This is a genomic window from Pseudomonas sp. IPO3749 (genome assembly GCF_013386605.1).
Taxonomy (GTDB): Bacteria; Pseudomonadota; Gammaproteobacteria; order Pseudomonadales; family Pseudomonadaceae; genus Aquipseudomonas; species Aquipseudomonas azotoformans_A.
Genome location: NZ_JACARN010000018.1, coordinates 1 through 114,761, shown reverse-complemented (window position 1 = coordinate 114,761; position 114,761 = coordinate 1). Strand labels below are relative to the sequence as shown.

General features: G+C 59.9%; 109 protein-coding genes and 2 pseudogenes (1 of these 111 running past the window's edge). 49 read left to right on the top strand and 62 right to left on the bottom strand.

From position 1 onward, the window contains the following. From HX812_RS08995 to ppc, 5 genes are all read right to left on the bottom strand, one after another. Positions 1-502, bottom strand: the 5' portion of a protein-coding gene (locus HX812_RS08995) for a DUF72 domain-containing protein (protein WP_038849258.1). Its footprint begins 359 nt before the window's first position; 502 of the gene's 861 nt are visible here — the first part of the coding sequence; the start codon lies at positions 500-502; its stop codon lies beyond the left edge, outside the window. After that, complete coding sequence (locus tag HX812_RS08990) at positions 502-792, bottom strand: hypothetical protein (RefSeq protein WP_038849260.1); 291 nt, start codon at positions 790-792, stop codon at positions 502-504. The genes HX812_RS08995 and HX812_RS08990 overlap by 1 nt, the downstream gene beginning before the upstream one ends. 160 nt (positions 793-952) lie before the next feature. After that, complete coding sequence (gene tsaB / locus HX812_RS08985) at positions 953-1,639, bottom strand: tRNA (adenosine(37)-N6)-threonylcarbamoyltransferase complex dimerization subunit type 1 TsaB (protein ID WP_038849263.1); 687 nt, start codon at positions 1,637-1,639, stop codon at positions 953-955. A 90-nt stretch (positions 1,640-1,729) separates the two neighbouring features. Next, the gene (gene adk / locus HX812_RS08980) at positions 1,730-2,377 is read right to left on the bottom strand and encodes an adenylate kinase (protein ID WP_010212617.1); all 648 of its coding nucleotides are present in this window, start codon (positions 2,375-2,377) and stop codon (positions 1,730-1,732) included. A 279-nt stretch (positions 2,378-2,656) separates the two neighbouring features. After that, positions 2,657-5,284: a phosphoenolpyruvate carboxylase gene (gene ppc / locus HX812_RS08975; protein WP_016979853.1), complete on the bottom strand. Its 2,628-nt coding sequence runs from the start codon at positions 5,282-5,284 to the stop codon at positions 2,657-2,659. 185 nt (positions 5,285-5,469) lie between these two features. Between ppc and HX812_RS08970 the strand changes: the two genes are divergently transcribed. The 3 genes from HX812_RS08970 to HX812_RS08960 all read left to right on the top strand — a co-directional run bounded on the left by HX812_RS08970 (position 5,470) and on the right by HX812_RS08960 (position 7,354). Continuing rightward, positions 5,470-5,814, top strand: a complete 345-nt coding sequence (locus tag HX812_RS08970; RefSeq protein WP_038849265.1) for a hypothetical protein — start codon at positions 5,470-5,472, stop codon at positions 5,812-5,814. A gap of 273 nt (positions 5,815-6,087) precedes the next feature. Continuing rightward, the gene (locus HX812_RS08965) at positions 6,088-6,513 is read left to right on the top strand and encodes a DUF4398 domain-containing protein (RefSeq protein WP_033902822.1); all 426 of its coding nucleotides are present in this window, start codon (positions 6,088-6,090) and stop codon (positions 6,511-6,513) included. A gap of 55 nt (positions 6,514-6,568) precedes the next feature. After that, complete coding sequence (locus tag HX812_RS08960; RefSeq protein ID WP_033902823.1) at positions 6,569-7,354, top strand: OmpA family protein; 786 nt, start codon at positions 6,569-6,571, stop codon at positions 7,352-7,354. A gap of 29 nt (positions 7,355-7,383) precedes the next feature. Here HX812_RS08960 and HX812_RS08955 read toward each other — a convergent pair whose 3' ends face one another. The 18 genes and pseudogenes from HX812_RS08955 to HX812_RS08870 form a co-directional block, all read right to left on the bottom strand. Then, positions 7,384-7,578, bottom strand: coding sequence for a hypothetical protein (locus HX812_RS08955; RefSeq protein WP_033902824.1), 195 nt, complete (start codon positions 7,576-7,578; stop codon positions 7,384-7,386). A 186-nt stretch (positions 7,579-7,764) separates the two neighbouring features. Beyond that, positions 7,765-8,115: a hypothetical protein gene (locus HX812_RS08950; protein WP_080642425.1), complete on the bottom strand. Its 351-nt coding sequence runs from the start codon at positions 8,113-8,115 to the stop codon at positions 7,765-7,767. A gap of 168 nt (positions 8,116-8,283) precedes the next feature. Further along, positions 8,284-8,610, bottom strand: a complete 327-nt coding sequence (locus HX812_RS08945) for a hypothetical protein (RefSeq protein ID WP_017738324.1) — start codon at positions 8,608-8,610, stop codon at positions 8,284-8,286. Further along, a complete protein-coding gene (locus HX812_RS08940) occupies positions 8,607-9,506 on the bottom strand; it encodes an alpha/beta hydrolase (RefSeq protein WP_038849270.1) in 900 nt (299 codons plus the stop codon). Before HX812_RS08940 ends, HX812_RS08945 begins: the two co-directional genes overlap by 4 nt. A gap of 27 nt (positions 9,507-9,533) precedes the next feature. Continuing rightward, the gene (locus HX812_RS08935; RefSeq protein WP_028619119.1) at positions 9,534-10,811 is read right to left on the bottom strand and encodes a flavohemoglobin expression-modulating QEGLA motif protein; all 1,278 of its coding nucleotides are present in this window, start codon (positions 10,809-10,811) and stop codon (positions 9,534-9,536) included. A 21-nt stretch (positions 10,812-10,832) separates the two neighbouring features. Then, on the bottom strand, positions 10,833-11,381 hold the full coding sequence (locus HX812_RS08930) for a hypothetical protein (protein ID WP_038849272.1): 549 nt from the start codon (positions 11,379-11,381) through the stop codon (positions 10,833-10,835). A gap of 16 nt (positions 11,382-11,397) precedes the next feature. Continuing rightward, positions 11,398-12,114 carry a TetR/AcrR family transcriptional regulator gene (locus HX812_RS08925; RefSeq protein ID WP_033902828.1) on the bottom strand — a complete coding sequence of 239 codons (717 nt, stop codon included), beginning with the start codon at positions 12,112-12,114 and terminating at the stop codon, positions 11,398-11,400. Positions 12,115-12,220: 106 nt separating this feature from the next. Further along, positions 12,221-13,720 carry a lysine--tRNA ligase gene (lysS, locus tag HX812_RS08920; protein ID WP_038849273.1) on the bottom strand — a complete coding sequence of 500 codons (1,500 nt, stop codon included), beginning with the start codon at positions 13,718-13,720 and terminating at the stop codon, positions 12,221-12,223. A 32-nt stretch (positions 13,721-13,752) separates the two neighbouring features. Continuing rightward, a protein-coding gene (gene prfB, locus HX812_RS08915) for a peptide chain release factor 2 (protein ID WP_100215725.1) occupies positions 13,753-14,848 on the bottom strand; the annotation gives its coding sequence in 2 pieces (ribosomal slippage) (positions 13,753-14,775 and positions 14,777-14,848; 1,095 coding nt in all). Between the two features lie 169 nt (positions 14,849-15,017). Continuing rightward, positions 15,018-16,886 carry a hypothetical protein gene (locus HX812_RS08910; RefSeq protein WP_152514746.1) on the bottom strand — a complete coding sequence of 623 codons (1,869 nt, stop codon included), beginning with the start codon at positions 16,884-16,886 and terminating at the stop codon, positions 15,018-15,020. Between the two features lie 372 nt (positions 16,887-17,258). Continuing rightward, positions 17,259-18,260: a diguanylate cyclase domain-containing protein gene (locus HX812_RS08905; protein WP_033899969.1), complete on the bottom strand. Its 1,002-nt coding sequence runs from the start codon at positions 18,258-18,260 to the stop codon at positions 17,259-17,261. 51 nt (positions 18,261-18,311) lie between these two features. Then, a complete protein-coding gene (locus HX812_RS08900) occupies positions 18,312-19,322 on the bottom strand; it encodes a chemotaxis response regulator protein-glutamate methylesterase (protein WP_038849278.1) in 1,011 nt (336 codons plus the stop codon). Continuing rightward, complete coding sequence (locus tag HX812_RS08895) at positions 19,319-21,589, bottom strand: hybrid sensor histidine kinase/response regulator (RefSeq protein ID WP_038849282.1); 2,271 nt, start codon at positions 21,587-21,589, stop codon at positions 19,319-19,321. The genes HX812_RS08900 and HX812_RS08895 overlap by 4 nt, the downstream gene beginning before the upstream one ends. After that, positions 21,586-22,287, bottom strand: coding sequence for a chemotaxis protein CheW (locus tag HX812_RS08890; RefSeq protein ID WP_038849285.1), 702 nt, complete (start codon positions 22,285-22,287; stop codon positions 21,586-21,588). Before HX812_RS08890 ends, HX812_RS08895 begins: the two co-directional genes overlap by 4 nt. Continuing rightward, positions 22,284-23,536, bottom strand: a pseudogene (locus HX812_RS08885) (CheR family methyltransferase). Before HX812_RS08885 ends, HX812_RS08890 begins: the two are co-directional and overlap by 4 nt. Further along, positions 23,533-24,045: a chemotaxis protein CheW gene (locus HX812_RS08880; protein WP_038849287.1), complete on the bottom strand. Its 513-nt coding sequence runs from the start codon at positions 24,043-24,045 to the stop codon at positions 23,533-23,535. The pseudogene HX812_RS08885 and the gene HX812_RS08880 overlap by 4 nt, the downstream one beginning before the upstream one ends. Further along, entirely contained in the window at positions 24,045-25,667 is a 1,623-nt protein-coding gene (locus HX812_RS08875) for a methyl-accepting chemotaxis protein (protein ID WP_038849289.1), read from the bottom strand. The genes HX812_RS08880 and HX812_RS08875 overlap by 1 nt, the downstream gene beginning before the upstream one ends. 149 nt (positions 25,668-25,816) lie before the next feature. Beyond that, complete coding sequence (locus HX812_RS08870; protein WP_038849291.1) at positions 25,817-26,527, bottom strand: tellurite resistance TerB family protein; 711 nt, start codon at positions 26,525-26,527, stop codon at positions 25,817-25,819. 168 nt (positions 26,528-26,695) lie between these two features. Here HX812_RS08870 and HX812_RS08865 point away from each other — a divergent pair, with 168 nt between their 5' ends. The 9 genes from HX812_RS08865 (at position 26,696) to HX812_RS08825 (ending at position 38,697) form a co-directional block, all read left to right on the top strand. Beyond that, positions 26,696-27,607, top strand: coding sequence for a LysR family transcriptional regulator (locus HX812_RS08865; protein ID WP_003209548.1), 912 nt, complete (start codon positions 26,696-26,698; stop codon positions 27,605-27,607). Positions 27,608-27,740: 133 nt separating this feature from the next. Beyond that, complete coding sequence (locus tag HX812_RS08860) at positions 27,741-29,198, top strand: gamma-aminobutyraldehyde dehydrogenase (protein ID WP_038849293.1); 1,458 nt, start codon at positions 27,741-27,743, stop codon at positions 29,196-29,198. A 72-nt stretch (positions 29,199-29,270) separates the two neighbouring features. Beyond that, the gene (gene ydcS / locus HX812_RS08855; protein ID WP_038849295.1) at positions 29,271-30,422 is read left to right on the top strand and encodes a putative ABC transporter substrate-binding protein YdcS; all 1,152 of its coding nucleotides are present in this window, start codon (positions 29,271-29,273) and stop codon (positions 30,420-30,422) included. 175 nt (positions 30,423-30,597) lie between these two features. Further along, positions 30,598-31,632 carry an ABC transporter ATP-binding protein gene (locus HX812_RS08850; RefSeq protein WP_038849298.1) on the top strand — a complete coding sequence of 345 codons (1,035 nt, stop codon included), beginning with the start codon at positions 30,598-30,600 and terminating at the stop codon, positions 31,630-31,632. A gap of 1 nt (position 31,633) precedes the next feature. Further along, entirely contained in the window at positions 31,634-32,563 is a 930-nt protein-coding gene (locus tag HX812_RS08845; protein WP_016977918.1) for an ABC transporter permease, read from the top strand. Further along, the gene (locus tag HX812_RS08840; RefSeq protein ID WP_012722540.1) at positions 32,553-33,362 is read left to right on the top strand and encodes an ABC transporter permease; all 810 of its coding nucleotides are present in this window, start codon (positions 32,553-32,555) and stop codon (positions 33,360-33,362) included. The genes HX812_RS08845 and HX812_RS08840 overlap by 11 nt, the downstream gene beginning before the upstream one ends. 21 nt (positions 33,363-33,383) lie before the next feature. Next, positions 33,384-34,808 (top strand): gamma-aminobutyraldehyde dehydrogenase, encoded by a 1,425-nt coding sequence (locus HX812_RS08835; RefSeq protein WP_038849307.1) that lies wholly within the window; start codon positions 33,384-33,386, stop codon positions 34,806-34,808. 63 nt (positions 34,809-34,871) lie between these two features. Further along, positions 34,872-36,734: an FAD/NAD(P)-binding protein gene (locus tag HX812_RS08830; RefSeq protein ID WP_038849300.1), complete on the top strand. Its 1,863-nt coding sequence runs from the start codon at positions 34,872-34,874 to the stop codon at positions 36,732-36,734. Positions 36,735-37,071: 337 nt separating this feature from the next. After that, entirely contained in the window at positions 37,072-38,697 is a 1,626-nt protein-coding gene (locus HX812_RS08825) for a glucan biosynthesis protein D (protein WP_038847770.1), read from the top strand. A 41-nt stretch (positions 38,698-38,738) separates the two neighbouring features. Here the strand turns inward: HX812_RS08825 and HX812_RS08820 are convergent, their stop codons facing one another. The 3 genes from HX812_RS08820 to HX812_RS08810 form a co-directional block, all read right to left on the bottom strand. After that, positions 38,739-38,924, bottom strand: a complete 186-nt coding sequence (locus tag HX812_RS08820; RefSeq protein WP_038847769.1) for a hypothetical protein — start codon at positions 38,922-38,924, stop codon at positions 38,739-38,741. 270 nt (positions 38,925-39,194) lie between these two features. Further along, complete coding sequence (locus tag HX812_RS08815) at positions 39,195-40,301, bottom strand: NADH:flavin oxidoreductase/NADH oxidase (RefSeq protein ID WP_038847765.1); 1,107 nt, start codon at positions 40,299-40,301, stop codon at positions 39,195-39,197. Between the two features lie 127 nt (positions 40,302-40,428). After that, the gene (locus HX812_RS08810; protein ID WP_038847763.1) at positions 40,429-42,330 is read right to left on the bottom strand and encodes a potassium transporter Kup; all 1,902 of its coding nucleotides are present in this window, start codon (positions 42,328-42,330) and stop codon (positions 40,429-40,431) included. A 289-nt stretch (positions 42,331-42,619) separates the two neighbouring features. Here HX812_RS08810 and rimO point away from each other — a divergent pair, with 289 nt between their 5' ends. The 5 genes from rimO (at position 42,620) to tsaA (ending at position 46,550) form a co-directional block, all read left to right on the top strand. Beyond that, entirely contained in the window at positions 42,620-43,960 is a 1,341-nt protein-coding gene (rimO, locus tag HX812_RS08805) for a 30S ribosomal protein S12 methylthiotransferase RimO (protein ID WP_003231334.1), read from the top strand. Between the two features lie 104 nt (positions 43,961-44,064). Next, the gene (locus HX812_RS08800; protein WP_038847761.1) at positions 44,065-44,538 is read left to right on the top strand and encodes a GNAT family N-acetyltransferase; all 474 of its coding nucleotides are present in this window, start codon (positions 44,065-44,067) and stop codon (positions 44,536-44,538) included. 71 nt (positions 44,539-44,609) lie between these two features. After that, positions 44,610-45,320, top strand: coding sequence for an rRNA pseudouridine synthase (locus HX812_RS08795; protein WP_038847759.1), 711 nt, complete (start codon positions 44,610-44,612; stop codon positions 45,318-45,320). Positions 45,321-45,389: 69 nt separating this feature from the next. After that, on the top strand, positions 45,390-45,851 hold the full coding sequence (locus HX812_RS08790; protein WP_032893248.1) for a DUF1456 family protein: 462 nt from the start codon (positions 45,390-45,392) through the stop codon (positions 45,849-45,851). A gap of 3 nt (positions 45,852-45,854) precedes the next feature. Beyond that, positions 45,855-46,550, top strand: a complete 696-nt coding sequence (gene tsaA / locus HX812_RS08785) for a tRNA (N6-threonylcarbamoyladenosine(37)-N6)-methyltransferase TrmO (protein WP_038847756.1) — start codon at positions 45,855-45,857, stop codon at positions 46,548-46,550. A 139-nt stretch (positions 46,551-46,689) separates the two neighbouring features. Here tsaA and fpr read toward each other — a convergent pair whose 3' ends face one another. Continuing rightward, positions 46,690-47,469, bottom strand: coding sequence for a ferredoxin-NADP reductase (gene fpr, locus HX812_RS08780; protein WP_003189055.1), 780 nt, complete (start codon positions 47,467-47,469; stop codon positions 46,690-46,692). Positions 47,470-47,592: 123 nt separating this feature from the next. Here fpr and HX812_RS08775 point away from each other — a divergent pair, with 123 nt between their 5' ends. After that, positions 47,593-48,519 carry a LysR family transcriptional regulator gene (locus tag HX812_RS08775; RefSeq protein WP_003189054.1) on the top strand — a complete coding sequence of 309 codons (927 nt, stop codon included), beginning with the start codon at positions 47,593-47,595 and terminating at the stop codon, positions 48,517-48,519. Positions 48,520-48,522: 3 nt separating this feature from the next. Here HX812_RS08775 and HX812_RS08770 read toward each other — a convergent pair whose 3' ends face one another. From HX812_RS08770 to HX812_RS08760, 3 genes are all read right to left on the bottom strand, one after another. Beyond that, positions 48,523-48,885: a diacylglycerol kinase gene (locus HX812_RS08770; protein ID WP_003172176.1), complete on the bottom strand. Its 363-nt coding sequence runs from the start codon at positions 48,883-48,885 to the stop codon at positions 48,523-48,525. 75 nt (positions 48,886-48,960) lie between these two features. Next, positions 48,961-49,611, bottom strand: a complete 651-nt coding sequence (gene erdR, locus HX812_RS08765) for a response regulator transcription factor ErdR (RefSeq protein WP_003189050.1) — start codon at positions 49,609-49,611, stop codon at positions 48,961-48,963. A gap of 139 nt (positions 49,612-49,750) precedes the next feature. Continuing rightward, a complete protein-coding gene (locus HX812_RS08760; RefSeq protein ID WP_038847867.1) occupies positions 49,751-50,470 on the bottom strand; it encodes a tRNA-uridine aminocarboxypropyltransferase in 720 nt (239 codons plus the stop codon). A 179-nt stretch (positions 50,471-50,649) separates the two neighbouring features. On the opposite strand from HX812_RS08760, the gene HX812_RS08755 reads away from it, so the two are divergent. Together HX812_RS08755 and HX812_RS08750 are read left to right on the top strand one after the other, a co-directional pair. Continuing rightward, positions 50,650-51,090: a PA3611 family quorum-sensing-regulated virulence factor gene (locus HX812_RS08755; RefSeq protein ID WP_010212685.1), complete on the top strand. Its 441-nt coding sequence runs from the start codon at positions 50,650-50,652 to the stop codon at positions 51,088-51,090. Positions 51,091-51,365: 275 nt separating this feature from the next. Beyond that, complete coding sequence (locus tag HX812_RS08750) at positions 51,366-52,478, top strand: TIGR00730 family Rossman fold protein (protein ID WP_038847865.1); 1,113 nt, start codon at positions 51,366-51,368, stop codon at positions 52,476-52,478. Between the two features lie 145 nt (positions 52,479-52,623). Here HX812_RS08750 and recX read toward each other — a convergent pair whose 3' ends face one another. The 11 genes and pseudogenes from recX to HX812_RS08695 all read right to left on the bottom strand — a co-directional run bounded on the left by recX (position 52,624) and on the right by HX812_RS08695 (position 59,864). Continuing rightward, positions 52,624-53,091: a recombination regulator RecX gene (gene recX / locus HX812_RS08745; RefSeq protein WP_033899922.1), complete on the bottom strand. Its 468-nt coding sequence runs from the start codon at positions 53,089-53,091 to the stop codon at positions 52,624-52,626. Positions 53,092-53,093: 2 nt separating this feature from the next. Then, a complete protein-coding gene (gene recA, locus HX812_RS08740; RefSeq protein WP_003189042.1) occupies positions 53,094-54,152 on the bottom strand; it encodes a recombinase RecA in 1,059 nt (352 codons plus the stop codon). A gap of 84 nt (positions 54,153-54,236) precedes the next feature. Then, positions 54,237-54,737, bottom strand: a complete 501-nt coding sequence (locus HX812_RS08735; protein ID WP_033899920.1) for a CinA family protein — start codon at positions 54,735-54,737, stop codon at positions 54,237-54,239. 81 nt (positions 54,738-54,818) lie between these two features. Further along, positions 54,819-55,280, bottom strand: a complete 462-nt coding sequence (locus HX812_RS08730) for a lysis system i-spanin subunit Rz (protein ID WP_016977938.1) — start codon at positions 55,278-55,280, stop codon at positions 54,819-54,821. Next, positions 55,268-55,825 (bottom strand): glycoside hydrolase family 19 protein, encoded by a 558-nt coding sequence (locus tag HX812_RS08725; RefSeq protein WP_038847875.1) that lies wholly within the window; start codon positions 55,823-55,825, stop codon positions 55,268-55,270. The genes HX812_RS08730 and HX812_RS08725 overlap by 13 nt, the downstream gene beginning before the upstream one ends. 57 nt (positions 55,826-55,882) lie before the next feature. Further along, positions 55,883-56,068, bottom strand: a pseudogene (locus HX812_RS08720) (MFS transporter); the annotation flags it as partial. A 388-nt stretch (positions 56,069-56,456) separates the two neighbouring features. After that, positions 56,457-57,419 carry a hypothetical protein gene (locus tag HX812_RS08715; protein ID WP_038847861.1) on the bottom strand — a complete coding sequence of 321 codons (963 nt, stop codon included), beginning with the start codon at positions 57,417-57,419 and terminating at the stop codon, positions 56,457-56,459. A gap of 11 nt (positions 57,420-57,430) precedes the next feature. Further along, positions 57,431-57,616 (bottom strand): Com family DNA-binding transcriptional regulator, encoded by a 186-nt coding sequence (locus tag HX812_RS08710; protein WP_080642401.1) that lies wholly within the window; start codon positions 57,614-57,616, stop codon positions 57,431-57,433. Beyond that, the gene (locus HX812_RS08705; protein ID WP_038847860.1) at positions 57,610-58,167 is read right to left on the bottom strand and encodes a hypothetical protein; all 558 of its coding nucleotides are present in this window, start codon (positions 58,165-58,167) and stop codon (positions 57,610-57,612) included. Before HX812_RS08705 ends, HX812_RS08710 begins: the two co-directional genes overlap by 7 nt. A 21-nt stretch (positions 58,168-58,188) precedes the next feature. After that, the gene (locus HX812_RS08700; RefSeq protein WP_016977943.1) at positions 58,189-58,533 is read right to left on the bottom strand and encodes a phage holin family protein; all 345 of its coding nucleotides are present in this window, start codon (positions 58,531-58,533) and stop codon (positions 58,189-58,191) included. 596 nt (positions 58,534-59,129) lie between these two features. Further along, positions 59,130-59,864, bottom strand: coding sequence for an XRE family transcriptional regulator (locus HX812_RS08695; protein WP_016977944.1), 735 nt, complete (start codon positions 59,862-59,864; stop codon positions 59,130-59,132). 156 nt (positions 59,865-60,020) lie between these two features. On the opposite strand from HX812_RS08695, the gene HX812_RS08690 reads away from it, so the two are divergent. The 4 genes from HX812_RS08690 (at position 60,021) to fdxA (ending at position 64,239) form a co-directional block, all read left to right on the top strand. Further along, the gene (locus HX812_RS08690; protein ID WP_235165469.1) at positions 60,021-60,776 is read left to right on the top strand and encodes a zeta toxin family protein; all 756 of its coding nucleotides are present in this window, start codon (positions 60,021-60,023) and stop codon (positions 60,774-60,776) included. After that, positions 60,776-60,943: a hypothetical protein gene (locus HX812_RS08685; protein ID WP_177128130.1), complete on the top strand. Its 168-nt coding sequence runs from the start codon at positions 60,776-60,778 to the stop codon at positions 60,941-60,943. The genes HX812_RS08690 and HX812_RS08685 overlap by 1 nt, the downstream gene beginning before the upstream one ends. Before the next feature lie 238 nt (positions 60,944-61,181). Beyond that, the gene (mutS, locus tag HX812_RS08680) at positions 61,182-63,773 is read left to right on the top strand and encodes a DNA mismatch repair protein MutS (protein WP_038847859.1); all 2,592 of its coding nucleotides are present in this window, start codon (positions 61,182-61,184) and stop codon (positions 63,771-63,773) included. Between the two features lie 142 nt (positions 63,774-63,915). After that, entirely contained in the window at positions 63,916-64,239 is a 324-nt protein-coding gene (gene fdxA / locus HX812_RS08675) for a ferredoxin FdxA (protein ID WP_033899812.1), read from the top strand. 492 nt (positions 64,240-64,731) lie between these two features. On the opposite strand, the gene apbC is transcribed toward fdxA, so the two are convergent. Then, the gene (gene apbC / locus HX812_RS08670; protein WP_038847857.1) at positions 64,732-65,826 is read right to left on the bottom strand and encodes an iron-sulfur cluster carrier protein ApbC; all 1,095 of its coding nucleotides are present in this window, start codon (positions 65,824-65,826) and stop codon (positions 64,732-64,734) included. Between the two features lie 171 nt (positions 65,827-65,997). Here apbC and metG point away from each other — a divergent pair, with 171 nt between their 5' ends. The 4 genes from metG to HX812_RS08650 all read left to right on the top strand — a co-directional run bounded on the left by metG (position 65,998) and on the right by HX812_RS08650 (position 70,105). After that, entirely contained in the window at positions 65,998-68,049 is a 2,052-nt protein-coding gene (metG, locus tag HX812_RS08665) for a methionine--tRNA ligase (RefSeq protein WP_038847855.1), read from the top strand. Between the two features lie 79 nt (positions 68,050-68,128). Continuing rightward, on the top strand, positions 68,129-69,118 hold the full coding sequence (gene rsxB, locus HX812_RS08660; RefSeq protein WP_256353689.1) for an electron transport complex subunit RsxB: 990 nt from the start codon (positions 68,129-68,131) through the stop codon (positions 69,116-69,118). 58 nt (positions 69,119-69,176) lie between these two features. Continuing rightward, positions 69,177-69,815 (top strand): endonuclease III, encoded by a 639-nt coding sequence (gene nth, locus HX812_RS08655; RefSeq protein WP_038847851.1) that lies wholly within the window; start codon positions 69,177-69,179, stop codon positions 69,813-69,815. A 107-nt stretch (positions 69,816-69,922) separates the two neighbouring features. Beyond that, positions 69,923-70,105: a PA3496 family putative envelope integrity protein gene (locus tag HX812_RS08650; RefSeq protein WP_038847849.1), complete on the top strand. Its 183-nt coding sequence runs from the start codon at positions 69,923-69,925 to the stop codon at positions 70,103-70,105. 84 nt (positions 70,106-70,189) lie between these two features. Here the strand turns inward: HX812_RS08650 and HX812_RS08645 are convergent, their stop codons facing one another. The 3 genes from HX812_RS08645 to HX812_RS08635 form a co-directional block, all read right to left on the bottom strand. Further along, positions 70,190-70,822 (bottom strand): response regulator transcription factor, encoded by a 633-nt coding sequence (locus HX812_RS08645; protein ID WP_010212736.1) that lies wholly within the window; start codon positions 70,820-70,822, stop codon positions 70,190-70,192. 625 nt (positions 70,823-71,447) lie between these two features. Next, on the bottom strand, positions 71,448-72,665 hold the full coding sequence (locus tag HX812_RS08640; RefSeq protein WP_038847848.1) for an argininosuccinate synthase: 1,218 nt from the start codon (positions 72,663-72,665) through the stop codon (positions 71,448-71,450). Positions 72,666-72,794: 129 nt separating this feature from the next. Beyond that, positions 72,795-73,703: an OmpA family protein gene (locus HX812_RS08635; RefSeq protein ID WP_010212739.1), complete on the bottom strand. Its 909-nt coding sequence runs from the start codon at positions 73,701-73,703 to the stop codon at positions 72,795-72,797. A gap of 156 nt (positions 73,704-73,859) precedes the next feature. On the opposite strand from HX812_RS08635, the gene pyrC reads away from it, so the two are divergent. Together pyrC and rnt are read left to right on the top strand one after the other, a co-directional pair. Beyond that, positions 73,860-74,906: a dihydroorotase gene (gene pyrC / locus HX812_RS08630; protein WP_028619063.1), complete on the top strand. Its 1,047-nt coding sequence runs from the start codon at positions 73,860-73,862 to the stop codon at positions 74,904-74,906. Next, the gene (rnt, locus tag HX812_RS08625; RefSeq protein WP_010212742.1) at positions 74,903-75,574 is read left to right on the top strand and encodes a ribonuclease T; all 672 of its coding nucleotides are present in this window, start codon (positions 74,903-74,905) and stop codon (positions 75,572-75,574) included. Before pyrC ends, rnt begins: the two co-directional genes overlap by 4 nt. Positions 75,575-75,639: 65 nt before the next feature. Here the strand turns inward: rnt and HX812_RS08620 are convergent, their stop codons facing one another. Further along, complete coding sequence (locus tag HX812_RS08620) at positions 75,640-76,242, bottom strand: peroxiredoxin (RefSeq protein WP_003172097.1); 603 nt, start codon at positions 76,240-76,242, stop codon at positions 75,640-75,642. Between the two features lie 243 nt (positions 76,243-76,485). Here HX812_RS08620 and HX812_RS08615 point away from each other — a divergent pair, with 243 nt between their 5' ends. Next, positions 76,486-76,704 carry a bacterioferritin-associated ferredoxin gene (locus tag HX812_RS08615; protein WP_010564137.1) on the top strand — a complete coding sequence of 73 codons (219 nt, stop codon included), beginning with the start codon at positions 76,486-76,488 and terminating at the stop codon, positions 76,702-76,704. Between the two features lie 200 nt (positions 76,705-76,904). After that, complete coding sequence (bfr, locus tag HX812_RS08610) at positions 76,905-77,378, top strand: bacterioferritin (RefSeq protein ID WP_033896414.1); 474 nt, start codon at positions 76,905-76,907, stop codon at positions 77,376-77,378. Between the two features lie 69 nt (positions 77,379-77,447). Here the strand turns inward: bfr and grxD are convergent, their stop codons facing one another. Together grxD and HX812_RS08600 are read right to left on the bottom strand one after the other, a co-directional pair. After that, positions 77,448-77,786: a Grx4 family monothiol glutaredoxin gene (gene grxD / locus HX812_RS08605; RefSeq protein WP_033896413.1), complete on the bottom strand. Its 339-nt coding sequence runs from the start codon at positions 77,784-77,786 to the stop codon at positions 77,448-77,450. A gap of 77 nt (positions 77,787-77,863) precedes the next feature. Continuing rightward, positions 77,864-79,972: a molybdopterin oxidoreductase family protein gene (locus HX812_RS08600; RefSeq protein WP_038847845.1), complete on the bottom strand. Its 2,109-nt coding sequence runs from the start codon at positions 79,970-79,972 to the stop codon at positions 77,864-77,866. Positions 79,973-80,407: 435 nt separating this feature from the next. On the opposite strand from HX812_RS08600, the gene argF reads away from it, so the two are divergent. Both argF and HX812_RS08590 read left to right on the top strand, forming a co-directional pair. Next, positions 80,408-81,328, top strand: coding sequence for an ornithine carbamoyltransferase (gene argF, locus HX812_RS08595; RefSeq protein ID WP_038847844.1), 921 nt, complete (start codon positions 80,408-80,410; stop codon positions 81,326-81,328). Beyond that, complete coding sequence (locus HX812_RS08590) at positions 81,325-82,431, top strand: ABC transporter ATP-binding protein (protein ID WP_038847842.1); 1,107 nt, start codon at positions 81,325-81,327, stop codon at positions 82,429-82,431. The genes argF and HX812_RS08590 overlap by 4 nt, the downstream gene beginning before the upstream one ends. A gap of 7 nt (positions 82,432-82,438) precedes the next feature. Here the strand turns inward: HX812_RS08590 and ybaK are convergent, their stop codons facing one another. Continuing rightward, positions 82,439-82,909, bottom strand: coding sequence for a Cys-tRNA(Pro) deacylase (gene ybaK / locus HX812_RS08585; RefSeq protein ID WP_038847840.1), 471 nt, complete (start codon positions 82,907-82,909; stop codon positions 82,439-82,441). 326 nt (positions 82,910-83,235) lie between these two features. On the opposite strand from ybaK, the gene HX812_RS08580 reads away from it, so the two are divergent. The 11 genes from HX812_RS08580 (at position 83,236) to HX812_RS08530 (ending at position 95,483) form a co-directional block, all read left to right on the top strand. After that, positions 83,236-84,093: an MIP/aquaporin family protein gene (locus HX812_RS08580; protein WP_038847838.1), complete on the top strand. Its 858-nt coding sequence runs from the start codon at positions 83,236-83,238 to the stop codon at positions 84,091-84,093. A 74-nt stretch (positions 84,094-84,167) separates the two neighbouring features. Then, on the top strand, positions 84,168-85,673 hold the full coding sequence (gene glpK / locus HX812_RS08575) for a glycerol kinase GlpK (protein ID WP_010212752.1): 1,506 nt from the start codon (positions 84,168-84,170) through the stop codon (positions 85,671-85,673). An 83-nt stretch (positions 85,674-85,756) separates the two neighbouring features. Next, positions 85,757-86,512 carry a DeoR/GlpR family transcriptional regulator gene (locus HX812_RS08570; RefSeq protein ID WP_038847836.1) on the top strand — a complete coding sequence of 252 codons (756 nt, stop codon included), beginning with the start codon at positions 85,757-85,759 and terminating at the stop codon, positions 86,510-86,512. A 205-nt stretch (positions 86,513-86,717) separates the two neighbouring features. Continuing rightward, positions 86,718-88,256: a glycerol-3-phosphate dehydrogenase gene (gene glpD / locus HX812_RS08565; protein ID WP_038847869.1), complete on the top strand. Its 1,539-nt coding sequence runs from the start codon at positions 86,718-86,720 to the stop codon at positions 88,254-88,256. Between the two features lie 304 nt (positions 88,257-88,560). Continuing rightward, positions 88,561-89,487 (top strand): glutamate/aspartate ABC transporter substrate-binding protein, encoded by a 927-nt coding sequence (locus tag HX812_RS08560; RefSeq protein WP_038847834.1) that lies wholly within the window; start codon positions 88,561-88,563, stop codon positions 89,485-89,487. A 194-nt stretch (positions 89,488-89,681) separates the two neighbouring features. Continuing rightward, entirely contained in the window at positions 89,682-90,428 is a 747-nt protein-coding gene (locus HX812_RS08555) for an amino acid ABC transporter permease (protein ID WP_010212762.1), read from the top strand. Beyond that, complete coding sequence (locus tag HX812_RS08550; protein ID WP_010212763.1) at positions 90,428-91,099, top strand: amino acid ABC transporter permease; 672 nt, start codon at positions 90,428-90,430, stop codon at positions 91,097-91,099. The genes HX812_RS08555 and HX812_RS08550 overlap by 1 nt, the downstream gene beginning before the upstream one ends. After that, the gene (locus HX812_RS08545) at positions 91,096-91,830 is read left to right on the top strand and encodes an amino acid ABC transporter ATP-binding protein (RefSeq protein ID WP_038847832.1); all 735 of its coding nucleotides are present in this window, start codon (positions 91,096-91,098) and stop codon (positions 91,828-91,830) included. The genes HX812_RS08550 and HX812_RS08545 overlap by 4 nt, the downstream gene beginning before the upstream one ends. A gap of 67 nt (positions 91,831-91,897) precedes the next feature. Next, positions 91,898-93,799 carry a sensor histidine kinase gene (locus HX812_RS08540; protein ID WP_038847830.1) on the top strand — a complete coding sequence of 634 codons (1,902 nt, stop codon included), beginning with the start codon at positions 91,898-91,900 and terminating at the stop codon, positions 93,797-93,799. Then, positions 93,796-95,145, top strand: coding sequence for a sigma-54 dependent transcriptional regulator (locus HX812_RS08535; RefSeq protein WP_038847829.1), 1,350 nt, complete (start codon positions 93,796-93,798; stop codon positions 95,143-95,145). The genes HX812_RS08540 and HX812_RS08535 overlap by 4 nt, the downstream gene beginning before the upstream one ends. Beyond that, positions 95,145-95,483, top strand: coding sequence for a GlpM family protein (locus tag HX812_RS08530; RefSeq protein WP_033896402.1), 339 nt, complete (start codon positions 95,145-95,147; stop codon positions 95,481-95,483). The genes HX812_RS08535 and HX812_RS08530 overlap by 1 nt, the downstream gene beginning before the upstream one ends. On the opposite strand, the gene HX812_RS08525 is transcribed toward HX812_RS08530, so the two are convergent. The 6 genes from HX812_RS08525 to HX812_RS08500 are packed head-to-tail and all read right to left on the bottom strand — an operon-like array spanning position 95,484 to position 102,733. Further along, on the bottom strand, positions 95,484-96,881 hold the full coding sequence (locus tag HX812_RS08525) for a sigma-54 dependent transcriptional regulator (protein WP_038847827.1): 1,398 nt from the start codon (positions 96,879-96,881) through the stop codon (positions 95,484-95,486). It lies immediately after the preceding gene. Next, positions 96,871-98,640, bottom strand: a complete 1,770-nt coding sequence (locus tag HX812_RS08520; RefSeq protein ID WP_038847825.1) for a HAMP domain-containing sensor histidine kinase — start codon at positions 98,638-98,640, stop codon at positions 96,871-96,873. Before HX812_RS08520 ends, HX812_RS08525 begins: the two co-directional genes overlap by 11 nt. After that, entirely contained in the window at positions 98,640-99,764 is a 1,125-nt protein-coding gene (locus HX812_RS08515) for a GNAT family N-acetyltransferase (RefSeq protein ID WP_038847823.1), read from the bottom strand. Before HX812_RS08515 ends, HX812_RS08520 begins: the two co-directional genes overlap by 1 nt. Positions 99,765-99,781: 17 nt before the next feature. Next, positions 99,782-100,648: a carboxylesterase gene (locus HX812_RS08510; protein ID WP_033896398.1), complete on the bottom strand. Its 867-nt coding sequence runs from the start codon at positions 100,646-100,648 to the stop codon at positions 99,782-99,784. Next, positions 100,645-102,039 (bottom strand): aspartate aminotransferase family protein, encoded by a 1,395-nt coding sequence (locus tag HX812_RS08505; RefSeq protein ID WP_016977483.1) that lies wholly within the window; start codon positions 102,037-102,039, stop codon positions 100,645-100,647. Before HX812_RS08505 ends, HX812_RS08510 begins: the two co-directional genes overlap by 4 nt. Next, the gene (locus HX812_RS08500; RefSeq protein WP_038847822.1) at positions 102,032-102,733 is read right to left on the bottom strand and encodes an MtnX-like HAD-IB family phosphatase; all 702 of its coding nucleotides are present in this window, start codon (positions 102,731-102,733) and stop codon (positions 102,032-102,034) included. Before HX812_RS08500 ends, HX812_RS08505 begins: the two co-directional genes overlap by 8 nt. Positions 102,734-102,961: 228 nt before the next feature. On the opposite strand from HX812_RS08500, the gene HX812_RS08495 reads away from it, so the two are divergent. Both HX812_RS08495 and HX812_RS08490 read left to right on the top strand, forming a co-directional pair. Next, entirely contained in the window at positions 102,962-103,732 is a 771-nt protein-coding gene (locus tag HX812_RS08495) for a MipA/OmpV family protein (RefSeq protein WP_038847821.1), read from the top strand. Between the two features lie 55 nt (positions 103,733-103,787). Continuing rightward, positions 103,788-104,654 carry a fatty acid desaturase gene (locus tag HX812_RS08490; protein ID WP_038847820.1) on the top strand — a complete coding sequence of 289 codons (867 nt, stop codon included), beginning with the start codon at positions 103,788-103,790 and terminating at the stop codon, positions 104,652-104,654. Positions 104,655-104,746: 92 nt separating this feature from the next. On the opposite strand, the gene HX812_RS08485 is transcribed toward HX812_RS08490, so the two are convergent. From HX812_RS08485 to HX812_RS08465, 5 genes are all read right to left on the bottom strand, one after another. Further along, positions 104,747-105,151, bottom strand: a complete 405-nt coding sequence (locus HX812_RS08485; RefSeq protein ID WP_033896394.1) for an EamA family transporter — start codon at positions 105,149-105,151, stop codon at positions 104,747-104,749. Beyond that, entirely contained in the window at positions 105,148-105,528 is a 381-nt protein-coding gene (locus HX812_RS08480; protein WP_010212789.1) for a transporter, read from the bottom strand. Before HX812_RS08480 ends, HX812_RS08485 begins: the two co-directional genes overlap by 4 nt. Then, on the bottom strand, positions 105,525-106,445 hold the full coding sequence (locus HX812_RS08475; RefSeq protein ID WP_016977489.1) for an arginase: 921 nt from the start codon (positions 106,443-106,445) through the stop codon (positions 105,525-105,527). Before HX812_RS08475 ends, HX812_RS08480 begins: the two co-directional genes overlap by 4 nt. 185 nt (positions 106,446-106,630) lie before the next feature. Beyond that, the gene (locus tag HX812_RS08470) at positions 106,631-107,284 is read right to left on the bottom strand and encodes a DsbA family oxidoreductase (RefSeq protein WP_038842289.1); all 654 of its coding nucleotides are present in this window, start codon (positions 107,282-107,284) and stop codon (positions 106,631-106,633) included. A 55-nt stretch (positions 107,285-107,339) separates the two neighbouring features. Beyond that, complete coding sequence (locus tag HX812_RS08465) at positions 107,340-108,359, bottom strand: alpha/beta fold hydrolase (RefSeq protein WP_038842288.1); 1,020 nt, start codon at positions 108,357-108,359, stop codon at positions 107,340-107,342. Positions 108,360-108,553: 194 nt separating this feature from the next. Between HX812_RS08465 and metR the strand changes: the two genes are divergently transcribed. After that, complete coding sequence (metR, locus tag HX812_RS08460) at positions 108,554-109,471, top strand: transcriptional regulator MetR (protein ID WP_038842286.1); 918 nt, start codon at positions 108,554-108,556, stop codon at positions 109,469-109,471. Here metR and HX812_RS08455 read toward each other — a convergent pair. After that, positions 109,468-109,971, bottom strand: a complete 504-nt coding sequence (locus HX812_RS08455; RefSeq protein WP_038842282.1) for a GNAT family N-acetyltransferase — start codon at positions 109,969-109,971, stop codon at positions 109,468-109,470. The two genes, metR and HX812_RS08455, sit on opposite strands and share 4 nt — an antisense overlap. Next, positions 109,968-110,375, bottom strand: coding sequence for an NUDIX domain-containing protein (locus tag HX812_RS08450; RefSeq protein WP_038842280.1), 408 nt, complete (start codon positions 110,373-110,375; stop codon positions 109,968-109,970). Before HX812_RS08450 ends, HX812_RS08455 begins: the two co-directional genes overlap by 4 nt. A 209-nt stretch (positions 110,376-110,584) precedes the next feature. On the opposite strand from HX812_RS08450, the gene HX812_RS08445 reads away from it, so the two are divergent. Beyond that, the gene (locus HX812_RS08445) at positions 110,585-114,760 is read left to right on the top strand and encodes a dermonecrotic toxin domain-containing protein (RefSeq protein ID WP_038842277.1); all 4,176 of its coding nucleotides are present in this window, start codon (positions 110,585-110,587) and stop codon (positions 114,758-114,760) included. Position 114,761: the final 1 nt, after the last annotated feature.

Genomic DNA, 114,761 nt, shown 5'->3' with positions numbered 1-114,761 from the left:
GGCAGATGCGCTCAACGCCCCGGTCCCGTAACAAGCGGTTAAGCATGCGCTCGGCGTCGCCTTTAGCGAAGAATTCCGAATGACGCACCTCCACCGCCATGGGCCGCTCAAGGCCATCAATGAAGCCTGCCAACTCCCCCAGACGCTGCGGTGTGAACGTCGCGGGCAGCTGCAACCACAGCGGCGAGACCCGTTCACCCAGAGGGCTCATCAAACCCACAAAGCTTTCGGCAGCCGGTAGCTGCTCAATCAGGTTGCCGCTGTGGCTGATATCACCGGGAAACTTGGCCGTGAAACGGAAATCGTCGGGCATGATTTCAGCCCAGCGTTGCACCGTGGCGGCCGAGGGTCGTGCATAGAACGTGGTGTTGCCTTCAACGGCGTTGAAGACCTGGGAATAGAGCGCGAGGTAATCGCTGGAACGTGCGTCGGCGGGGTACAGGTACTCGCGCCAGGCGTTTTCGCTCCAGGACGGACAACCGAGGTAGTAAGGCAGGCGCATCAGATGTGGATGTCGAGGCCCAGCACTTCCATATCCCATTCGACAAAACCGGCCGTGGTCAGGTAGCTGGCCAGGGCGGTGGCGACGCTTTTGCTCATGGAGCGCGGGAAGACCATGTCTTGCTGACGGGCGGGAAGACCGCTGATACGGGCTTGAGTGTTGGCCTGCGCGTCGGACTGGACCTCGATGAAGTCCGGCGAATCCTCAACCGACTCGTCTACCGTAACGTTCGCCTTACGTGGCTTGCGCTTGATTGGGTAGGACTGTGAGGAAAAGCCATCAATACGCATGGGCGCGAACTCGCTATCAGTAATGGCATTTTGGCAGCATCATCCGTGGTGCGCAAATGCTCTGGTGATAACTAGAACACATAATTTGAAAAAGGTTTAAAACGGGGGGCAAATTCTGACGATTGGTGAATTTAGCCCCAAATTGCCATCATTTTTGACGTCAAATAATCCCGCGTTCAGCCTTGGTCTGCGCCACTTTATCGCGCAGGTAAACAGGAGCTGCCTGATCCGCTGGAATCGCTTCCCCACGTTCAAAAGCAAACCGCGCCAAGGCCAATAGATCTTCAGCGTGGGGCAACATCGCCGCGTCTCTGCCAACCAATGGCACAGCGATGCGCTCACCATAACCCCACCCGGTGCCAGCACCGAACCAGCCACCACTTGCATCACTCGGCAATACGGACGACTCAGGCGGCTGCACGGCTTCGACACCCACCAGGCGCATTTCGCCTGCCGTTTCGCGGTAGCAACCCCAATACACCTCATCCATACGTGCATCGATAGCCGCCGCAACCTGATGAACGCCATGTTCACGCAAGGCGCGCTGGGCCAGTACGGCCAGGTTGGATACCGGCAATACCGGGCGCTCCAACGCAAACGCCAGCCCCTGCACCACACCAATGGCAATACGCACACCGGTAAACGCACCCGGGCCACGGCCGAAGGCGATGGCATCCACCGCAGCCAGCGTAGTGCCGGCGTCTTCCAGCAGCTGCTTGATCATTGGCAACAGCTTCTGCGCGTGCAGACGCGGGATCACCTCGTAGTGGCTCGTCACCTTGCCATCGTGCAGCAGGGCAACGGAGCAAGCTTCAGTCGCGGTGTCCAGGGCCAGCAGGGTACTCATCAGTGTGGGTGTCCAAGTCGAAAAAAAGTGCGCCAGTATAAACAACAACGGCCCGCAAGCGGGCCGTTATCCGTGAAGCCGGTGGAGCGATCAGCTCAGTGCTTGCAGCACTTTGGCCGTGATCGCTTCAACCGAGCCGACGCCAGGAATGTGGCTGTACTTCGGCTTGCCCTGGGCAGCGGACAGCTTCTGGTAGAAGTCCACCAGCGGCTTGGTCTGGGAATGGTAGACCGACAGGCGATGACGCACGGTTTCTTCAGTGTCGTCTTTACGCTGTACCAGGTCTTCGCCGGTTACATCGTCCTTGCCTTCCACTTTTGGCGGGTTGTAGACGGTGTGGTACACGCGACCAGAGGCTTCGTGAACGCGACGACCGGCAATGCGCTGGACGATCTCTTCATCTTCCACCGCGATTTCAACCACGGCATCCAGCTCAACGCCGGCCTTCACCAGGGCTTCAGCCTGGGGAATGGTGCGTGGGAAGCCGTCGAACAGGAAACCGTTCTTGCAGTCTTCCTGGCTGATGCGTTCCTTGACCAGGTTGATGATCAAGTCATCGGACACCAGGCCACCGCTGTCCATCACGCTCTTGGCGATCAGGCCCAGCTCGGTGCCAGCCTTGACGGCCGCACGCAGCATGTCGCCGGTGGAGATTTGTGGAATGCCGAACTTTTCAGTGATGAACTTTGCCTGAGTACCTTTACCGGCCCCGGGAGCTCCCAGCAGAATGACGCGCATTGATGTGCTCCTCAATTTTTTATAGAGATGACGCTCGGATTCGCCGCGGCGGGCCAATCGCGTAAAAATAGAATTCGGGCCGCCCAAACGGCCAAAGGCTGATCAAGATACACAGCAGGCCTTAACCACACAAGCCGCCAAAAGTCGCAGGAACCCGCGCAGGGCATGCGTCATAGGTAGGGTATGCCTGAGTGCAACCCGGCCCCATAAACGCCGACTGCCCTTTTCAGGGCAGCCGCCGTGGTTTATCTGCAAGCCATTGAGAACACGCAAAAAACCTTAACCGGTATTACGTAAACCCGCGGCAATGCCGGCCACGGAGACCAGCAGCGCCTGTTCCAGAGGGCTGTCCTGCGCCGCTTCCTGCTGGCGTGAACGCGCCAGCAACTCGGCCTGCAGCAGGTGCAGGGGGTCGAGGTAGGTGTTGCGCAGACGGATGAACTCCAGGGTGTCCGGGCTATGGGCCAGCAGTTGCGACTGGCCGGTCAGGCCAAGCACCACACTGCACGCCTGCGACAATAGGTCGCGCAGATGCGCACCCAATGGCAGCAGGTCCGGCTGCACCAAGCGCTCGTCATACAGGCGGGCGATATCGGCATCCGCCTTGGCCAACACCATTTCCAGCATGTCGATGCGGGTACGGAAGAATGGCCACTGTTCACGCATCTGCCCCAGCAACTCGCCTTCGCCGCGCTCCAGGGCCTTGCTCAGCGCTGCCTCCCAGCCAAGCCAGGCCGGCAGCATCAGGCGGGTCTGGGTCCAGCCAAAGATCCACGGAATCGCGCGCAGGCTTTCAATGCCGCCTGCGCGACGCTTGGCCGGGCGACTGCCCAAGGGCAAGCGACCCAGCTCCTGTTCCGGCGTGGATTGGCGGAAATACTCGACGAACTGCGGATTTTCCCGCACCACGGCGCGGTAAGCGCTGACACCGTCTGCCGCCAATTCATCCATCAAATGGCGCCAGGCTGGCTCCGGCGGCGGCGGTGGCAGCAGCGTCGCCTCCAACACGGCAGCCAGATAAAGGTTGAGGTTCTGCTCGGCGATATCCGGCAGGCCGAATTTGAAGCGGATCATCTCGCCCTGTTCGGTGGTGCGGAACCGCCCGGCCACGGAACCCGGTGGCTGCGACAGGATCGCCGCGTGAGCCGGGCCGCCGCCACGGCCGACGGTGCCGCCGCGACCGTGGAACAACAGCAGCTCCACCTGTTGCTCGCGGCAGATATCCACCAGACGCTCCTGCGCCCGGTACTGCGCCCACGCGGCGGCGGTGGTGCCGGCGTCCTTGGCCGAGTCCGAGTAGCCGATCATCACTTCCTGCGGGCCCTGCAAACGCGCGCGATAGCCTGGCAACAGCAACAGTTGCTCGATCACCGGGCCGGCGTTATCCAGGTCAGCGAGGGTTTCGAACAGCGGCACTACGCGCATCGGCCGCTGCACGCCCGATTCTTTAAGCAGCAGTTGCACCGCCAAAACGTCGGACGCAGCACCGGCCATGGAAATGACATAAGAGCCCAAGGATGCAGCCGGTGCGGCGGCGACTTCCTTACAGGTATTGAGCACCTCAGCCGTGTCCGCCGACGGCTTGAAATAGCCCGGCAGCAGCGGTCGACGGTTGGCCAGCTCCTTCATCAGGAAGCTGATGCGCATCTCTTCGTTCCAGTCCTCGTAACGGCCCAGGCCAAGGTAGTCGGTGATTTCGGTCATGGCGGCCGAATGACGGCTGGAATCCTGACGCACATCCAAGCGCACCAGGAACAGACCGAAGGTCACCGCACGGCGCAGGCAGTCGAGCAACGGGCCATCGGCGATCACGCCCATGCCGCATTCATGCAACGACTGGTAGCACAGCTCCAGCGGCTCCAGCAGGTCGCGGTTGTTCTGCAATACCTCGGCCGGCGCCGGGGTGCTACTGCTCAACGCGGTATGTGCCCATTGCCGTGTAGCGCGCAGGCGTTCGCGCAGTTGCTTGAGCAAGGCGCGATAAGGCTCGACGCTATCACCGACCTTGGCCTGCAACGCCGGGCTGGCTTGCTGCATCGACAGCTCGGAGGCCAGGTGGTCGATATCGCGCAAGTACAGGTCGGCGGCCATCCAACGCGCCAGCAGCAGCACTTCGCGGGTGACCGGCGCCGTGACATTCGGGTTGCCGTCACGGTCGCCGCCCATCCACGACGCAAAGCGGATCGGCGCCGCTTCCAGGGGCAAACGCAAACCGGTGGCGGCGTGCAGCGCCTGGTCAGCCTTGCGCAGATAGTTGGGGATCGCGTGCCACAGCGAATGCTCGATCACCGCAAAGCCCCATTTGGCTTCGTCCACGGGCGTGGGTCGGGTGCGGCGGATTTCTTCGGTGTGCCAGGCCTCGGCGATCAAACGTTGCAGGCGCTGGCGGATCTGCTCGCGCTCAGCCGTGGTGAGGTCGCGGTGATCTTGCGCCGCCAATTGCGCGGCGATGGCATCGTATTTCTGGATCAGGGTGCGGCGCGCCACTTCGGTGGGGTGGGCGGTGAGGACCAGTTCGATCTCCAGGCGCCCCAACTGACGGGCCAGGGATTCGTTGCTGTGGCCTTCGCTTTGCAAGCGCGCCAGCAATTCGGGTAATACGCGGGACTCGAACGGTGCCGGCTGCGACTCATCACGCCGGTGGATCAGTTGGTACTGCTCGGCAATGTTGGCCAGGTTGAGGAACTGGTTGAAGGCACGGGCCACCGGCAACAGTTCGTTTTCCTGCAACTGGTTGAGGCTGGTGCTCAGTTCATCGCCGGCACCGCGCCGGTCAGCCTTGGCGCCTTTGCGGATCTGCTCGATCTTGTCGAGGAAATCATCGCCGTACTGCTCTCGAATGGTGTTGCCCAACAGCTCACCCAGCAGGTGAACATCCTCACGCAAGCGTGCATCGATATCACTCATCAGCCAATCTCCAGCCAGAAATCCGGGACGCGCAGGTTTGCCAGAGTGCCGCCAGCATCAATTTATGACAAGACTTTAAACCTTGTGAGTTGCAGCTAGTCTCAAGGTTAAGTCGTCGTGTTTATCCGAGCGTGCGACTGGACACTCATCACCGCCGGCTAAAAGCGGGCTCCATTGAGGTTGCCATGAAAATTCGAGAACTGGCCCAGCATTGGGAAGAGAACGCCAAGGGTCGCTTGACCAAGACCGAGTACGCCATCCACCTGGATATGGAGTCCGCCGCGCGGCTGGCGGCCATTACCGAGATGTACCCCAAGCGCCACCCCGAAGAATTGCTCGGTGAGTTGATCGGCGCAGCGCTTGAAGAGCTGGAAGCCAGCTTCCCCTACATCAAGGGCCAGCACGTCATTGCCACCGATGAAGAAGGCGATCCCCTGTACGAAGACGTCGGCCCTACCCCACGCTTTCTGACACTGTCGCGCCGTTATCTGCATGATTTGTCAGCGAGCAGCGACGAACCGAAACACTGACCCAACCCCACAAACCCCTTGTATTCCGGGCTCCTAAAGGGCCCGGCGTACCGTTGCGCAACGCAGAAGTTCCAACTTTTTTACGCTGACCAATCAGTCAGATATTTTTTTAGGCAAATCGCCATCTTCTCTGAACTTTTGAAAAAAGCCTCCGGTCACAGCCAGTAAGCCATCACTTGGAACGGTCGTTTCAAAGGGCAATTTGCGCATCAGTGCCAAGCCCGCCGCCGCAGACCAGTGACATGGATTTTGATGTTTTTCAGGAGTTATCCAATGGAGTTGAAGACGATGAAGACCAGCACTGCCAAATCCTCGTTTAACCACCTGCGCGGGCTCAAATTGGCCGCGCTGGCAATCGGCACCAGCTTCGTTCTGGCGGGCTGCGCCGGCAATCCTCCGACCGAGCAGTACGCCGTCACCCAATCTGCGGTGAACAGCGCTGTCAGCGCTGGCGGTACTGAGTACGCTGCGGTGGAAATGAAGTCGGCCCAGGACAAGCTCAAGCAAGCCGAGATTGCCATGCACGACAAGAACTACGACGAAGCCCGTCGCCTGGCTGAACAAGCCGAGTGGGACGCCCGCGTCGCAGAGCGTAAGGCCCAGGCCGCCAAGGCTGAACAGGCTGTGAAGGATTCCCAGAAGGCTGTTGATGAGTTGCGTAAGGAAGGCATGCGTCCGGCTGCTATCCAGCAGAAGTAAGGCGCTTCCTGTGACCCAATCGCACCCGATAAAGAATTGAAAGGACGACACGACTATGCGTAAACAATTGATGATCCCTGCCCTGCTGGCGATGAGCGTTGCACTGGCGGCATGCTCCACCCCGCCGAACGCGAACCTGGAAAATGCGCGGACCAACTTCTCCTCCCTGCAGACCAACCCGCAAGCCACCAAGCTCGCGGCCCTGGAAACCAAGGACGCCAGCGAATGGCTGGACAAGGCTGACAAGGCCTACCGCGACAAGGAAGACCAGAAGAAAGTAGACCAACTGGCCTACCTGACCAACCAGCGCGTTGAAGTGGCCAAAGACACCATCGTGCTGCGTGAGTCCGAAGCCAAGCTGAAAAACGCCGGCGACGAACGTGCCCGCGCCTTGCTGGATGCCCGCGATGCGCAAATCAAGCAACTTCAGGACAGCCTGAACGCCAAGCAGACCGATCGCGGCACGCTGGTAACTTTTGGCGACGTGCTGTTTGCTACCAACAAGTCCGACCTGAAATCCAGCGGCCTGGTGAACATCACCAAGCTGGCTCAGTTCCTGCGCGATAACCCGGACCGTAAAGTGATCGTCGAAGGCTACACCGACAGCACCGGTTCCGATTCGTACAACCAAAGCCTGTCCGAGCGTCGTGCCGCTTCGGTACAACGCGCACTGGCTCAACAAGGCGTGGATATCTCGCGCATCGTGACCCAGGGCTACGGCAAGGAATACCCGGTTGCCGACAACGGCAGCGTCTCGGGCCGTGCCATGAACCGCCGCGTTGAAGTGACCATCTCCAACGACAACCAGCCCGTCAAGCCACGGTCTTCCGTTGCCAACTGATTGATTGGCGTTGGATAAGAAAACCCACCTCACGGTGGGTTTTTTTTCGGCTCGTCAAACTGGATAGTGCGATTCGTGTCCTCGGCTGGCATTTCAATCTTCGCGCTCGCTTGCTCGTCCCTGCCTTGATCGCGCTTGTACCTGCGAGCGGCTTCCTGTTCCAGCGCCACATGCTGCCTTGCCATGGCCAACATGTTTTCCAATACAGGAATATGTATTTTCATCGTCGACCCAATCTATGTAGGTAGCCGCATTTTATGTGGCATTTAAGTCGAACCGGTTCCAGACATTTCCATTTCATCTGCATGACGTGCGACACCCTGCAGTACGCCACTCACGTCGTTACAGGCTGAATAGCGGATTGAGCACGCAAAAACCGCCCTGAAAGGGCGGTTTTCGAGAGGTGGCGTTTAACCGCCGACCTTGCCTGTACCCTGGGTCTCCGGCATTTGGATTTGGCCCTGACCCTGGCCGCCACCTTGGCCATCCTGCGCGCCTTGATCGCCTTGCGCACCCTGCCCACCTTGAGCTTTTTGGGCGAGCAGTTTCTCCAACAGTTTCATCAGTTCGTCGAGGCCACCTCCGCCCTCGCTGCCCTCGCTGCCCTGGCCGCCTTTAGCACCTTGTGACTGCATCTCTTTGATTTTGCTTTGAACGTCCTTGATCTGCTGATCCAGCCCCTGGTTCTGTTGAGGGCCACCGGCAACCTGTCCACCACCGCCCATGCTGCCTACACCCGGCATTGCGTTTATACCCGCCATATTTGCTCACTCCAGCGTCATGAAAAAATGGACCGATTGGTAAATCCAATCAGTCCATGATCTGTGGTGAGCACGGCAGGCGGGTTCCGGCGTGCCGAGCGGCTTATCAGTGTTAAATCATTAGTCGGCACGCAAAACGGAGCTTTCCCACACCGGCAAAAACCGCCTTCACTGCTGCAATTGCGGGGTTTCCTGCCCCATGCATCGCACAGCCTGCTTCTTGTTGTTCACCAACACGCCGCTGAGGCCTTTCTGCTCGGTGTCGAACATCACCAGCACGCCATCCACGCACTGCGCCACTTGCGCGGCCGGGGTCAGGGAGATCTTGTAGTCCTCGCCCGGCACCGTCTTGAGCATGGTGAAATCGCTGAGCAGCAGGGCATCTTCCGGCTTGGCAAAGTGCAGGTAACCGTAGAACCACAGGCAGCCAACAGTGCCGATGATGGTGCCGATACCGGTAAGGATCAGCGGGATCATGTTGCGTTCTTCGCTCATTGCGGGCTCTCTGATGAATCAACTTTAGGAAAGTTCGGAATCTCGCCCAGGCGGCGCAAGCCGTTGAAGTGCTGTGGGTCGTCCAGGTAGCGCAGCATCACCGTTTGCCAGGTCTTGTCGGCAAAGGTCTGCACATGACCGCCCCGGGTCAACTGCAGCACTCGGGGTGGTGGCGCGGCCTGGTAGAGGCGGATGACATTGGCCACCGGCACGATCGGGTCGTCCAGGCTGTGGAACAACAGCTTCGGCACGCGCGTCAGTTTCGGTATGGCATATATTGCGCTGTCTGCGTCCGGCACCAGCCAGGACAGGGGCACCTGAAACGGCCATGTTAACCAGGAAGTGCTCAGGGCGAATTGCCCTACGTCACGATAACTGGCGGGGACGCCGTCCAACACCAAAGCCTTGAGCTGAGATTGGCGCTCCGGATGGGCGGCCAGGTAGTGCACCGCCAACGCCCCGCCCAGGCTTTGGCCGAGAACAATCAGCGGCTGGCCCTGGGTTTCCGGCGCCTGGTCGATCCAACTGAACGCCGCGTCCACGTCCTGATAGATCGCGGGCAGCGAGGGTTTGCCTTGCGACAAGCCATAGCCGCGATAGTCCAGCAACAGCACTTGGTAGCCTTGCTCGGGCAGCCACCAACTGCCGCCCAGGTGCCAGGCCAGGTTGCCGCCGTTGCCATGCAAATGCAGCACCGTGCCCTTGAGCGGTACACCGGGCTTGGCCGGCAACCACCAGGCATGGAGCTTCACGCCGTCGGCAGTGGTCAAGGTCACGTCACGGTAGTACAGGTGGGCTTTTTCCGGCGTGAACGGCAGGCCGGGCTCGGGGTAGAACAGCAGCGAGCTGCAGCCGTTCAATGTGAGTAGCAGGCACAGAATGCCGAGGATTCTCATCCGTTGAAGCCTCGCGAATACCACGGTTTAAAGGATATTGGAGTAATCCGCCTCGATCCGATCCAGGCTCAAGTGGTTGAGGAAGTTGGAGAAGCACATCCACGCCGCCAGTGCGTTCATGTCACGGAACTGCTCCGGCAGGTACTTGGGCGGTACCACCAGGCCTTCGTCCACCAGTTGGCGCAAGGTGCGCATGTCTTCCAGGGTGGTCTTGCCGCAGAACAGCAGCGGCACTTGTTCCAGCTTGCCTTTGCGCACGGCGAGTTGGATGTAGTTGTAGACCATGATGAAGCCCTTAAGGTAGGACAAGTCCTTGGTAAACGGCAGACCGGTCGGCACCGACCCACGGAAAACGCGACTGGCGTTGCCGTAGCTTTCGGCCATCTCAAAGCCTTGTTCGCGGAAGAACTCGAATACCTGCAGGAAGTCGGCGCCCTCTTCCACCATATGGATGGCCCGGGTGCGGTTGGTCAGCTTGCGCAGGCGACTCGGGTAGGAAGCGAAGGTGATGATTTCCATCAGGATCGCCAGGCCTTCCTGGGTCACGGTGGACGACGGCGGGCCCTTGGACAGGAAGGTGCAGATCGGTTGGTTCTGGCCGTTGAGGGTGGTGCCGACATGCACCAGGCCTTCGTGCACTTCCAGGGCGCGCACGTCGCGGTCGTTGAACATCGCGTCGGCGCGGATCTTGATGTAGTCCGCACCCGCCGCCGCGTCGGCAACGATGCCGTCGGACTCGAACACGCGGATGGTCTCTTCGGCCTCGCCAAACACTTTGTTCAGGCGGGTTTGCAGCAGGGCCACGGCGTCCTTGGCGGTGAGGGTCTTGGCCTCGTCCTTCAAGTCGCCACGGCCGTCGATGTTGTTCAGGTAGTCCGACAGCATCAGGCCCAGGTCAGCCAGGGTCGGGTCGCCGGCGTGGAACGCATCGGAGGCTGCGCCATAAAGTTCCTGGGAAATCAGGCCGAAATCCTCGGTGCCACGTGCTTCAAGCATGCGCACCACCATGCGGTATTCCTTGCACATGCGGCGCATGATCTGCCCGACCGGGCTGAATTGGCCGAGGCGACGGGTGATGTCGCGCTCGATGTTCTGGAACTCCAGCTTGACCGCGCTGGAGTCGAACGCCAGCGGCCGGTTGAGGTAGTAGTCGCGGCTCACCGCCGGCATTTCCTTGCCCTTGGCCTTGAGGAATCCCTGGCGAATATTCTCGTCCCACTTCACGGCGTCGAGGACGCGAATCGGTGTTTGCGCCAGCACAATGCGATCAGACAAGGTGCGTATCGTCTGCTGGTAATCGTCCACCCGGTGCTTCCTCTTTAAACGTTATTTGCCCGCGCGCTGGTAGCGCACGGCTTCCACGAATACATCGGCATTGGCCGGGTCATCCAGGTAAACAAATACCTGGTCCAAGGGGCTGTCCACCAATACGCCTGCACCTTCGACGGTTTCCACGGTACTGCCGTGCAACGCCTTTTGGCCGATGGCTTGATGGATCTGCTCAAGGTCAAGGTTGTAGACCACCAATTCATGCTTTTCGTTGATTTCGAAGCCCACCAGGATGAAGTTCCCGCCGAGCTTGGCCGGCAGCGGCGCGGACAAATACCAGCGGCTACCATGGCGCGAAACGCTGAACAGGTACTCATCACGCTGCCCGGGCTTGGCTGTAGGGTAGCTCACGGCTTTGTAACGGTGCTCACCCACGGCGGTGATGTGCAGGTTGAGCGGTTCACCCCAGGCGTTTTTGCTCGACCATTGGCCCAGCAGGGCCTGCGGCGCGGCGTCATGGGCCGGCAGCGGGTCCTTGAAGGTCACCAGGCAACCGCTCAGCAGCAGGAACGACAAGGCGATTACCGCCACACGCCAGGTTTTCATTGGACATCCCCCGGTGTCAGACCGAGGCCAACACCAAATGCATGTAACGCTTGAGGATCTCAAGCATCTCTTCACCGGTCAGAGGCTCTGCGCCGCCCAGCAGGCCCTGATATTCCATCCGACTGATTATCGCCGTCAACACTTTGGCATCCTGTTGTGGCTCGCGGGAGCCCAGCACCTGGAAAAACTGCCCGGTGCCCTGCAACAGAATCTGCTGGTGGGAGCGCACCAACTCGGCCAGGCGCGGGTTGAGCAAGGCTTCCTGGCGGAACGCCTGCTCGGCCATCAGGTGCTCACGACGGTTGGTCAGTTGGCGCAAGACGTAATCGGCAGTCAGGCGCGCAATATCATCCGCCAGTTGCGAGCGTGATTGTGGGCTGCCATCGCCATAGGCCACCATTTCGCGCAGCAGCCCTTCGTTGCGTACCCACAACTTGCCCATGAACGCGGCGCTGCGTTCGACGTATTGGGCGAAGGTATCGGTGAGCAGGTCATCGATATCCTTGAAATAGTAGGTGGTGGCCGACAACGGCACCCCGGCCTCCGCCGCCACAGCCCGATGACGCACACCCCGTACACCATCGCGCACCACAATGCGCATGGCTGCATCGAGGATGTCTTGCCTGCGCTGCTCGCTACCCCGACGACTGGCCTTGCGGCCCTGGTACTGGACGCTTTCAGCCACGGCAGCGGCAATGCCGGCGGCGCCTTCTTGAGCGGTTACGCGGTTCACGACTCAAATCCTTGAATAGATCAAAACCTGGCGCTGTTTGCTTGACGCTTAAAGACGCCACATAAAAAAGCCGCCTTATAAAAGGCGGCTTCGGATTTCGCTTCGGTTACGCTTGTGGCCGCATGTGCGGGAACAAGATCACATCGCGGATCGACGGCGAGTTGGTCAACAGCATCACCAGACGGTCGATGCCGATGCCTTCACCGGCCGTTGGCGGCATGCCGTATTCCAGGGCGCGGACGAAGTCAGCGTCGTAGTGCATGGCTTCGTCATCACCGGCGTCCTTGTCGGCCACCTGGGCCATGAAGCGCTCGGCCTGGTCTTCCGCGTCGTTAAGCTCGGAGTAGGCGTTGGCGATTTCGCGGCCACCGATGAACAGCTCGAAACGGTCGGTGACGTTCGGGTTGTCGTCGTTACGACGGGCCAGCGGCGACACTTCGAACGGGTACTGGGTGATGAAGTGCGGCTGTTCCAGCTTGTGCTCGACCAGCTCTTCGAAAATCATTACCTGCAGTTTGCCCAGGCCTTCGAAGCCCAACACCTTGGCACCGGCTTTCTTGGCGATGGCACGGGCCTTGTCGATGTCGTTCAGGTCGTCGGCAGTCAACTCAGGGTTGTACTTGAGGATCGAATCGAACACCGACAGACGCACGAACGGCTCGCCGAAGTGGAACACTTTGTCGCCGTACGGCACGTCGGTGCTGCCCAACACCAGCTGCGCCAGCTCGCGAAACAGTTCTTCGGTCAGGTCCATGTTGTCTTCGTAGTCGGCGTAGGCCTGGTAGAACTCCAACATGGTGAATTCTGGGTTGTGACGGGTAGAAACGCCTTCGTTACGGAAGTTGCGGTTGATCTCGAACACTTTTTCGAAGCCGCCCACAACAAGACGCTTGAGGTACAGCTCCGGCGCGATACGCAGGAACATTTCCATGTCCAGCGCGTTGTGGTGGGTTTCGAACGGCTTGGCTGCGGCACCACCCGGGATGGTTTGCAGCATCGGGGTTTCCACTTCCAGGAAGTCGCGCTGCATCAAGAAGGTACGGATGTGCGCGATCACTTGCGAGCGCACACGGAACGTATGGCGCACTTCTTCGTTGACGATCAGGTCAACGTAGCGCTGGCGGTAGCGCTGTTCGGTGTCGGTCAGGCCGTGGTGCTTGTCCGGCAGCGGGCGCAGCGACTTGGTCAGCAGGCGCACGTTGGTCATTTCCACATACAGGTCGCCCTTGCCGGAACGGGCCAGGGTGCCTTCGGCGGCGATGATGTCGCCCATGTCCCAGGTTTTCACCGAGGCCAGGGTTTCTTCAGGCAAGGTCTTGCGGTTGACGTAGACCTGGATGCGACCGGTCATGTCCTGGATCACCATGAACGAGCCACGGTTGAGCATGATGCGACCTGCCACCTTGACCGGGATCGCAGCCTCTGCCAGCTCTTCCTTGGTCTTGTCCGCGTACTGCTTCTGCAGGGCATCGCAGTAGTTTTCGCGGCGGAAGTCGTTGGGGAAGGCATTGCCCTTGGCGCGCTCGGCAGCAAGCTTTTCCTTGCGCAGGGCGATCAGGGAGTTTTCTTCCTGTTGCAGGGCCTGGTCGAGTTGTTGGTCGCTCATGTCTTTAAATTTTCCATCACAGAATTAGGGTGTTACAGGCCTGATTTCAGGCTGGCTTCCAGATACTCGTCGATGTCGCCATCGAGCACCTTGTCACAGTCACTGCGTTCGATGTTAGTGCGCAGATCCTTGATCCGCGACGCATCGAGCACATAAGAGCGGATCTGGTGACCCCAGCCGATATCCGACTTGGTGTCTTCCAGCGCTTGTGACGCGGCGTTGCGTTTCTGCATTTCCTGCTCGTACAACTTGGCCCGCAGCATTTTCATGGCGGTGTCCTTGTTGGCGTGCTGGGAACGTTCGTTCTGGCAGCTGACCACGGTGTTGGTCGGTACGTGGGTGATACGTACGGCCGAGTCGGTGGTGTTTACGTGCTGACCACCGGCACCGGAGGAGCGGTAGGTGTCGATGCGCAGGTCGGCCGGGTTGATCTCGATTTCGACCTTGTCGTCGATCTCTGGCGAGACGAACACCGCAGAGAACGAAGTGTGGCGACGGTTGCCGGAGTCGAACGGACTCTTGCGTACCAGGCGGTGTACGCCAATCTCGGTGCGCAACCAGCCAAAGGCGTATTCACCCTTGATGTGCACGGTCGCGCCCTTGATACCGGCGACTTCACCGGCGGACAGTTCCATGATGGTCGCTTCGAAACCGCGCTTGTCGGCCCAGCGCAGGTACATGCGCAGCAGGATGTTGGCCCAGTCCTGGGCCTCGGTGCCACCGGAACCGGCCTGGATGTCCAGGTAAGCGTTGTTCGGGTCCATCTCGTGGCTGAACATGCGGCGGAATTCGAGTTTGGCGAGGTTTTCCTCGAGACGGGCCAGTTCGGCGACAACATCGCCCACTGCGCCTTCGTCGTTTTCTTCGACGGCCATGTCCAGCAGGTCACGGCAATCGGCCAGACCGGTGTTCAGTTCGTCGAGGGTATCGACGATCTGCGCCAGCGCAGCGCGCTCGCGGCCCAGTTCCTGGGCGTATTCAGGTTTGTTCCAGACAGCAGGATCTTCAAGCTCGCGATTGACTTCGGTCAGACGCTCATGCTTTTGATCGTAGTCAAAGATACCCCCGAATAGTTTCGGAGCGCTCGGACAGGTCCTTGATGGTGTTAAGGATCGGGTTGATTTCCATGGCGGGCAGCACTCGTTGGCGAACTTTTGAAAGCCGGCGAGTATAACGGAAAACGGCAGGAAACGGCAGCCCGCTTGGTCGATTGTAGTGACGGAACCCTACCTGACAGACTCGCTTGAAAAGAACCTGATCAGGCGGCTCCTGCCAAAGAAACCGCCTTTAGCCACGATCAGGTTGTAACTGTTTTCATCACCTTGAAGGGGGTTTTCACGGCGGAGCTCGTCACCACTTCCGCTAACAAGCTCCCCCCTTTGATAGCCCCAGCAACAATACCTAGCACATCAACCCCCAGGTAGAAAAAACCGTCATTGATATTGCCTGCCGCAAAGTTTTTCACCGAGTTGTAAAAAGGAATAAACCCAAGTAAAAAATTGTGAAATGCTTTGTTTTTCGCCTGTTTACGCTCAGCCTCGGTAACACCATAGGCTTCTGCTTTAACTTGTTGGTTATCAGGCCGGAAATACCGACTCAATGTGCCGGCCAAGGCATCCAACCGGTGCTTGGCCACCTTCGACGTGTCACTGTCCAGTTCGCTTGCGTGGGAGGCATCCCAACGCGCCCATTCATGAGAGTTAAAATAATTGAAGGCGAGCGATAAATGCATCTTTTTTTCGATACCATCAGCCCGACGGATACCTGCCACGTCATGACTTCTTACATAATAGTAAATCTTGGGGTCTGGAGCCGGCGTAACTGCCTTTATCAATACCTTTAGAGGCGCATCGAGAAACTTGTAATGCGGACTGTCGGGATCGCGCTCAAGTGTACGACCACTAACAGTAATATCAGCACTGGCCAAAATTGCTTTATCCTGTGCGGGCAAGCCCTCCAACTCCAATTTGAAAATCTCAGTAAAGGCTGCCCTTTGCGAGTTCAAATGTTTAGTGTATGACGCTTCGAAAAGAGCAGCGGGACTTTCTAACTTTTTCAGCTCAGGCACAAAAGGTAGATATTTGAGCTTGTGGGTGTCCATTGAGTGGTATTCATCAAAACTATCAAACTTCTCGCTCAAATAAAGATCAAGAAGTGAAGTGATCAACGTCAACTCATAGCGCCCTCTAGGCCACCGCCGGAGTATATCCGATGTTAAATCAGGCTCATCGTCTTCGTCAGAATATATCCCTTCCAACGCTTCAGTCGCCAGTTCCGTGCGGGTTTTGAGCGGTTCATTCAACGTGGTCGCTGCGTCTGACATGATCTTTATTCGACGGGCAACTTCAGCCCCCGCAGTGGCGAATTCCTGTTCGCTATATTCGTAATTCGGATTGTTGTGCACAACACCGTTGAGCCTGGCCCAATCCATGGCCGCCAACATAAAGCTTTGCTTTTTGGATAGCGCATGCCCCTCCTCCTTAGCGGTGTTGAAATAGTTGACAGCGTCCTCTACCAACACCTCATCGTTATTAAGGACACGGGGTAACATATTTGCAAAATAGTGAACAGCTGCAGCCAGGTTGACTGACTCGATGCTGCCGAATTGCAGTGTGGGCGGGACGCCCGCGAGCGTCAGTTCCGGAGCGACTCCAGCCAATAACAAGTGTGCCATCGCCATTGAATTCTGTTCATTCGCCTTGCCAGCGGTCACTAGGTGCGCCGCGAAATCACGGGTAATTTCACCATAGGATTTACCTTGGTTACTGCTTTGCTGGACGTCATAGCCGGCGATCTTTCGATGCTCGGTTCCCGCTGATCGATCCAGTTGATTGATCAGTGCAATCTTGACCCAATCTTCGGCGCTGGCATTGATGGTACCCTTGAAGTGCGACGCCAATTGCTCGCCAAGTGCTTGGGCAGCAGAACTTTCAAACAAATTACGCAGTTGTTTTCCCGGGCCGTCTTGAGGGTTAAGTGTTGAACCCGCAGAAGCCACCAGTAAATCCAACAATGTCTGGCCATCGACACCTGTGTGGCCATTGACATAGGTGTTCAGTTCCTCACGCTGAGTTTTATTCAGGGCTTGCGCACCGGACAATAGGTTCCATGCGCGACCCTCAGGTACTTCCAGCCGACTGCTGGAGGACGAATCAGGGGCGTTCATGAGCCCGGCGCGAAGCTGACCAGAGAAGGCTCGGCGTTCACGGGACGCAACAGTATGACTCGATGAATCTCGTGCAGCTTGAGGGGATGAGGAATTGTTGGTTGCCTCGGCGTTGCCGGAGGAATACTCGAGAGCAACAGTGGGGGCCGCGTTATATGGGAGATGGGTTTGAACGGGTGCCGTTATCATAATAATTGCCACTCTTGCTGAAGTATTGATAGCAATTAATCTGTGGCACTTGGAGAGGTCTGGTTCAGCACTTGACTGTAACTTTAAATATGCAGAGCACTAAAGCTCACAGAAACTTACAAACTTTAAAATTATAAATAACAATGCGCCGCCATCAATCAAGCATTGATGGCGACGCAGGCTTCATTCAATCCCTACCTGATTGCGCCCGTTATGCTTGGCCGTATAAAGGCCCTTATCCGCCGCCAAGATCACCTGCCGGCAATCCGTCCCCTGCTGCGGTGTCATTGTCGACAACCCAATGCTGATAGTCAGGCTCGAACCCTCGGTCGGTGCGTTATGCGGGATTTTCAGTGCTGCCACCGCCATCCGCAGTTTTTCCGCCACCAGTCGCGCCCCTCCGGGCGAAGTATTCGGCAATACCAACGCAAACTCCTCACCCCCATAGCGCGCCGGCAAATCCGAAGGCCGACTGCTGGCCTCACGAATGGTCGCCGCCACCTTGCGCAAGGCTTCATCACCCTCAACGTGCCCAAAACTGTCGTTATAGGTCTTGAAGAAATCCACATCAATCATCAACAACGACAACTGAGTCTGATCACGCATGGCCCGACGCCACTCCAGCTCCAGGTATTCATCAAAGTGACGACGGTTGGACAGCCCGGTCAGGCCATCGGAGTTCATCAGCCGTTGCAGTACCAGATTGGTGTCCAGCAACTGTTGCTGGCTGACCCGCAGCGCACGATAAGCCGCATCCCGCTGCAACAGGGTCATGTACGAGCGCGAGTGATAGCGAATACGCGCCACCAACTCGATGTTGTCCGGCAGTTTGACCAGATAATCATTGGCCCCGGCCGAAAACGCCGCGCTCTTGATCAGCGGATCTTCTTTGGTGGACAGCACGATAATCGGAATATTCGCGGTGGCCGGGTGATTACGGTATTCACGCACCAGGGTCAGGCCGTCGAGGCCAGGCATCACCAGATCCTGCAGGATCACGGTCGGCTTGATACGGATCGCCTGGGCAATCGCCTGGTGCGGGTCGGCACAGAAGTGGAAGTCGATGTTTTCTTCATGGGCCAGGCCACGCCGCACGGCTTCGCCGATCATGGCCTGGTCGTCGACCAACAACACCATGGCGGCGTTTTCGTCGGTCTTGATGTCGTCGATCTGTAAATCATTCATGTGCAGTCACCTGAATTACTACCTGCAAGCCGGCACCGCGAGAAGTCATGTTCACTTTGCAAAGACCTCCAGCAATCGGGGCGCAATTCTGTCCAGTGGGCGAATTTCAACAGCAGCATCAATTGCCGCCGCCGCTTTGGGCATGCCATACACCGCCGAGCTTTGCTGATCCTGGGCGATGGTCAAATAACCTTGTTCACGCAGCAACTTGAGGCCCTGGGCCCCGTCGCGCCCCATGCCGGTCAGCAGTACGCCGACGGCATCGCCATTCCAATGGCTGGCCACGCTTTCGAAAAACACATCGATAGAAGGCCGGTATATCTCGTTCACCGGCTCTGCGGTATAGGCCAACGTGCCATTTTTCAATAACCGAATGTGGTGGTTGGTGCCGGCCAGCAGCACCACGCCGCTTTGCGGGGGCTCGCCTTCACGGGCCAGGCGCACCGGCAGGCCGGAGGCGCTGCCCAGCCACTCGGCCATGCCGGCGGCGAACACCTGGTCCACATGCTGCACCAGCACAATGGCCGCGGAAAAGTCCCGGGGCAAGCCCTTGAGCAGGATTTCCAGGGCAGCCGGGCCACCGGCCGATGAACCGATTGCCACCAGGCTCTGGCGTTTACCGGTGGCACGTTGCGGCGCTGCCTCGGCACGTACGCGGCTGCCGCGCTGGCCGATCAGCCAACCAATATTGAGGATTTTACGCAGCAGCGGCGCCGCCGCATCCTTGGGGTTGCCCACGCCCAGGGGCGGTGTGTCCACCACGTCCAGGGCGCCGTGACCCATGGCTTCGAACACCCGGCTGACGTTGGCCTGGCGGTCGACGGTCACAATCACGATGGCGCACGGGGTCTCGGCCATGATCTGGCGGGTGGCTTCCACGCCGTCCATCACCGGCATGATCAGGTCCATCAGAATCAGGTCCGGCGTCAGCTCGGCACAGCGCTGCACCGCTTCCAGGCCATTGGCGGCCACCCAGACCACTTGATGCGCTGGCTCGAAGCTCAAGGCGCGGCGCAGGGCCTCCACCGCCAGGGGCATGTCATTGACGATCGCAATCCTCATGCGCGCGCGCCTCCGATCAGCTCCACCACGGCGTCCAGCAGGGCGTCATCATGGAAACTGGCTTTGGCTAAATAATAGTCGGCGCCGGCGTCCAGTCCACGGCGTCGGTCTTCTTCGCGATCCTTGTAGGACACCACCATCACCGGCAAAGATTGCAAGCGACTGTCACGGCGCAAGAGTGTGACCAATTCAATACCGTCCATACGAGGCATATCAATATCAGTGATCAACAGGTCAAAGTCTTCGGAGCGCAAGGCGTTCCAGCCGTCCATGCCATCGACCGCCACGGCCACTTCATAACCACGATTAAGTAACAATTTGCGTTGCAACTCACGCACCGTCAACGAGTCATCCACCACCAACACCCGCTTACGCGGTGCCTCGGTGGTTTGTTGGCTGCGCCGGGCAATCCGTTCCAATCGACCGGTATTGAGTAACTTGTCCACCGAACGCAGCATGTCTTCAACGTCAACGATCAACACCACCGAGCCGTCATCCAGCAATGCGCCGGCGGAAATATCCTGGACCTTGCCCAGGCGATCATCCAGCGGCAGCACCACCAGGGTACGCTCGCCGATAAAACGCTCCACGGCAATTCCATACACGGCGTCGCGCTCGCGGATCACCACGACCTTCAAGGTGTCCGACTGACTCTGCCCCGTCGGGCGCTGCAACAACTGGCTGGCGGCGACCAGGCCAACATGCCGGCCCTCATGCCAGAAATGCTGGCGGCCTTCCAGTTGCACGATGTCGTCCGGCGCCAGGTCGCACATGCGCTCAATATGGGCCAATGGGAACGCGTAGGCTTCTTCGCCGACTTCCACCACCAGGCTGCGCACCACCGACAGGGTCAATGGCACTTCCAGATGGAAACGACTGCCCTGCCCCGCCGTCTGCTCAAGTACCACTGCGCCGCGCAGTTGGCGGACCATATGCTGCACCGCATCCAGACCGACACCACGCCCGGACACTTCGGTGACCTTGTCGCGCAGGCTGAACCCCGGCAGGAACAGGAACGTCAGCAATTCTTCTTCGCTCAGGCGCAGAGCGGTTTCCAGCGGCGACAGATGCCGGTCGACGATGGTGCCGCGCAGGCGTTCCAGGTCGACGCCATTGCCGTCATCACTCAATTCAAGTACCAGCAAGCCGGCCTGGTGGGACGCGCGCAGGCGGATCAAACCTTCCTCCGGCTTGCCCGCCAGCAGGCGTTGCTCAGGCATTTCGATGCCGTGGTCAACGGCATTGCGCAACAGATGGGTGAGCGGCGCTTCGAGCTTTTCCAATACGTCACGGTCGACCTGGGTCTTTTCGCCCTCGATCTCCAGGCGTACCTGCTTGCCGAGGCTGCGGCCAAGATCGCGCACCATGCGTACTTGGCCGGCCAGCACGTCGGCAAACGGGCGCATGCGGCAGGCCAGTGCGGTGTCATAGAGCACCTGGGCACGCTGTCCGGCCTGCCAGCCAAATTCGTCCAGTTCGGCGGTTTTTTCCGCCAACAGGGCTTGAGCTTCACTGAGCAAGCGGCGGGTATCGGCCAGTGCTTCCTGGGCTTCCAGGTTCAGATTTTGGGTCTTGAGTTGCCCGTCCAAGGCATCCAGGGCCCGCACACTCTGGCTTTGAATACGTTTGAGGCGCTGCAGGCTGACCAAATAAGGCTTGAGCCGCTGGGTTTCCACCAGGGATTTGCTCGACAGATCCAGCAGACTATTTAAGCGTTCGGCAGTCACCCGCAACACACGCTCACCGCCTTCGGTCATGCGCTTGTTCTGGCGCAGCGGCTCGGCGGCCACCGGCGGCGCAGGCGCGGGCTCCGGCGGCAGTTCTTCAACCACAGGCGCAGGTTCCGGTGGCGGCAGTGGCGCTTTGACCGGCGCCTGGGACGGGTCCAACAGGCGCTCCATCAACGCCACATAGGCTTGGATATCCGCAGGCCCCACGTCATTGCCGGGCGTGGCGATGCGCATCAGCAGGTCGGTGCCTTGCAGCAACGCATCAATATGTTCGGGTTGCAGGTACAGGCGACCTTCCTGCGCGCTGACCAGGCAATCCTCCATCACATGGGAGACGCTGACGCCCGCGTCGACCCCGACGATTCGCGCCGCGCCCTTGAGCGAGTGGGCAGCGCGCATGCAGGCCTCAAGCTGGTCGGCCTGGGTCGGGTTGCGCTCCAGGGCCAGCAGGCCCGCGCTCAGCACCTGGGTCTGCGCGTCGGCTTCCAGGCTGAACAGCTCCAGCAGCGAGGCATCGCGCATCTGGTCGGGGGTCATGTGAGGCTCCGGGTCACGGCGGACAACAATTGCGCCTCGTCCAGCCAACGCAGGCTGCGGCCTTTCCACTGCAACACACCTTGGGTGTAGCGCGCGCTGGCCTGGGTGCCGGAGGCCGAAGCCGCCTTCAAGGTGCGCTCATCGATGGCGTGGATACCGTCGACTTCATCCACCGGCACCACTACCGGGCCGTCTTGGGCTGCGATGATCAGCATGCGCGGCATGATGCGACCACCGCTGGCGCCGTTGCTGGTGGTTTCCAGGCCCAGCAGTTCTACCAGCGACAGGCACGCCACCAGCGCGCCGCGCACATTGGCCACGCCGAGCAAGGCGCGCGAGCGTTGGTGGGGCAGGGAATGTATCGGTTGCAAGGGCGCCACTTCCACCAGGCAGCGGGTGGCAATGCCCAGCCATTCTTCGCCGAGACGGAACATCAGCAAGGAACGGGTGACCACGTCTTCGCCCAACTCAGCAGCGGTATGCGCGCGATGCGCATCCTGATGCAAGGCGTAGCGGTCCAGCAATCGCGTGGCTGCCGCCGAGTACACCGAGCAGTTGCGGCAATGGATATGGTCCGCCAACAGCGGGCAGGATTTGTCGCCATGGATGCCGATGCGGTTCCAGCAGTCGTCGATGGCTTGGGTGTCGGCCAGGGTCAGGTCCAGGCCGGCGGTGTCGAGCGCTTCGGTGTTACTCATCGTTTGGACTCACTGTCAGCTCGCTCGCTACGGGCACCTGCAGGCGGCGCGCCCCCGCACTGTCACCCTGGGATTCGAGCAACGCGGCCAGGTGCATCAAGGCCTGCGGGTGCTGGGGTTCCAGGTACAAGGCTTTTCGATAATAACCCTGGGCTTCCAGGGCACTGCCAGCCACGTCGCTGAGTAGCCCGAGCCAGTAGAACACCTGGGCGGCCGGCGGGTGGTTGCTCAAATACTGCTCGCACGCGGCGCGGGCCTCGGTGCTCTTGCCTTCATTGGCCAGGGTGGCGATGCGGCTGAGCAGGTCGCCCGCATCGGTGTGCGGCGCCTTGATCGGCACAACCTGGGCGCTGGCCGTGCTGAACGGCCGTGGTTTGGTCGGAATCGGTGCGGCACTGCGTTGCGGGATAGGCGCGGCAATCGGTACAAACACGGGCTCCGGCTTGACCGGCTCGGCATGCCGACTGAAGGCAAACGACTGCGGCACCCCGATTGAACGCATGCCATGGCGCCCCAGCAGGCTGCCCTCAGCCGGGCCGATAAACAGCACGCCGTCCACGTGGGTCAAGCCCTTGAGCACGTCGAACACTTGCTTCTGGGTCGGCTGGTCGAAGTAGATCAGCAGGTTGCGGCAGAACACGAAGTCGTAGCTCGCCTCATTCACCAGCAAGCCCGGATCGAGCAGGTTGCCCACTTGCAGGCGCACCTGTTCGCGCACACGGTCGGCAATGTGGTAACCGTCGCCATACTCGGTGAAATGGCGATCGCGAAAGGCGATATCGCCACCGCGAAACGAGTTCTTGCCATACACCCCGCGCCGCGCACGCTCCACCGACAGCGGGCTGACATCCAGGCCCAGCACCTTGAACTGGTGTGGCGCGAGGCCAGCGTCCAGTAATGCCATGGCAATCGAATAAGGCTCTTCACCGGTGGAGCACGGCAGGCTGAGGATACGCAGTGCGCGCATCTGCTTGATTTCGATCAGCCGCGCCTTGGCCAAGCGGGCCAGGGTCGCGAACGATTCGGGGTAACGGAAAAACCAGGTTTCGGGGACGATCACCGCTTCGATCAGCGCCTGCTGCTCATCCTCGGAACTTTGCAGGTGCTGCCAGTACTCGCCGGCCGTCTGCGCATTGACGGCCTGGCTGCGCTGACGCAACGCGCGCTCGATGATGGCTTCGCCCACCGACGCGACATCCAGGCCGATGCGCTCTTTAAGGAAGGCAAAGAACCGCGGATCGCTGCTCATAGGCTCAGCTCGGCAGAAAACAGGACGGCGCGCACCTCATCGGTGAGCAGGTCGTTCACGCCGATCCATTGCATCAAGCCCAACGCGTCTTCGCGTACCGGCCCCAGGTACGGCGCCTGGCGGTTGTCGAGGCCGTAGGGCTGAAATTCCGTCGGGTCGCAACGCAGCGTGTCGGTGGCCTGCTCCAGGATCAGTCCCAGCCAGCGCGCTTCAATCCAGGGCTCGGGCTGGTAATTGACCAGTACCAGCCGCGTGCTGGTGCGCGCCTGGGCGGCGGTGCCAAAGGTCAAGGCACTGAGGTCGATCACAGGCACCAGCGCGCCACGGTGGGCAAAAATGCCCGCCACCCACAGCGGCGCATGGGCGATGGGTTTCAACGGCAGGCGCGGCAGCACCTCGGCCACTTCGGTGGCCTTGAGGGCGTAACGTTCGTTGCCGATGCAGAACACCAGGAACAACGCCTTTTTCGCTGCCGGGACGGCGCCGCGTTTAGCCGCGAGGTCGCTCATCAGACTTTGAAACGCGACACGCCGCTGCGCAGACCGACCGCCACCTGGCTCAGCTCGTCAATGGCAAAGCTGGCCTGGCGCAGAGACTCGACAGTCTGGCTGCTGGCATCGCCCAGTTGCACAAGGGCGTGGTTGATCTGCTCGGCGCCGGTGGCCTGGGCCTGCATGCCTTCGTTGACCATCAACACCCGCGGCGCCAGGGCCTGCACCTGATGGATGATCTGCGACAACTGCTCGCCCACTTGCTGCACTTCAAACATGCCGCGACGCACTTCTTCGGAGAACTTGTCCATGCCCATCACGCCAGCGGACACCGCCGACTGGATCTCGCGCACCATCTGCTCAATGTCGTAGGTGGCCACGGCCGTCTGGTCGGCCAAGCGACGCACTTCGGTGGCCACCACGGCAAAACCGCGTCCATATTCACCGGCCTTCTCGGCCTCGATCGCGGCGTTGAGCGACAGCAGGTTGGTCTGGTCAGCAACCTTGACGATGGTCACCACCACTTGGTTGATGTTGCCGGCCTTTTCATTGAGGATCGCCAGCTTGGCGTTGACCAGGTCGGCGGCGCCCATCACTGAGTGCATGGTTTCTTCCATGCGCGCCAGGCCTTGCTGGCCGGAACCGGCGGCGACCGAAGCCTGGTCGGCGGCGGTGGACACTTCGGTCATGGTGCGCACCAGGTCCTTGGACGTGGCCGCGATTTCACGGGAGGTGGCGCCGATTTCGGTGGTGGTCGCAGCGGTTTCAGTGGCGGTGGCCTGTTGCTGCTTGGAGGTGGCGGCGATCTCGGTCACCGAGGTGGTGACTTGCACCGATGAACGCTGGGCCTGGGACACCAGGGCCGTCAGCTCGGTCATCATGTCATTGAAGCCGGTTTCGACAGCGCCGAACTCGTCCTTGCGCTCCAGGTTCAAGCGTTTGCTCAAATCGCCGTCGCGCATGGTTTCGAGGATGTCGACGATACGCTGCATCGGCGCCATGATCGCGCGCATCAGCAACAGACCGCACAGGCCGGCGGCGAGGATGGCGACGGCGAGCGACACGGCCATACTGATCTTGGCCGACAGCACCGACTCGTCGATTGCCGCAGTGGCGCGGTCGGAGACGTTTTTGTTTTCGGTGATGATGTCGTTGAGCTTCATGCGCCCTTCGGTCCAGATCGGCGTCAGTTGCTCTTCCAGCAACGTACGCGCACCCTCCAGGTCATTGGCGTCGACGCGCTCCAGCAATTGCGCCAGTACCTTGTTATAGGTGATATGCGCGGCCTTGAAGTTGTCGAACTCCATACGGTCGGCCTGACCATGAATGGTCTTTTCGTAGTTGGCCATCTGCTGCGCAATACGCGCCTCGAAAGACTTGTAGTCCGACTTATCCGTATTGGTGAGGGTTTTTTCGTCGCGCAGGCCGATGATATCGATGGTCTCCAAGTAGCTGTCGACCCATGCACTACGGATCATCGAACTGAGATAGACCCCCGGCACCGCGTCGTCCCGGACGGCTTCCTGGCTGGCTTCGATCTTCAGCAACCGTGAATAGGAGACCACAACCATTAACAGCATGATGGCGATAATGACCGCAAAGCTTGCCAAGATCCGTTGGCGCAAGGTCCAGTTCTTCACAGTAATTCCTCGAAGGGCCGATCAAATGCCGGGGAGTATAGCTGAGCAGCAGCCCTCATTTATCAACAGGTTTTGATGTAGCGCTTACAGAATGCAAAAACACCCCGGGCCTTTATGGCATCCGGGGTGTCTTCGATAAAGCGATGGGGTCAGAGCGTCGCTTGGCGCACCTGTTTTTCCAGTTCCAGCTTCAAACCCGGCTCCAGTTTCAGCTGGCGCGCCAGTTCGTCGAGGTAGGCCTTCTCCATAAAGTTTTCCTCATCCACCAGCATCACGCTGGCGATGTACATCTCGGCGGCCATTTCCGGCGTGCCGGCAGCCCGTGCTACGTCGGCCGGATCGAGGGGTTTGTTGAGTTCGGCGTGCAGCCAGCTTTGCAGTTCGCGGTCGTTGTCCAGCTTGGTGAATTCGCCTTCGATCAGTTCGCGCTCGCGTTCGTCCACATGGCCGTCGGCCTTGGCGGCGGCGACCAGTGCCTTGAGGATGCCTTGGCTGTGTTGCTCGACCTGGGCCGGTGGCAGGCGGTCGATGGTCTGCGGCTCGCCTTGGGGTGCATTGGCCTGGTTGGCCTGCCAGTTGCCGTAGGCTTTGTAGGCAATCACGCCCAATGCCGCCAAACCGCCGTAGGTCAGGGCCTTGCCGCCGAATTTGCGGGCTTTTTTGTTGCCTAGCAGCAGGCCCATGGCCCCGGCCGCCAACGCACCGCCGCCCGCGCCACCGAGCAGGCTGCCCAGGCCGCCACCGCCGAGCAAACCGCCCAATGCACCTTTGTCGTCCTGTTTACGCTGGCCGCCAGCCTTGTTTTGCAACATGTCCTGGCCAGACTTGAGCAACTGATCGAGCAATCCACGGGTATTCATTCGTAGCCTCCAGACACTAGGGTTCATAGGACCAATAGGCCCCCAGCGTAAAACTAAGTGCCAAAAAGCCTCGATCTAGAGTGCTTCCAGATGTAACGCGGCCGCCCTTCGCTTAAATCGATATACACTCGAACAAATCTATAAAAACACCCCACTGGTAATTCCAGCATGATGACCTTGCGTCAAATCCGGCATTTTATCGCCGTGGCCGAGACCGGCTCGATCTCCGCCGCCGCGCAGACCGCGTTCATTTCCCAGTCCACGTTGACCCTGGCGATCCAGCAATTGGAGCAGGAAATCGGCGTCAACCTGTTCAACCGGCATGCCAAGGGCATGACCCTGACCCACCAGGGCCATCAATTCCTGCGCCAGGCGCACCTGATCCTTGCCACTGTCGACAACGCCAAGCGCAGCCTGCAACAGAGCACCGACCAGGTCGCCGGGCAACTGATCATCGGCGTGACCAGCCTGGTGGCCGGTTATTACCTCGCTGACCTGCTGACGCGATTCCAGCGCGCCTACCCCAATGTGGAAATCCGCGTGATGGAGGATGAGCGCCCGTATATCGAGCATTTGCTGGTCAGCGGCGAAATCGATGTGGGCGTGCTGATCCTCTCCAACCTCGAAGACCGCCACGCCCTGCAGACCGAAGTCCTCACCCACTCCCCGCACCGTTTGTGGCTACCGGCGCAACATCCACTGCTGGAACACGACAGCATCAACCTGGCCGATGTGGCACGTGAACCGCTGATTCAACTGAACGTCGATGAAATGGGCCACAACGCCCAGCGCATGTGGACCGGCGCGGGCCTGCAACCGCGCGTGACGTTGCGCACCGCCTCCACCGAAGCCGTGCGAAGCCTGGTGGCGGCGGGCCTCGGCGTGTCGATCCAGCCGGACATGACCTACCGACCCTGGTCCCTGGAAGGCGACATCATTGAGGCACGGCCGATAGCCGACCTCAGCCAGACCCTCGACGTCGGCCTGGCGTGGCGCCGAGGCACCGCGCGCCCAGCGCTGGTGGACCCGTTCCTGACGGTGGCCCGCGAACAGCCGCACCCACGCAAGCCATCTATTTAATCGAATGCTGCATTCAGTATTTAGTATTTGTTGACCTCGCGCCTGACCTCTAGTCTCTGTTCATCCCATAAGAGAAGGTCAGGCGCCTTGTAAGAGAACGCCCATGGCCACACAAGAAAAGAGATCGCGAAAAATGTCCGGCGCGCCCACCCCGCTGCTCACTGCGTTGCTGATCGACGGCGAACTGGTCCAGGGCCAGGGTTTTGCCGAGCCGATCCTCAACCCGGCCACCGGTGAAGTGCTCACCCAGATCGCCGAAGCCAGCACCGAGCAGGTCGAAACCGCGATCCTTGCCGCCCACCGCGCCTTTGCAGGCTGGTCGCGCACCACGCCGCAGCAGCGCTCCAACATCCTGTTGGGCATTGCCGAGGCCATCGAAAAACAAGCGGATTACCTGGCCCGCCTGGAATCCCTGAACTGCGGCAAGCCATTGCACTTGGCCCGCCAGGATGACTTGAGCGCCACCGTCGATGTATTCCGCTTCTTCGCCGGGGCTGTGCGTTGCCAGACCGGGCAGTTGAGCGGTGAATACTTGCCGGGCTACACCAGCATGGTGCGTCGCGATCCGATTGGCGTGGTGGCCTCGATTGCGCCGTGGAACTACCCGTTGATGATGGCCGCGTGGAAGATCGCCCCAGCCCTGGCCGCCGGTAATACCCTGGTGTTCAAGCCGTCGGAACATACGCCGCTGTCGATCCTGGCCCTGGCCCCCGTGCTTAAAGAGGTGCTGCCACGTGGTGTGATCAACATTCTGTGTGGCGGCGGCGAAGGCGTCGGCAGTCACTTGGTCAGTCACCCCAAGGTGCGCATGGTCTCGCTGACCGGCGATATCGTCACCGGGCAGAAAATCCTGCAAGCCGCCTCCAAAACCCTCAAGCGCACACACCTGGAATTGGGCGGCAAGGCGCCGGTGATCGTGTGCAACGACGCCGACCTGCAAGCTGTGGTCGAAGGCGTGCGCGCCTACGGCTATTACAACGCCGGCCAGGACTGCACCGCCGCGTGCCGCATCTACGCCCAGGCCGGGATCCACGACAAACTGGTGGCTGAGCTGGGCGCGGCGGTCAGCAGCCTGCGTTTTGCCGGCAAGCGCGATGCCGACAATGAACTCGGCCCGCTGATCAGCACGCGCCAGCGTGACCGCGTCGCCAGTTTTGTCGAGCGCGCCCTCGGCCAGCCGCATATCGAACGCATCACCGGCGCCGCCGTGCATTCCGGCGCGGGCTTCTATTACCAGCCGACCTTGCTCGCCGGCTGTAAACAGAACGATGAAATCGTGCAGCGCGAAGTGTTCGGCCCGGTGGTCACCGTGACCCGCTTCGATGAGCTGGAACAGGCGGTGGACTGGGCCAACGACTCCGAATACGGCCTGGCCTCCTCGGTGTGGACCCAGAACCTGGACAAGGCCATGCAGGTGGCGGCGCGCCTGCAATACGGCTGCACCTGGATCAACAGCCATTTCATGCTGGTCAGCGAAATGCCCCACGGCGGCTTGAAGCGCTCGGGGTATGGGAAGGATCTGTCCAGCGATTCGCTGCAGGACTACAGCGTGGTGCGCCACATCATGGCGCGCCACGGCCAGCATCTTTAAAACAACAACTAAGCTGTTGCGTTACCGGCTTCAAACACTGCCCCGACCATAATTAAAGAAGAGGGAACCCCCATGTCTGCGCACAAGACCGCACTGCTCAGTGCCCTGACCACCGCGCTGCTGGCCAGCGCCAGCCTCCAGGCCGCCGAACCGCTCAAAGCGGTGGGCGCCGGTGAAGGCCAGTTGGATATCGTCGCCTGGCCCGGTTACATCGAACGTGGCGAAAGCGACAAGGCCTACGACTGGGTCAGCGGTTTCGAGAAGGAAACCGGCTGCAAGGTCAACGTGAAAACCGCCGCCACCTCTGACGAAATGGTCAGCCTGATGGCCAAGGGCGGGTATGACCTGGTCACCGCGTCGGGCGATGCGTCGTTGCGGTTGATCGTCGGCAAGCGTGTGCAGCCGATCAACACCTCGCTGATCCCCAACTGGAAGAACATCGACCCGCGCCTGAAAGATGCGCCGTGGTATGTGGTCGGCCAGCAAACCTATGGCACTCCGTACCAGTGGGGCCCGAACGTGTTGATGTACAACACCAACGTGTTCAAGACCGCGCCCACCAGCTGGAATGTGCTGTTCGAAGCGCAGAACCTGCCGGACGGCAAGCCGAACAAAGGTCGCGTGCAGGCGTATGACGGCCCGATCTACATCGCGGACGCGGCGCTGTACCTCAAGTCGACCCAGCCGGAACTGGGCATCCAGAACCCCTATGAACTGACTGAAACCCAGTACAAGGCCGTGCTCGAATTGCTGCGCGCGCAACAACCGCTGATCCACCGTTACTGGCACGACACCACCGTGCAAATGAGTGACTTCAAGAATGAAGGCGTAGTGGCCTCCAGCGCCTGGCCGTATCAGGTCAACGGCCTGCAGAACGAGAAACAGCCGATTGCCTCGACCATTCCAAAGGAAGGCGCCACCGGCTGGGCCGACACCACCATGTTGCACAGCGAGGCCAAGCACCCGAACTGCGCCTACAAGTGGATGGACTGGTCGCTGCAGCCGAAGGTCCAGGGCGACGTTGCCGCCTGGTTTGGTTCGCTGCCGGCAGTGCCTGCGGCGTGTAAGGAAAGCGAGTTGCTCGGCGCCGAAGGCTGCAAGACCAACGGTTTCGACCAGTTCGACAAGATCGCCTTCTGGAAAACCCCGCAGGCTGAAGGCGGCAAGTTCGTGCCGTACAGCCGCTGGACCCAGGATTACATTGCGATCATGGGCGGCCGCTAAGGATCCCTGCAGAGACTGCTTCTTGTGGTGAGCAGGCTTGCCCTGCGCGGGGCAAGCCCGCTCACCACAAAAGCCCGATTTTGACCGTTTCAGCGCAGCACCCATGCATCCTCGTTTTTTCAGAAGTCCAGGCCGGGCCGCTGCGACGACCCGCGCCTTTTTGGAGCACCGCACCATGACGCTTGCAGTCCAATTCACCCACGTTTCCCGTCAGTTCGGCGAAGTGAAAGCCGTTGACCGGGTTTCCATCGACATCCAGGACGGCGAGTTCTTTTCCATGCTCGGCCCTTCCGGCTCGGGCAAGACCACCTGCCTGCGCCTGATCGCCGGGTTCGAGCAGCCGAGCGCAGGCTCGATCCGTATCCATGGCGAGGAAGCCGCCGGCCTGCCGCCGTATCAGCGCGATGTGAACACCGTGTTCCAGGATTACGCGCTGTTCCCCCATATGAATGTGCGCGATAACGTGGCCTACGGCCTCAAGGTCAAGGGCGTGGGCAAGGCGGAACGCCTGAACCGTGCCGAAGAAGCCCTGGCCATGGTCGCCCTCGGCGGCTACGGCGACCGCAAGCCGGTGCAACTGTCCGGCGGGCAACGTCAACGGGTCGCCCTGGCCCGTGCCCTGGTCAATCGTCCACGGGTGTTGCTGCTGGACGAACCCCTGGGTGCCCTCGACCTCAAGCTGCGCGAGCAGATGCAAAGCGAGCTGAAAAAGCTGCAACGCCAGTTGGGCATCACCTTTATCTTCGTGACCCACGACCAGACCGAAGCGCTGTCGATGTCCGACCGCGTCGCCGTGTTCAACAAAGGCCGCATCGAGCAGGTCGACACCCCGCGCAACCTCTATATGAAACCGGCCACGTCGTTCGTCGCTGAGTTCGTCGGCACCTCCAACGTGATTCGTGGCGAGCTGGCCCAGCGTCTAAGCGGCAACCCACAGCCCTTCTCGATCCGCCCGGAACATGTGCGCTTTGCCGAAGGCCCGCCGGGCGCTGGCGAAGTGGAAATCAGCGGTTTGCTCCACGACATCCAGTACCAGGGCAGCGCCACCCGCTATGAACTGAAGCTGGAAAACGGCCAGGCCCTGAATATCAGCCAGGCCAACAACCAGTGGCTGGATATCAGCAGCGGCCATCAAGTCGGCCAGCCGATCACCGCGCGCTGGGCCCGTGAAGCCATGGTGCCGCTGACCGATATCGCAGGCGAGGTGTGACATGAGCCTGGCCCTTTCCCAACCGCCGATGCGCAGGTTTTCCAACCTGCTGTACCGCAAGCCCAACCTCTACCTGGCGATGCTGCTGGTGCCGCCGCTGATCTGGTTCGGCGCGATCTACCTCGGCTCGTTACTGACCCTGCTGTGGCAAGGTTTCTATACGTTTGACGACTTCACCATGGCGGTCACCCCGGACCTGACCCTGGCCAACTTCGCCGCGCTGTTCCAGCCGTCGAACTTCGACATCATCGTGCGCACCCTGAGCATGGCGATTGTGGTGTCGATCGCCAGTGCCGTCGTCGCCTTCCCCATCGCCTACTACATGGCGCGCTACACCACGGGCAAGACCAAGGCGTTCTTCTACATTGCGGTGATGATGCCGATGTGGGCCAGCTACATCGTCAAGGCCTACGCCTGGACCTTGCTGCTGGCCAAGGGCGGCGTGGCGCAGTGGTTTGTGCAGCACCTGGGTTTGGAGCCGGTGTTGCAGTTCGTGCTGGGCATTCCCGGCGTGGGCGGCAGCACCTTGAGCACCTCGCACCTGGGGCGCTTCATGGTGTTCGTCTATATCTGGCTGCCGTTCATGATCCTGCCGATCCAGGCGTCACTGGAGCGTTTGCCGCCCTCATTGCTGCAAGCCTCGGCGGATTTGGGCGCCAAGCCGCGCCAGACCTTCATGCAGGTGATCTTGCCGCTGTCGATTCCGGGGATTGCCGCCGGTTCGATCTTCACCTTCTCGCTGACCCTGGGCGACTTCATCGTGCCGCAGCTTGTAGGGCCGCCGGGTTACTTCGTCGGCGGCATGGTCTACGCCCAGCAAGGCGCCATCGGCAACATGCCCATGGCGGCGGCGTTCACCCTGGTGCCGATCGTGCTGATCGCGGTTTACCTGTCCATCGTCAAACGCCTGGGGGCCTTCGATGCACTCTGAAAAATCTTCCATGGGTCTGAAGATCGCAGCTTGGGGTGGACTGGTTTTTCTCCACTTCCCGATCCTGATCATCTTCCTCTACGCCTTCAACACAGAAGAAGCGGCGTTCAGCTTCCCGCCACAGGGCTTCACGTTGAAGTGGTTCAGCGTGGCCTTCGCCCGGCCGGATGTGCTGGAAGCGATCAAGCTGTCGTTGCAGATTGCGGCCATCGCTACCCTGATCGCCATGGTGCTCGGCACCCTGGCCTCGGCGGCGCTGTATCGCCGTGAGTTCTTTGGCAAGCAAGGTGTGTCGTTGATGCTGATCCTGCCGATTGCGCTGCCGGGGATCATCACCGGTATCGCGTTGCTGGCGACGTTCAAGACGCTGGGCATCGAGCCGGGGATGTTCACCATCATCGTCGGCCACGCGACCTTCTGCGTGGTGATCGTCTACAACAACGTCATCGCCCGCCTGCGCCGTACCTCCCACAGCCTGATCGAAGCCTCGATGGACCTGGGCGCCGACGGCTGGCAGACCTTCCGCTACATCATCATGCCCAACCTGGGCTCGGCGCTGCTGGCCGGCGGCATGCTCGCCTTTGCGCTGTCGTTCGACGAAATCATCGTCACCACCTTCACCGCCGGCCACGAACGCACCTTGCCGTTGTGGCTGCTCAACCAACTGAGCCGCCCACGGGATGTGCCGGTGACCAACGTGGTCGCGATGCTGGTGATGCTGGTAACGATGTTCCCGATTCTCGGTGCCTATTACCTGACGCGCGGCGGTGAAAGCGTGGCCGGTAGTGGCGGTAAATAATTGTTTGAAGAGGACATGGCGATGCAAACCAAACTGCTGATCAATGGCCAACTGGTCGAGGGCGAAGGCCCGGCCCAGGCGGTATTCAACCCGGCGCTCGGCCGCGTGCTGGTGGAAATCAACGAAGCCAGCGAAGCCCAGGTCGACGCCGCCGTGCGCGCAGCCGATGCGGCTTTCGAAAGCTGGTCGCAGACCGCGCCCAAGGACCGTTCGCTGCTGCTGCTGAAACTGGCAGACGTGATCGAAGCCCACGGCGAAGAGCTGGCCAAGCTGGAATCGGACAACTGCGGCAAACCCTACAGCGCCGCCTTGAACGATGAGATCCCGGCAATTGCCGACGTATTCCGCTTCTTTGCCGGCGCCAGCCGTTGCATGAGCGGCTCGGCCGGCGGTGAATACCTGCCTGGCCATACCTCGATGATCCGCCGCGACCCGGTGGGGGTGATTGCGTCCATCGCACCATGGAACTACCCGCTGATGATGGTCGCCTGGAAAATCGCCCCGGCCCTCGCCGCCGGTAATACCGTGGTGCTCAAGCCGTCGGAGCAAACCCCGTTGACCGCCCTGCGCATGGTCGAACTGGCCGCTGAAATCTTCCCGGCCGGTGTGCTCAACCTGGTATTCGGCCGTGGGCCAACCGTCGGTAGCCCGCTGGTGAACCACCCGAAAGTGCGCATGGTGTCGTTGACCGGCTCCATCGCCACCGGCGCAAACATCATCTCTAGCACCGCCGACAGCGTGAAGCGCATGCACATGGAGTTGGGTGGCAAGGCGCCCGTGATCATCTTCAACGACGCGGACATCGACGCCGCCGTGGAAGGTATTCGTACTTTTGGCTTCTACAACGCCGGCCAGGATTGCACGGCGGCCTGCCGGATTTATGCGCAGGCGGATATCTACGATGCGTTTGTCGAGAAACTCGGTGCGGCGGTCGCCAGCATCCAGTACGGCTTGCAGGATGATCCGGCTACCGAATTGGGCCCATTGATTACCGCGCAGCATCGCGACCGTGTCGCCGGGTTTGTCGAACGCGCCGTGGCGCAGTCGCACATTCGCCTGGTCACCGGGGGCAAGGCCGTGGAAGGCAATGGTTTCTTCTTCGAACCGACGGTATTGGCCGACGCACAGCAGGACGACGAAATCGTGCGCCGAGAGGTGTTCGGGCCGGTGGTCTCGGTAACCAAGTTCACCGATGAAGCACAGGTACTGGGCTGGGCCAATGATTCGGACTACGGCCTGGCGTCATCCGTGTGGACCGCCGATGTAGGACGCGCCCACCGCTTGGCCGCACGCCTGCAGTACGGCTGCACCTGGGTGAACACCCACTTCATGCTTGTCAGCGAAATGCCCCACGGCGGTCAGAAACTATCCGGGTATGGCAAGGACATGTCCATGTACGGGCTGGAGGACTACACCACCGTGCGCCATGTGATGTTCAAGCACTGACGATTTAACCCGGCATCCTCCCTGGGTGCCGGGAACCTATAACAATAATTTTCAGGATCCCCCATGGATATCACCCGCCGCGACTTCCTTAACGGCGTCGCTGTCACCATTGCCGCCGGCATGACCCCGCTGCAAATCCTGCAAGCCGCTCCCGATGGCCGTTACTACCCACCCGCCCTCACCGGCCTGCGCGGCAGCCATGCCGGCTCGTTCGAAGTGGCGCACCAGATGGGCTGGGAAAAGAAGGTGTTCAACACCGACGCACTGCCGATCACCGAGGACTATGACCTGGTGGTCGTGGGCGGCGGCCTGAGTGGTTTGTCGGCGGCGTGGTTTTACCGCGAGAAGCACCCCAAGGCGAAGATCCTGATCCTGGAAAACCACGACGACTTCGGCGGTCACGCCAAGCGCAACGAATTCCAGGCCGGTGGCCGCATGATCATCGGCTACGGCGGCAGCGAGGCGTTCCAGTCGCCCAACCACCTGTACAGCAAGGCAGTGAACGGGTTATTGAAAAAGCTCGGGGTGAACATCAAGCGCTTCGAAACCGCCTTCGACCGCCAGTTCTACCCAGGCCTTGGGCTTTCGCGCGGGGTGTTCTTCGACAAGGAAAACTTCGGCGAAGACAAACTGGTCACCGGCGACCCGACGCCGATGGTGGCCGACGATATTGCACCGGACCAGTTGAATGCCCGCGCCATCCGCGACTTCATCAATGACTTCCCCTTGCCAGCGGCCGACCGCCAGGCCTTGATCGAACTGCACACCGCGCCCAAGGATTACCTGCCGGGCAAGACCGCCGAAGAAAAGGCCGACACCCTGGCTACCACCAGCTACCGCGATTTCCTGCTCAAGAACGTAGGATTGTCGGAAGGCGCAGTGAAGTACTTCCAGAGTCGCACCAATGATTTCATGGCGTTGAGCATCGATGCCGTCGCTGCTGCTGACGCTTATAGCGTGGGTTTCCCAGGCTTTACCGGGATGAACCTGGCGCCGATCAGCGAAGAAGCGGCAGCGGAAATGGAAGAGCCCTACATCTACCACTTCCCGGATGGCAATGCCTCGGTGGCGCGGTTGCTGGTGCGCAGTCTGATTCCGGGCGTGGCGCCAGGGCACACCATGGACGATATCGTGCTGGCGGCGTTTGACTACGCCAAGCTCGACCAGCCCAAGGCGGCCGTGCGCTTGCGCTTGAACAGCACGGCAGTCAGCGTGCGTAACGTCGGCAGCAGCGTGCATATCGGCTACAGCCGGGGCGGACAACTCGCACAGGTGCGCGGCAAACGTTGCATTCTGGCCTGCTACAACATGATGATTCCGTATCTGCTGAAAGACCTGCCCGCAACCCAAGCCCAAGCCCTGAGCCAGAACGTGAAGTACCCGCTGGTGTACACCAAGGTGGTGATCCGCAATTGGCAGTCGTTCCAGAAGTTGGGCGTGCATGAAATCTACGCGGCGACCCAACCCTACAGCCGGATCAAGCTGGATTACCCGGTGAGCATGGGCGGCTACGACCACCCGCGCGACCCGACGCAGCCGATCGGCTTGCACATGGTCTACGTACCCACCAGCCCCAACAGCGGCATGAACGCCCGCGACCAGGCCCGCGCCGGACGCGGCAAGCTGTATGGGCAAACGTTCGAGCAATTGGAAGCGCAGTTGCGTGACCAGTTGCAACGCATGCTCGGGCCAGGTGGGTTCAACCATGAGACCGACATTCTGGCGATCACTGTCAACCGCTGGTCACACGGTTATGCGAGCTTCTCCAACAGCTTGTTCGACGATGCGGACCAGAGCGAAGCGTGGATGAACCTGGCGAAAAAGCCGGTGGGGCATGTGAGCATCGCCAACTCGGACGCGGCGTGGAGTGCGTATGCGCATGCGGCGATTGATGAGGCTTACCGGGCAGTCGGTGAAGTGAGCTGAAATACAGTCTAAATGTGGGAGCGGGCTTGCTCGCGAATACGGTGGATCAGTGAAAGATGTATCAGCTGACACACCGCATTCGCGAGCAAGCCCGCTCCCACATTTGATCGTCATAAGGTTCAAGGAAAGTGTTCGGCCACAGCGCTGGAAATGTCTTGTCGCACTTGCTACGCCATCACCCCGCTATCAATCAATTTTCCTACGTCATCGAACCGCTTAAGCTATCCGGCGTCTGTTTATTGTCCGTTGCGTTTGGTCGAAGGCATGTCCGAACCGTAATTTCTGATCCGCTACGTGCCAGGAACGGCGCGGGATTTGCTCACGACAGGTTGTCTCTATGCACCGCAGGAATTTGCTTAAAGCGTCCATGGCCATTGCGGCTTACACCGGTTTGTCGGCCAGCGGCCTGCTCGCCGCCCAGGCCTGGGCCGGGAACCGTGCCGCCGATGGCAAGGCCGTGGCGTTCGATTTCGAATCGCTCAAGGCCCAGGCCAAACAACTCGCCGGGAGCGCTTACAAGGACACCAAACAGGTGCTGCCGCCGACGCTGGCGACCATGACCCCGCAGAATTTCAACGCCATCGGCTACGACGGCAATCATTCGTTGTGGAAGGAGTTGAACGGCCAACTGGACGTGCAGTTCTTCCATGTCGGCATGGGTTTCAAGACGCCGGTGCGCATGCACAGTGTCGACCCCAAGACCCGCGAAGCGCGTGAAGTGCATTTCCGCCCGTCGCTGTTCAACTATGAGAAAACCACAGTCGATACCAAGCAGTTGACCGGCGACTTGGGTTTCTCGGGCTTCAAGCTGTTCAAGGCGCCGGAGCTGGACCGCCATGATGTGCTGTCGTTTCTCGGCGCCAGCTACTTCCGCGCGGTGGACAGCACCGGGCAGTACGGTCTTTCGGCCCGCGGCCTGGCCATCGACACCTACGCGAAAAAGCGCGAGGAGTTCCCCGACTTCACGCAGTTCTGGTTTGAAACCCCGGACAAGAACGCCACCCGCTTTGTGGTCTACGCCCTGCTCGACTCCCCGAGCGCCACGGGTGCCTACCGTTTCGATATCGACTGCCAGGCCAACCAGGTCGTGATGGCGATCGACGCACACATCAATGCACGTACCACCATCGAACAACTGGGCATCGCACCGATGACCAGCATGTTCAGCTGCGGCACCCACGAGCGGCGCATGTGCGACACCATCCACCCGCAGATCCACGATTCGGACCGCCTGGCCATGTGGCGTGGCAACGGCGAGTGGATCTGCCGCCCGCTGAACAACCCGGCCAAGCTGCAATTCAACGCCTTTGCCGACAAAGACCCGAAAGGCTTCGGCCTGGTGCAGACCGACCATGAGTTCGCCAGTTACCAGGATACGGTGGACTGGTACAGCAAGCGCCCAAGCCTGTGGGTCGAACCGACCACTGCGTGGGGCGAAGGCTCCATCGACCTGCTGGAAATTCCTACCACCGGTGAGACCCTGGATAACATCGTGGCCTTCTGGACCCCGAAAAAACCCGTGACGGCCGGCGACTCGCTCAACTACGGCTACAAGCTGTACTGGAGCGCCCTGCCACCGGTGAGCACACCGCTAGCCCAAGTCGACGCGACCCGTTCAGGCATGGGTGGCTTTACCGAGGGTTGGGCACCGGGCGAGCACTATCCACCCGTGTGGGCGCGCCGTTTTGCCGTGGACTTCAAGGGCGGCGGCCTGGATCGCCTGCCACCGGGCACCGGGATCGAGCCGGTGGTGACCTGCTCCCATGGCGAAGTGAAAGACTTCAGCGTGCTGGTGCTGGATAACATCAAGGGCTACCGCATCCTGTTTGACTGGTACCCGACCAGCGACAGCGTGGAGCCGGTGGAACTGCGCCTGTTCATTCGCACCCAGGACCGCACCTTGAGTGAAACCTGGTTGTACCAGTACTTCCCGCCGGCTCCGGACCAGCGTAAGTACACCTGATCGTCCCTTGCAGGAGCTGGCAAGCCAGCTCCTGCAAGTGCTCAGAACCGCGACACACTCTTCATCGCCCCAATCAAATAGCGCATCGCCACCTGATCGTTTTCGGTCAGGGCGCGATATTGCGCCAGCAGTTCAGCTTCATCCGAACTCAGCCTTCGACCACGCAAAGACACCCTGCGGGTCAGAAAAGACGCCACCACCCCCGCTACACCATAGGACTTGGCCATGGACTGCTTCTCCTGATATCCATCAAATACTCCCGTTGCCCATAACCACCTCCCATGAAGCGCAATGCCTCAGTGAGCAAACCGACTGACTTCCTGGGCCAGAAATCAGACTTACCCTAAGCGTAGAAACCTTCTTGCCGAGCGTGCGACTTTTTTAGAGTAATCACTTAAATATTTTCTTCGGTAACAAATACCTACAGTCATTTCCCACTGGGCAGTCGTAAAAAAACCCACCGGATCAGGGTGGGTTCTGGTGCGGCGTGCAACGGTCTAATCCCTCAAGTCAGACTCATGGATCGGCTGGTCGCGGTGCGTGGCACGCTGGTACTGCGCCGGCCAAATAGCCTTGCGCCCGCCCAGGTCATCGTCGGCATGCAGCGGCCAGTAGGGGTCACGCAACAGCTCACGGGCCAGGAAGATGATATCGGCCTGGCAGGTACGCAGGATGTGCTCGGCCTGGGCCGGCTCGGTGATCATGCCAACGGTGCCGGTGGCCATGCCTGACTCTTTGCGCACGCGCTCGGCGAAGCGCGTCTGGTAACCGGGGCCGGTAGGGATCTCGGCGTTGGCGGCAGTGCCACCGGACGAGACGTCGATCAGGTCCACCCCCAAGTCCTTCAGGCGACGCGCCAGCTCCACGGTTTCATCGGGGTTCCAGCCGTCTTCCACCCAATCGGTGGCCGACACCCGCACAAACAACGGCAGCTCCTGGGGCCAGACTTCACGCACGGCCTGGGTCACTTGCAGCACCAGGCGAATGCGGTTTTCGAACGAGCCGCCGTACTGGTCCTGACGCTGGTTGCTGATGGGTGAGAGAAATTGATGCAACAGGTAACCATGGGCTGCGTGGATTTCCACCACTTCGAAGCCTGCGGTCAACGCGCGCTTGGCGGCGGCGACAAAATCGGCGATCACTTGCTGGATCTGGCCTTCGTCCAATGGCTTGGGCTGGGTGTGCTGAGGGTCGAAGGCAATCGGCGATGGCCCTACCGGCGTCCAGCCGCCATCCTCCGGTTTGACGCTGCCGTGCTTGCCGATCCAAGGCCGGTGAGTGCTGGCCTTGCGCCCGGCATGGGCCAATTGGATGCCGGCCACCGCCCCCTGGGCCGCAATGAAACGTGTGATGCGTTGCAGCGGTTCGATTTGTGCGTCATGCCACAAGCCCAGATCCTGGGCGGTGATGCGGCCATCGGCAGTCACGGCGGTGGCTTCGGTGAAAATCAGCCCGGCGCCGCCGACGGCACGGCTGCCGAGGTGTACCAGGTGCCAGTCATTAGCCAGGCCATCGACGCTTGAGTATTGGCACATGGGCGACACGGCGATGCGGTTGAGCAGGGTCAATTGACGGAGGGTATAAGGTTCGAGCAGCTGACTCATGGCGCACCTCTTCTGGGTTCTGTGGGCACTATTCAAACAGTGCTTAGAGCCTAGTCGACAACGCTGGATTGCACAGGGTTCAGAACGAAAAGCGGGAGCCGATTGCCGGCCCCCGTGTTGCAACAGCTTACATTTCGACCTGGGTGCCCAGCTCGATCACCCGGTTTACCGGGAGTTTGAAGAAGCGCAGGTTGCCGTTGGCGTTCTTCAACATAAAGGCGAACAAGGCTTCGCGCCAACGGGCCATGCCCTTGATCCGCGAGGCGATGACCGTTTCGCGGCTGAGGAAGTAGGTGGTGCGCATCGGGCTGAAGTCCAGGTCATCCAGGTGACACAACTTCAACGCCTCTGGCACGTCCGGCTCATCGGTGAAACCGAAGTGCAGGATCACGCGGAAGAAGCCTTCGCCGTAGGCATCCACCTCGAACCGCCGTGCGGCCGGTACGCGGGGAATATCCTCGTAGACCACCGTCAGCAGCACCACTTGCTCATGCAACACCTGGTTGTGCAGCAGGTTGTGCAACAGCGCGTGGGGCACGGCGTCCGGGCGCGCGGTGAGGAACACGGCGGTGCCCTGCACGCGATGAGGCGGCTGCACGCGGATGCTGCTGATGAAGATCGGCAGCGGCAGGCCGCCTTCGTCGAGACGCTCCACCAGCAACTGCTTGCCGCGCTTCCAGGTGGTCATCAGCACAAACAGCACGATGCCCGCCAGTACCGGGAAGGCGCCGCCCTGGATGATCTTCGGCACGTTGGCCGCGAAATACAGACCGTCCACCAACAGGCAGCAGACCAGGACCGGAACGGCCAGGATCGGCGGCCATTTCCACAGCAACAGCATCACTGCCGACACCAGAATGGTAGTCATCAGCATGGTGCCGGTCACTGCCACGCCGTAGGCCGATGCCAAGGCGTTGGACGACTCAAAACCCAGCACCAGTAGGATCACACCCACCATCAGCGACCAGTTCACCGCGCCGATGTAGATCTGGCCCTGTTCGGCGCTGGAGGTGTGCTGAATGTGCATGCGCGGGATGTAGCCCAGCTGGATCGCCTGGCGCGTCAACGAGAACGCGCCGGAAATCACCGCCTGGGAGGCAATCACCGTGGCCAGTGTGGACAACACCACCAGCGGGATTAGCGCCCAGCTCGGCGCCAGCAGGTAGAACGGGTTGCGCGCGGCTTCCGGGTCACCGAGCAGCATGGCGCCCTGGCCAAAATAATTGAGCACCAGCGCCGGCAGCACCAGGATGAACCAGGCGCGGGCGATGGGTTTGCGGCCGAAGTGGCCCATGTCGGCATACAGCGCTTCGGCGCCGGTCAGTGCCAGCACCACCGCGCCCAGGATGGCCACGCCAATGCCAGGATGCGCCTCGAAGAAGCGCACCGCCCACATCGGGTTCATCGCACTGAGCACTTCAGGGTGCAGGGTGATGCCATACACACCGAGGCCGCCCAGCACCAGGAACCAGGTCACCATCACTGGCCCGAAGAGCTTGCCGATGTGGTCGGTGCCATGTTTCTGGATCAGGAACAGCGCCACCAGCACCACCAAGGCAATGGGCACGACCCATTTCTCCAGGCCGTCGAAGGCCAGTTCCAGGCCCTCAACTGCAGACAATACGGAAATCGCCGGGGTGATCATGCTGTCGCCGTAGAACAGCGCCGCGCCGCACAGGCCACACACCACCAGGAAACTGCGCAACTTCTTGCGCTCCCCCGCCGCCCGTCGTGCCAGTGCCGTGAGCGCCATGATGCCGCCCTCGCCCTGGTTATCGGCGCGCAGCACGAACAGCATGTACTTGATCGACACCACCCAGATCAGCGACCAGAAGATCAGCGCCAGGATCCCCAGCACGCCGTCATGATTGACCTGAACCCCATAACCGCCGTTGAACACCTCTTTAAGGGTGTAGAGCGGGCTGGTCCCGATATCGCCGTAAACCACCCCGACCGCTGCCACCAGCATGCCAATCGGCTTGGCGTTTGACTGCTCGGCACCTGCTGCCTGATTACTCGCGTGACCCATCAACCACTCCTGCCCTTTGACCTGCGGTCTTTTATTAACAACGCGTCTAAGCTGACCCTAGCATGCGCTGTTTTACTTCTCGTAACAGACGTTTTGTTGACCTTAGGACATTACCTACGCGCAACGGCGCGAAGCATAGCGCAGCACTCGTCGCATTTCCCTGCATAAAGCTGGTCAAGTGCGTTGCCCGTCGCTAGAATTGCGCACTTTTTGATCAGAGGCGCACCAAGCGCCCGTCCGCAGCCTTGTCGTGCCCGACTGGCGGCGTCATTCAATACCGAGGTTAGACATGTCCACCACCATCGCAAAAGCCAACCCCAAGGTTGGCTTTGTTTCCCTGGGTTGCCCGAAGGCGCTTGTCGACTCCGAGCGCATCCTTACGCAACTGCGTATGGAAGGCTACGACGTTGTGTCCACTTACCAGGACGCTGACGTGGTGGTGGTCAACACCTGCGGCTTCATCGATTCGGCCAAAGCGGAATCCCTGGAAGTGATCGGCGAAGCGATCAAGGAAAACGGCAAGGTCATCGTGACCGGCTGCATGGGCGTGGAAGAAGGCAATATCCGCAACGTGCACCCGAGCGTGCTGGCGGTGACCGGTCCGCAGCAGTACGAGCAGGTGGTCAACGCCGTGCACGAAGTGGTGCCACCACGCCAGGACCACAACCCGCTGATCGACCTGGTGCCGCCGCAAGGCATCAAGCTGACCCCGCGCCACTACGCATACCTGAAGATTTCCGAAGGCTGCAACCATAGCTGCAGCTTCTGCATCATCCCGTCGATGCGCGGCAAGTTGGTCAGCCGTCCGGTCGGTGACGTGCTCGATGAGGCCCAGCGCCTGGTCAAGTCCGGCGTCAAAGAGCTGCTGGTGATCTCCCAGGACACCAGCGCCTACGGCGTCGATGTGAAGTACCGCACCGGCTTCTGGAACGGCGCGCCGGTGAAAACCCGCATGACCGAACTGTGCGAAGCCCTCAGCAGCCTGGGCGTGTGGGTACGCCTGCACTATGTTTATCCGTACCCGCACGTGGACGAGCTGATCCCGCTGATGGCCGCCGGCAAGATCCTGCCGTACCTGGACATCCCGTTCCAGCACGCCAGCCCGAAAGTGCTCAAGGCCATGAAGCGCCCGGCGTTCGAAGACAAGACCCTGGCGCGCATCAAGAACTGGCGCGAGATCTGCCCGGAGCTGATCATCCGTTCGACCTTCATCGTCGGCTTCCCCGGCGAAACCGAAGAAGACTTCCAGTACCTGCTGGACTGGCTGACCGAAGCCCAACTGGACCGCGTCGGCTGCTTCCAGTACTCGCCGGTGGAAGGCGCACCAGCCAACCTGCTGGACCTGGCCGTGGTGCCGGACGACGTCAAGCAGGACCGTTGGGAGCGTTTCATGGCGCACCAACAGGCCATCAGCTCGGCGCGCCTGCAACTGCGCATCGGCAAGGAAATCGAAGTGCTGATCGACGAAGTCGACGAGCAAGGTGCAGTCGGCCGTTGCTTCTTCGATGCGCCGGAAATCGACGGTAACGTGTTTATCGACGATGCCAGCGGGTTGAAGCCGGGCGACAAGGTCTGGTGCACCGTGACCGATGCCGACGAATACGACTTGTGGGCTGAAAAGCGTGACTAAGCCGTAAATAAACTGAAAAAGCCCCGCCTCTGGACAAGATGCGGGGCTTTTTTAGGTCTATCGTTTTGCCCATCGACGCCAATCATCGGCAAGGGGCAGCGGGCATGCGTCAGCATTCGGTTATCCACACACCTAAAACCAGCGACTACACGCAATTGGCACAAATCTGGGAAGACTCGGTCCGTGCCACCCATGATTTTCTACCGGACAGTTACATCGTATTGCTGAAGAACCTGGTGCTGACGCGTTACTTGGACGCTGTGATGTTGATCTGCACCAAAGACCCGCGTCAGCGTATCACCGGGTTTGCCGGCGTGGCGTCGGGCAAGGTGGAGATGCTATTCATCGCCCCCAAGCACCGGGGCGAAGGCCTGGGTCGGCAACTGCTGCGCTATGCGATCGAGCACCTGAACGCCGATCAGCTGGACGTCAACGAACAAAACCCCCAGGCCTTGGGTTTTTACTTCAAACAGGGTTTCGAAGTGATCGGACGCACGGAGCATGACGGCTTGGGGCAGCCCTATCCGTTGTTGCATATGCGCTTGCGCCAGGTGCAGCAGCAAGCCAGTCAAGGCTAAATGAAATGGGGCCGGGATTAACCGCGCCCACACAGGTACAATAGCCGCCCCCTTTTGCTACGGCCCTTGTCATGACTGACCCCATACGCCTCTCCAAACGCCTTATCGAACTGGTCGGTTGCTCCCGTCGGGAGGCTGAGCTGTTCATCGAAGGCGGCTGGGTCTCGGTGGACGGTGAAGTGATCGACGAACCGCAGTTCAAGGTCACCACCCAGAAGGTCGAACTCGACCCGGACGCCAAGGCCACCGCGCCCGAGCCCGTGACCATCCTGCTGCACGCCCCGGCTGGGGTAGATGCCGAAACGGCCATGGCGTCGATCAGCGCCGACACCCTCTCGGAAGAACACCGCTTCGGCAAGCGCCCGCTCAAGGGCCACTTCCTGCGCCTCACCGCCAGCGCCGACCTGCAAGCCAAGGCCAGCGGCCTGCTGGTGTTTACCCAGGACTGGAAGATCCTGCGCAAGTTGACCGCCGATGCCGCCAAGATCGAGCAGGAGTACGTGGTGGAAGTGGAAGGCGACATGGTTGCCCACGGCCTCAATCGCCTGAACCACGGCCTGACCTACAAAGGCAAAGAGCTGCCGGCGGTCAAAGCCAGCTGGCAGAACGAAAACCGCCTGCGTTTTGCGATGAAAAACCCACAGCCAGGCGTGATCGCGCTGTTCTGTGAAGCGGTTGGCCTCAAAGTCGTCGCCATCCGTCGTATCCGCATCGGCGGCGTGTCCATCGGCAAGGTGCCGGTTGGCCAATGGCGTTACCTGTCCGGCAAAGAGAAGTTCTAAGCCGCTACCCTTTCCTCGACACCGCCTCTTTTGCGCGGTGTCCTCAGTTGAATACCAGGATTGCCCACCATGATTCACAACGACGTACTGCGCAGCGTGCGCTACATGCTCGACATCAGCGACAACAAGATGGTCGAGATCATCAAGCTCGGCGGCATGGACGTGACCAAGGACGACCTGCTGACCTACCTCAAGAAAGACGAGGAGGAAGGCTTCGTGTTCTGCCCGGATGAAGTCATGGCGCACTTCCTCGACGGCTTGGTGATCTTCAAGCGCGGCAAGGACGAAAGCCGTCCGCCGCAGCCGATCGAGACCCCGGTGACCAACAACATCATCCTCAAGAAGCTGCGCGTGGCCTTCGAGCTGAAAGAAGACGACATGCACGCCATCCTCAAGGCCGCCGAGTTCCCGGTGTCCAAGCCTGAACTGAGCGCGCTGTTCCGCAAGTTCGGCCACACCAACTACCGCACCTGTGGCGATCAGTTGCTGCGCAACTTCCTCAAGGGCCTGACCCTGCGGGTGCGTGCTTAAGCCATGAGCTACAACGTCTCGCCCGTCGGCTTCGTGCGCTCCTGTTTCAAGGAGAAGTTCGCCATCCCACGCCAACCGCAACTGGCGCCTGCCGCCCGTGGTGTGCTGGAGCTGGTGGCGCCGTTCGACGGCGGCGAGGCCGTACAGGGCCTGGAGCAGGTCAGCCATGTGTGGCTGTTGTTCCTGTTCCATCAGGCGCTGGAAGACAAGCCACGCCTGAAAGTGCGCCCACCCCGCCTGGGCGGCAACACCTCCATGGGCGTGTTTGCTACCCGTGCGACCCATCGCCCGAATGGCATTGGCCAGTCAGTGGTGAAGTTGGACAAAGTGGAGCCGGGACGGCTGTGGATCTCCGGGATTGATCTGCTCGATGGCACACCGGTGCTGGATATCAAGCCGTATGTGCCGTATGCCGACATGGTCGACACGGCGACCAACGACATCGCGAGCGCCGCGCCGCAGCTGATTCCAGTGCAGTGGCTGAAGACCGCCCTGCAACAGGCACAAGGCCATGCGCAGCGCCTGGGCGAGCCACTGGTGGAACTGATTGATCAGTGCCTGGCACAGGATCCACGGCCGGCTTATCAGACGCCGGGGCCGGAGCGGGAATATGGCGCGCAGTTCTGGGATGTGGATGTGCGTTGGCACTATCCCGAGCCTGGGGTGATTTGTGTACTGGAAGTACTCCCAGCCCACTGAAGAAACCGGAAACAAAATGTGGGAGCGGGCTTGCTCGCGAAATTGGTGTATCAGTCCATAACTCTGTCGACTGACACTCCGCTTTCGCGAGCAAGCCCGCTCCCACATTTTTTTGATCAGTGTTGTTACTGACCCAGCATTACTTCTCGACGAACGCACGCTCGATCAAGTAATCACCCGGCTCACGCATCCGTGGCGAAACTTTCAGGCCGAAGCTGTTCAACACTTCGCTGGTTTCGTCCAGCATGCTTGGGCTACCGCACAGCATGGCGCGGTCGTCCTCGGGGTTGATCGGTGGCAGGCCGATGTCGCTGAACAGCTTGCCGCTGCGCATCAGGTCGGTCAGGCGGCCTTCGTTTTCGAACGGCTCGCGGGTCACGGTCGGGTAGTAGATCAACTTGTCACGCAGGGCCTCGCCGAAGAATTCGTTCTGCGGCAGGTGCTCGGTGATGAATTCGCGGTAGGCGACTTCGTTGACGTAACGCACGCCGTGGCACAGGATCACCTTTTCAAAGCGCTCGTAGGTTTCCGGGTCCTGGATCACGCTCATGAACGGCGCCAGGCCAGTACCGGTGCTGAGCAGGTACAGGTGTTTGCCCGGTTTCAAATCGTCAAGCACCAGGGTGCCCGTCGGTTTTTTGCTGATGATGATCTCGTCGCCTTCCTTCAAGTGCTGCAATTGGGAAGTCAGCGGGCCATCCGGCACCTTGATGCTGAAGAACTCCAGATGCTCTTCCCAGTTCGGGCTGGCAATGGAGTAAGCGCGCATGAGCGGGCGGCCGTTGGGCTGTTGCAGGCCGATCATCACGAACTGACCGTTCTCGAAGCGCAGGCCCGGATCGCGGGTGCACTTGAAGCTGAACAGAGTGTCGTTCCAGTGATGAACACTGAGGACACGCTCGTGGTTCATGTTGCTCATGTACGGGGGACTCCTGGAAATGGGTCTGCGCCAAATGTAGTTGCGCAATTGCACAGCATTCTAATGGCGGCGACAATATCTGTTAACTGGATTATTAAGATAAGGGTTATCGGTTATATCGATATGCGATTTACTCTCCGTCAACTGCAAGTCTTCGTCGCCGTCGCCCAGCAGGAAAGCGTCTCACGCGCTGCTGGCCTTCTGGCCTTATCTCAATCCGCCGCCAGCACCTCGATCACCGAGCTGGAGCGCCAATCCAGCTGCCAATTATTCGACCGCGCGGGCAAACGCCTGAGCCTCAACGCCCTCGGTCATCAGCTATTGCCCCAGGCAGTGGCGCTGTTGGACCAGGCCAAGGAGATCGAGGACCTGCTCAACGGCAAGTCCGGCTTCGGTTCCCTGGCGGTCGGCGCCACCCTCACCATCGGCAATTACCTGGCAACGTTGCTGATCGGCAGCTTCATGCAGCAACACCCCGAGAGCCAGGTGAAACTGCATGTGCAGAACACTGCGCATATCGTGCATCAGGTGGCGCACTACGAAATTGACCTAGGTCTAATCGAAGGCGACTGCAGCCACCCGGATATCGAGGTGCAAACCTGGGTGGAGGATGAACTGGTCGTGTTCTGCGCGCCGCAACATCATTTAGCCAAGCGCGGCGTGGCAACCATGGACGAGTTGACCCATGAGGCGTGGATCCTGCGGGAACAAGGCTCAGGCACACGCCTGACCTTTGACCAAGCCATGCGCCATCACCGCAGTGCGCTGAATATTCGCCTGGAGTTGGAGCACACCGAAGCAATCAAGCGCGCGGTGGAGTCGGGGCTGGGGATTGGCTGTATTTCACGACTGGCCCTGCGCGACGCATTCCGGCGTGGCAGCCTGGTACCGGTGGAAACTCCGGACCTGGACCTGGCCCGGCAGTTCTACTTCATCTGGCATAAGCAGAAGTACCAGACCTCGGCGATGCGCGAGTTCCTGGAACTGTGCCGCGCCTTCACCGCCGGGGTTCAGCGCAGCGACGAGATCGTGCTGCCGAGCATTGCCTGAGGGTTAGATCAGGATCACGGCCCAGACCAGGGTGATCATGGTCAGCGCAACGAATTGCGCGGCGCTGCCCATGTCCTTGGCGTTTTTCGACAGCGGGTGGCGGTCAAGGGAAATGCGGTCGATTGCCGCTTCGACTGCCGAGTTGAGCAACTCGACGATCAACGCCAGCAGGCACACGGCGATGAGCAACGCACGCTCGACCCGGCTCACATTCAGGAAGAAGCTCAATGGGATCAGGATCACGTTGAGCAACACCAACTGGCGGAACGCCGCCTCGCCGGTGAAAGCCGCACGCAGGCCATCCAGGGAATAGCCCCCAGCATTGAAGATACGTTTGATACCGGTTTGACCCTTGAAAGGCGACATAGACGTAGGCAACTGAACCAAAGAAGTGGGGAAACTAGATCACGCCAAGTCAAAAAAGCGTGAATCGATGACAGCTTAATGCTGCGAAATTGACTCAAGTTGTTGCAAGAGCAGCGCCGCCTGGGTGCGGGTACGCACGCCCAGTTTGCGGAAGATCGCCGTGACGTGGGCCTTGATGGTGGCTTCCGATACGCTCAACTCGTAGGCAATCTGCTTGTTCAACAAGCCTTCGCAGACCATGGTCAGCACCCGGAACTGCTGCGGTGTCAGGCTGGCAAGGCCATCGCGGGCGGCCTTGGCTTCGTCGGACACGTTGATTTCTTCAAACGCTTGCGGCGGCCAGGACACATCGCCATCCAGCACGGTGCGTACGGCTTTCTGGATATCTTCCATCGCACTGGACTTGGGAATGAAACCGCTGGCGCCAAACTCCTTGGAGCGCACCACCACGTCGGCTTCTTCCTGGGCCGAGACCATCACCACGGGGATCTGCGGGTACTGGCCGCGCAACAGCACCAAACCGGAGAAACCGTAGGCACCGGGCATGTTCAGGTCGAGCAGCACCAGGTCCCAGTCGGATTTCTCGGTAAGGCGGGCTTCCAGCTCGGCAATGCTGGCCACTTCAACCAGGCGGACGTCCGGGCCAAGGCCCAAGGTCACGGCCTGGTGCAACGCACTGCGAAAAAGCGGGTGGTCATCGGCTATCAGGATTTCGTATGTGGCCATTGATTAAATGATCCTGTTTTTTAGGGGTGCCCTGATCGGCGCCCAGCATGCCCAGCGTAGCCTGGGGGGTCAAGCGCTACGCCCGTGGGCATTTTAGCGGGTTGCGGGGTTGGGGTGCCATCATGCAAACGTCGTCTGGTTATACCGTCGCAATATAGGGAGCAAGGCGCGTATGAACAGTATCCGTCGGATCCAGCGGCATCTGGAACTTGGCGGCCAGGTAATGGGTGCTGAACACATCCAGGTAGGCGTCCAGGACTTCACTGGCCACCAGGTCATCGGCCAGCTCAAGGCATAGAGCAGCGACTTCGGCGGTGCAGAAGTGGTCGTCGCGCTTGGAACGGCGCAGTTTGTAGCGCGATAGCTGCTCGGGCGCCAGGCTGAGCACCGGCAAATGCTCCAGGTAGGGGCTTTTGCGGAACATTTTGCGCGCTTCGCTCCAAGTGCCATCCAGCAGGATGAACAGCGGACGCTTGCCCTCCTCTACCTTCACCTCGCTGACGACGCGCTCCGGTGCGACGAATTCGCCGGGGAACACGATATAAGGCTGCCACTGCGGGTCGGCCAGCAATGTGAGCAGGTCTGGATCGACCTCGGTACGTGACCAGGCGAACGCGGTGGTGTCGTCGATCACATCGGCGATCAGCCAGCCTGTATTGCTGGGTTTCATGGGTTCCACGTCATGCATCAGCAGGCACATCGCTGAAGTGGCGGCGACGTTGGGCCGCCAGGCACACAGGCAGTACTCAGGAATGACCCGGCAGCCGGGGCAGCGCTCGGCACGTGAACCACGGTTGAGGAACGGCCGGACGGCACGGGCCAGACGCTGGGTGCGCAGACGGGAAACGGCGTGGCTCATCGGATGCGCCGGTGGGACGGGTAGATCGACACGGTGAAAACTCGTGGACGGCTGAAGTGGCGGCAGTTTACCAGCGATACGCCTGGCTGTAGTGGCAAGGGCTCACCTATAATTGCGCGCCACTGAACGCACAGCGCAGTGGCTGGTCTATGCACCAGTAACCGAATCAGGAGAGTTTCATGCTGCGTTCCATGCTGCGCCTTGTCGCCCCATCCGTCGCCCTCGCGCTGGTATTGCCCGTGTGCGCCCAGGCGGCCTCGCTGCTGGAGGCCCAAATGAACCGCAAGCTGCAAAGCGTCGCGGCTGAGAGCAACAAGGACCTGCCCCGGGAAATCGACGAAAAGACCCTGGAAGTGGCCTACACCGTTGAAGGCATGCAACTGATCGACCACCTGAGCGTCTTGCCCGACCGCGCCGAACAGATGCGCGCCAACCCCAAGGCGGTGTACTTCCAGCTCGGTCAGAGCGTGTGCCTGAACAAGGGCTACCGCGAGCTGATGGCCAAGGGTGCGGTGATGCGTTACGAAATCACTGAGAACAAGACCAACCGTCCTGTGGCCTCGGTGAAGTTCGTGGAAGCGGATTGCCCGGCACCGGCTGCGGCAAAAAAGAAAAAGTAACGGCTTGACCTTCGCGTGCTGCCGTTCGGTGGCGCGCACTCCCCCCCGCTTCAAGTGCTTCCAGACAGCTAGACTCCGTATTGAGCGACCAATAAGTGGTTGCCAGCCAACGGTTTTCCGGCCCATGATCAAGTCATCCCAACCGTTCATCCACAGCGCTTTTCATGCTGTTCTGTAACATTTTCAGGGCAAAAGAAGGTTGCCCCTACGGCGAACAGCGACACAAGCAGTGTCGTCGCCTGCGGCGAAGGTGCCCTGCAAGAAGGAGAAGTTGAATGCCTTACGAACCGAATGACCGCCTGCTCCGACACTTCGAAGAACACGGCACCGACCTCACCCAGCAGGTCGACGCACAACTCCAACTGATCGCCCCCAACAGCCCGAATATTCCCCTGTATCGCGACATGATCCTCACCGTGCTGCGCATGGCCCAGGACGACCGCAACCGCTGGAACGCCAAGATCACCCTGCAAGCCATCCGCGAATTGGACAATGCCTTCCGCGTGCTCGAACAGTTCAAGGGCCGCCGCAAGGTCACGGTGTTCGGCTCGGCTCGCACACCGATAGAAAGCCCGTTGTATGCACTGGCCCGCGAAGTCGGCGCGGCACTGGCACGTTCGGACCTGATGGTGATCACCGGCGGCGGCGGCGGCATCATGGCCGCCGCCCACGAAGGCGCGGGCCTGGAACACAGCCTGGGGTTCAACATCACCCTGCCGTTTGAACAGCATGCCAACCCGACCATCGATGGCACTGAGAACCTGCTGTCCTTCCACTTCTTCTTTACCCGCAAGCTGTTCTTCGTCAAGGAGGCCGATGCCTTGGTGCTGTGCCCGGGCGGTTTCGGCACCCTGGATGAAGCATTGGAAGTGCTGACCCTGATCCAGACCGGCAAGAGCCCACTGGTCCCGGTGGTGCTGCTGGACGCGCCGGGTGGTGGGTTCTGGCAAGGCGCCCTGGACTTTATCCGCAGCCAGTTGGAAGCCAACCGCTACATCCTGCCCACCGACCTCAAGCTGGTACGCCTGGTGTACAGCGCCGAAGAGGCTGTGGAAGAGATCAACCAGTTTTATGCCAACTTCCACTCCACCCGTTGGCTGAAACGCGAGTTTGTGGTGCGCATGAATCACCCGCTCAGTGAACGCGCATTGGCCCATTTGCAAGGCGAGTTCGCCAGCCTGCGACTGAGTGGAGAGTTCCAGCAGCTCTCGTATACCGGCGAGGAACATGATGAACCGAGGTTCAGCCATTTGACGCGGCTGGTGTTCAACTTCAACGGGCGCGATCAGGGCCGGCTGCGGGAGTTGGTGGACTACATCAATTCACCGGAGAACTGGGCACAGGCTCAGGGCAAGGCGCAGCAGCGAGTGGCGCCGGAGCCGGCGTGATTTTTTGAGGGCAAAAAAAAAGACCCACTATTTTCATAGTGGGTCTTTTTTGGTGGTGTATCAGGTGAAGCAATTGGGGCTGCTGCGCAGCCCAGCGGGAGCAAGCTCCCTCGCCACAACAGCTCGCTCACCTCTACAGCGGTGTTCAGTCGTCCATGTCTCGGCCGCTCAACAAGCGGCTGATCATTTCCATCGAAAACCCGCGATAGCTGAGGAATCGTCCCTGCTTCGCCCGTTCCTTGGCATCAATCGGCAGATGGCCAGAGAACTTGCGCCGCCAGGTGTCTTCCAACTGCGCCTGCCAACTGATCCCGCACTCGCGCAGGGCAAGGTCGATATCCGCTCGTTGCAGGCCTCGCTGGCTCAGCTCTTCGCGAATACGCGCCGGGCCATAACCCGAACGGGCTCGGTACGAGACAAAACTTTCTAGATAACGGGCTTCGGAAAGCAGCCCCTCTTCCGTCAAGCGGTCGAGGGCGCTTTCGATCATCTCGGGCTCTGCGCCGCGCTGACGCAATTTACGCGTCAGCTCGACTCGACCGTGCTCGCGGCGAGCGAGCAGGTCCATTGCAGTGCGCCGAACGGCGACGAGTGTATCCAATACAACTGTCATCGTTAGATGTCAGTGTCAGCTTCTTCCACTTCTTCAACCGGCTCGCGGTTGGCGGCAGCTTTCACGTCTGGAGCAGCAGTCAGCAGCTTGTCGCGAATCTGCTTTTCAAGCGTGGCGGCGATGTCCGGGTTGTCCGCCAGGAACTTGGCCGAGTTGGCCTTGCCTTGACCGATCTTGCTGCCGTTGTAGGCATACCAGGCACCGGATTTCTCGACGAAACCGTGCAGCACGCCCAGGTCGATCATCTCGCCGTTCAGGTAGATACCCTTGCCGTAGAGAATCTGGAACTCGGCCTGACGGAAAGGCGGGGCCACTTTGTTCTTCACGACTTTAACGCGGGTTTCGCTACCGACAACCTCGTCACCTTCTTTCACCGCGCCGGTACGACGGATGTCCAGACGGACCGAAGCGTAGAACTTCAGCGCGTTACCACCGGTGGTGGTTTCCGGGCTGCCGAACATCACGCCGATCTTCATACGGATCTGGTTGATGAAGATCACCAGGCAGTTGGCGTTCTTGATGTTACCGGTGATTTTACGCAGCGCCTGGGACATCAGACGGGCCTGCAGGCCCACGTGCATGTCACCCATTTCGCCTTCGATTTCAGCCTTGGGTACCAGGGCCGCCACGGAGTCGACCACGATCACGTCGATGGCGTTGGAGCGCACCAGCATGTCGGTGATTTCCAGGGCTTGCTCACCGGTGTCCGGCTGGGAAACCAGCAGGTCGTCGACGTTGACGCCCAGTTTGCCGGCGTATTCAGGGTCCAGGGCGTGCTCGGCGTCGACGAACGCACAGGTGGCGCCCATTTTCTGCGCCTGGGCAATCACCGACAAAGTCAGGGTAGTTTTACCGGAAGATTCAGGACCGTAGATTTCAACGATACGGCCTTTTGGCAGGCCGCCAATGCCGAGCGCGATGTCCAGACCCAGAGAGCCCGTGGAAATAGCCGGGATCGCCTGACGGTCATGATCGCCCATACGCATTACGGCACCCTTGCCGAATTGACGTTCGATCTGACCCAGGGCCGCAGCCAAGGCTTTCTTCTTGTTGTCGTCCATTAAAGTCCTCACGTAATCAATAAGGCCGGGGCGGCCAACACCTGTATAAGTAGACAGTATTGTTCCACAAAGATCGGAGATCGCCTACCCCTGATTTTCTATTTCTGCTGCAGCTCGTCGCAACAAGCCCTCTAGCGCGGCCTTTACCGTTTGTCGGCGGACCTCGTCGCGGTTGCCGGTGAAGTGCTCAAGCTCGGCCGTGACCTCCTCGCCGACGCCGAAAGCCAGCCATACCGTGCCCACGGGTTTGTCCGGCGAGCCGCCATCCGGTCCCGCTACACCACTGACCGCCACGGCAAAGCGCGCCAGGCTTTTTTCCTGTGCACCACGCACCATTGCCTCCACCACTTCCTGGCTGACGGCGCCGACTTTTGGAAACAACGTTTCCGGCACATTCAACTGGCGGGTCTTCTGGCGATTGGAATAGGTGACATACCCCGCCTCGAACCAGGCCGAACTTCCCGGAATCCGCGTAATGGCTTCCGCGATTCCGCCGCCGGTGCAGGACTCGGCGGTGGTGACGTGGGCGTTGAGCACCTGCAAACGGCGCCCCAGTTCAGCAGCCAGTTGAGTGATTTCCTTCACGGTCGTCTCCAGTCGTGGGCGGGGGTTCGCCTACCCTACAGGAGACAATCTCACACGCAAGTGACGGACTGTCTCAAGACACTAACGGGCGACGGCTCGCACATACGCCTGGCAGGCACGCAAGGCAATCAGGGCGCTGTCGCCGTCGTCGGTGATGCGGATAATTCGCTGAGCATGCGCTGGGTCAAGTCGGGCTCGCGGGGCTGCATGAACCACGCTGCCGGCGGCGGTGGCGGCTGGCATTGGGCAGCCACTGGAGGCGTCGAGAAGGACTGACAGCCGCACATCAGCAGTGGCAATGCGGTCACGCAAAGCTGCTTGAGTACGTTGGGCATCGCTCAACTCCCGGGCATGTTGTTGGTCGATGGCACTGAGCTGTTGCTCAAGGGCCAGCCGTCTGTCTTGCTCGGCCTGCTGTAGATGCAGGGCTTTCTGGGTCTGTGCGGCCGACAAGCGTTCAATCTGTGCCCCGTACCGCCACGCCTGCACCTGCCAGACAACGACCACCAGCACGCATACGCCAATCGCAACTAAGAAACGCATAAAACCACCTTCGCCCGCGCCCACAACTGCAAACGGTCCTCCAGGCCATTGAGCCCGCCGTTGATACGCCGGGTGATGGTGGTGAACTGGTCCTTGTCGGCGAGTTCATTCAAGCCATTGCTTTGCCAGAACCAGGCGGCGGATTCACAGGCCCATTGTGGTTGCTCCAGTAATTCGGGTTGTTGCAGCAAGCGATCATCGCCGAACAGCGCTTGGCTGCATGCCAGGTAGTTGCGGCGACCGGTGACCTGGATCAGCCCCCTGCCCCGGTACTTTTGGCCGTCGCCGTCCGCTTCAGGCGTATTGCCCAGGCGCGCGGCCAACGTACCGGTGTCGTACTTGCTCAAATAAGTATCGCTGCCGAGTTCGCGTACGTAGTGCAGTTCGCCGGATTCGTGGCCGATCTGCGCGAGAAAAGCGGCGGCGCGCAGCACGCTGTTGATTTCGTACCGAACAAAAGACGCATTCAACGCGGTTGAAAAAACTCCCGCCATACGGCTAGCGCCTGGAATGATTTGAATCAATTGAGGCTGCGTTATCACCACCACGGTCACCTTGAAAGCCCCCTAGGTAGACAAACCAACGTCCGTGTTAGAACTGCGATAGGCACTGACCATTCCAGCCAGGTGCAACGAACTCGCGCGCCCAGTGATTAAGAAGATCACCCAGGTACGCCAATTCGCCAGGTCGTCCTTGTGCCAACAACTGGCGATCACCGCCCCGACGAGGCCCGCAATCAATAATTCGAACCGGTCGATCTTGTCGAGCAGGCGCTGTAAATACTCCATGCGCTCGACTCCGTGGGGCATGACTTGAATTGGAACGGCCCCAGCAGCACTCCCAGCTCGGAGCAATGGGTGTGGTGGAGCCGAAAACGAAAAGGCCCCGATCATGTCGAGGCCCTGAATAGGTGCGCGGTCTTTCCCGCAGTCAGCCAAAGACCAGCCCAGCGTCGACGCCCCAATGCATCGATCTCGCCAATCCAGTCTCGCGCCACTCTGGAAGTCTGGTGTGAACAGAGCGCACGGGCGGCCGGTTTTTTTCCGTAGCGCTGCACTACCGGCTTATCAGCGTCCAGGCATCCCCCGAAGGGCCACCCTGGCTGTGGCGAGCCTGAATCAGAAATGAAAAAGCCCAGCGCGACGGCTGGGCTCTATTACGCAAGGAGACAGAAGATCATGGAATCCAGTAAGCAATCATGCCATCTGCACCAACAGCTATAAACTTGCCGTTGCCATAGGCGACGCTCCGGATATCGGCTCCTGCGAAAGTGTTGGCTTGCTGAACCCAACCGATCCCATCCTCGGAAACGGCTGTCTTGCCGCCGTCGCCGACAGCTACATACTTGCCATTACCGTAAGCAATGTCGCGGATGATGGTTCCACCGAAACTGGTATCTTCAACAGCAGTCCAGCTAAGCCCATCGGATGAATATGCCATCTTGCCATCCGCACCAACGATAAACATTTTCCCGTTGCAAAGCTTCATGGAAAGGATAGTGCTAGTGCCAAAGGTGCTGGTTCTGGGCGTGAATGTTTGCGGATTTTCCGTCGCCATCTTCACTGCGCTAAGCAGCTTCCCATTCGATCCCGCAACCAACACAAAACTGCCAATGACGTTGACGCAGTACACAGTCTCGCTAGAAGTGAAGGTCGTAGTGCGCTCCACCAGGCCTGACCAATCGCTATAACGGGAAAAGACTTTACCGTTAGACCCAACCAGTATCCAGGTGTAGCTGTTACCGGAAATTGGTTGATAAAACACAATGCCTTGCAAGTCTCCGGACGCGCGAACAGTTGCCGTAAGGTCTGTCCAAACCCTTTCAGGGCGTGCTGCGTCGCCGAAGATCAGATTGCCGGATTGAGAAAGGGCTTGAAGCGATACCCCAATACCGTTCCAGTACAGCTCGTTGAGGACCTTTGCGCTATCAGAGGTGACGGCGCCCTTAAGCTTGGTCCACGCTGTACCAGTTACGCCTCCGCTGACAACCTGAGTGGTTGTGTTAAGACCGTTACCACCAACCGCATAAAACTTGCCTTGCGCAAAAACCACGCGCCTAAGCATGCCAGTGTTATCCACCGGTTGTACTTGAGTCCAAAGATCTTGCAAGGTTTGAGACGCCGAGCTTGCGTTTTCCATTTTAAACTCCATTACTGAGCTGATTTAAGTTCAGGCCTCTGAATTGGGCGTATGGCGCTCATGGGCGATTGCTCGAGGCTCGCGGCCTTCACATGATTCAGCGTCCCACATCGGGAACATTTGATCTGGAGCTCTGTAAACCCACCCGTGCGGGCGAGAAGTCGGTTGCAGTTACCGCATCTGAATTCTTTCAACATCTGCAAAATCCTTTTACTGAACCACCTTTTCCGTGTGATTGATTAGGAAGCGGCGTTACATTCGCCGCCCTCTCACACCCACCTACATACAGGTCCGTAGACGGCGGCATGCCTGCGGGATCTTTGAGCAGAGACAGTCCGAGGTAGAAGTTCTGGGTGAAGGATACAATCCAAGTGTCATAGTCCGTTTCCGCGCTGGTGAGCACGGAAGGTGCCGCGACAATCGCGGTGGGCAGGTCACATTGATCGGGCGGCAGGCCCCAGCGGTTATCCAGGGCCAAATCCATCAGTCGGCTGGCCAGGTCGCAGGCGTCAAAGGGCGCCGAGCCACTGACGACCGTAGCCCTGAGTGAAACCGACAAGGCATGCGCCTTGCGCCCGGCAAGGGAGCGAACGCCCGGGCCATTGCGCTCCACGCTGATCAAAATGCCGGTTTTGTCGCCCGTGTCGGAGAGGTCATGGTGATTACCGACCCGTAGTTGTGGGAACGCGCGCTTCAGCACTTCGCCAATCGCCACAGGCAGCTGGGAAGGTTTTTCGAGAAGTGTCATCTGCTTGCATCCTTGCAGCGGTTACTGCTGATCCGGGCGAGAGGTTGGGGTCTCGTTGACCCCGATGCGCTTGGCCGCCCAGCGTTCATAAAGGCCGATGGCCACGTCCGCACCGGCCATGGCCGTCAGGCAGCCAATGGCGCCGGCGGTCCAGATCGACATGCCGGCGGCGTAGCACAGCATCAATGCCGATACCCCGCAGACCATGCATGCCCCAGACCTCAGCGCCAGGCGCCGGATCAGTGACCAACCGCGGGCGCCCTCCTTGTCGGCGCGCCACATTTCGCCGGATACACCGCCAATCAGCGCCAATACGATCACCAGCCAGATAGGCATTTCCGCTAACGCTTGCTGCTCGTTTGTCATGTCACGCCTCCTGGCTGAGCACTCCCGGCACAGGGCCGGTTCTTGGGTAAATCCATGGGTAGGTAGGCATTCCAAAAAGCCCGGTTGCCCGGGCTTTTCAGTAATGCGGTCCACTTTCGATCTTTCGGCGCTACTGGCGCGGTACGGATCTTTCCTCGATGTTTTTCCGACCACGATCCCTGTCTGCCGGATAACTGCTTCTGGTGCTTTACGCTGCACACCCGGGTCAGTTGCCAACCCTCTGAACCGTTAAGGCCGGTTCATCGCTGCCTGTTTGTTAAGCGGTGAAACTAAAGAGCGTCGGCTTCCTTGCCGGTGTTGCTGGCGTCCTTGCCATCGCTCGGATGGCGTCCTTGCCGGTGCTGCGTGACTTCCTTGTGTTGACTGGCAGCATCCTTGCCGCCTCCACCAGGCCTTGTTGGCTGGCTTGAGATGGAGAATATGCATGTATGCATATACAGTCAATGCACAAATGCATTTATTTTCCACAAGGTAATGCACGAATGCATTTTCGGGCTTGTAGGCTGCGGGTTGAGTGGTTTTTTACAGACGTAAAAAAACCCGCTCTTTGGCGGGCTTTGTCTTACAGAAGGAGGTTAACGGGCGTACATACCCCACCAAAACACATGACCCAGGATACTGATCTGCTCATCCTGGATATCCTGGAAGCTGTAGTCCTCATCCGGGTGCTCATCACGATTGAAACTGCGCAGGCGAATCCCGGAAGGCAGGCGGTAGAGCTGTTTAACCCGCAATTGGCCGTTGTGGTTGATGGCATACAAGTCACCATCGACGATATCACCAATGCCGCTTTTGCCCGCGTTCACCCCGACCGTCGCGCCATCACGCAGCACCGGCAACATGCTGTTGCCACGCACCGTCACACACTTGGCCTGGTCGAACTGCACACCGTTATGCCGCAGGCTGCGCTTGCCGAACCGCAGGCTGGCCTTCTCGCTTTCCTCGATGACGAATCTTCCTGATCCAGCAGCCAATTCAACCTCGCGCAGAAAGGGGATCGACACCTCGTCGTCATTCACGGGCGTGTCGTCGTCCCACAGGCTTATGTCCTTGAGTTCCGAATGCATCGGGTCGCGTCCATCTTCCCGCGAAACGCCCACCGCCACGCGCCCGCGCAGTTGGTCGGTGCTCACACGGAAATACTCGGCGATGCGGGAAATGTGCTTGTCCGACGGATCAACGATCTTGCCGCTGAGGATCCGGGACAGCGTGGATTGAGGCACGCCGGTACGCCGGTGAAGCTCCGTGGGGGAGATCCGGTCGCGGTCCAGCAGTTCACGTAAGACGATAGAAACGTTGCGTTTTTGCATAACGAGGATAGTGACGGGAGATTTTGGGGTTGGCAAATGCTAATTTGCATATCTTATGCGGGCGCTAATATGTGTTAGGTGAGGTTTCGGCCAGCTCTGAGGTTTTATCCGAGTGATAATCTTTGATACACCACTGAAACAAATGGGGATGTTTTGATGGAGCAGGCCGCATTTCACGACACTGACAAAATGACAGTCGCAGAGATCGAAATCTCAGAAGAAGCACTGCGATTTGCTCGCTCAAATAAAAAGTCAATTGCCAGACGCCTGACAGACAAAGCGATCTATCCGTCGGAAGAGTCGCCAGTGTCTGTATTCATGGCAGGATCACCGGGCGCAGGAAAAACTGAGGCCTCAGTCGCTCTTATAAACCTGTTCGCTGACACCCCTATTTTACGAATCGATCCCGATGAACTTCGCAACGAGTTTGCCACTTATAACGGAGCAAATTCCTGGCTTTTCCAACGAGGAGTGTCGATTCTGGTCGAAAAAATGATCGACCATGCTCTCGACCAACGACAGTCCTTTCTTCTCGATGGCACGTTTTCGAATCTTACGGTCGCCAAAAGAAATGTCGAACGCTCGTTGAAAAAGGGAAGATTCGTACAGATATTGTATGTGTATCAAAACCCCATGCTTGCATGGGAGTTCGTGAAGGCCCGTGAGGAGGCCGAGGGCAGAAGAATTCGTAAAGAGCATTTCATCGAGCAATACTTTGCCGCGCGTGACGTAGTGAATGCCCTTAAGCTAGAGTACGGGAGCAGCGTTCACGTGGATTTGCTCATCAAACACATCGACAACTCTGGACGTCTCTACAAAGCGGGTGTCGATAAGATTGACTACCATATCCCTGAGCAGCATACGTGGGCCGATCTCGAGGCCAAGCTCAGGCCACCATCAGGAGCACATTGATGATTTCGATCAAGCTTGGCTTGTCCAAAGGTGTGAAAAGCTCCTTTGCCGACTTTATTCGTGACGCAAAATCCGATCAGAAAAAGCGCGTTTACACTGAAGTTCTCACCGAAGCGACCAAGCAACAAAACCTTGTAATAATGAAGGCCCAGGCAAAGCGCGCCTGATTGCATCAAAACCGCGTTCTGAAGCCCGGCCTGGCGCCGGGCTTTTTATTGGGCAAATTTAACCTGCGAGTACGGGAGCGGTGCCTTGAACTGAGATGTCGCCACGTTTACGTTTTACCTTCTCCATTTGCGACCTGCGCCCCCCGAACTCGCGTGTTAACCTTGCCGCCATTGCAATAAATGCTGGGCCAAGCGCGCCCTTTGCCCCATCACTTTCAACGAATTTGCCTACGACCCAATGAGTAAAAACACGTCCGATCTGTCCTCCCACACTCCAATGATGCAGCAGTACTGGCGACTCAAGAACCAGCACCCTGATCAGTTGATGTTCTACCGCATGGGCGACTTCTACGAGATCTTCTACGAAGACGCGAAGAAAGCCGCCAAGCTGCTGGACATCACCCTGACCGCGCGCGGGCAGTCGGCGGGGCAGTCGATTCCAATGTGTGGGATTCCTTACCATTCGTTGGAAGGCTACCTGGTCAAGCTGGTGAAGCTGGGCGAGTCGGTGGTGATCTGTGAGCAGATCGGCGACCCGGCCACCAGCAAGGGGCCGGTGGAACGTCAGGTGGTGCGCATTATTACGCCGGGGACGGTGAGTGATGAGGCGCTGCTGGATGAGCGTCGCGACAACCTGATTGCAGCAGTGTTGGGCGATGAGCGTCTGTTTGGCCTGTCGGTGCTGGATATCACCAGCGGCAACTTCAGCGTGCTGGAGATCAAAGGCTGGGAGAACCTGCTGGCCGAGTTGGAGCGCATCAACCCGGTTGAGCTGTTGATCCCGGACGATTGGCCGAAAGATCTGCCGGCGGAAAAACGCCGTGGGGCCAAGCGTCGCGCACCGTGGGATTTTGAGCGTGACTCGGCGTTGAAAAGTCTGTGCCAACAGTTCTCGGTGCAAGACCTTAAAGGCTTCGGCTGCGAAACCCTGACCCTGGCCATCGGCGCCGCCGGTTGCTTGCTGGGCTATGCCAAGGAAACCCAGCGCACCGCCCTGCCGCATTTGCGCAGCCTACGCCATGAGCGTCTGGACGATACCGTGGTGCTCGATGGCGCGAGCCGTCGCAATCTGGAATTGGACACCAACCTGGCCGGTGGCCGCGATAACACTCTGCAATCGGTGGTCGACCGTTGCCAGACCGCCATGGGCAGCCGCTTGCTGACCCGCTGGCTGAACCGCCCGTTGCGCGACTTGAACGTGCTGCAGGCGCGTCAGACTTCTATTACTTGCCTGCTGGACGGCTATCGCTTTGAAAAGCTGCAGCCACAACTGAAGGAAATCGGCGATATCGAGCGCATCCTGGCGCGGATCGGCCTGCGTAATGCGCGGCCGCGTGACTTGGCGCGCCTGCGTGACGCCCTCGGTGCCTTGCCACAATTGCAAGCAGCGATGACCGAACTGGATACACCGCACCTGCAACAGCTCGCGGTTACCGCCGGTACTTATCCGGAACTGGCGGCACTGCTGGAAAAAGCCATCATCGACAACCCGCCGGCAATCATCCGTGACGGCGGCGTCTTGAAGACCGGTTACGACAGCGAGTTGGACGAACTCCAAGCCCTGAGCGAAAACGCCGGGCAGTTCCTGATTGACCTGGAAGCCCGCGAAAAAGCCCGTACCGGCCTGGCCAACCTGAAAGTCGGCTACAACCGTGTGCACGGCTACTTCATCGAGTTGCCGAGCAAGCAGGCCGAGTCGGCCCCCATCGACTATCAACGTCGCCAGACACTGAAAGGCGCCGAACGGTTTATCACCCCAGAGCTGAAAGAATTCGAAGACAAGGCACTGTCGGCCAAGAGCCGTGCCTTGGCTCGGGAAAAGATGCTCTACGAGAACCTGCTGGAAGACCTGATCAGCCAGTTGGCACCGCTGCAGGACACCGCCGCCGCCCTGGCCGAGCTGGATGTGCTGAGCAACCTGGCCGAGCGCGCGCTGAACCTTGACCTGAACTGCCCGCGTTTTGTCAGCGAGCCGTGCATGCGCATCGTGCAAGGTCGCCACCCGGTCGTAGAACAGGTGTTGACCACGCCGTTCGTCGCCAACGACCTGTCGCTGGACGACGATACCCGCATGCTGGTGATCACCGGTCCGAACATGGGCGGTAAATCCACCTACATGCGTCAGACCGCTTTGATTGTGCTGTTGGCGCACATCGGCAGCTTTGTGCCGGCGGCCAGTTGCGAGCTGTCCTTGGTGGATCGCATTTTCACCCGGATCGGCTCCAGCGATGACCTGGCCGGTGGCCGTTCGACCTTTATGGTGGAAATGAGCGAGACCGCCAACATCTTGCACAATGCCACTGAACGCAGCCTGGTGCTGATGGACGAAGTGGGTCGCGGCACCAGCACTTTCGACGGGCTATCCCTGGCCTGGGCGGCGGCCGAGCGTCTGGCGCATCTGCGTGCCTATACGCTGTTTGCCACCCACTATTTCGAGCTGACCGTACTGCCGGAAAGCGAACCGCTGGTGGCCAACGTGCACCTGAACGCCACCGAGCATAACGAGCGTATCGTGTTCCTGCACCACGTGCTGCCGGGGCCGGCCAGCCAGAGTTACGGCCTGGCCGTGGCCCAACTGGCCGGTGTGCCGAATGACGTGATCACCCGCGCCCGCGAACACCTCAGCCGCCTGGAAACCACGGCCCTGCCCCATGAAACCGTGGTCGCCAGCCCAGCCAAAGCCTCCAGCAAACCGGCCGCGCCGCATCAGAGTGATATGTTCGCCAGCCTGCCCCACCCGGTGCTGGATGAGTTGGCAAAGCTTGACCTGGATGACTTGACGCCGCGAAAAGCGCTCGAAATGTTATATGCACTGAAGACTCGGATATAACGCTGAGGCTTGCAAGCTGGTAGACTCTCGCGCGGTTTGGGATGCTGCAGGCTATTAGCCTGGCCTGCAGACTATCGCTCCCGAACCTCGCGAGCCCTGCCACAAAGGGTTTCGCTGCCGCCGCCTGAGGAGAAAATTAGAAATGACCTTCGTCGTCACCGACAACTGCATCAAGTGCAAGTACACCGACTGCGTGGAAGTATGTCCGGTGGACTGCTTCTACGAAGGCCCGAACTTCCTGGTCATCCACCCGGACGAGTGCATTGATTGCGCCCTGTGTGAACCTGAATGCCCGGCCGTCGCTATTTTCTCCGAGGATGAAGTCCCGGCAGGTATGGAGCAGTTCATTCAGCTGAACGTCGAGCTGGCTGAAATCTGGCCGAATATCACTGAGCGCAAAGACCCGATGCCGGATGCTGCGGAATGGGATGGCAAGACGGGTAAAATTGCTGACCTCGAACGCTGATAGCGTCGCGTCCAAAAAGGCCCCTTGCGGGCCTTTTTGCGTTTCTGGAAGGTGGGTGTCACTTTCCTACAGGCAAAAAAAAGGGGCGGTATGACCCGCCCACATTTTTTCCCTAGTCCCTGTATTCCTTTTCATCATCCTGATGAATCGCATCCTGCGATATTCCCTTAACCATCATTCCTTGATGGTTGTGTCAATCCGTGGACACAGGGCTGATGTTAGAGAGTTCCAAAGGAAGTTCAACGGGAGCCGTTTCTGCGGCTGACAGGCTGTGACGTTCAACAGACAATAATTAATTGTTATTTTTCAATAAGATGGAAAGCTCTTTCAACCAACCGGGATGGACTTGGCGGGTAAAAAACCCAAACGCTTACGAAAAAGTAAGCGAATGCTTACACGACCAATTGCGTAAATGAGAAATAAACCCGCCTTGACCACCGTCCAGATATGAAAAAGCCCCGACAACGTCGAGGCTTTTTCCCTTCAATGCCCTCAGTCGTCGCTGACGGTGATGGTCGGCATCACTGGCGCAGCGGCTTCTTGCAGCACGATACGTGCACCCACATGGCGGGCAAGCTCCTGATAGACCATGGCGATCTGGCCATCAGGGTCCGCCGCAACCGTCGGCTTGCCGCCGTCAGCCTGTTCACGAATGACCATCGACAGTGGCAATGAGGCCAGCAGTTCCACCCCATATTGGGTGGCCAGTTTCTCGCCACCGCCTTCGCCGAACAGGTGCTCCGCGTGGCCGCAATTGGAGCAGATGTGCACCGCCATGTTCTCCACCACGCCCAGCACCGGGATATTGACCTTGCGGAACATTTCCACGCCTTTTCTCGCGTCGAGCAACGCCAGGTCCTGGGGCGTGGTGACGATCACCGAGCCAGCCACCGGGACTTTCTGCGCCAGGGTCAGCTGGATATCGCCCGTGCCTGGTGGCATGTCGATCACCAGGTAGTCCAAATCGCCCCAGGCGGTCTGGGTGACCAGTTGCAGCAAGGCGCCGGAGACCATTGGCCCGCGCCAGACCATCGGCGTGTTGTCATCGGTCAGGAAGGCCATGGACATCACTTCCACGCCCAAGGACTCAATTGGCACGAACCACTTCTGGTCCTTGACCTTCGGCCGTGTGCCCTCGGCGATGCCGAACATCACGCCTTGGCTCGGGCCGTAGATGTCCGCATCAAGGATGCCCACGCGCGCACCTTCGCGGGCCAGGGCCAGGGCCAGGTTGGCCGCCGTGGTGGATTTGCCCACGCCGCCCTTGCCGGAGGCCACGGCCACCACGTTCTTGACGTTGGACAGGCCCGGGATCTGCGCCTGGGCCTTGTGCGCGGCGATCACACACTGGATGTCGACCTTGGCCGAACGCACGCCGTCGAGGCCTTCAATGGCCATCTGCAGCATCTGCGCCCAACCGCTCTTGAACAGGCCGGCGGCGTAACCCAGTTCCAATTGAACCGACACCTGGTCGCCCTGGACGTCGATGGCACGCACACAGCCGGCACTGACCGGGTCCTGGTTCAAATAAGGGTCGGTGTACTGGCGAAGCACGGCTTCCACCGCTGCGCGATTGACGGCGCTCATGGGCTACTCCCGAAAAAGACTGACTGAAACAGGCGGCTATCCTAACCGTTCCAGCGGCGTTACGGCATGCTTTCGCAGGTTCGGAAGATTCTGAAACAGCGCCACGGGGTGAAATATATTTCCCGGCGCTTTATAGTGGCCGACCTCCGTTTCATCAAGTAGCCGAGCCCCATGTCCGAGCCACGCAAGATCCTCGTCACCAGCGCCCTGCCCTATGCCAATGGTTCCATCCATCTTGGCCATATGCTTGAGTACATCCAGACCGATATGTGGGTGCGCTTCCAGAAGCATCGCGGCAATCAATGCATTTATGTCTGCGCGGACGACGCCCATGGTTCGGCCATCATGTTGCGCGCCGAAAAGGAAGGGATCACCCCGGAACAACTGATCGCCAACGTGCAGGCTGAACACAGCGCCGACTTTGCCGAGTTCCTGGTGGACTTCGATAACTTCCACTCGACCCACTCCGAAGAAAACCGTGAGCTGTCGAGCCAGATCTACCTGCGCTTGAAAGAAGCCGGGCATATCGACCAGCGTTCGGTGACCCAGTATTTCGACCCGGAAAAGAAAATGTTCCTGGCCGACCGCTTCATCAAGGGCACCTGCCCGAAATGCGGCACCGAAGACCAGTACGGCGACAACTGCGAAAAATGCGGTGCGACCTATGCGCCCACCGAGCTGAAGAACCCTAAGTCGGCAATCTCTGGCGCCACCCCGGTGCTCAAGGATTCCCAGCACTTCTTCTTCAAGCTCCCGGATTTCCAGCAGATGCTGCAAACCTGGACCCGCAGCGGCACCCTGCAGGACGCCGTGGCCAACAAACTCTCCGAATGGCTCGACAGCGGCCTGCAGCAGTGGGACATCTCCCGCGATGCGCCGTACTTCGGCTTCGAGATCCCAGGCGAGCCGGGCAAATATTTCTACGTGTGGCTGGATGCTCCAATCGGCTACATGGCCAGCTTCAAGAACCTGTGCGACCGCACGCCGGAGCTGGACTTCGACACGTTCTGGAACAAGGACTCCACCGCCGAGCTGTACCACTTCATCGGCAAGGACATCGTCAACTTCCACGCGCTGTTCTGGCCGGCCATGCTTGAGGGGTCGGGCTACCGCAAGCCCACCGCCATTGCCGTGCACGGCTACCTGACGGTCAATGGCCAGAAGATGTCCAAGTCCCGTGGCACCTTCATCAAGGCGCGCACCTACCTGGATCACTTGTCGCCGGAATACCTGCGTTACTACTACGCCTCCAAGCTGGGCCGTGGCGTCGATGACCTGGACCTGAACCTGGAAGACTTCGTACAGAAGGTCAACTCGGACCTGGTCGGCAAGGTTGTCAACATTGCCAGCCGTTGTGCCGGGTTTATCCACAAGGGCAATGCGGGCCTGCTGGTGGCCGAGAACGCTGCGCCGGATCTGACTGAAGCGTTCCTGGCCGCTGCGCCTAGCATCGCCGATGCCTATGAAGCGCGCGACTTTGCCCGCGCCATGCGCGAGATCATGGGCCTGGCCGACCGTGCCAACGCCTGGATCGCCGACAAGGCACCGTGGTCGCTGAACAAACAGGAAGGCAAGCAGGCGGAAGTGCAGGCGATCTGCGCCACGGGCGTCAACCTGTTCCGCCAACTGGTGATCTTCCTCAAACCGGTGCTGCCTCTGCTGGCCGCCGACGCCGAGGCGTTCCTCAATGTGGCGCCGCTGACCTGGAACGATCACACCACCTTGCTCAGCAACCATCAGTTGAACGAGTTCAAGCCGCTGATGACCCGTATCGACCCGGTGAAAGTTCAGGCCATGACCGACGCTTCGAAAGAAGACCTGGTTGCCAGCCAGACCGATACCGGTTCGGCTGCGCCCGCGGGCAACGGTGAGTTGGCCAAAGATCCGATCTCTGCGGAAATCGACTTTGATGCTTTCGCCGCTGTGGACCTGCGTGTCGCGCTGATCGTCAAGGCCGAAGCCGTGGAGGGTGCCGACAAGCTGCTGCGCCTGACCCTGGACCTCGGCGGCGAGCAACGCAACGTGTTCTCCGGCATCAAGAGCGCTTATCCGGACCCGTCCAAGCTTGATGGTCGCCTGACCATGATGATCGCCAACCTCAAGCCTCGGAAAATGAAGTTCGGCATCTCCGAGGGCATGGTGATGGCAGCCGGCCCTGGCGGGGAAGAGATCTACCTGCTCAGCCCTGACAGCGGTGCCAAGCCGGGCCAACGTATCAAGTAAGCCTGTAAGACAGCCCTGTCGTTTCGGCGGCAGGGCTTTTCAGCTAGTCCCCTCTTTTCGCTTGCCGGATAATCAGCTTCTGTTTGTTAACCGGCATCCCCATGATCACCCCATGAACCTCATTCAACGTATCGACGCGCTGCTGCCGCAGACCCAATGCGGCAAATGCGGGCATCCAGGCTGCAAGCCTTACGCTGAGGGTATTGCTCAGGGCGAAGCGATCAACAAGTGCCCGCCTGGTGGACAAGAAACCATTGCTGGCCTTGCGCAATTGTTGCGCGTGCCGGTGCTGGAACTGGATATCAGCCGAGGGGAAGCCCCGGCCCAGATTGCCTATATCCGCGAAGCCGAGTGCATCGGTTGCACCAAGTGCATCCAGGCCTGCCCGGTGGACGCCATTGTCGGCGCAGCCAAGCTGATGCACACGGTCATTGTCGATGAGTGCACCGGTTGCGACCTCTGCGTCGCGCCCTGCCCCGTTGATTGCATAGAAATGCGCCCGACAGCCACGGTATTGCCGATTGTGGGTGGCCTGGCCACCAATGATCAGCAACGCCATGAACGCCACCTCAAGCGCGACCGGGCAAGGCGGCGTTATGAGCAACGCAACGCGCGGCTGCAACGAGAGGAAGCGCAAAAAGTCGCCGAACGCCAGGCTCGGGCCAAACGCTCAGTGCCGGTTTTACCCGTGCAAGCCGATGCAGCACAGGATGGCGCGATCAAGAAAGCCAAAATCACGGTCGCCATGAGCCGAGCCCAACTGCATAAATCCTTGAAGGCCTTCGGTCACCCGCCAACCTTTGAACAACAATCGCAGTTGATCGTCTTGCAGCAGCAGTTCGAAGCGGCAGAACAAGCGCTGACGACGTTAGAGCTGGGCACCGCGCCGAAGACAATGGCAGCAACCGGTAATACTGCCGACCTGAAACGCGCCAAAATCCAGCTGGCGATGCGCCGCGCAGCGTTGAAGAAAGCCCAGGACTTGAACGCCAACCCGCAGCAACTGGCCGAGGCGCAGCACAACCTCGACGAGGCGCAGCGCCAAGTGGATGCCCACGGCAACGCCTGACCCGCAAAGCCTGTATTGCTACAATCCCGCCGATCGACTGCCAGGAAAACCCCACCCCATGAACGCCGCAAAACGCCTGGAAATTTTCCGCAGGCTCCACGAAGACAATCCAGAACCCAAGACCGAACTGGCCTACACCACGCCGTTCGAGTTGCTGATTGCGGTGATCCTGTCGGCCCAATCCACGGACGTCGGCGTGAACAAGGCCACGGCCAAGCTGTACCCCGTGGCGAATACGCCAGAGGCGATCTATGCCCTGGGTGTGGAGGGGTTGTCGGAATACATCAAGACCATCGGCCTGTACAACAGCAAGGCCAAGAACGTCATCGAAACCTGCCGCCTGCTGGTGGAACTGCACGGCAGTGAAGTGCCGCAGACCCGCGAAGCCCTGGAGGCCTTGCCAGGCGTTGGCCGCAAAACCGCCAACGTGGTACTCAACACCGCGTTCCGGCAACTGACCATGGCCGTGGACACCCACATCTTCCGGGTCAGCAATCGAACCGGCATCGCCCGTGGCAAGAACGTGGTGGAAGTGGAAAAGCAACTGATGAAGTTCGTGCCCAAGCCGTATCTGCTGGATTCGCACCACTGGCTCATCCTTCATGGCCGCTACGTTTGCCAGGCCCGCAAGCCGCGCTGCGGCAGCTGTCGCATCGAAGACCTTTGCGAATACAAGGACAAGACCTCCGACGATTAAGGGATCATTGGTTTTCTCGATCAGTCGATTGAAAAAATCTTTTTTACCGGATCATGGATTATCGTTATAAGGAGCGCCAACGGCAGTCTTAGCCCGGAGTGAACCTTATGAGCACTGGCAAAGAGCAACTGGAAGTGGAAGACGACCTCGTTGAGTCGGATGACGAGGGCGCGCAGACACCTGTGGCAGAGGTCGCCAAGACCAATTTGAGCAAACGCCGCACTATCGACAATCTACTGGAAGAACGACGCTTGCAAAAACAGCTGGCCGATTACGACTTCGATCTCTGATCGAGCGATCGACAGCCGGAAGCCTCCTTCAGGGAGGCTTTTTTCTGCCGGTGACCCAGGCAATACGCTGTGCTATGCCCTCCTCTAAACCAAGCCGTTACGCTGGGCCAGTTCGATCAGGTCCACCAGCGAACGCGCATTGAGCTTGAGCAGCAAACGCGTCTTATAGGTGCTGACGGTCTTGTTACTGAGGAACATGCCGTCGGCGATCTCCTTGTTGGTCCTGCCCCGTGCCAACTGCTGCAATACCATCATTTCCCGCCCGGACAGGCGCTCGACCATATCGGCTTCGCTGGCATTGCCCATGGTGGAGCGTACCGAGTTGAGCGCCTGGTTGGGGAAATAGCTGTAGCCGGACAAGACCGCCTTGATAGCACTCAACAGCTCGGTGAGGTCCTGTTGCTTGCACACGTAGCCGGCAGCCCCCGCTTGCATGCAACGCATGGAAAAATGACCCGGGGCCTGGGACGTCAGCACCAGCACCTTGAAGGGCGCAGGTTGCTTGGTAGAAGACAACCGGCAAATAACTTCCAGGCCATCAAGTTTGGGTATCCCGATATCCAGTATCACAATGTCCGGCATATGCTCCCGTGCAAGTTGCAATGCATCGACACCGTTATCGGTCTCGGCAACGACCTCATAACCATGACGTTCCATTAGCATACGCACAGCAAGACGAATGACGGGATGATCATCCACGATCAGCACTTTATTCATAAGAAAGTCCAATTTCGCTGTTCGAATTATTTAGAGCAAGCACAATAGCCTAGTCGTTTCCTAGTTGGCATAGCGTTACCCCCCAAGCAACAGCAAGCAGAGACCCACCCCACAGCGATAAAGGAATTGCCCTACAAAAAAACGCCCTCTCGGAGGGATCTGATTTTGTGGATGCTTTCAGACCTTTCCTGGGACTTACATACTTTGAGTGAAATATCCGTGGCTTATAGGGGGTTGGGTAAACGTGCCGCACATGACTCTCAGGAAATGCCCCTTGCCTCTCGCCTGCTGCTGGGGAAAACGGCCAGAACGATCCGTCTGCTTTAGTTCCATTTAACATATTCACTTACATCCTTAATTCCTACAGACGATTCGGTGATTCGTATCTTCTCCGCACTTACATGAGTGAATTATCTGTAAGACCAGTTCCTACATAGATGTAAAAAATTCATTCCCCCTACAAACTTTCAACAACAATTCATTCAAACCTCATTTCTGATAAAGATTTTGAGGAAAAACATCCACAGCCGTTTAATCGTTATAAACATCTAAAGTCTCTACACAATCACAGGACAAAAAAAATGGCCCCTTGAACAAGGGGCCATTCTTCACAACAGGCTGAGACTTAGAACAGCGAGCGACCTTTGTTGGCGGCAATGCGCATGCGCAATGCGTTCAACTTGATAAAGCCTGCCGCGTCTGCCTGGTTGTACGCACCGCCGTCTTCTTCGAAGGTGGCGATGTTGGCGTCGAACAGCGACTCATCGGACTTGCGACCGGTCACGATCACGTTGCCCTTGTACAGCTTCAGGCGCACAACGCCGTTCACGTGGGCCTGGGAAGCGTCGATCATCTGCTGCAGCATCAGACGCTCAGGGCTCCACCAGTAGCCGGTGTAGATCAGGCTGGCGTACTTGGGCATCAGCTCGTCTTTGAGGTGAGCCACTTCGCGGTCCAGGGTGATCGATTCGATCGCGCGGTGGGCGCGCAGCATGATGGTGCCACCAGGGGTTTCGTAGCAGCCACGGGACTTCATGCCCACGTAACGGTTCTCGACGATGTCGAGACGGCCGATCCCGTGTTCGCCACCGATACGGTTCAGGGTCGCCAGCACGGTGGCCGGGGTCATTTCGACGCCGTCCAGCGCGACGATGTCGCCGTTGCGGTAGGTCAGTTCCAGGTATTGCGGCTTGTCGGGAGCGTTCTCCGGGGAGACGGTCCACTTCCACATGTCTTCTTCGTGCTCGGTCCAGGTGTCTTCCAGCACGCCGCCTTCATAGGAGATGTGCAGCAAGTTGGCGTCCATCGAATACGGGGACTTTTTCTTGCCGTGGCGCTCGATCGGGATTGCGTGCTTTTCAGCGTAATCCATCAGCTTTTCACGGGACAGCAGGTCCCATTCACGCCAAGGGGCAATCACTTTCACGCCTGGCTTGAGGGCGTAGGCACCCAGCTCGAAACGCACCTGGTCGTTGCCTTTGCCGGTGGCGCCATGGGAAATGGCGTCGGCGCCGGTTTCGTTGGCGATTTCGATCAGGCGCTTGGCGATCAGCGGACGTGCGATGGAGGTACCCAGCAGGTACTCGCCTTCGTAGACGGTGTTGGCGCGAAACATCGGGAAAACGAAATCGCGGACGAACTCTTCGCGCAGGTCGTCAATGTAGATCTCTTTCACGCCCATGGCTTGCGCCTTGGCACGTGCAGGTTCGACCTCTTCGCCCTGACCCAGGTCAGCGGTGAAGGTCACCACTTCACAGTTATAAGTATCCTGCAGCCACTTGAGGATCACCGAAGTGTCCAGGCCGCCGGAATACGCGAGAACGACCTTGTTTACGTCGGCCATGCCATCACTCCACGGGGTTGTACGGAAAGGCGTCGATTCTACCGACCAAAACCGCGAATTTACAGGGGCGCGACAGCAAATGAAGATAAAGCGACAGATTATGTCGAACGGGCGACCGATGGTCGCACCTCAGGACGTGTGCGCGGCGTTGCTTGGGCCAGTGGCCTGAGGCGCCGGTTTCTCGGGGGCTGCGACGCGTTCAAGCTGGATATTCACGCGACGGTTGCGCGCCCGGTTGGCCGCATTGGTGTTGGGCGCCAGTGGGTAGCTTTCGCCGTGGAAACGCAGGGTGATCTGCGATTCCGGGATCCCGTTGGCTTTGAAGTAGTCCATGACCGCCAAGCCGCGACGACGCGAGACGTCGCGATTGGTCAGGCGGTTGCCGCTGTTGTCCGAATGGCCATTCAACTCGATATGGTTGACGGTGGGGTCGGCTTTCATGAACGCGAGAATCACGTCGAGTTTCTTCTTGGCGGCCGCGTCCAGCTCGATTCCGCCGCCGGGGAAGCCAACTTCGGTCTGTTTGACCTGGTCGTAATTCATCGGCAACAGCTTGGCGGTGCATAGCTGGTAATCGTTGTAGGCCTTGTTGAATTTGACCGGCAGCAGACGGATCTCCGAATAGCCGCCTTCGCGCCCATAGTGCCGCACGGTGGGGCTACGCCCTTCCAGCAAGCCATTGAACAGACGCCCGGCCTGGGCCTGGGAGCTGTTGAACAACACATCGCCACTGCCGGCACGCACGGCGCCGAGGTTGATATCCCCTCGGCCCGGCTGCCACGGTGCAGCGGCGGCCAGCAAGGTGGCAGAACCGGCGCCCAGTGAGCCGTTGTAGGCCTTCAGACGAAACGTCGCCTGCTCGCCGGCCCGGCGCACGAACTCACCCGAACCGAAATCGGTGATCGGCTGGGTCAGGCGGCACTCGAATTGGTCGCCTTCCACCTTCCACTCAATATTCTCCAGACGTGTCTGGAACGTGAGGGCCATCGCAGGCAGGCTGGCGAACACACTGAGCAGGGCTAGATATTGCTGGCGCACGGGAGGCTCCACTGGTTTCTACAACACTTCAAAGCGTCATACATCGATAAGGCATACCCAAGGCTATCGGTTGCATCCTGCAAAACTTGATAGCGAGTGCCTGATAGAGTCTTTTCCGGTAGCATTCCCACCAGATTGACCCGCCTGGAATCCCCAATGTCCGACCGCCTGACCCTGCTGCGTCCCGACGACTGGCATATTCATCTTCGCGATGGTGCTGCGTTACCCCACACCGTGGCCGATGTCGCGCGCACGTTTGGCCGCGCCATCATCATGCCTAACCTGGTACCTCCGGTGCGTAATGCCGAGCAAGCCGATGCCTATCGCCAGCGTATCCTCGCTGCACGACCGGCCGGCAGCCGCTTCGAACCGTTGATGGTGCTCTACCTCACCGACCGCACCCAGCCCGAAGAGATTCGTGAGGCCAAAGCCAGCGGTTTCGTGCACGCGGCCAAGCTGTACCCGGCCGGCGCGACCACCAACTCCGATTCCGGCGTGACCAGTATCGACAAGATCCTGCCGGCCATCGAAGCCATGGCCGAAGTCGGCATGCCACTGTTGATCCACGGCGAAGTCACCCGTGGCGACGTGGACGTGTTCGATCGCGAGAAAATCTTCATCGACGAGCATATGCGCCGCGTGGTCGAGCTGTTCCCGACCCTCAAGGTGGTATTCGAGCACATCACCACCGCCGATGCCGTGCAGTTCGTCAGCGAGGCCTCGGCCAACGTTGGCGCGACGATCACCGCGCATCACTTGCTGTACAACCGCAACCACATGCTGGTGGGCGGGATTCGGCCACACTTCTATTGCCTGCCGATCCTCAAGCGCAACACCCACCAGGTGGCCTTGCTGGATGCGGCGACCAGCGGCAATCCGAAGTTCTTCCTCGGCACCGACTCGGCGCCCCACGCCCAGCATGCCAAAGAAGCGGCGTGCGGCTGTGCCGGTTGCTACACCGCCTATGCGGCGATTGAGCTGTACGCCGAAGCGTTCGAACAGCGCAACGCCCTGGACAAGCTTGAAGGTTTTGCCAGCCTCAACGGCCCGCGGTTCTACGGCCTGCCGGCGAATACCGACCGCATCACCCTGGTCCGTGAAGACTGGACCGCCCCTGCCAGCCTGCCGTTTGGCGAGCTGACTGTTATCCCGCTGCGCGCCGGTGAAACACTGCGCTGGCGCCTGCTGGAGGAAAGCAAGTGAGTGAAGACCATTACGACGACGAACACGAGCACAGTGGTGGCGGCTCCCGTCACCCGATGGCCGAGCGGTTCCGCGGCTATCTGCCGGTTGTCATCGACGTAGAAACCGGCGGTTTCAATTGCGCCACCGACGCGTTGCTGGAAATCGCCGCAACGACGATTGGCATGGATGAGCAGGGTTTTGTGTTCCCGGAACACACCCACTTCTTCCGCGTCGAGCCGTTTGAAGGCGCGAATATCGAAGCCGCCGCTTTGGAATTCACGGGCATCAAGCTTGATCACCCACTGCGCATGGCGGTGAGTGAAGAAGCGGCGCTGACCGATATCTTCCGTGGTGTGCGCAAGGCGTTGAAGGCCAATGGCTGCAAACGCGCGATCCTGGTCGGCCACAACAGCAGTTTCGACCTGGGCTTTCTCAACGCCGCCGTGGCGCGGTTGGACATGAAGCGCAACCCGTTCCACCCTTTCTCCAGCTTCGACACGGCCACCCTCGCAGGCCTGGCGTATGGCCAGACCGTGTTGGCGAAAGCCTGCCAGGCCGCCGGTATCGATTTTGACGGCCGTGAGGCTCACTCGGCTCGCTACGACACCGAGAAGACTGCCGAGCTGTTCTGCGGCATCGTCAACCGCTGGAAAGACATGGGCGGCTGGGAAGACTTCAATGATTGAGGTCATATCCCGCGCATAAAAAAACCGGCCTTCTCAGGCCGGTTTTTTTGTACCTCGAACCTGGCTTACAGCTTGCCAGCGTTCTCGGTCAGGTAAGCCGCAACGCCTTCTGGCGAAGCGTTCATGCCTTTATCGCCTTTTTTCCAGTTGGCTGGGCAGACTTCGCCGTGCTCTTCGTGGAATTGCAGGGCGTCGACCAGGCGGATCAGCTCTTCCATGTTACGACCCAGTGGCAGGTCGTTGATGATCTGGGAGCGGACAACGCCCTTGTCGTCGATCAGGAACGCGCCACGGAACGCCACGCCGCCTTCGGACTCAACGTCGTAGGCCTTGGCGATGTCGTGCTTCATGTCGGCAGCCATGGTGTATTTGACTTTGCCGATGCCGCCATCATTGATGGCAGTGTTGCGCCAGGCGTTGTGGGTGAAATGGGAGTCGATGGAAACAGCTACCACTTCAACGTTGCGCGCCTTGAAATCGTCCATGCGGTGGTCCAGAGCGATCAGCTCCGAAGGGCAGACGAAGGTGAAGTCCAGCGGGTAGAAGAACACCAGGCCGTATTTGCCTTTGATGGCTTCAGACAGTTTGAAGCTGTCTACGATTTCGCCATTGCCGAGGACGGCTGGGACGTCGAAATCCGGGGCTTGTTTGCCGACGAGTACGCTCATTGGGTATCTCCTGATGTAGGGGTGACGATTGAAGTAAAAGGACCGGCCCGAGTCTGCCGCATTCAAGCGACAGCCCTGTGACGCAGTCACGCTTCGTGAAGACCGACCATCATACACTGAAAAAACCGTTCGTCAGTGCGGGCGCGGTGCCAGCAAATACCCTACGAATCTACTTTGACAATCATTCTCGTTAACATTAAGATCCATCGCACTTAAGCCTTAAACCCGCGACGGTTCTCCCTTATGTATGTGTGCCTCTGTACTGGCGTCACCGACGGACAAATCCGCGAAGCAATCTATGAAGGTTGCTGCAGCTACAAGGAAGTGCGTGAAACCACCGGCGTTGCCAGCCAGTGCGGTAAATGTGCTTGCCTCGCCAAGCAAGTGGTTCGGGAAACCCTGACGCAGCTGCAGACAGCCCAGGCCGCGCTCCCCTATTCAGCAGAATTTACACACGCCTGATTGGCGTGTTTTAAAGAACCGGACTAAGTGTCCGGTTTTTTTATGCCCGTAATTCAATAAGTTAGCGCTAAGACGCGGAACACAAACATTCTTATTCCGATTAATTTTCATTTATTATTCAATAACTTAGGTTTGACACTAGGGATTTCGCCGCTCAAACTCCGCCTTATACACAGCTATTACAGGGCAGGACCCCAGTCATGAAAGGCGACATCTCAGTCATCCAGCAACTCAACAAAATCCTTGCCAATGAACTGGTCGCGATCAATCAGTACTTTCTGCATGCGCGCATGTATGACGATTGGGGCCTGGAAAAGCTGGGCAAGCGTGAATACAAAGAATCCATCAAGGCCATGAAAGATGCGGACAAGCTGATCAAGCGCATCCTGTTCCTGGAAGGCCTGCCGAACGTGCAGGACCTGGGCAAGCTGAACATCGGCGAGCACACCCAGGAAATGATCAGCAGCGACCTGAAGTTCGAACACAAGAGCCACAGCGACCTCAAGGCCGCCATCGCTCATTGCGAAACCAAGGGCGACTTCGGCAGCCGCGAACTGCTGGAAGACATCCTCGAAGACCAGGAAGAACACATCGACTGGCTGGAAACCCAACTGGGCCTGATCGACAAAGTCAGCCTGGAAAACTACCTGCAATCGCAGATGGGCGAAGAATAAGCCCCCAGCAAGCAGGTACAAAAAAGCCCCGCTCTCTCACGAGAAGCGGGGCTTTTTGTTGCAAGCGCATCAAGCGTCGGTCTTGGCCGCCGCGTTGGCTGCTGCTTCTTTGACCAGCGTTTGCAGCGAACCATCAGCCGCCATCTCAACGATGATGTCGCTACCGCCGACCAGCTCACCGGCCACCCACAGCTGTGGGAAAGTCGGCCAGTTGGCGTATTTCGGCAGGTTGGCGCGGATTTCAGGGTTTTGCAGGATATCCACGTAAGCGAATTTCTCGCCGCACGCCATGATGGCCTGGGACGCCTTCGCGGAGAAACCGCACTGAGGAGCGTTTGGCGCGCCCTTCATGTAAAGCAGAATGGTGTTATTGGCAATCTGCTCTTTGATCGTTTCGATGATATCCATGGAACACCTCGGCTGGAACTTTGCGACTCACAGGTCGGCACGGTGGCGCATTGTAACGCAAAATTCCGGCGCAGTGCTCAAGCGGCTGCTACCTGCACGGGGACGCCGTTCAATGCCGCATTGCCCGATAGCTCGTCCAGTTGCCGTTCGTCGGTCAAATCGTTGGCGCTCGCCCCTGGCTGCCCACTGGCGATCGTCATCTGTACCCCAGGACGCCCGTGGCCCCAACCGTGGGGCAGGCTGACCACGCCGGGCATCATGTCCAGGCTGGCCACGACTTCCACTTCGATCATGCCGATGCGCGAACTGACCCTGACCCGCTGGCCATCGCTCAATTGCCGACTGGCCAGATCATCCGGATGCATCAGCAATTGATGGCGCGGCTTGCCCTTCACCAGCCGGTGATAGTTATGCATCCAGGAATTATTGCTGCGCACGTGGCGGCGGCCGATCAGCAGCAGTTCGTCGGCCACTGGCGCCGGTTGCACGGCAAAGCGCGCCAGGTCGGCGAGGATCACTGGCGGCGCTGCCTGCACCTTGCCATCAGCGGTTTTCAAACGCGCCGCAAGGTTGGGTTGCAGCGGACCAAGGTCGACGCCGTGGGGATGATCCGCCAGCATGGCCACGGACAACTTGTGGCTGGATGCATCACCGTAGACGCCCCCACGCAGACCGAAATCAATCATGTGTGCCGGGTGCATCGTCGGCTTGAGCGCGACACCGTTCTGGGCTGCGAAGGCTTTGGCCAGGCCGACGAAAATCTCCCAGTCATGCAACGCGCCTTCCGGCTTGGGCAAGATCGCCCGATTGAAGCGGGTGACATTACGCACCGCGAACATATTGAAGGTGGTGTCGTAATGATCGTTTTCCAGCGCCGACGTAGACGGCAGGATCAGGTCGGCATAGCGCGTGGTTTCGTTGATGTAGAGGTCGATGCTGACCATGAACTCCAGCCCATCGAGGGCCTGTTCCAACTGCCGGCCGTTGGGCGTCGACAACACCGGATTGCCCGCCACCGTGACCAACGCGCGGATTTGCCCTTCGCCCTCGGTCAGCATTTCCTCAGCCAACGCCGACACAGGCAACTCACCACCGTACTCCGGACGCCCGGACACCCGACTCTGCCAGCGAGTGAAATGCCCGCCACCGGTCGATGCCACCAGGTCCACCGCCGGCGTGGTGCACAGTGCACCGCCAACACGGTCCAGGTTGCCGGTCACCAGGTTGATCAACTGCACCAGCCAATGACAGAGCGTGCCGAAAGCCTGGGTCGACACGCCCATGCGCCCGTAGCACACGGCCTTGTCCGCAGCGGCAAAGTCCCGTGCCAACTGGCGGATCTGCTCGGCAGGCACCGCACATTGGCGGCTCATGGCCTCGGCGGTAAACCCGGCGATGGCACGACGCACCTCCTCAAGCCCTTCAATCGGTAAATGGCTGTCGCGCGTCAGGCCTTCACTGAACAAGGTGTTGAGCACGCCGAACAACAACGCCGCATCCCCACCGGGGCGCACGAACAGATGCTGGTCGGCCATTGCTGCCGTTTCACTGCGCCGTGGGTCGACCACCACCACTTTGCCGCCCCGCGCCTGGATCGCCTTGAGGCGTTTCTCCACGTCGGGCACGGTCATGATGCTGCCGTTGGACGCGAGCGGATTGCCTCCCAGGATCAACATGAAGTCGGTGTGATCGATGTCCGGGATCGGCAGCAACAGGCCATGGCCGTACATGAGATAGCTGGTGAGGTGATGGGGCAACTGGTCTACCGAAGTCGCAGAAAACCGATTGCGCGTCTTCAACTGGCCGAGGAAGTAGTTGCTGTGGGTCATCAGCCCATAATTGTGCACGCTGGGGTTGCCCTGGTACACCGCCACCGCATTCTGCCCGTGCCGCGCCTGAATGCCTGACAGACGCTCAGCGACAAGCGCGAAGGCGTCTTCCCACGCAATCGGCTGCCAATCGCTGCCGACCCGCAACATGGGTTGGTGCAAGCGGTCGGGATCGTTCTGGATATCCTGCAACGCGACGGCCTTGGGGCAGATATGCCCACGGCTGAACGTATCCAGCGCATCGCCCTTGATCGAGGTGATCGCCAGGCTGCCATCGTCGGCTTGGGTGGTTTCCAGGGTCAGGCCACAAATGGCTTCACACAGATGGCAGGCACGGTGGTGGAGAGTCTTGGTCATGGCCAGTCTCTTTTATAGGGGCTTTGATCCCACTATGGGCCGCGACCGAGACGGGCGCCACCAACGTTCGTCCCGTGAATCGACCTGCATCAGGCCAGGCCATGGCCAAGCGTGAGCAAATGTTTCAAAACCCGGCGTACCGCCTCTGAAACCGACGCAGCCTGGCCTGCGCCCGCCCCCGCACGTTGCAAAAGGCCTCGGCGCCAGTGTACAAATGGCTCGCTGCTGTCTGGAAATTGTCTTCAAAAGCGCCTTGGCGCCCTTCTTGAACACCCTTAAAAACCGTAGCCCTATTGGTAAGACGCGACATTTAATTATAAGATCGCGCCTTCCCCTATTTCGTCGCCCCGTGCGGCTTTCGCCGCAGGTCTCGCCCGTTGTCACAATAAACAAGGCTTTGAGTATCTGCGGTCTGTTGCAAAAAGGTAGTTAATGATGAGCGCAAGGCACTTTCTCTCCCTGATGGATTGCACGCCCGAAGAGCTGGTCAGCGTGATCCGTCGAGGCATTGAGCTTAAAGACCTGCGTAACCGCGGCGTACTGTTCGAGCCTTTGAAAAACCGCGTACTCGGCATGATCTTCGAGAAGTCTTCGACCCGCACCCGCGTGTCATTTGAAGCCGGCATGATCCAACTGGGTGGCCAAGCCATCTTCTTGTCCTCGCGCGACACCCAACTGGGCCGTGGCGAGCCGATCGCCGACAGCGCGAAGGTGATGTCGAGCATGCTCGACGCCGTGATGATCCGTACCTTTGCCCACAGCACCGTGACCGAATTTGCCGCCCACTCCCGCGTACCGGTGATCAACGGCCTGACCGACGACCTGCATCCGTGCCAGCTGCTGGCCGACATGCAGACCTTCCTTGAACACCGCGGCTCGATCCAGGGCAAGACCGTGGCTTGGATCGGCGACGGCAACAACATGTGCAACAGCTATATAGAAGCGGCGATCCAGTTCGACTTCCAACTGCGCGTTGCCTGCCCGGAAGGCTACGAGCCTGACGCGCGCTTCCTGGCCCAGGCCGGCGACCGCGTGACCCTGGTGCGCGACCCGCGTGATGCGGTGATCGGCGCACACCTGGTGAGTACCGACGTCTGGACCTCCATGGGCCAGGAAGAGGAAACCGCCAAGCGCCTGGCCCTGTTCGCCCCGTACCAGGTGACCCGCGCCCTGCTCGACCTGGCTGCGCCAGACGTGCTGTTCATGCATTGCCTGCCGGCCCACCGTGGCGAAGAGATCAGCACCGACCTGCTCGACGACCCACGCTCGGTCGCCTGGGACCAGGCTGAAAACCGCCTGCATGCGCAAAAGGCCCTGCTCGAATTCCTCGTTCCGCCGTCGTATCACCACGCATGAGCCAGCCATTACTGCTGAACCTGCGCAATCTGGCATGCGGCTATCAAGATCAACGGGTGGTGCAGAACCTCAACCTGCACCTAAACGCCGGCGACATCGGTTGCCTGCTGGGCTCTTCGGGTTGCGGCAAGACCACCACGTTGCGTGCGATTGCCGGGTTTGAGCCGGTGCACGATGGCGAGATCAGCCTGGCGGGCGAAGTGATCTCCAGTGCTGGTTTCACACTGGCACCGGAGAAACGTCGTATCGGCATGGTGTTCCAGGACTACGCACTGTTTCCGCACCTCAGCGTGGCCGACAACATTGCCTTCGGCATTCGCAAGCATCCGCAAAAAGATCGTGTGGTGGCTGAGTTGCTGGAGCTGGTCAACCTGAAGAACCTCGGCAAACGCTTTCCCCACGAACTTTCCGGCGGCCAGCAACAACGCGTCGCCCTCGCCCGCGCTTTGGCGCCGGAGCCGGCCCTGTTGCTGCTGGATGAACCCTTCTCCAACCTGGACGGCGAGTTGCGCCGCAAGCTCAGCCACGAGGTGCGCGACATCCTCAAGGCACGCGGCACCAGCGCGATCCTGGTGACCCATGATCAGGAAGAAGCCTTTGCCGTGAGCGACCAGGTCGGGGTTTTCAAGGAGGGTCGTCTGGAGCAGTGGGACACGCCCTACAACCTCTATCACGAACCGCAGACGCCCTATGTCGCCAGCTTTATCGGCCAGGGTTACTTCATCCGTGGCCAATTGAGTTCGCCAGAGTCGGTCAGCACCGAACTGGGTGAGTTGCGCGGCAACCGCGCCTACACCTGGCCGACCGGCGGCGCGGTGGATGTGCTGCTGCGCCCGGATGACATCGTCTACGCGCCGGACAGCGCGTTGAAAGCGCGGATCGTCGGCAAGACCTTCCTTGGCGCGTCGACCTTGTACCGCCTGCAGTTGCCGACCGGTGCGCAATTGGAGTCGATTTTCCCGAGCCATGCCGACCATCAGGTCGGCGCGGATGTGGGGATCCGTGTGGCGGCCGAACACCTGGTGTTGTTCCAGGCCTCAGGCAGCACCGCCGCGCAGATTCCTCAAGCCGAATCCGGCGTCCGCCGCTACAGCCCGGTATAACGCCCGGTCATACCCGGCCAATTTCTGCGAATTTGGCCTGGGTATGTTCAGCCAGCACCGCCGCTGGCAGTTCAACCTCCAAGCCCCTCCTGCCCGCACTCACAAAAATCGTCGCAAACGGTTGTGCTGTTGCATCGATAAACGTGCGCAGGCGTTTCTTTTGCCCCAACGGGCTGATGCCACCCAACAGGTAACCGGTTGAACGCTGCGCCGCCGCAGGGTCGGCCATTTCGACTTTCTTGACGCCTGCCGCTTGAGCCAGAGCCTTGAGGTCCAGACTTCCGACGACCGGCACCACCGCCACCAACAATTCGCCCTTCTCGCTGCTCGCCAACAAGGTCTTGAACACCTGTGCCGGGTCGAGGCCCAATTTTTCCGAGGCCTCCAGCCCATAGGACGCCGCCTTGGGGTCGTGTTCATAACTGTGGATACGATGTTCGGCGCGAACTTTTTTCAACAGGTCCAATGCGGGGGTCATGACGTCTCCGGGCGTGGCAAACAGACGGCCAATTCTAGGCCAAGCCCACACAAAACGCTCTAGTCCGCCCACTCTTAAGGTGCACACACAATGTGACAAGCGTGATCATTCACCAGACCAATAGTTTGAAAGTGACTGACTGTTCACTTTCGACCTTTGACAGCCGTCATTCTTGTCTATATTTTTTCGTTTCCGAATACTGTAGGAATAGCCCACAGTATTGAAGCAGTAAGCCGTGACCGGGATGGGGATCCTTGCCACGGTGAAAATCGCGCAACAATCCGTTGAGATTGTGCGCCAGACAAGAACAACAACTGAGGTTTTCCATGACAACTGCTCTTCAACAGCCTTCACTTTCGAGCCAATGCATGGCCGAATTCCTCGGGACTGCGCTTCTGATCTTCTTCGGTACAGGATGTGTCGCTGCGCTCAAGGTCGCGGGTGCCAGCTTTGGCTTGTGGGAGATCAGTATCATCTGGGGGGTCGGCGTCAGCATGGCGATCTACCTGAGCGCCGGGATTTCCGGGGCCCACCTCAACCCCGCCGTCAGTATTGCCCTGTGTATTTTCGCTGACTTCGAAAAGCGCAAACTGCCCTTCTATATCCTCGCCCAGATCGCCGGTGCCTTTTGCTCGGCGGCCTTGGTGTACACGCTCTACAGCAACCTGTTTTTCGATTACGAACAAACCCACCACATGGTGCGCGGTTCCCAGGCCAGCCTGGAATTGGCATCGGTGTTCTCCACCTACCCCCATGCGCTGCTGAGCACCGCCCAGGCGTTCCTGGTGGAAATGGTCATCACCGCGATCCTGATGGGCGTGATCATGGCCCTCACCGATGACAACAACGGCTTGCCACGCGGCCCGCTGGCCCCGCTGCTGATCGGCCTGCTGATCGCGGTGATTGGCAGCGCCATGGGCCCGCTGACCGGCTTTGCGATGAACCCGGCGCGGGATTTCGGGCCCAAGCTGATGACCTTTTTCGCGGGCTGGGGTGAAATGGCTTTCACTGGCGGCCGCGATATTCCTTACTTCCTGGTGCCGATTTTCGCGCCGATCGTCGGCGCATGCCTCGGTGCTGCGGCCTATCGCGGGCTGATTGCCCGCCATCTGCCGAGCGCCGCACCTGCTATAGATGAAGAAACACCTGACACGGCTGTCAACGGCAAGACCCGTATTTCCTGATAGCGCCAGCCTGGGCCCTGCCCTTTTGTAGCCCAGGCTGATTACCGATTTTCTTATTTTCCAAGGCATTCGACATGACCGATATTCAGAATAAGAACTACATCATTGCCCTTGACCAAGGCACCACCAGTTCCCGGGCGATCATCTTCGATCGTGACGCCAACGTCGTCTGCACCGCCCAGCGTGAATTCGCACAGCACTACCCACAAGCGGGTTGGGTCGAGCATGACCCGATGGAAATCTTCGCCACCCAGAGCGCGGTGATGGTCGAAGCCCTGGCCCAGGCCGGCCTGCACCATGACCAGGTCGCCGCCATTGGTATCACCAACCAGCGTGAAACCACCGTGGTGTGGGACAAGGTCACTGGCCGCCCGATCTACAACGCCATCGTCTGGCAGTGCCGCCGCAGCACCGAGATCTGCCAGCAACTCAAGCGCGACGGCCACGAGCAGTACATCAGCGACACCACCGGCCTGGTCACCGACCCTTACTTCTCCGGCACCAAGCTCAAGTGGATCCTCGACAACGTCGAAGGCAGCCGCGAGCGTGCGCGCAATGGCGAACTGCTGTTCGGCACCGTCGACAGCTGGCTGATCTGGAAATTTACCGGTGGCAAGACCCACGTCACCGACTACACCAACGCCTCGCGTACCATGCTCTTCAACATCCACACCCTGGAGTGGGATGCGAAGATGCTGGAGATCCTCGACATTCCGCGCGAGATGTTGCCGGAAGTTAAGTCGTCGTCCGAAATCTACGGCCGCACCAAGAGCGGCATTGCCATCGGCGGTATCGCCGGCGACCAGCAAGCCGCCCTGTTCGGCCAGATGTGCGTCGAAGCCGGCCAAGCCAAGAACACCTACGGCACCGGTTGCTTCCTGCTGATGAACACCGGCGACAAAGCCGTGAAATCCAAGCACGGCATGCTCACCACCATCGCTTGCGGCCCACGTGGCGAAGTAGCCTACGCCCTGGAAGGTGCGGTGTTCAACGGCGGCTCCACCGTGCAATGGCTGCGTGATGAGCTGAAAATCATCAACGACGCCCACGACACCGAATACTTCGCTGGCAAGGTCAAAGACAGCAACGGCGTGTACCTGGTGCCGGCCTTCACCGGCCTGGGCGCTCCGTACTGGGACCCCTACGCCCGTGGCGCGCTGTTCGGCCTGACCCGTGGCGTACGCGTGGACCACATTATTCGTGCCGCCCTGGAGTCGATTGCCTACCAGACCCGCGACGTACTCGACGCCATGCAACAGGACTCGGGCGAACGCCTCAAGGCCCTGCGCGTGGACGGCGGCGCGGTGGCCAACAACTTCCTGATGCAATTCCAGGCCGACATCCTTGGCACCCAGGTCGAGCGCCCGCAAATGCGCGAAACCACCGCATTGGGCGCCGCCTACCTGGCCGGCCTGGCGTGCGGCTTCTGGGGCAGCCTGGAAGAGTTGCGCGGCAAGGCAGTGATCGAGCGCGAATTCGAACCGCAACTGGACGAAGCAGCCAAAGAGAAGCTCTACGCCGGCTGGCAAAAAGCGGTCAGCCGCACGCGCGACTGGGAGCCCCACGAAGGCGCTGAATAAGCCAACGTCCGGTTGTAACTGGCAGGGAGCGGATTCCTGCGTCATCATGGGCCACTTTTGTATGGCAGCCCAAAGGACGCCCCATGAATCTGCCTCCCCGCCAACAACAAATCCTCGAGCTGGTCCGCGAACGCGGCTACGTCAGCATCGAGGAAATGGCGCAGCTGTTCGTTGTCACCCCGCAAACCATCCGCCGCGATATCAACCAGCTGGCGGACGCCAACCTGCTGCGCCGCTACCACGGCGGCGCGGCCTATGACTCCAGTGTCGAAAACACCGCCTACGCCATGCGCGCCGACCAGATGCGCGACGAGAAACAGCGTATCGGCGAAGCCATCGCTGCGCAGATTCCCGATCACGCCTCGCTGTTCATCAATATCGGCACCACCACCGAATCAATCGCCCGTGCGTTGCTCAACCACAATCACCTGAAAGTCATCACTAACAACCTCAACGTCGCCACCATGCTCAGTGCCAAGGACGACTTCGACGTGTTGTTGACCGGCGGTAACGTGCGGCGTGACGGTGGCGTGGTGGGTCAGGCGAGTGTCGACTTCATCAACCAGTTCAAGGTCGACTTTGCCCTTGTGGGCATCAGCGGTATCGATGAAGACGGTAGCCTGTTGGACTTTGACTATCAGGAAGTACGGGTTTCCCAGGCGATCATCGCCAATGCACGCCAGGTGATCCTGGCAGCGGACTCCAGCAAATTCGGGCGCAATGCCATGATTCGCCTGGGGCCGATCAGCCTGGTGGACTGCCTGGTGACTGATCAGCAACCGGTGCCGGCGTTGGTGCAGTTGTTGAGTGACCATAAGGTGCGGCTGGAAGTCGTCTGAGGCTCTCCACTTTTCACTGTGGCGAGCGGGCTTGCCACAGATGTGCCTTTAAGCCGACCATAATGTTCACAAATCTTCCTTTCCCAGTCCTTCGATGAGTTTTTTCAATCGAAGTCGACTGGCTGCGCGCGTGTTTATCAGCTACCATTTTCGAAAATGAACATTAATGTTCGAATTCCAAGACGAAAATTCGCGAGGCCAGCCGATGAACCCTTCCACCTTGCCTGCTCCACCGCTTGCCGAAGTCTATGACGTTGCCGTTATCGGTGGCGGGATCAATGGCGTCGGCATTGCAGCAGACGCAGCCGGTCGCGGGTTGTCGGTATTCCTTTGCGAAAAGGACGACCTGGCTAGCCACACCTCGTCCGCCAGCAGCAAGCTGATCCACGGCGGCCTGCGCTACCTCGAACATTACGAATTCCGCCTGGTGCGCGAGGCCCTGGCCGAGCGTGAAGTATTGCTGGCCAAGGCCCCGCATATCGTCAAGCAAATGCGCTTCGTGTTGCCGCACCGCCCGCACCTGCGCCCGGCGTGGATGATCCGTGCCGGTCTGTTCCTGTATGACAACCTGGGCAAGCGCGAAAAACTCGCCGGTTCGAAAAGCCTCAAGTTCGGCCCAGACAGCCCGCTGAAAAGCGAAATCACCAAAGGCTTCGAATACTCCGACTGCTGGGTCGATGACGCCCGCCTCGTCGTGCTGAACGCTATGGCCGCCCGTGAAAAAGGCGCGCACATCCACACCCAGACCCGTTGCATCAGCGCCCATCGCAGCAACGGCATGTGGGAAATGAACATGGAACGTGCCGATGGCAGCCTGTTCTCGATCCGTGCCCGCGCACTGGTGAACGCCGCCGGTCCATGGGTCGCCAAGTTCATCAGGGACGACCTGAAGCTGGATTCGCCTTACGGCATCCGCCTGATCCAGGGCAGCCACCTGATCGTACCGAAACTCTATGAAGGCGCCCACGCGCACATCCTGCAGAACGAAGACCAGCGCATTGTCTTCACCATTCCGTACCTGAACCACCTGACCATCATCGGCACCACCGACCGCGAATATACCGGTGACCCGGCTGCCGTTGCGATCACCGAAGGTGAAACGGACTACATGCTGAAAGTGGTCAACGCGCACTTCAAGAAACAACTGAGCCGCGACGACATCGTCCACACCTACTCCGGCGTGCGCCCACTGTGCAACGACGAATCGGACAACCCGTCGGCCATCACCCGCGACTACACCCTGGCGTTGTCCGGCGGCAAGGGCGAAGCGCCGATCCTCTCGGTGTTTGGCGGCAAGCTGACCACGTATCGCAAGCTCGCCGAGTCGGCGATGGCGCAACTGGCGCCGTATTTCACCCAGATGCGCCCAAGCTGGACCGCCAAGGCCAGCCTACCGGGCGGCGAAGACATGACCACGCCGCAAGCCCTGGCCGAGGCCATCCGCAGCAAGTTCGACTGGGTGCCGAGCGAGATCGCGCGCCGCTGGTCCACCACCTACGGCAGCCGTACCTGGCGCCTGCTGGAAGGCATGCAGTCGCTGGCGGACCTGGGTGAGCACCTGGGCGGTGGCCTGTATACCCGCGAGGTTGATTACCTGTGCGCCGAGGAATGGGCGACCCAACCTCAGGACGTGCTGTGGCGCCGTACCAAGCTGGGTCTGTTCACCACCCCGGAAGAACAGGCCAACGTGCAGCGCTACCTGTCCACCGTTGAGCAGAACCGCAGCAAGATTGAAGCGGCCTGACGGACCGGTACTACAAAAGCCCCTGCGCCGAAAGGCTCAGGGGCTTTTTTTCGCATTCGGTTTTCCGAACACCACACTGCCGTCCATTCGGTTTGCCGGACCCAAACCCTGAAAAAACGCCGTCATATAAAGTTAATTACTATATAAATCATGGAGTTAACCTTTTATATCGGGCCTGGCACGACTCATGCTCTACACTCTTGGACGATTGCTTGGGACGCCTCAGGAGCCGTCACGGGCATTCGCTGTACAAGAGAGCCGTTTAGCCGGCTTCATAAAAAAAACAAATGTCGAGGAAGTATTGATGCGCATCGTTCCCCATATTCTGGGCGCAGCTATCGCTGCTGCTCTGATCAGCACTCCAGTTTTCGCCGCCGAACTCACCGGCACGCTGAAGAAGATCAACGACTCCGGCACCATCACTCTCGCTCACCGCGACAGCTCCATTCCGTTTTCCTACATCGCGGATGGTTCGGGCAAACCTGTGGGCTACTCCCACGACATTCAGTTGGCCGTCGTCGAGCAACTGAAAAAAGACCTGAACAAACCCGACCTGAAGGCCAAGTACAACCTGGTCACTTCGCAAACCCGTATTCCGCTGATCCAGAACGGCACCGCGGACCTCGAGTGCGGCTCCACCACCAACAATGCCGAACGCGCCCAGCAAGTTGATTTCACCGTCAACATCTTCGAAATCGGCACCCGCCTGCTGGTCAAGAAAGATAAGGATGGCAAGCCGTCCTACGCTGACTTCGCTGACCTGAAAGGCAAGAACGTCGTGACCACCGCGGGCACCACGTCCGAGCGCATCATCAAAGCGATGAACGCCGACAAGCAAATGGGCATGAACGTCATCTCCGCCAAAGACCACGGCGAATCCTTCCAGATGCTGGAAAGCGGCCGCGCCGTAGCGTTCATGATGGACGACGCCCTGCTGGCCGGTGAAGAAGCCAAGGCCAAGAAGCCGGACGACTGGGTCATCACCGGTACGCCGCAATCCTTTGAAGCCTACGCGTGCATGGTGCGTAAAGACGACCCAGCCTTCAAGAAAGCCGTCGATGACGCCATCGTTGCCCTGTACAAATCCGGCGAAATCAACAAGATCTACAGCAAGTGGTTCGAGAGCCCGATTCCACCAAAAGGCCTGAACCTGAACTTCCCGATGAGTGAAAAGGTTAAGGAGCTGATCGCTAACCCAAGCGACAAGCCAGCGCCTGACGTAAAAATCTGATACCTGACTAAGCTTATCTCCTGAGGGAGCCAACCCTCCCTCAGGCGTCTGTTACTACCTGCTGGCTTTAATGTGGAACACTCGACCTGGCGGTTTTCGAGCCGATCGCGTGTGCCTGACGTTCACCGTCAGGCGGGAAAGGATCTTCCCCAAGCGGGTGCTTGTACATCGATCGATTTCGAGGGGAGACCCTAATGAATTACAACTGGGACTGGGGCGTGTTCTTCAAGTCCACTGGCGTGGGCAGCGAGACTTATCTCGACTGGTACATCGCCGGCTTGGGCTGGACCATCGCCATCGCTGTCGTGGCATGGATTATCGCCTTGCTGCTGGGGTCCATTCTGGGCGTCATGCGCACCGTGCCAAACCGCATCGTATCGGGCATCGCGACCTGCTACGTGGAACTGTTTCGTAACGTGCCGCTGCTGGTTCAGCTGTTCATCTGGTACTTCCTGGTACCCGACATGCTGCCGCAGAACCTGCAGGACTGGTACAAACAAGACCTCAACCCGACCACCTCGGCCTACCTGAGCGTTGTCGTGTGCCTGGGCCTGTTCACCGCCGCCCGTGTGTGTGAGCAAGTGCGTACCGGCATCCAGGCGCTGCCACGTGGCCAGGAATCCGCCGCGCGTGCCATGGGCTTCAAGCTGCCGCAGATCTACTGGAACGTGCTGCTGCCACAGGCCTACCGGATCATCATTCCGCCGCTCACCTCGGAATTCCTCAACGTCTTCAAGAACTCCTCCGTGGCGTCCTTGATCGGCCTGATGGAACTGCTGGCGCAAACCAAACAGACCGCCGAGTTCTCGGCCAACCTGTTTGAAGCCTTCACCCTGGCCACGCTGATCTACTTCACCCTGAACATGAGCCTGATGCTGCTCATGCGCCTGGTCGAGAAGAAAGTCGCAGTGCCCGGCCTGATCTCCGTGGGGGGTAAATAATGGACTTCGATTTCAGCGGCATCATCCCCGCTATTCCAGGCCTGTGGAACGGCATGGTCATGACCTTGCAGTTGATGGTCATGGGCGTGGTTGGCGGCATTGCGCTGGGTACGGTCCTGGCGCTGATGCGCCTGTCGTCCAGCAAACTGCTGTCGCGCGTTGCCGGCGCTTATGTGAACTACTTCCGCTCGATCCCGCTGCTGCTGGTGATCACCTGGTTCTACCTGGCGGTACCGTTCGTGTTGCGCTGGATCACCGGCGAAGACACGCCGATCGGTGCGTTCACCTCGTGCGTCGTGGCTTTCATGATGTTCGAAGCCGCGTACTTCTGCGAAATCGTACGGGCCGGCGTGCAGTCGATCCCCAAAGGCCAGATGGCGGCGGCACAGGCGATGGGCATGACCTATGGCCAGACCATGCGCCTGATCATCCTGCCCCAGGCGTTCCGCAAGATGACCCCGTTGCTGCTGCAACAGTCGATCATCCTGTTCCAGGACACCTCGCTGGTCTACACCGTGGGCCTGGTGGACTTCCTCAACTCCGCCCGCTCCAACGGCGACATCATCGGCCGCTCCAACGAGTTCCTGATCTTTGCCGGTGTCGTCTACTTCATCATCAGCTTTTCCGCCTCGCTGCTGGTCAAGCGTCTGCAAAAAAGGTTTGCCGTATGATCTCTATCAAGAACATCAACAAGTGGTATGGCGACTTCCAGGTGCTGACCGATTGCAGCACCGAGGTTAAAAAAGGCGAAGTGATCGTGGTGTGCGGGCCGTCCGGTTCGGGCAAATCCACCTTGATCAAGTGCGTCAACGCGCTGGAACCGTTCCAGAAGGGCGATGTTGTAGTGGACGGCACCTCGATTGCCGACCCGAAGACCAACCTGCCGCAGTTGCGTTCGCGCGTGGGCATGGTGTTCCAGCACTTCGAACTGTTCCCGCACCTGACCATCACCGAGAACCTGACCATCGCGCAGATCAAGGTGCTCGGCCGCAGCAAGGAAGAAGCCACCAAGAAAGGCTTGCAACTGCTCGACCGCGTCGGCCTGTCGGCACACGCCCACAAGCACCCTGGCCAACTCTCCGGTGGTCAGCAACAACGTGTCGCGATTGCCCGCGCCCTGGCTATGGACCCGATCGTCATGCTGTTCGACGAACCGACCTCGGCGCTGGACCCGGAAATGGTCAACGAAGTGCTCGACGTGATGGTGCAACTGGCCCACGAAGGCATGACCATGATGTGCGTGACCCACGAAATGGGCTTCGCCCGCAAAGTGGCCGACCGCGTGATTTTCATGGACGCCGGCAAGATCATCGAAGACTGCCCGAAAGAAGAGTTCTTCGGCGACATCAGCGCCCGCTCCGAACGCGCGCAGCACTTCCTTGAGAAAATCCTGCAGCACTAAGCACTGCCCAGTTGTGGTGAAGGGCCTAATCCCTTTCACCACAACTGGTTGACCCAAGGCATCTGTGATGAAATGCGACCCCAACCAATTTCGCGCCGCACCGCCATCACTTGCCGTGAAACCACGCCTGATCCGCCAACTGTTCCTGCCACCGTTGATCATCGCCCTGATGATCGGCCTGGGTTATATCGGCTTCTGGGTCAGCGAGTACTACGGCATCCGCACCCTCAGCGACACCGGCGAACGCCAGCTGGAGCTGCATGCCCGCACTGTCGAAAGTGAACTGAGCAAATACACCTACCTGCCGAGCCTTCTGGAACTGGAATCCAGCGTCTCCACGCTGCTGGCTGATCCGAACCAGGAAACCCGCAAGACCGTCAACGATTACCTCGAAGGCCTGAACCGACGCAGTCGCAGTCGGGCCATCTACGTGATGGACACCACCGGCCGCGTGCTGGCCACCAGTAACTGGCGCGATGCCGACAGTTACCAGGGTGAAGACCTGTCCTTCCGCGCCTATTTCCAGAACGCCGTACGCGGCCAGCCGGGCCGTTTCTACGGCATCGGAAGCACCAACGGTGAACCCGGCTACTACCTGGCCCACGGCCTGGAAGAGCACGGCAAGATCATCGGCGTCGCCGTGGTCAAGGTGCGCCTCGAAGCCTTGGAAGAACGCTGGCAACGCGCGCGCCTCGAAGCCTTTGTGAGCGATGAGAACGGCATCATCATCCTCTCCAGCGACCCGGCCCGCCGCCTCAAGGCCGTGCGCCCGCTGAGCGATGACACCAAGGAACGCCTGGCCCACAGCCTGCAATATTACTGGGCGACGTTGAACGAGCTGGAACCCCTGGCCCGCGAGCGCCTCAACGAGGGCACCGAGAAACTGACCTTCCCGGCCAACAGCGAAGTGGTCAACGACGAGCACGAAGTCAGCTACCTGGCGCAAACCCGCCCGCTGAATGACACACCGTGGAATTTCACCCTGCTCACGCCGCTCAACGACCTGCGCCGCGCCGCGATAAACCAGGGCATTTTGGTCGCTGTCGCGTTTGGCCTGGTGGCGTTTTTGCTGATCGCCTGGAACGAACGGCGCAAGGTCATCGCCACCCGCCTCGCCGCCCGTGAAGCCCTTCAGGAAGCCAACAGCCAGTTGGAACGGCGGATCGCCGAGCGCACCGCCGACCTGCGCGCCAGCAACGAACGGCTCAAAGGCCAGATCCGCGAACGACGCCAGGCCGAAGAAACGCTGCGCCGCGCCCAGGATGAGCTGGTGCAAGCCGGCAAACTGGCGGCCATCGGCCAGATGTCCACCAGCATCGCCCACGAATTGAACCAGCCACTGGCGGCGCTGCGCACTTTGTCCGGCAATACCGTGCGCTTTCTGGAGCGCGGCGCCCTGGACACCGCCAGCGCCAATCTCAAAACCATCAACGAACTGATCGACCGCATGGGCCGCATCACCGCCAGCCTGCGTTCCTTCGCCCGGCGCGGCGATGACCAGGGCGAGGCCAGCCTGGCCAAAGCGGTCGACGCGGCTTTCCAGGTACTCGGCGCACGCCTGGACAGCCTGCCGCTGACCCTGCACCGCGACTTTTCCCCCGCCCAGTTGCAAATCGACCAGACGCGCCTGGAGCAGATCCTGGTCAACCTGATCGGCAATGCCCTTGACGCCATGCAGGCCCAGCCTGCGCCCGAGCTGTGGCTGGAAGGCAGCAGCAGCGAGGGCAAATACCGCCTGCACGTGCGCGATAATGGCCACGGTATCGACGCCGAGGCGCGCAAGCATTTGTTTGAACCGTTCTTCACCACCAAGCCCGGCGAGCAAGGCCTGGGCCTGGGCCTGACGCTGTCCGCCAGCCTCGCGGCGGCCACCGGCGGCAACCTTGCCGTGGAGCACCCGGCCAGTGGTGGAACGGCCTTTGTCTTGTGCCTGCCGTTGGCGGGCGCTCAAAAAGCTGAGTCGACATGAATACAGACGCTAAAGCCATCAAAGACGAGCTCACCGTGCTGATCGTCGAAGACGATCCCCATGTGCTGCTCGGCTGCCAGCAGGCGCTGGCCCTGGAAGACATTCCCAGCGTCGGCGTGGGCAGCGCTGAAGAAGCGTTGAAGCGCATCGGCGAGAACTTCGCCGGCATCGTGATCAGCGACATCCGCTTGCCAGGCATTGACGGCCTGGAACTGCTCACCCGCCTCAAGGCCCTGGATAAAAGCCTGCCGGTGGTGCTGATCACCGGGCATGGCGATATCTCCATGGCCGTCGGCGCCATGCGCAACGGCGCCTATGACTTCATGGAAAAACCCTTCTCCCCCGAACGCCTGGTCGACGTGGCGCGCCGCGCCCTGGAGCAGCGCGGGCTGGCGCGGGAAGTCTGGTCGCTGCGCCGCCAACTGGCCGAGCGCGATTCACTGGAAGGCCGCATCATCGGCCGCTCACCGGCCATGCAGAACCTGCGCGAACTGATCGCCAATGTGGCCGACACCTCGGCCAACGTGCTGATCGAAGGCGAGACCGGCACCGGCAAGGAACTGGTCGCGCGCTGCCTGCATGATTTCAGCCGGCGTCACTCCCACCAGTTCGTCGCCCTGAACTGCGGCGGCCTGCCGGAGAACCTGTTCGAAAGCGAGATTTTCGGCCACGAAGCCAACGCCTTTACCGGTGCCGGCAAACGTCGCATCGGCAAGATCGAACACGCCCACGAAGGCACGCTGTTCCTCGATGAAGTGGAAAGCATGCCGATCAACCTGCAGATCAAACTGCTGCGGGTGTTGCAGGAGCGCACCCTGGAGCGCCTGGGTTCGAACCAGAGCGTGGCGGTGGATTGCCGGGTGATCGCCGCCACCAAGTCCGACCTCGACGAACTGAGCCGCGCCAACCAATTCCGCAGCGACTTGTACTACCGCCTCAACGTGGTGACCCTGGAACTGCCGCCGCTGCGCGAGCGCCGTGAAGACATCCTGCAACTGTTCGAACACTTCCTGCAGCAGTCGTCGCTGCGTTTCGACCGCAGTGTGCCAGAGCTGGACAACCAGACCCTGTCGAGCCTGATGAGCCACGACTGGCCGGGCAACGTGCGTGAGCTGCGCAACGTCGCCGAACGCTTTGCCCTGGGCCTGCCGGCCTTCAAGAAAAGCGGCGCCAGCAGCGGCAGCCAGGGCCTGGCCTTCACCGAAGCGGTGGAAGCCTTCGAACGCAACCTGCTCAACGATGCCTTGCAGCGCAGCGGCGGCAACCTGACCCAGGCCAGCCAGGAACTGGGGATGGCCAAGACCACACTGTTCGACAAAGTCAAAAAATACGGGTTGAGCCACTGATGGATCTGCTATTAAAAGCCGCCCTGGGCGCCGCCGTGGTATTGATTCTGGCCGCGCTGGCCAAGACCAGGAATTACTACATCGCAGGCTTGGTGCCGCTGTTTCCGACCTTTGCCTTGATCGCCCACTACATCGTCGGCAAAGGCCGTTCGGTGGACGACTTGAAGACCACGATCCTGTTCGGGATGTGGTCGATCATTCCGTACTTTGTGTATTTGGCGACGTTGTATGTGATGGTCGATCGGATGCGGTTGGAGGCTTCACTCGCCGTGGCGGCAGTAGCATGGTTGATGGCCGCGACGGTGCTGGTCAGCGTGTGGGTCCGCGTTCACGCCTGATCAGCGCACGATCTTGTCGACCTGGATGCCCAACTTCTTCAGCCGGTACCAGAAGCTGCGCTCCGAAATTCCGATCTTCGCTGCCGCCGCCGCCTGCACGCCGTTGCTCTCCTGCAACGCCGCGAGTATGTAGGCCTTCTCCACCTCCGCCAGCGCCGCATCCAGGTCATGGGGAATGCCCGGTCCATCGCTGAGGATCGCCGTCACACCGTCCTCACTTGGCTTGGAAGCAAACAGGTAACCCGGCAAGTCGATATCTTCGATCACCGGCGACGCCGCCACGATGGTCGCGCGCTCCACGCAGTTTTGCAGTTCTCGGATATTGCCAGGCCAGTGATACGCCGCCATGGCCTGCAACGCCTCAGGGCTGAAGCCCGTGATACGTTTGCCGGCCGTGGCGCTGAGGGTCTGGGCAAAATGACGGGCCAGCGGCGCGATGTCCTCCACCCGTTCGCGCAAGGACGGCAGGGGAATCGGGAACACGTTGAGGCGGTAGTACAGGTCTTCGCGAAACTCCTTGTTGGCCACCGCTTCCAGCAGGTTTTTGTTGGTCGCGGCGATCACGCGCACATCGACCTTGCGTTCGCGGGGATCGCCCACCGGCTCAATCACCCGCTCCTGCAACGCGCGCAGGATCTTGGCCTGCAACGCCAGGGGCATGTCGCCCACTTCATCGAGAAACAGCGTGCCCTTGTCGGCCTGTTGGAAGCGCCCTACCCGGTCCGCCACGGCGCCGGTAAACGCGCCCTTGCGATGGCCAAACATTTCGCTTTCCAGCAACCCTTCCGGAATGGCTGCGCAATTGACCGCCACGAAGGGTTTGTCGGCGCGGCTGCCATGCTTGTGGATGGCACGGGCGACCATTTCCTTGCCGGTGCCGCTCTCGCCGGTCAGCAGGATAGTAGCGCTGCTGTCGCGCACCGAGTCCACCGCTTGCAGCACTTTGCGAAACGCCGGGCTGTCGCCCACCAGGCTGTCGAACTGGGCGTGTTCGTCCAGCTCGGCGCGCATGCGTGCGTTGTCGCGCATGATGTCGCGAAATTGCAGGGCCTTGGCCACGGTGATGTCCAGCTCGTCGATATCGAACGGCTTGGCGATGTAGTCGTAGGCGCCGTTGCGCATCGACTGCACGGCGTTTTTTACCGTGCTGTAGGCGGTCATCACGATCACCGGTACATGGGGGTAGCGCACCTTGATCTCGGCCAGCAGCGCCGGCCCGTCCATGCCGGGCATGCGCCAGTCGCTGATCACCAGGTCAATGTCTTCCTGCTCCAGCACCTTGAGCGCGTGCAGGCCGTTGCCGGCGACAAACACCTGCACGTCGTTCTGGCCCAGGGCCGAGGCCAGCAGGTCGCAGAGTTTGGGTTCGTCGTCGACTACCAGAATGTTATGCGTCATGACTGTCCTCGTCGTCTTCGCCACTCGCCGGAATGTACAGGCTGAAGGTGGCGCCGGCATCTTTCTCACTGGCACATTCGATGCTGCCGTCGTGACTTTCCATGATCGAATAGACTTTGGCCAGGCCCAAACCGGTGCCCGACGCCTTGGTGGTGACAAATGGCGTAAAGATGCGCTCGATCATGTCCGCCGGAATGCCTTGGCCGGTGTCGGTGATACTGATCAGCGTGTTCTCGCCTTCCGTGCGAATGCCCAGGGTCAGGCGCCCGCCTTCGGGCATCGCGTCGATGGCGTTGAGAATCAGGTTGAGGCACGCCTGCTTGAGCTGCTTGGCATCCGCGTAGATCGTCGCTCCGGGGGCCTGGTCGTCGATGTGCGCGTCGATGTTATGGGTGGCCAGTTCCGGTGCGCAGAAGCCGAGGATTTCCTCCACCAGCGGGCGCGCCGGCAACAAGACGCGCAACGGCGGGTTGGGCTTGGCAAAGTCGAGGAATTCGGTGATCAGGTCGTTGATGCGGCTGACCTCGCTGACCACGTATTCCAAATGGCGCTTGTCGGTTTCCGCCAGGTCGGCGCGGCGGTGCAGCAGCTGCGTCGCCGTCTTGATGATGCCCAGCGGGTTGCGGATTTCGTGGGCCAGGCCCATGGCGACTTCACCCAGGGCATGCAGGCGATCACGTCGACGCAGCTGGGCTTCAAGGTGATGCAACTCGCCCAGCCGCTCGGTCATGTGGTTGAAGGTACTGCTCAACTGCGCCAGTTCGTCGCCACCGCTGACCACCACGCGGTGCGCGTAGTCGCCGGAAATCACCGCGCTCACGCCTTGGGACAAGTCCCGCAGCGGCTTGGTCAGGCGCCGCGACACCAACACCCCCGCCGCCAGCGACAGCGCCGAACTGAGCAGGAAAATCAGTACGAACAGATTGCTCTGGTTTACCAGCCCCACCAGGCTGGTGTGGCGCAGCAAGCCACTGAAGATCACACCTTGCAGCTCACCGGCGTCGTTGAAGATCGGCCAGTACAAGCCGCTGTAGTTGTTGGTGAACTGTTCGCTCGGCTGCTTGGTGCTGCGCATGGCGATTTCGACGTTCTTGGGGATGCGCGACGGGTGATCTTCAAAGCGTTGGGTCGAGAAAATCTCTGAGAAGCCATTGGGGTTGGCCAGGTACAGGCGCAGGTCGAGGGAATGCACGTCGGCCACGCTGGTGAGAAAACTGCTGTCCAGGTAAGTGGCGACCAACAGCAGGTAATCGACACCGTCCTGGGTGGTTTCAAAAGTCGACACCACAACGCCCGTGCTCACCCCGGCCACCTGCACGGTCTGCAACACCGCGTTGCTGGTCAGGCTGATCTGCTTGACGATGTCGTCAGAGGCGGTGCTGAACACCAGCTTGTGGTCGCTCATGCGGATCAGCGCCACCACATCGATGTCGGTGGCGTCGGCAATGTCGGCGGTCAGGCGGTCGTGCTTGGCGGCTTGCCGGCTCGACGGCGGGCTGGTGTAGCGCAGGAACAGCTTGGCCATGCGCGCGTTGTCGTGAAGGATGTCGCCGATCTCATCCTTGACGATCTTGGTCGACTCCTGCAGCCAGATGCGCACGTTGCTGTCGAAGATCTGCGACAGCGTGGTGGCCGCCAGTTCGGCGGCGATCATGGTAGGGATCACGCTGACCAACCAGAACGCCAGCACCAGCTTGCGCTGGACGCTCCAACGCGAAATGGCAAAGGGGCGGGCTTTCTGGCGGGTCTTGGTGATCATCAGGTTTCGCTTATCGCAGCAGCCATGGCAGGGTCGGAACGATCCGGTCGAATAAACAGTTTCACAAGCTTGAGCAGGCCGTTGACCAGCCGGTTGCGGTGGCGGAAAAACACGCTGTTGCCCTGGAACTCGCAGCCCAGGCGCAGCTTACTGGCATACCCGGCCTGGCCGCACTCATACACGGCAATATTGTGTTGAATACAGTAGTCGACATTGGTCAGCCAGCTACGGAAGTACAGGTTGTAGTCGCGGGTGAATTCCACGTCATGCCCGAAAAACTTGTCCACCAGCCGGTGTTCGTCCACCAGGATCAGGTTGAACGCCACCAATTGCTCGTCCACCCAGTAAAGAACACAGACCGCCCGCTCATCAAGGCGTTCGAGCACACCGGTGAAGTAGCCGGCGGGCAGCCGCTCGAACTGCAACTCGGCACGCGTCAGCGTGGCCTCGTACAAGCGCATGACCTCGGGCAGCACGTCGTCGATATTGCGCCGCCACTCCACTCGCGGCCCCGGCGCGCGCAGTTTGCGGCGCAGGTCCTTGCGTGTGGATTTACCCAGGGAACCCAGGTAGGCGTCCACCGAGCCGTAGGGCAGCGGCAACACGCCCGTGGGCAAACTCGGCATGCTCTGGAAGCCTGCCGCGCGGCAACTCTCGACCCAGTGCGGGTCTTTGCTCGGTGCGTCCTTGACCGCCACCAGGCCGATACCGAACTCATCGGCATCCTGGCGCGCGGCTTCCAGCAGGTGCTTGAGCAGCAGCGGGCGGCGTGCATCCGCCACACTGCTGGCAAAACCGACGTCGCAGCGCTCCGACACCGGGGAACCGAGGGCATACAGGCCCAGTTGCAAAAGCCCCGGCCACAGTCGCTCCACACGCTCGGTCAAGCGCTTGCCGGCGCCCGACACCGTGGTGTCGAGGCGATAATGGGTGATGAACGCGGCCGCCACAGCCACCAGCGTTCCATCGTCGTAAATCGCCAGGTAACGCCACTGAAAATCATCAATAGCGGCGTTTTCCACGGCGACGTAATAGTCCCAGTCCTCCAGGGCACCCGGGAAACAGTCGTTCCAGGCACTGCGCTGGAGGGCCCGGATGGTCGGGAAGGCTTGGGCGGTAATCACAAGGGTTTCCTTAAGGCTCAAGCCCGCTGTCGATAATCTTGGGGGGCCGGAATGGACTCGGCATGCTGCCCGACAAACTCCGCGCTCAACTCGATCACCCGGCGATATTGCAAGTCGACGGTGATCATGTGGTAGCAGTTGTCCAGCAGGATCTTGGTCACCGGGCCACCGAGGTGGCGTTCCACATAGTCAGCGTTCCAACGGCTGGTGATGTCGTCCTCGATGGAGTGCAACACCAACGCCGGCACCTTGACCTGCGGCATGCGCTTCTTGACCACGGCGTTCATCCGGTGCAGCTCGCGCACGGTGATGCCCTCCATGGTCAGCAAGCCCGCCTCGCTGCTCTCGCCCTCTTTCATCTGCCGCTCGACGATGCCGCGCAGGCGTTCATTCTTGATGCCGTACGGCGGCTTCTCTTCGAAGCGGCAGATGTGCACGCCGAAGGGGATTTTCATCAGCAACGGCGTGAGGAACGCCAGCTTGTTGATACTCCAACCGTCGTACTTCAGAGTGGTGGAATACATCAGCAGCCCAGCGACTTGCCCAGGATGCTCGGCGGCCACGTACATCGACATCACCGCGCCCATGGACAAACCACCGACAAACACCTGCTCATGGCGCTGTTTCACACCGACGAACGTCTTGCGCACGCCTTCGTACCAGTCGCGCCAGCCGGTGGCTTGCAGGTCGCTGTTGTCCCCGCAGTGCCCGGCCAGGGTGGGCACGTACACCGTGCAATTGCCCACCTTGGCCAGGCCCTTGGCGACCTGGCGCAATTCCGTCGGGGTGCCGGTCAGGCCGTGGATCAACAGGATCCCGACCGGACCATCACCGAGAACGAAGCCGGCAGTACCTTCACCGAGGTCGATCTCTGCCGTTTTCACCGGTTGGTCGCCCGCACCAGCAGTTGCTCAAGCAGCTTCAGGCCCAGTTCGATTTCCGGGTAGCTGATTTCCAGGGACGGTGCCAGGGTGATCACGTTTTTGTAGTAACCGCCCACGTCGAGGATCAAACCGAGTTTCTGGCCGTCCACCACCATGTCGCCCTTCATGCCTTCTTCGACCATGTAGTCCAGGGTCGCCTTGTCCGGCGTGAAACCATCCGGGCCGCAAATTTCGCAACGCAGGGCCAAGCCCAGGCCGTCGACGTCGCCGATGATCGGGAAACGCTTCTGCAGGTCTTGCAGGCCTTCGAGGAAGAACTTGCCCTTGGCCATGACCATCGCGCCGTAGTCGACTTCGTTGGTCATCTTGAACATTTCCAGGCCTACTGCCGTGCCCAACGGGTTGGAGGCGAAGGTGGAGTGGGTCGAACCAGGTGGGAAGATCTTCGGGTTGATCAACTCTTCACGGGCCCAGATGCCGCCCAGTGGGTTGAGGCCGTTGGTCAGCGCCTTGCCGAACACAATCACGTCCGGTTGCACGTCGAAGTGCTCGATCGACCACAGTTTGCCGGTGCGGTAGAAGCCCATCTGGATCTCGTCGGAGACCATCAGGATGCCGTGCTGATCCAGCACATGCTTCAACTCACGGTAGAAGTTCATCGGCGGGATCACGTAGCCGCCAGTGCCCTGGATCGGCTCGACGTAGAACGCAGCGTATTCGCTGGAACCGACTTTCGGGTCCCACACACCGTTGTATTCGGTCTCGAACAGGCGGGCGAATTGCTGCACGCAGTGGCTGCCGTACTCTTCCTTGGTCATGCCTTTAGGGCCACGGAAGTGATACGGGAACGGGATGAACTGCGCGCGCTCGCCGAAGTGGCCGTAGCGCCGACGGTAGCGGTAACTGGAGGTGATCGACGACGCGCCGAGGGTACGCCCGTGGTAGCCGCCTTCGAAGGCGAACATCAGGCTCTTGCCGTTGGTGGCGTTACGCACCACCTTCAGGGAGTCTTCGATGGACTGCGAACCGCCGACGTTGAAGTGCACGCGACCGTCGAGGCCGAATTTCTTCTTGGCGTCGACCGCGATCATTTCCGACAGCTCGATCTTGCCCTTGTGCAGGTACTGGCTGGCGATCTGCGGCAGGGTGTCGATCTGCTGTTTCAGCGCGTTGTTGAGGCGCGGGTTGGCGTAGCCGAAGTTGACCGCCGAGTACCACATCTGCAGGTCAAGGTAGGCCTGGTCTTCGGTGTCCCACACGTAGGAGCCTTCGCAACGGCTGAAAATGCGCGGCGGCTCAATGTAGTGGACGGTGTCGCCGTAGGAGCAGTATTTGGCTTCTTTATCCAGAAGGATCTGGTCTTCGGCGGTAGCGATACGGATATCAGACATGGTGGAAGAGTTCCTGATTGTCAGCAGCAGTAAAGGAGGTGGCGTTGGCGGCGATGCCTTGTGGCAGTCGGGCCAGCAGCGCAGGCAGTTCGGCAAAGGTGTCGAAGCGTGCGTGAGGAATGTGGTTGGCTTCGCAGTACTTGGCGAGGCTGCCCTTGGCGAACACGAAGTCGGCGGTGGACGCCACGCACATGTCCGACTTGCCGTCGCCGATCACCAGCACGCGCTTGTTGCGCGGCGTGGACTTGCACTTGCAGTTGCCGGAGGCGGCGCGGCAGGCATCGCTGGAATACGGGAAGTCGATGCGCCAGCTGTTCTGGTCGACTTGGCGCAGGCGGTTGGCGAGGATCGGCAGCAAGGTCACGTAGTTGCGCGACAGGATCCGTGCGATGCCCTGCTCGATACCGTCGCTGACCACTTCGATGGAGGCGCCCAGGCCGATCACGTGGTCGACGAAGTCCGGGAAGTCCGGGTCAATCTCGACGCTGTCGAAATACGCCAGCAGTTCGGAAGGCGTCGCCTTGATCAGCGCCAGTTGGCGGCTCAGGCATTCGCGTGAACCGATATGCCCATCCAGCCATTCCTGTTCGATGGTTTCCCACTCGGGGCCGGCGAAGCGTTGGAGGACGTTGTCGATGACATCGGTGGGGGTAATGGTCCCGTCGAAGTCACACACGATATGCCAGTGGATCATCGTTGTTTACCTTGGAGGAGCGCGCTGTATGCGCTTGCAACAAGGGGTAGAGCAGGGAGTGTGCCAACTGGCCAACAGCCAGCGGGGCTGGGGCTTTGCCTGGCATGGCGGGCAATTTGTGTCGCAGGAGCTACAATTTTTGTAGCTTGCTACAAACAAGATGAGTGCTTGCGTGGAAAGGATGCTTTGCGCGTTCATGCGCACGTAATCAATCAAGGAACAGTGACCATGTTGAGGATCACTTGCGCTGCACTGGCCGGTTTACTGGGCCTCTGGAGCGTTTCTAGCGCGGCTCAGGCCGGCGGTATCACCGGCGAAGTCGGCGCAGGCGTCAGCTACCAGCCCCACGACCCCACCGGCAGCCGCTACGAAACGCGGCCCGTGCCCTATTTCGACCTGGACTGGGGCGATGTCAGCCTGAGCACCGATGACGGCCTGACCTGGAGCGCGCTCAACACCCAGGGCCTGACCGCCGGCCCCTACATCAATTACCTGTCGGGCCGCACGTCCAACGGCGATCTCCAGGGCCTGCGCAATGTGTCGGACATGGCGGAAGTCGGTGGTTTTATCCAATACGCCCCGGCTGATTTCTGGCGGGTCTACGCGCAATTGGGGCAAGCCGTGGGCGGGGGGCATTCGCAGAGCGGTGCCCTGGGCAAAGTCGGCGGCGAACTGGGCTACCCCCTGGGTGGCGGGATTATCGGCAGCAGCGGTCTGGTCGCGCATTTCGCCGATGCGCGCAAGACCAACACGTTTTTCGGCGTGGATGACAACGAGGCCGCCGCCACCGGCTTTCGCCCCTACAACGCCAGCGGCGGCTTCCAGAACCTGACGCTGACCCAGAGTTTCGAGTTTCCCCTGGCCGAAAAATGGTCGCTGCTGACCAGCGCCAGCTGGGTTCACCTGGTCGGCTCGGCGGCCGACAGCAGCATCGTGCGGCAGACCGGCGACGTGAACCAGGGCCAGGTGCAGACGGCCATCAGCTACAAGTTCGATTAGGTTGGTCTGGGGTTTGCAATGAGGTCCTGGAATCCATTTTTCCAGGACACTCTTCATGGCTCGCCCCGCATACCGCCTGCTGCACCACTCGCTCTGGGACCTGGTGCCCATCGCCCTGGGCCTGGCGCATTTCGCTTTTGTCATCTGGCTGGTCACCGCGTTCCACAGCCTGAGCTGGTGGGCGCTGGTGCCCCTGGCGCTGGTCTACGCGGTGAGTCTGTCGTGGAGCATCAACAGCATCTCCCACAACCAGATCCACAACGCCTACTTCACCCATCGTGCGATGAACCGGGCGTTCGATCTGCTGCTGTCGGTGACCATCGGCTTTTCCCAGACGCTCTACCGCGATATCCACAACCGCCATCACCGTGGCAACGCCGACCTGCCGGGCCCGGACGGTAAAACCATCGACCCGCTGTCGATCTACCAGCGCGGCCACAATGGCCAGCCGGAAAATCCGTGGGCTTACACTTTCCTGAGTTTTTTCCGCGACGATCCCAAGCCGTTCTACGACGAGATGAAGCGCAAGCGCCCGGCAGATGCGCGCTGGGTCAAGGTTGAGATCGGCGTGACGGTAGCGTTCTATATCGCCCTGGCGTTCTACAACTGGCAGGCGGTGTTGTGGCTGTTGCCGTTCTGGTACCTGGGCCAGTGCCTGTCATCGCTCAATGGCTACTACGAACACTTCGGCGGCAACCCGGACCTGCCGATTGCCTGGGGCGTGAGTTCCTACAGCGTGCTCTACAACCTGATCTGGATGAACAATGGCTACCACGCCGAGCACCACTACCGGCCGAAGATGCACTGGACCCAAGTGAAGGCGTTTCATCGGGAGATTGCCGAGCAGCAGCGTGAGGCGGGGGTCAAGCAGCTTCCCGTGTCACACGGGTTGGGCTTTCTGGTAGCGCACCGCAACAACTAGGGCTGAAAACCGGGATTTTGTGGTGAGCGAGCTTGCCTCGCGCGAGGCAAGCCCGCTCACCACAACAATCAAATCAAACCAGACCAAAGTGATCAGTTTTCTTCGCCTTCGGCCAGCAGGGCGATGCCGCCGATAATCACCGCCACCCCCACCCAGTGCAGCGGGCTGATATGTTCCCCCAGCCCCAGCCACGACCCCAGCAACACCACCACAAACACCAGTGAACTCAGCGGAAACGCCAGGGACAGGCTGCTGCGCCGCAGGATCAGCATCCACACGAAAAACGCGCCGATGTAGCTGGCGATCGCCGCCAGAATCCCAGGGTTGCGCGCCACGTCCGCCAGCCATTGCCAGCTCAAATCCATCTGCCCCAGTTGATCGCCCGCCACTTTGGTAAACAGCTGACCAGCGCTTTCGGTACAGATCAACAAGGCCCACAGCACCACCGTGCCGAGGCGCCCATGCAGCCATCCGTTATTCATGGTTTGCGTACTCATGCCTGACTCCCTGCAATCGCCACCAACATCACACCCAAGGTGATCACCAGCGTGCCAAGCCAACGGCGGCGGCTGACGGTTTCGCCCAGCACCACCTTGCCCGCCAGCACCACGCCGCAATAGGCCAGCGCCGCAGCCGGGAACAACAGGCTCAAGGGTGCACGGGACAAGGCTTCGAGCCACACGAAGAACTCAATGGCATAGGCACCGATCCCGGCCCACAGCAACGGCGCATTGAACACCTGGCCCCAGAACGCATTCAGGCGAAAACCGCCGTCCAACTCGGGCAACCGGTCCAGGCCGATCTTGAAACACAACTGGCCGATCACATCGAGCACAATGGAAAACGCCACCAGCAACACCACGGTCAACGTCACGGGAACAGCTCCTCAAACAGGTCGATCAGGGCTTCATTGGTGGCCGCATTACGCTGCAGATCTTCCGCGCTCCAGCGCTCGGGCGGTGGCTGGTCGGACTTGGCTTCCCAACGCTTGAACGCATTGCTGAAGGCGGGCGTGGCGAACTCGCCGCACACGTCGATGCCGATGATGCGTTTACGCGCAGCCAAGGCCCGCAGGGCTTGCAGCAGATGGGTCAGGCGCATGCCGCCCTGGTCCCAGTTGGTGGCCGCGTCTTCGCTGGCGAGCACGTCTTTGTCGATGGTGATCCAGATCGCTTCGGTGGGCAGGCTGGTGATCATCTGCTCGAGGAATTGCGCCCAATCCAGCTCGGCCAGGTTGCGCCAGTACAGGTGATTTTCCTGCTGCTGGTGACCGGCGCCGTCCCCTACCCGGCCCCAGACTTTCGACGGTGGATGCTGCCAGGGAAACAGCTGCAAGTGCCCGCGCTTGAGCGCCCCAAGGTTGCCACCGCGCAGTTGCGGGTTGTGCAGGTCATCGCTGCAAGGGCCGAGGGTGACGATACGTTTGATCGCCGGCATCTTCAGCGCGCGATTGACCCACGATCCGCAATGACGCTTGGGCGCAAAGCGCACCCAGTCGGGGTGGTTGTCGAAGTGGATCAGGCTGATGGGTTCTTTCAGGTCGGCGAGGAAGGCCGGGGTGAGGTGGTGATAGTCACCGGAACCGACAAACAGGATTTCCGGGCGCGCATCGGTGGGCCGGGGCCGTTGGGCGAGGCGTTCGGCGAAGCGCTTCCAGGTTTTTTCGGTGGACCACAGGCGCAGCTTGGGGCCCAGGTCCAGCAGGTCGATACGCGTGGCACGGCCGCTGGCCAGACGCCGGGCAATCGGTGCCTGGCCGGTGAGGCTGTGGTCGAGGTCAAGAATATTCAAGGCAGTGTCCCCTAAGGCTTTAGGGGGTCAATGCAAGGGGCGGGCCAGCACAACTCTTGAAGACGGTGACTGACCAATGTGGGAGCGGGCTTGCTCGCGAATGCGGTGTGTCAGTCATTGAATACTTGGCTGACACACTGCATTCGCGAGCAAGCCCGCTCCCACATTTTGAACCGTGATCGGCTTTAGTTTTTCGCTTCGTTGATGATCTGGCGGATCGCCCCTACAAAGGCTTCCGCCGGCTGACCGCCGCTGACGGCGTACTGATCGTTGAAGACAATGGTCGGCACCGAGGTCACGCCACGGGAGATCCACAGTTGCTCTTGCTCGCGCACTTCAGCGGCGTATTCATCGCAGGCGAGAATCTCGGCCGCACGCTGGATATCCAGGCCGACGCTTTCGGCGATGATCGCCAGGGTGGCGTGATCGGACGGGTCCTGGCCATCGGTGAAGTAGGCCTTGAACAGCGCTTCCTTGAGGTTGTACTGCAAGCCTTCCAGCCCGGCCCAATGCAACAGGCGATGCGCGTCGAAGGTGTTGTAGATGCGGCTTTGGCCGTCAGTGCGGAACGCGAAGCCCAACCCGGCGCCCAGGTCGCGGATACGTTCACGGTTGGCCTGGGATTGCTCGGCGGTGGAGCCGTATTTTTCGGTGATGTGCTCAACGATGTTCTGACCGATGGCAGGCATGTTCGGGTTCAACTCGAACGGCTGGAAATGGATCTCGGCCTGGACGTCGGCGCCCAGTTGGTCGAGGGCCTCGGTCAGCCCGCGCAGGCCGATGATGCACCAGGGGCAGGACACGTCGCTGACGAAATCGATTTTCAGGGGAGTACTCATGACAGGCAACCTCGCAGGCGCAAATGGGCCACAAAGGTTGCACGATACACCAATGTCACAAGACCTTCGAAGGCTCGCCCAGGTCAATCTGCGCCCAATGCGCCGCGTCTTCGCGATGGGCTTGCAGGTACGGCAACACCGCCGTCAGCAGCGGCGCCTTGAACGCTTCCTGGAAACGATGGGCCATGCCGGGAATCAGCTTTAACTGGCTGCCCTGGATATGCGCCGCCAGGTGCACGCCGTGCATCACCGGCAACAGCGGGTCGGCGGTGCCGTGCACCACCAGGGTCGGTACGCGCAGTTGGTTGAGCAACGGTACGCGGCTGGGTTCGGCAAGGATCGCCATGATCTGGCGCTTCACGCCGTCCGGGTTGAAGGCGCGGTCGTAGGACAGCGCCGCCTGGTGCAACAGCGCCTGGCGGTCATCCGTCACGTTCGGGCTGCCCAGGGCCGCCAGCAGATCGGCCTGCTGCTCCAGCGCCACTTCACGGCTCGGCGCGCTGCGCCGTGACAGCAGTTGCACCAACGCCGCATTCGGCGCCGGCAAGCCTTCGGCACCGGAGCTGGTCATGATCAGCGTGAGGCTCTCGACCCGCTGCGGCGCCATGGCCGCCAGGTGCTGGGCGATCATGCCGCCCATGCTCGCGCCGAGCACGTGGAATTGCTGGATCTGCAACGCGTCCATCAAGCCGACGGCGTCATCAGCCATGTCGGTCAGCGTGTAAGGCGCCGCCACCGGCAGGCCGAGCTTGTAGCGCAGCACTTCAAAGGTCAGGTTGGCGTTGGCCGGTGCCTGGCGCCAGGTGGACAGGCCGACATCACGGTTGTCGTAGCGGATCACCCGAAAACCCTGTTGGCACAGGGCGACCACCACTTCATCCGGCCAGTGGATCAACTGCCCGCCCAGGCCCATCACCAGCAGCAACGCCGGGTCGGACGCACGGCCGATGCTCTGGTAGGCGATGCTCACCTGAGCCAGGTCGACCGTTTGGGTCGGGACATTGACGTCACATCGAGAAGCCGCAAAAGACGGCAGGCCGAACAATAGAGCGGCCAGTAAAAGCAACACGCGCATGAAAAACACCGAAACGCAGAACCCCAGTAGAGCGCGAGTCTGATGAAGTTTGTTCAAGCGCGCTGCCACAGTTGCGTGACAGTTTGATGAAGAGTGCCCAGCGGTCATTGTCGACCTGCTTATCGACAGGCAGGCCAACATGAGACAAACTCACGCCATTCGAATTCGTCACAAATTATATTCATGGAGAGCCCGTGCTCGAGATCCGTCACCTCAAGACCCTGCACGCGTTACGCGAGGCCGACAGCCTGGTGGAAGCCGCCGAACGCCTGTACCTGACGCAGTCGGCGCTGTCGCACCAGTTCAAAGAGTTGGAAGAGCGCCTGGGCATGCCGCTGTTCGTGCGCAAAACCAAGCCGCTGCGCTTCACCAGCGCCGGCCTGCGCCTGCTGCAACTGGCCGACGCCACCCTGCCGCTGCTGCGCGGCGCCGAGCGTGACATAGCGCGACTGGCAGGCGGCACCGCCGGACGCCTGCACATGGCAATCGAATGCCACAGCTGCTTCCAGTGGCTGATGCCGACCATCGACCAGTTCCGCGATGCCTGGCCGGAGGTCGAGCTGGACCTGGCCTCCGGCTTCGCCTTCGCGCCGCTGCCGGCGCTGGCCCGTGGTGACCTGGACCTGGTGGTGACCTCCGACCCGCTGGAACTGCCAGGCATCACCTACGTGCCGCTGTTCACCTACGAAGCCATGCTCGCCGTCGCCAACCAGCATGCGCTGGCAACCAAGGCGTACATCGTGCCCGAAGACCTGTTGACCGAAACCCTGATCACCTACCCGGTGGAACGCGACCGCCTGGATATCTTCACCCGCTTCCTCGAACCCGCCGATGTGGAACCGGCGCAGGTGCGTACGTCCGAGCTGTCGGTGATGATGATGCAGCTGGTGGCCAGCGGCCGTGGCGTGTGCGGCATGCCCCATTGGGCGCTGCATGAGTACAGCTCGCGTGGCTACGTGAAGGCCAAGCGCCTGGGTGAAAAAGGTTTGTTTGCCACGCTGTATGCCGGGATTCGTGCGGACATGCTGGATGCGCCCTACATGCGCGACTTCCTGCTGACGGCCAAGGACACGTCGTTTTCCACCCTGGATGGGGTCAGCGCAGTGCGCTAGCGCGTCAGCTCGCGCCACATGTGGATCTTGTCGAAATAATCCACACCGACCCGCACCGCCAGCGGCTCCAGGCCGTATTGGATGAAGCCGCAGCGTTGGTACAGGGCGAAGGCGGCGTCATTGCCGGCGGTGACCGTCAGCTGGATCACTTTGAGGCGCGGCTGTTTGCGCGCTTCATCCAGTGCCGCTTCCACCAGTTTCCGGCCCAAGCCTTGTTGTTGGTGGCCTGCATTCACGTACATGCCGAACAAGGTCACCTTGTGCCGCGCCTTCTCGCGCGGCTCAAACGCCAGGCCGACAATGCCGGCCAGTTCATCCCCGGCAAACGCACCGAGCAAGCAATCCAACGGACTGCTCAAGCGTTTTTCCCACCAACTCAGCGGCATGGCTGCGCGCTCCGCCACGCTGGAGGTGAACGCCTGGGGATAGACGCCATAGGCTTCCAACATCAACGCCCGATACGCCTCGGCATCGCTGACCACCAGCGGGCGAATGATCATGCCGTCAGCGAGGCACGGTAAAACGGCAGGATCAGGTCCCGCGTCAACGGGGCCAATTGAAGGCCGCCGTCACCGGCCGGGTCGATCCAGCGCACTTCTTCAATCTCGGCAGCTGGCGTGACCGCCACATCGATCTGCACCTGGAACAGCTCGGCTTCCACGGTGAAACCCGGCTCGTTGACCGCAGGTGCGGAAAACTTCCCCAGATAGACCGCAGCGCTTGGCTCGATAAGCAGGTTCAGCTCTTCGTGCAGCTCACGGGCCAAGGCCTCGGCAGGCTGCTCGCCAGCGTCAATCTTGCCGCCGGGTTGCATGAAGGCCTGGGTGCCGCGCTTGCGCACCAGCAAAGTCTGGCCATCGCTACCGATCAAAAGGGCAGCGGCAATACGGATTGTGGTGGACATGACATCTACGCCTGGAAAAAGTCACCAAGGATCCCATGCACATCAGCCGCAATCAACTGAACGGGAAGCCCTCCAGCGCGCCGTTTGAACGCTTTCAACCCACACACACATGCACCGCAAAGTGTCTCGCAGCCAACCCTAGACTTGGAGTTCCCCCTCATCCGGGCTTGCTGTGTAGCAGCACACAACGCCTCTTATACGAGTACTACATGCTCATGCCCACTCAAACATCGCCGAATGACGATCCGAAGCAGCTCCAAGCCCGCCGCCTGGCACATGATCCTTTACGGCCAGTGACCTTGCCTGTCGAGCCGCCAGCTAACCAGAACCCTGACGAACAACAGGCGCACCTTATTCGCGAACTGGGCCGCCTCAATGCCCAAACCGACGAACTGCTGCTGCAGCAACCAAGCCTGGAGACGGTGTACCAGATTCAACTGGCCGCTATGTTTCCCGAGCTGAACCGGCCGATCAATCCGAATCGAATTTTTTATACGCGTTACCGTGAAGCCGAGCAGGGGCAATCACAACTGCTGAGCAGCGAACCGCTGGGATCGCTGCTTATCCATTTGCGCACGCCGGACGCCAATACGTACCTCATCGAAGAGACTGGCGCCTTCTATCGGGAGGCCCATACACTGGAAGCAGGCAAACGCCTGTCTGCGGGTATGCCTATAACGACACTGGCCAGCGCATTGGAAATTGCCTTTACGGTAAAACTCAACGAGTTCTGGAGGGCTAAAAAAGACGCTCAACCCGACACCGAGGAGCGCCTGATTGCAATACAACGGCAAGTGCTGGCCCATCAATTGGCATTACGCACAGTGGACGGCACGCTGTCAGCCGAAGGGCGAACGCTGGCAGACACTGTATTGAAATACCCGAGCGCAGAAGCACGGGAATTGGCTTTCGTCCCCGAACTAAGGCCTGGCGTGTTCCGTCTGACGCTGGCGGACGGCAGTGAATTCGCCAGTGCGTTCATCCTGAGCAGCACCGTGGCAACGCCGACAACGGGTAGCGTTTTGCTTTACACGCCAGGCGCAGGGTTTGAAGAATATGACAATCTGAGACAGTTGAATGAGTGTGTGGAGACCCGGCTTCGTGAGAACGAATCGGCACGCACGCTGCTTGCCGCTTCCCTGCCGGTAGCAGCGCTCGAAACATTGAGCGGTGTACCCAGGCTGGCAGCCGATCCGCCGGTGATTGAAGCCGATGTCATTGCCGACAGCGTTCGCTCGTTGCGAGTGCGACAATACTTCAATACCCGGGCACTCCTGCGCAAGCCGACGTTACCGTTGGCCGGCGAACTTGACTACGCCGCACACCTGGCACCGCGATTGGATGCATCCACAGCCCTTGCAGCCCGCAACCTGCTGTTGGTCAAGCCGCACGAACCGGATTGGTTGAAGGCTGCCAGCTCGCAGGATCAGTCCCAGTATCGGCAACATGAAGCAGCAATGGTTGCAAGCTATGACACGCTCATGCCGCTGCTTGAGAAGACTTTGCCATTGACCTCTTTTTCAGAGGACGAAGTCAGCAGGGTACTGAAACGACAAAAACCCGAATATGCCAATGTTGAACTGTCCCCCTACGACAGCCTGGTAAGACTGCGCGTTACCTCTTCTATGGACGTCGAGGTGACGGGTTATCGTGATGAACATGCCGACACGGTGTATATCAGCGAAGACCCGAGCATCGACATCCCGCTCTTTCTGAGCCGGCGGACACTGACAAAGGGTAAATGGAAAACCAAGGTTGTGGTGGATCTGCGTACATTGGCAAGTTACGCACGGCGTAACGTCGATCCGTGGTCGATACATGAAGTACATAGAATGATCACCGCCACAGCCAACCTATTCGACAGCACAGGGAAAAAAATCGGCAGACTCAGCGATACGGATTTACGGGCGTTGGCCCATGAGGCCGATATTGGCAAAAAATATGACGAGTACCTCAGATCAGCTTTCTCTCAACGCGGCGAAGGTCGCGCCTTCGCCACGGCCTGGCAGCGAGCGAGTGCGGAAAAAATGCGCAAAGAGGCCCTTGAGAGCCGTTTGAACCCTGCAGTTTCTGACCTTTTCACATTCAAGACGCCCGGCAGTGGGTTTGACTGGATACGTGCAATCACCCACTTTCCCGATCCGAAAACCCGGCCTCAGGTTGGCTCGTTCGATATCGAGGCCCATCTGTTGGTGATGGGCAGTGAGCTGGAGGGGGGGCGCGGGGGGCAGGTCATCAACGGCGTGCTGATCATCCAGCGAAAAAACACAAAGCCGGGCGGAGTCTGTGTCCTCTACACCCCGGATGCGCCGGATAACGCCTCCTTCCGGGAACTCGTGACTGGCCTCGGAGAGTTGGATGCACTCAAGGCAAAGCCGCAATGGCGCACCTATTTCACCCTGCGGATGGCCACGCAAGATGCTGAAGAGCTTGCACGAATCTTCAGCGAATCACGCAGTGCCAATCGCTATACCTTGAGCCTCGTCACCGGCGATCTTCAGGACTATCTGTATTCAGCGCAACTTGGCTTTCAGCTGGCGCATGCCGATTACCGCTCGCGCAGCAACGCGGACATTGCATGGGAGTCAGGGGTGAATGCCTTTGTGTACGGGGTTGAAATTGCCGACTTTCTGGTCGATCTGTTGATGGTCAAGACCGTGCACACGCTACTGCATCGCACTGTCGTCGCAGGTGCGGGCAGGGCGCAAACATTGGGGCGCCGTATCCCAGGGCTGCTGGGTAAACGCGCTGGTGCGCGCATCACCCGTATCAAGGTTGCAAAGACCTCCATCCGACCGTTGGACCCCGCCTGGGTCAATGTCGCAGAGTACCGGTTACCGACTAGCATCGACGCGCTGTTTGACGTGGAGGCGTTTGCACAAACGCATCATTACAGGTTGTCACGCAGTCTGGGCGCGCCCAGTTTTATCGACAGTCGCAACAACCAATTCATTGCCATGCGAGCGGATGACGGTCGCTATTACCTCTACCCATCCTATGTCGAGGATGGCGCGCGCTATGTCAAAGACCCGCTCGGCCTTAAAACGGACTTTATGGTAGTACCAGGCGACGCCAAAAGTTGGAAGCCTCGCTTTGAACGCACGACAAGAGGAGGAGGACCGGTGTTGAGCGCGCTGCGGCCACTCACCGCTGAACAGCAACTGGATGACGATCTGACCCGGGCACTCGGCGTCTATACATCCTCTACGGAATATCAACAATACGCAGAAGCCATCAAGACGCTCAGTGGTCCGCAGAAACAAAAGCTACGTGATCAAGCACTCGAACGGCTAAGGGTCGACGAGGTCACTTTTCGCCGTATCGTTTCGGGTGACTACGACGTGCCCCATACGCCAGTATTACGCAACACGCTGTTGGAGCTTAGGTTCGACGCGAACATCTACCTGCACTTGAACAAGACTACCGAACTCCTCTCCAACTATCTGACGCTCTCTCCCACGGAGATGGAAAAACTCTTCCTGAGAATAAAGCGGTTGATTGGGAAAAATGACGACTTCTCAAAACACATCCGGGCATCGATCAGCGCTATCGATCACGACACCGGGGCGCAATTTGTAGGCTATGCCTTCACCCAAAAACAGCTGAACAACCTTAATAAATTCGACCAGAAATTCCAGCTGTCCACTTGGAAAAACAATACGCTCAATGCGTTCCTCGACGAAAAAGGGCGACGGACAATTCTCGGAAAAATAGCATCCGATAACAACATAAAACCCGAGGATGCATTGAAGCGCCTACTGTCTGCCCCAGAGATAAAAAAAGCATTGGAACAATTCAGGATCGAAAAGCGAGCAGAGCTTCTCAACACCCTGGGCGTCGTTTCTTTTTCCGATGAATTCAAGAAATCCGGTATTCCCTATATTGTCTTGTCTTACGGTGATGCGACTGAAGCGAATGCGGGCCTGAACGTCGTCGACAGTATCAGCATCGTGACGTTTGAAAAAAACATCCCGCAGTTTTCAACGCCGCTGGAGTTTTCACCGTCACGCGTGCCCACGCACAAAGTTGAAAAACCACCCCGCAAGCCTGGAACACCGCCCACTCCAGAAACCTCTGCGTCCAGCGACACCGCGATCAACATCGTGACATTAGATGAACTGGCAGATGCTCAACTGGCGCTGATGCCGATCAGTGCAAAAAACAAAGTTGAAGAAATCATTCAGGATATTCAAGCAGGCCGCGTCAGCCGAAAAAAAATCGGCAATTACACCTATGTTGATCTACCGCAACTGGATAGCGGAACGGGACGTGGTCGATGGCGGGTGGCACTTGAGAAAACCGGGAAGTCTGGCGAAAAAGACGTCTATGTCATCAGAGGCATCATCGACTATCACGGCAACAAGCTGAAAGCCTGGGGAATATAGA

Excerpts from the sequence above, each read along its gene's own strand:
- HX812_RS08990 (WP_038849260.1), bottom strand. The coding sequence starts at position 792 with ATGCGTATTGATGGCTTTTCCTCACAGTCCTACCCAATCAAGCGCAAG.
- tsaB (WP_038849263.1), bottom strand. The coding sequence starts at position 1,639 with ATGAGTACCCTGCTGGCCCTGGACACCGCGACTGAAGCTTGCTCCGTT.
- adk (WP_010212617.1), bottom strand. The coding sequence starts at position 2,377 with ATGCGCGTCATTCTGCTGGGAGCTCCCGGGGCCGGTAAAGGTACTCAG.
- ppc (WP_016979853.1), bottom strand. The coding sequence starts at position 5,284 with ATGAGTGATATCGATGCACGCTTGCGTGAGGATGTTCACCTGCTGGGT.
- HX812_RS08970 (WP_038849265.1), top strand. The coding sequence starts at position 5,470 with ATGAAAATTCGAGAACTGGCCCAGCATTGGGAAGAGAACGCCAAGGGT.
- HX812_RS08965 (WP_033902822.1), top strand. The coding sequence starts at position 6,088 with ATGGAGTTGAAGACGATGAAGACCAGCACTGCCAAATCCTCGTTTAAC.
- HX812_RS08960 (WP_033902823.1), top strand. The coding sequence starts at position 6,569 with ATGCGTAAACAATTGATGATCCCTGCCCTGCTGGCGATGAGCGTTGCA.
- HX812_RS08955 (WP_033902824.1), bottom strand. The coding sequence starts at position 7,578 with ATGAAAATACATATTCCTGTATTGGAAAACATGTTGGCCATGGCAAGG.
- HX812_RS08950 (WP_080642425.1), bottom strand. The coding sequence starts at position 8,115 with ATGGCGGGTATAAACGCAATGCCGGGTGTAGGCAGCATGGGCGGTGGT.
- HX812_RS08945 (WP_017738324.1), bottom strand. The coding sequence starts at position 8,610 with ATGAGCGAAGAACGCAACATGATCCCGCTGATCCTTACCGGTATCGGC.
- HX812_RS08940 (WP_038849270.1), bottom strand. The coding sequence starts at position 9,506 with ATGAGAATCCTCGGCATTCTGTGCCTGCTACTCACATTGAACGGCTGC.
- HX812_RS08930 (WP_038849272.1), bottom strand. The coding sequence starts at position 11,381 with ATGAAAACCTGGCGTGTGGCGGTAATCGCCTTGTCGTTCCTGCTGCTG.
- lysS (WP_038849273.1), bottom strand. The coding sequence starts at position 13,720 with ATGAGCGACCAACAACTCGACCAGGCCCTGCAACAGGAAGAAAACTCC.
- HX812_RS08910 (WP_152514746.1), bottom strand. The coding sequence starts at position 16,886 with ATGAACGCCCCTGATTCGTCCTCCAGCAGTCGGCTGGAAGTACCTGAG.
- HX812_RS08905 (WP_033899969.1), bottom strand. The coding sequence starts at position 18,260 with ATGAATGATTTACAGATCGACGACATCAAGACCGACGAAAACGCCGCC.
- HX812_RS08900 (WP_038849278.1), bottom strand. The coding sequence starts at position 19,322 with ATGAGGATTGCGATCGTCAATGACATGCCCCTGGCGGTGGAGGCCCTG.
- HX812_RS08895 (WP_038849282.1), bottom strand. The coding sequence starts at position 21,589 with ATGACCCCCGACCAGATGCGCGATGCCTCGCTGCTGGAGCTGTTCAGC.
- HX812_RS08890 (WP_038849285.1), bottom strand. The coding sequence starts at position 22,287 with ATGAGTAACACCGAAGCGCTCGACACCGCCGGCCTGGACCTGACCCTG.
- HX812_RS08880 (WP_038849287.1), bottom strand. The coding sequence starts at position 24,045 with ATGAGCGACCTCGCGGCTAAACGCGGCGCCGTCCCGGCAGCGAAAAAG.
- HX812_RS08870 (WP_038849291.1), bottom strand. The coding sequence starts at position 26,527 with ATGAATACCCGTGGATTGCTCGATCAGTTGCTCAAGTCTGGCCAGGAC.
- HX812_RS08865 (WP_003209548.1), top strand. The coding sequence starts at position 26,696 with ATGATGACCTTGCGTCAAATCCGGCATTTTATCGCCGTGGCCGAGACC.
- HX812_RS08860 (WP_038849293.1), top strand. The coding sequence starts at position 27,741 with ATGTCCGGCGCGCCCACCCCGCTGCTCACTGCGTTGCTGATCGACGGC.
- ydcS (WP_038849295.1), top strand. The coding sequence starts at position 29,271 with ATGTCTGCGCACAAGACCGCACTGCTCAGTGCCCTGACCACCGCGCTG.
- HX812_RS08850 (WP_038849298.1), top strand. The coding sequence starts at position 30,598 with ATGACGCTTGCAGTCCAATTCACCCACGTTTCCCGTCAGTTCGGCGAA.
- HX812_RS08845 (WP_016977918.1), top strand. The coding sequence starts at position 31,634 with ATGAGCCTGGCCCTTTCCCAACCGCCGATGCGCAGGTTTTCCAACCTG.
- HX812_RS08840 (WP_012722540.1), top strand. The coding sequence starts at position 32,553 with ATGCACTCTGAAAAATCTTCCATGGGTCTGAAGATCGCAGCTTGGGGT.
- HX812_RS08835 (WP_038849307.1), top strand. The coding sequence starts at position 33,384 with ATGCAAACCAAACTGCTGATCAATGGCCAACTGGTCGAGGGCGAAGGC.
- HX812_RS08830 (WP_038849300.1), top strand. The coding sequence starts at position 34,872 with ATGGATATCACCCGCCGCGACTTCCTTAACGGCGTCGCTGTCACCATT.
- HX812_RS08825 (WP_038847770.1), top strand. The coding sequence starts at position 37,072 with ATGCACCGCAGGAATTTGCTTAAAGCGTCCATGGCCATTGCGGCTTAC.
- HX812_RS08820 (WP_038847769.1), bottom strand. The coding sequence starts at position 38,924 with ATGGCCAAGTCCTATGGTGTAGCGGGGGTGGTGGCGTCTTTTCTGACC.
- HX812_RS08815 (WP_038847765.1), bottom strand. The coding sequence starts at position 40,301 with ATGAGTCAGCTGCTCGAACCTTATACCCTCCGTCAATTGACCCTGCTC.
- HX812_RS08810 (WP_038847763.1), bottom strand. The coding sequence starts at position 42,330 with ATGGGTCACGCGAGTAATCAGGCAGCAGGTGCCGAGCAGTCAAACGCC.
- rimO (WP_003231334.1), top strand. The coding sequence starts at position 42,620 with ATGTCCACCACCATCGCAAAAGCCAACCCCAAGGTTGGCTTTGTTTCC.
- HX812_RS08800 (WP_038847761.1), top strand. The coding sequence starts at position 44,065 with ATGCGTCAGCATTCGGTTATCCACACACCTAAAACCAGCGACTACACG.
- HX812_RS08795 (WP_038847759.1), top strand. The coding sequence starts at position 44,610 with ATGACTGACCCCATACGCCTCTCCAAACGCCTTATCGAACTGGTCGGT.
- HX812_RS08790 (WP_032893248.1), top strand. The coding sequence starts at position 45,390 with ATGATTCACAACGACGTACTGCGCAGCGTGCGCTACATGCTCGACATC.
- tsaA (WP_038847756.1), top strand. The coding sequence starts at position 45,855 with ATGAGCTACAACGTCTCGCCCGTCGGCTTCGTGCGCTCCTGTTTCAAG.
- fpr (WP_003189055.1), bottom strand. The coding sequence starts at position 47,469 with ATGAGCAACATGAACCACGAGCGTGTCCTCAGTGTTCATCACTGGAAC.
- HX812_RS08775 (WP_003189054.1), top strand. The coding sequence starts at position 47,593 with ATGCGATTTACTCTCCGTCAACTGCAAGTCTTCGTCGCCGTCGCCCAG.
- HX812_RS08770 (WP_003172176.1), bottom strand. The coding sequence starts at position 48,885 with ATGTCGCCTTTCAAGGGTCAAACCGGTATCAAACGTATCTTCAATGCT.
- erdR (WP_003189050.1), bottom strand. The coding sequence starts at position 49,611 with ATGGCCACATACGAAATCCTGATAGCCGATGACCACCCGCTTTTTCGC.
- HX812_RS08760 (WP_038847867.1), bottom strand. The coding sequence starts at position 50,470 with ATGAGCCACGCCGTTTCCCGTCTGCGCACCCAGCGTCTGGCCCGTGCC.
- HX812_RS08755 (WP_010212685.1), top strand. The coding sequence starts at position 50,650 with ATGCTGCGTTCCATGCTGCGCCTTGTCGCCCCATCCGTCGCCCTCGCG.
- HX812_RS08750 (WP_038847865.1), top strand. The coding sequence starts at position 51,366 with ATGCCTTACGAACCGAATGACCGCCTGCTCCGACACTTCGAAGAACAC.
- recX (WP_033899922.1), bottom strand. The coding sequence starts at position 53,091 with ATGACAGTTGTATTGGATACACTCGTCGCCGTTCGGCGCACTGCAATG.
- recA (WP_003189042.1), bottom strand. The coding sequence starts at position 54,152 with ATGGACGACAACAAGAAGAAAGCCTTGGCTGCGGCCCTGGGTCAGATC.
- HX812_RS08730 (WP_016977938.1), bottom strand. The coding sequence starts at position 55,280 with ATGCGTTTCTTAGTTGCGATTGGCGTATGCGTGCTGGTGGTCGTTGTC.
- HX812_RS08715 (WP_038847861.1), bottom strand. The coding sequence starts at position 57,419 with ATGGAAAACGCAAGCTCGGCGTCTCAAACCTTGCAAGATCTTTGGACT.
- HX812_RS08710 (WP_080642401.1), bottom strand. The coding sequence starts at position 57,616 with ATGTTGAAAGAATTCAGATGCGGTAACTGCAACCGACTTCTCGCCCGC.
- HX812_RS08705 (WP_038847860.1), bottom strand. The coding sequence starts at position 58,167 with ATGACACTTCTCGAAAAACCTTCCCAGCTGCCTGTGGCGATTGGCGAA.
- HX812_RS08700 (WP_016977943.1), bottom strand. The coding sequence starts at position 58,533 with ATGACAAACGAGCAGCAAGCGTTAGCGGAAATGCCTATCTGGCTGGTG.
- HX812_RS08695 (WP_016977944.1), bottom strand. The coding sequence starts at position 59,864 with ATGCAAAAACGCAACGTTTCTATCGTCTTACGTGAACTGCTGGACCGC.
- HX812_RS08690 (WP_235165469.1), top strand. The coding sequence starts at position 60,021 with ATGGAGCAGGCCGCATTTCACGACACTGACAAAATGACAGTCGCAGAG.
- HX812_RS08685 (WP_177128130.1), top strand. The coding sequence starts at position 60,776 with ATGATTTCGATCAAGCTTGGCTTGTCCAAAGGTGTGAAAAGCTCCTTT.
- mutS (WP_038847859.1), top strand. The coding sequence starts at position 61,182 with ATGAGTAAAAACACGTCCGATCTGTCCTCCCACACTCCAATGATGCAG.
- fdxA (WP_033899812.1), top strand. The coding sequence starts at position 63,916 with ATGACCTTCGTCGTCACCGACAACTGCATCAAGTGCAAGTACACCGAC.
- apbC (WP_038847857.1), bottom strand. The coding sequence starts at position 65,826 with ATGAGCGCCGTCAATCGCGCAGCGGTGGAAGCCGTGCTTCGCCAGTAC.
- metG (WP_038847855.1), top strand. The coding sequence starts at position 65,998 with ATGTCCGAGCCACGCAAGATCCTCGTCACCAGCGCCCTGCCCTATGCC.
- nth (WP_038847851.1), top strand. The coding sequence starts at position 69,177 with ATGAACGCCGCAAAACGCCTGGAAATTTTCCGCAGGCTCCACGAAGAC.
- HX812_RS08650 (WP_038847849.1), top strand. The coding sequence starts at position 69,923 with ATGAGCACTGGCAAAGAGCAACTGGAAGTGGAAGACGACCTCGTTGAG.
- HX812_RS08645 (WP_010212736.1), bottom strand. The coding sequence starts at position 70,822 with ATGAATAAAGTGCTGATCGTGGATGATCATCCCGTCATTCGTCTTGCT.
- HX812_RS08640 (WP_038847848.1), bottom strand. The coding sequence starts at position 72,665 with ATGGCCGACGTAAACAAGGTCGTTCTCGCGTATTCCGGCGGCCTGGAC.
- pyrC (WP_028619063.1), top strand. The coding sequence starts at position 73,860 with ATGTCCGACCGCCTGACCCTGCTGCGTCCCGACGACTGGCATATTCAT.
- HX812_RS08620 (WP_003172097.1), bottom strand. The coding sequence starts at position 76,242 with ATGAGCGTACTCGTCGGCAAACAAGCCCCGGATTTCGACGTCCCAGCC.
- HX812_RS08615 (WP_010564137.1), top strand. The coding sequence starts at position 76,486 with ATGTATGTGTGCCTCTGTACTGGCGTCACCGACGGACAAATCCGCGAA.
- bfr (WP_033896414.1), top strand. The coding sequence starts at position 76,905 with ATGAAAGGCGACATCTCAGTCATCCAGCAACTCAACAAAATCCTTGCC.
- grxD (WP_033896413.1), bottom strand. The coding sequence starts at position 77,786 with ATGGATATCATCGAAACGATCAAAGAGCAGATTGCCAATAACACCATT.
- HX812_RS08600 (WP_038847845.1), bottom strand. The coding sequence starts at position 79,972 with ATGACCAAGACTCTCCACCACCGTGCCTGCCATCTGTGTGAAGCCATT.
- argF (WP_038847844.1), top strand. The coding sequence starts at position 80,408 with ATGAGCGCAAGGCACTTTCTCTCCCTGATGGATTGCACGCCCGAAGAG.
- HX812_RS08590 (WP_038847842.1), top strand. The coding sequence starts at position 81,325 with ATGAGCCAGCCATTACTGCTGAACCTGCGCAATCTGGCATGCGGCTAT.
- ybaK (WP_038847840.1), bottom strand. The coding sequence starts at position 82,909 with ATGACCCCCGCATTGGACCTGTTGAAAAAAGTTCGCGCCGAACATCGT.
- HX812_RS08580 (WP_038847838.1), top strand. The coding sequence starts at position 83,236 with ATGACAACTGCTCTTCAACAGCCTTCACTTTCGAGCCAATGCATGGCC.
- glpK (WP_010212752.1), top strand. The coding sequence starts at position 84,168 with ATGACCGATATTCAGAATAAGAACTACATCATTGCCCTTGACCAAGGC.
- HX812_RS08570 (WP_038847836.1), top strand. The coding sequence starts at position 85,757 with ATGAATCTGCCTCCCCGCCAACAACAAATCCTCGAGCTGGTCCGCGAA.
- glpD (WP_038847869.1), top strand. The coding sequence starts at position 86,718 with ATGAACCCTTCCACCTTGCCTGCTCCACCGCTTGCCGAAGTCTATGAC.
- HX812_RS08560 (WP_038847834.1), top strand. The coding sequence starts at position 88,561 with ATGCGCATCGTTCCCCATATTCTGGGCGCAGCTATCGCTGCTGCTCTG.
- HX812_RS08555 (WP_010212762.1), top strand. The coding sequence starts at position 89,682 with ATGAATTACAACTGGGACTGGGGCGTGTTCTTCAAGTCCACTGGCGTG.
- HX812_RS08550 (WP_010212763.1), top strand. The coding sequence starts at position 90,428 with ATGGACTTCGATTTCAGCGGCATCATCCCCGCTATTCCAGGCCTGTGG.
- HX812_RS08545 (WP_038847832.1), top strand. The coding sequence starts at position 91,096 with ATGATCTCTATCAAGAACATCAACAAGTGGTATGGCGACTTCCAGGTG.
- HX812_RS08540 (WP_038847830.1), top strand. The coding sequence starts at position 91,898 with ATGAAATGCGACCCCAACCAATTTCGCGCCGCACCGCCATCACTTGCC.
- HX812_RS08535 (WP_038847829.1), top strand. The coding sequence starts at position 93,796 with ATGAATACAGACGCTAAAGCCATCAAAGACGAGCTCACCGTGCTGATC.
- HX812_RS08530 (WP_033896402.1), top strand. The coding sequence starts at position 95,145 with ATGGATCTGCTATTAAAAGCCGCCCTGGGCGCCGCCGTGGTATTGATT.
- HX812_RS08525 (WP_038847827.1), bottom strand. The coding sequence starts at position 96,881 with ATGACGCATAACATTCTGGTAGTCGACGACGAACCCAAACTCTGCGAC.
- HX812_RS08520 (WP_038847825.1), bottom strand. The coding sequence starts at position 98,640 with ATGATCACCAAGACCCGCCAGAAAGCCCGCCCCTTTGCCATTTCGCGT.
- HX812_RS08505 (WP_016977483.1), bottom strand. The coding sequence starts at position 102,039 with ATGTCTGATATCCGTATCGCTACCGCCGAAGACCAGATCCTTCTGGAT.
- HX812_RS08500 (WP_038847822.1), bottom strand. The coding sequence starts at position 102,733 with ATGATCCACTGGCATATCGTGTGTGACTTCGACGGGACCATTACCCCC.
- HX812_RS08495 (WP_038847821.1), top strand. The coding sequence starts at position 102,962 with ATGTTGAGGATCACTTGCGCTGCACTGGCCGGTTTACTGGGCCTCTGG.
- HX812_RS08490 (WP_038847820.1), top strand. The coding sequence starts at position 103,788 with ATGGCTCGCCCCGCATACCGCCTGCTGCACCACTCGCTCTGGGACCTG.
- HX812_RS08485 (WP_033896394.1), bottom strand. The coding sequence starts at position 105,151 with ATGAGTACGCAAACCATGAATAACGGATGGCTGCATGGGCGCCTCGGC.
- HX812_RS08470 (WP_038842289.1), bottom strand. The coding sequence starts at position 107,284 with ATGAGTACTCCCCTGAAAATCGATTTCGTCAGCGACGTGTCCTGCCCC.
- HX812_RS08465 (WP_038842288.1), bottom strand. The coding sequence starts at position 108,359 with ATGCGCGTGTTGCTTTTACTGGCCGCTCTATTGTTCGGCCTGCCGTCT.
- HX812_RS08455 (WP_038842282.1), bottom strand. The coding sequence starts at position 109,971 with ATGATCATTCGCCCGCTGGTGGTCAGCGATGCCGAGGCGTATCGGGCG.
- HX812_RS08450 (WP_038842280.1), bottom strand. The coding sequence starts at position 110,375 with ATGTCCACCACAATCCGTATTGCCGCTGCCCTTTTGATCGGTAGCGAT.
- HX812_RS08445 (WP_038842277.1), top strand. The coding sequence starts at position 110,585 with ATGCTCATGCCCACTCAAACATCGCCGAATGACGATCCGAAGCAGCTC.